Source organism: Hymenobacter sp. BT559 (genome assembly GCF_017571525.1).
Taxonomy (GTDB): Bacteria; Bacteroidota; Bacteroidia; order Cytophagales; family Hymenobacteraceae; genus Hymenobacter; species Hymenobacter ginsengisoli.
This window is the reverse complement of record NZ_JAGETY010000002.1, coordinates 340,709-455,007: the sequence shown is the minus strand read 5'-3', so window position 1 is coordinate 455,007 and position 114,299 is coordinate 340,709. Positions and strand designations below refer to the sequence as shown.

The following is a 114,299-nucleotide window of genomic DNA, read 5'->3' as shown; positions in this document are numbered from 1 at the left end:
ACGTAGAGGGCGATGAAGGTGCCCACCAGCAGCAAGGCCTTGCCGAGCAGGGCGCTATTGCCGGTTTGGGCTCGGCCCGTGGTGGCAAAATAGTCGGCCGTGCGGCGCTTGAGTTCGGCGTGAAACGAGCGCGGGGGCGCGAAGCGGGGAAGCAGCATAAGAACAGGAAAGCCAGCGTGGTGCACGCAACGAAGCGGGCCGCTGAGCGCGGGGCCGCATCGCCGGGTGGCAACTACAGCGGGCTTCTGCACCTTGCACAAGCCAAAACGGATTTGGGACTACCTACGCAGTAGCCCTGCCAGTGGACGTGGGCCGCCACATATTCTGCACAAACCTATGACCTCAACGGTAGGGCCGGTGCAAAAGTGCTTATCTACCCGGCAATGCCCGAATGTTGTGCCCCCGATAGTAAGCTGGCTCAGAGGGATACAGCCACGCTGGCGCCAGCGCCGTAGAAGGCGGATAAGTTCTTTCACTTTCCCCTTCCCTGCCATGTATCGCTTTCTCTTACTAGCCCTGCTTTTTGTCGGGGCGGGGCTCGGCCGGCCCGCACTGGCCCAAACAGATAGCGGCCTGCCCGCCCGCCCGGTTCCCTTCACATTCGTGACCGACCAAGGCAACCTGCTGAGCGCGGCCGATGCCAAAAAGCTCGATAATGGCCTGCGCAGCTACGCCGACAAAACCGGCACGCAGGTAGTAGTAGTAACGGTGCCCAGCCTGGGCGGCCGGAGTGTGGCCGACTACGGCCGGGCCCTCGGCACGGCCTGGGGCGTGGGCCAGCGCGACAAAAACAACGGCTTGGTGGTGCTCATCGGCGCCAAAGAGCATAAGGTGACTATTCAGCCGGGGTCGGGGCTAGCCAGCTCCATCACGCCGGCCGTGGTAAACCGCGTTATCAACCAGGAAATGACGCCCGCCTTCAAGCAGGGCAACTACTTTCAGGGCCTGCGCACGGGCCTCAACACCCTGATGGTGACGGCCAACCCCAGCTCGGACCCGCGCAAGCAGGCCGGCGCCACGGCGGCCACCTCCACGGGCGAGGCCGCCGCAGCTACCAGCGGCGAGCTGACCGACAACCCCGGCCGCACGGCCTCGGCCATGCAGTCGCAGATGAACGACCCTAGCGGCTCGCAGCAAAGCGAGGTATCGGCCCCCGCGCCCTCGGGCCCGGGCATGGGCACGCTGCTCATCGGGGCATTGATAATCGGCGGTGTCCTGTGGTTTATTATCCGCATGTTCCGCGGCCGGAGCGCCGCCAACACGAACAACGGCTCGCCCAACTTCTACCCTAACGGCGGCAACGCCCCCCGGCCTAACCAACCCAACCAGCCCAACTTCTACCCCAACCAAGGCGGTAACCCCGGCCCGGGCTATGGCGGCGGCTACCCCAACCAAGGTGGCAGCAGCGGCAGCGGCATGGGCGGTATTCTGGCTACCGGTGCGGCCGCTGCGGCTGGCGCCTACCTGGGCAACCGCCTCGGCGGCAGCCACGACTCGGGCAGTGCCCCGCAGCACTTCGACACGGGTAGCGTGGGCAATGCGGGTGCCGCCGGGGCTGCTGGTACCGGCGCCGCCGGCGACTACTTCGCCGGGCGCGATGGCGGCACTAGTGGCGGCAACAGTGACAACTTCAGCAGCAACGACGACTACTTCTCGAATAACAATAGCTCGGGCGGCGACTCATCGGGCGACTACTTCTCGTCCGATAACTCGTCGTACGACGATACCTCATCGGGCGACACCGGCGGGGGCGGCTTCGACAGCAACGACGACAACAGCGGCTCGTGGTAGCGCGCTGGCCTCGCTAAGGCTTACAACAGCCGTCCGGTTTCGGGCGGCTGTTTTTTTATGCCTAGGGGCAAGCACTATTGACCATTACCTAGTACCTTGCACTGCCCACTCACTCGGCGGGCATCATCTCTAATTCCTTCTGCTATGGCACATAAGCTACTGCTACTGTTGGCCTTACTACTTGGTGTGCTGGGCACGCCGGCAATGGCGCAGTCTACTCCCGCTGATACTACCCAGGCTAAGCCCGCCTTCAATGTCGAAGCTGCTACCCGGCACTACCTCGACACCCTTACGCCGGCGCAAAAAGCCAAATCCGACGCCTATTTTGAAGGCGGCTACTGGCTGCAGCTCTGGGATGTAGTGTATGCGCTGGGCGTGGCGGGCGTGTTTTTGGGGCTCGGGCTGTCGCGCCGGCTGCGGGCGCTGGTGGCGCGGCTGCCCCGGCGGTGGCAGCGCACCTGGGCCTACGCGGCCCTGTACCTGCTGGCCTCGTTTGTGCTCAGCCTGCCACTCACGGTGTACGAAGGCTACGTGCGCGAGCACCAGTACGGCCTCTCCAACCTCACCTTCGGCGCCTGGGCCAACCAAACGCTCACGAGCCTGGCCCTGTCGGTGGTGTTTGGCAGCCTGCTGATTCTGGCATTGTATGCCGCCATCCGGCGGGCGGGGGCTAGCTGGTGGCTGTGGGGCACAGCCATTGTGAGCGTATTCCTGGTTATCGGGGTGGCAGTGGGGCCGGTGTTCATCAGCCCATTATTTAATAAATACACCACGCTGCCGGCCGGGCCCGTGCGCGACGGCATTCTATCAATGGCCCGCGCCAACGGCGTGCCGGCCGAAAACGTCTACTACTTCGACGCCTCCAAGCAGAGCAAGCGCATCAGTGCCAACGTGAGCGGCCTGGGCAGCACCATTCGGGTATCGCTGAATGACAACCTGCTCAAGCGCTGCACCCCCGCCGAAATACAGGCCGTGATGGGCCACGAGCTGGGCCACTACGTGCTGAACCACATTCCCAAAATGCTGGTATTCTTTATCGTACTGCTAGCCATTGGCTTCTGGCTGGTCAATGGCACCGCCAACCGCCTGCTGGCCCGCTACGGGCCGCAGTGGGGCATAGAAGGGCTGGCCGATGTGGGCAGCCTGCCGCTGCTGGTGGCGCTGTTTTCGGTAGCGAGCCTGCTGGCCACACCCATCACCAATACCATTGTGCGCACCAGCGAGCAGGAGGCCGATATGTTTGGCCTGAACGCCGCCCGCCAGCCCGACGGCTTCGCGGCCATTGCCATGAAGCTTTCGGAGTATCGCAAAATCGAGCCTTCGCCCTTAGAAGAAATTATCTTCTTCGACCACCCTAGCGGGCGCACCCGCGTGCAGTCGGCCATGCGCTGGAAAGCCGAGCACCTGGGCGACCACTAGGCCCACTACCACATAACAAAGCCTCGATGGGCCTTGCCCGCGCATTGCGGGCAAGGCCCATCGAGGCTTTGTTATGTGGCCTGCTGCCCAGGCGGGCGGCTGGCTAGTGCTTGGGCATGGTGGCCCGCGGTGGGCCTACCCGGATAACGCCGCGGCGCGGGTGAGCCTTGCGGTAGCGGCGGTGGTAGCGCCAGCGGCCTAGAATGCCCATGCGGCGCCAGCGCTTGCGGGCATCGCCGCGGTGCTTGTAGGCGGTGTAGCGCGGGTGGTGCCGACCGGGCCGGGGCGCCGCCAGCGCCGGGCTAGCCTCGGCAAATGCCAGCAGAACTAACAGCAGAAAAGTAATAAAACGAGCCATAAAAAGCAGCCAGGAAAAATCGGGCCAATGTGCTCAACTGGTGCGCCGCTAGCCTTGCCTACTGCCTACGTAAGCGGCCTGCTTCTTGGTTTGGTACCAGCCAGCCCTGCCCCTGCGTGGGCACGGATATTTAGTGAAAAGCCTTGAGCGCGGGCGAGGGCTTGCCATCGTCGCCCCAGGCGCTGAGCTGGTAGCCGCTCCAGCTTTTGGCGCCTTCGGGCTCCCAGTAAAACACGCCCAGCCCCTTATTTTGGGGCACGGCGCGCACGGCTTGCAGCGTGGCCGTAAGCATATCGTAGCTGTTTTGCACCTGGGTATAGTCGTTGCCCACTTCGGCCACCACTACCTCCTTGCCGGGGTAGCGGGCCACCATATCGAGCAGGTTGGCGCGCAGGTCGGCAATGGAGGCCGTATAGTCCTGCTTGAGCCAGTAGGGATAATACGACATACCAATGACGTCGAACTTGCCGCCGTTTGCCGTGAGCTTGTCGAAGAAATCGCGGTACAGCGCATTGTCATTGCCGCGGTCGAGGTGCACGATAACCTTGCTGGTGGGGCTGGCGGCCTTTACCGCCTCGTAGCCTTTGGTAATGAGCTGGGCGAGCTGCGGAAAGTTTTTTGTGCTGCCCTCGGGCCAGAGCATGCCGCCGGGTATCTCGTTGCCCACCTGCACCCACTCGGGCGTGACGCCTGCCGCTTTCAGGGCCGTCATCGTGCTGAAGGTGTGGTCGTACACATCGGTGAGCAGCTGCGCAAACGAGTGGCTGGCCCAGGCGGCGGGCTTGGCCTGCTTGCCGGGGTCGGCCCAGGTGTCGCTGTAGTGAAAGTCTATCATCACCCGAAAGCCCAGGCCAGCGGCGCGCTTGGCCATCGCCACCACTTCGGCCGGGCTGCAGTGCCCGCTAGCCTCATTGTCAGAAGGATTGACAAATACCCGCAGCCGTATTGAATTAATGCCCTGGGCTTTCAGGATGGCGAGGCAGTCCTGGGGCTGGCCCTGCTCGTTGCGAAACACGTAGCCGGTAGCCTCCATTTGCTGCAGCCAGCCCACGTCGGCACCCTTGGCAAAGCCTTGGGCGATAGTAGCAGTGGTAGTGGCCGTGGGCACGGCGGCCGGGGTGGCGCACCCGAGCAGGCCCAGCGCTAGGGCCATGCACAGCGGAGCAAGGGAAGAAAATCTCATAATATAGTTAAGTAGAAAAGCCGAGTAAATGCCAAGCGCAAGGCCAAATAGACTGTCATGCTGAGCTTGTCGAAGCATCTCTACCACGCCGTTATGATTACTAACCAGTAGAGATGCTTCGACAAGCTCAGCATGACGGTGTTGTTTCAATATTTGCCAAAATTAAAGCGAGCAGCCAGCTACTGCGCGCTGCCGGCCGCTTGCAGCGGCGGCGCGGCCACTTCCACATTGGGCGTGCGCGGGAAGGCCAGAAAGTGCGTAACTCGGGGCGGCTCGGCACCCTGGTGAAAGCGCCGCACCTCGGCCTCCACCAGCTGGTCGTCGCGCGTGAAGCGGCGGTGCTGGCGCTCGTGCTCGGCCCAGGTAGCGACGTAAAAAAACTCGGTGATGCGCGCCGGCTGGGCCACGTCGGTAAACACGCCAGCCCGCAGGGCACCATCGCGCAGGCGCAGACGCGTGAGCTGCTGCGCCGCCAGCCGGAAGGCGGCGTGGTCGGCGGGTGCCACGTCGTAGTCTATCATGACCACCACGGGGCCGTCGTCGGGGTCGATTTCTTCTTCCAGGGCGGGCAGCTGGTCGGTCCACGGCTCGGCGGGGCTGAAGTCGAGGCCTTCGGGCTGGTGCATGGGAAAAGGCAGGGCTAGCACCAGGCTGGCGAGCATCCAGCCGGCGGCCACGAGTAGCGCTAGGGTCAGGGTGGCGCGGTCGGCCAGCTCGCCCCACACAATGCTGCCCAGGCTCATACCGGCCTGAAATACCAGCATGTACATGCTCACCACCCGCGCCTGCACCCATTTGGGCACGTGCAGCTGCACGCTGGTGCTAAAGCTCGTCATGGTAATGAGCCAGGCTGTGCCCGACAGAAACATCACCGGAAACAGCCAGTACTCGCTCGGCACCAGCGCCAGGCTCAGGTTGGTGCCCACAAACACCAGCGAGCCCAGCAGCACCCGCCGATTGAGGTTGAGCCGGTGGCCAATCTTGCCAATCAAAAAAGCCCCCGACACGGCGCCCGCCCCCAGCCACGACAGCATCACGGCGTAGGAGCCCGACTGCAGGTTCAGCCGCCGCGCCACTACCACGCTCAGCAGTGCCCACATGGCCGTGGCCCCAAAGCTGAACGCAAACGTGCGCACCAACACCGCCACAATCGGCGGCGAGTATTGCACGTAGCGAATGCCTGCCCGCAGCGCACCCGAGAAGTTTTCGGCCGGGCCACCGTCGTTCTGTGCCTCGCGCTTCCAGTAGTAAATGACAACCCAGGTGCCCACGAAGGAGATGCCGTTCAGTATAAACACCCAGCCCGGCGAGTAGTAAGCAATGATGAGCCCGCCCAGCGCCGGCCCGATGGCCCGGGCAATGTTGTTGCTCACGCCATTGAGGGTAATGGCGAAGGGCAGCACCGGCCGGGGCACCAGCTCGGTGGTCACGGTTTGCCAGATGGGGCTGTTCAGGGCCGCGCCCATGCCCAGCAAAAACGTGAAGCCCAACACATCGATAGCCGTAGCGGCTCCCGTGAGCGTGAAAGCCCCTAGCCCCAGCGCCACCACCGCCATAAAGCCTTGCGTGAAAAGCAGCAGCTTGCGCCGGTCGATGAGGTCGCCGATGGCGCCGGCGGGCATGCTTAGCAGAAAGGCAGGCAGGCTGGTGGCGGTTTGCATCAGGGCCACGAGCAGGGCCGAGGTGGTGAGCGTGGTGACGAGCCACACGCCGGCCACATTCTGCATCCAGGTGCCTACGTTGCTCACGAGGGCGGCTATCCACACGGCGCGAAAAACGGCGTAGGCAAAGGGGGTGCGCAGGCCGGGCCGGGGCTCGGTAAGGGGGAGGGGAGGCGTAGGAGTCATGCGCGCAGAGTAGGCTAGGCTAGCCCTACGCAAGTTGGGCGCGCGGGGCTACACCCACTGGCGCAGATACTGGTACACCTCGGCATTATAGAGCAGCCCGCCGTGGTGCTGCTGCGCAAACCGGGCCGTGCGCACGGTCGTGCCCGGCGGCAGCGCGGTTTCATCGTCAAACACCTGGCCCCGGGCGCTGGCCGCCCCCACCATGCCATCGCCGAAGTAGTCGCGCAGGGCCTGGGGCCGGCTGGCGCGCAGCCAGTCGCCCACCAGCACGTGGTAGTGCACGCCCGGCAGCAGCGGCACCGTGGTGCGCGGCCGGGGCAGGGCCGGGTCGTCGGGCTGCTGCCAGTCCTCATCTACCAGCAAGGCTTGGCCCAGGTCTTTGATGCCGTTGGAGCGCCTCGCGATGGCTTCGCTCAGAAAGCGCGTCGGGAAGAGGTTGATGCGCTGGAGCAGGCGCTCTACCAGCAGGCCGTTTTGCTCCAGGTACGAACCCTCGTGCGGCACCCCTAGCAGGAACACCGCGCGCAGGTGGGCTAGCCAGGGCGCTTTGGCAGTGGGCAGTGAAGAGTGAGCAGTGGGAAGTTTTTTCCTTCGACTTAGCTTCGCAATCGGCAACTGCTCCTTGCTCACTACTAACTGCTCACTCCCATAATACCCAGCCGAGCGAATGAGCAGCCCGCCCATGCTGTGGCCCACCAGCACCAGCTCGCCGATGGCCTCGGGGTAGGTTTCGACCAGCTCGGTGAGCAGCAGGCTCAGGGCGCGGCCATTCTCCGAAATGTGCAGGCCCGAATTGTAGCGCAGGTACAGCGGGCGGCAGCCGGCCTCGGCGGCCAGGCGCGGGCCGTAGCGCAGGGGCCCTTCGGGGGCGTCCTGAAAGCCGGTTTGCCAGATGAGCTCGTCGCCCATCAGCCCGTGGATAAAAATGACGGTTTTTTGCTTGAACTCGGTCAGGCCCAACTCAGCCACTGGCACATCCTGGCCGCCGCGCCGAAAGCTCAGGGCAATGGCGCGCGGGTCGTGGCGCACGGCCAGCTGGTCGCCGAGCGCGCCGTTGAGCACGGGCTGAAAAAAGTGCTGGTGCGCCCGCCCTGCCCGGTAGAGCAGGGTGGCGCCGCGCACCGGCAGCAGCGCCGTGTTGGCGAGGGTTGAAAGAGCGCGACGCAGCATGGGGTAGTGAGCAGTTATCAGTGAGCAGTTAATAGTGAACTAATGAGTAACGAGCAGTTAAAGTAAGAGAACGTCATGCTCACTGTTCACTACTAACTGCTCACTAATTCCAACGTGGGCAACCAAAATCTGGTTGGTACGTCCAACACTATTCGCGGCCAAGCTGCATCTTTGCAGTAGTAAAATCCTCCGCATTAAGCATGAACTTCTCTTTTCGCCCAGCCCTGACCTTGTTGCTGGTGGCCAGCTCCGCTACCCTTCTCACTGCCTGCGACTATGCCTCGCTCAGCCCCGGCGAAAACCCGCAGTTTCGCGAAGGCTTTACCAACGCGCCCGGCTACACCAATATGGATGTAAACCGCGACAGCATCAACTACAAGCAAAACGTGCACACGCCCATCGGAAAGGGCTCGGCTATGGCCATCAAAAACGGCTCGGCCCAGGACCAGCTGGATTCGGCTCCGGCCGGCAACAGCACCTCCTCGGCCCAGACCGCCAGCGGCAAAATGGCCCCTGCCGACCAGAACCAGCCCAAGGCAACCGGTAGCACCAATGGCAGCGGCAACAGCAACGACGCCAGCGCCAAAAAAGGCAACATGTAGGCTCCCCAAGCCCGAAAAAAATAAGCGATACCATACGAGCCCGTTGCCGCCCTGGCAGCGGGCTCGTTGCGTAAGGTGGATTAGGGGGCTAGCCTCCATCGAAAGGCTAGCCGGCAGAAACACAGCCGGAAAGCTTGCGTAGGCAAGGCATTCCCGCCTTCGAGCTAATCCGTTTTGCCTATGCTTTCCAACAATGCTTCCCGCGCCAGCACCCCGGCTTTCTACGAAGTGGTGCCCGGCCTGCACGCCCTGCGCGACGTGTTTGTGAACCTCTACTACGTGGCCGTGGCTCCCGGCCAGCCCCGCACCCCCTGGGTGCTCATCGATGCGGGCCTGCCCGGCTCGGCTGATAAGATAAAGCAGCACGCCGAGGCGGTGTTCGGGGTTGATAACCCGCCCACTGTCATCTTGCTCACGCACGGCCACTTCGACCACGTGGGGGCGCTCGATGGCCTGCTCGAAGCCTGGCCCGGCGTGCCGCTGTATGCGCACCCGCTTGAGCTGCCCTACCTCACCGGCCGCAGCAGCTACCCGCCGCCCGACCCCACCGTGGGCGGGGGTCTCATGGCCTGGAGCTCCTTTCTCTACCCCAAGCACCCCTACGATTTTAGCCCCCGCGTGCACGAGCTGCCCGCCGATGGCAGCGTACCCGGCCTGCCGGGCTGGCGCTGGCTCTTCACTCCGGGCCACACAGCGGGTCACGTGTCGTTTTTCCACGAGGCCGACAAGGTGCTGGTGGCCGGCGACGCCTTCACGACGGTGGTGGCCGAATCGGGCCTAGCCACGCTCACCCAAAAGCAGGTGGTGCACGGCCCGCCCGCCTACTTCACCCCCGACTGGGATGCCGCCCGCGACTCGGTGCGCCACCTCGCCGACCTGGCGCCCGAGGTAGCTGCCACCGGCCACGGCATTGCCATGCACGGCGAGGTGCTGCGCCGCGAGCTGCGCACGCTGGGCGAATACTTCGACCAGCTGGCCCGCCCCAAAATCGGCCGCTACGCCCAGGAGCCCGCCCTGGCCGACGCCAGCGGCGTGCGCTCGGTGCCGCCCCCCGTAGTTAGCCCCTGGGTGAAAGGCCTAGCGATGGCGGGTGCCCTGCTCACCGTAGCCGGGCTAGCGCTATTCAGCAAAAAGAAGAAAAAGAAAACCTACCGGGCGCCCTACCGCGACCACCCCGCCCGGCCTCGCCGCCCAATAGGCTTGCAAAGCCCGCGCGGCCCCCGGCGCCCCGCTGGCCCGCACTCGCCCGACGCCTAAAGCGCCCGCGGAAACTGCCCTGGCCGGGCGTAGCCGTAGCGCACCGGGGGCTGCACCGCGTGGTAGCCATCGAGGCCCGAAATGGCGACTTCGCCCAGGGCTACCAGGTCGAGGGTGCCGTCGGGGCGCAGGGCCTCGGGCCGCAAATACACGTGCTCGACGGTGCCCACCAGCAGCAAGGTGCCGTTGAAGATGGAATGCTCTTCCTTTAGCCGCAGCCCGATGCTGAGCGGACTCTGGGCCACGTAAGGCGCCGGAAAACCATCGCGCATATCGGCCGTGAAGCCGCAGGCTTCAAACTCCGACTCGTCCTCAAAATTGGCCGAGGTGTAGTGGGCTTGCGCCGTCAGATTCAGAGGCACGTGGTTGAGGGTGTAGCAGCCCCCGTTATCCTTGATATTCTGGTAGGTGTGGCGCGGCACCGTGGTAGGCCGCGTCACCATACCCAGCACGGCCGGGTCGGAGCCCAGGTGCAGCACCGAGCTGAAAATGGCGAGGTTGGTCTGCCCATCGGGCGCGGCCGTGCCCACCAGGTTGGCCGGCTTGAAGCCCGGCAGGCCATTCACAAAATTGAGGCGGTAAATCTTGTCAAAAGCCGTGATGTCGGCGGCGGTGATGTGCTGCATGGGGTAGGAGATAGGGCTGAGGCGAGGCTAGCCGGCAGGTAGAAGCTGTAGCGCGAACTTCCTGCCGCGGCTTTATTCGTATAAATCGTGTGGGTCGGCGGCAGCTAGCTCGACCAAAAACTGACTGAGCTCTTGGGCCGCGGCCGCCAGAAAGGCGGCACCCTTGGCGGCCGTAGCGGCGGCCGGGTTGCCCACGCCCGTGTCGGCGCTCACCTGGCTCCATTCGCGCTGCGCCCAGGCCCACTCGCGCAGCGCCCGAATACGAAACTGCTTGCTAGCCCCGGTGCCGGCTTCGGCCAGCGGGCGCACCAGGTCGGGGGCAATGTGCAGCATCATGCTCGTTTCCATCTCGTCGGCGTGGTCGCCGGGCGCCTCAAAAAACCGGCTGCGGTCTACAATGCGAAAGAGGGTGGCCGTGCTGAGGAATACCTCCGGAAACGCGGCTTGCAGCTCGCGCAGCATCTGGCGGAAGTCGTTGCCGCCGTGGCCATTCAGCACCACCAGCTTCGGGATGCCCTGGCGCGCCAGCACTTGCACAATATCGCGCAAGATGGCCAGCTGCGTGCTTGGGTTCAGGTTCATATCGAGCGTAATGTCGAGCTGGCCGGTATTTACCCCAAAGGGAATAGTAGGCAGCACAACCACCTTGGCGCCCTGTTCCCAGGCTAGCCGCGCCGCCTCGGCCGCTAGGTAATCGCACTGGTAGTTGTCGGTGCCGTATGGTAGGTGGTAATTGTGCGCTTCGGTGGCACCCCAGGGCAGGATTACCACTTCGAAGGCAGCGTCTTTGACGGCCTGCCAGGTAGTTTCGGCAAGAATGTAGGGGCGGGCAGACATAGCAATAAGGGCTAGCGGCTGGCAAGGAGCGCAGCCTTATTCGGCCAGCGGCTCCAGGGGCAAGGGGACCGCGCCCACATACGTTTTTTGGGGCAGTCGCGCTGCCACCAGGGCAAATAAAAAGAAGTTGACGGCCATTAGCCCCACAAAAAACCAGTAGTAGCTAGCCCCCTGAAACCGGGCAAAAAAGCCACCCCGCGCAATGCTGGCATTCATGAGTGCCAAAAAATAATTGCCGCCCGCAATGGTGAGCAGCCATAGCGAAGTAGTCAGGCTTTTGAGGGCTGGCGGCGCGTGGGTGTAGGCATATTCTAAGCCGGTTACGGCTACCATGAGCGTGCCGCCGGCCACTACAAAATAGGCCAGCACCTGCCACCACACCGAGGGGTGGCCGCCCGCGTCGAGCCCGTGCTGCACCCCCGCGATGAGGCACATGGCCAGCGCCACCAGCACCATGCCCACGCCCATGCGCCGCAGCGGTGTGGCCTGAATGCCGCGCCGGGCCAGCGCCGGATAAATGTGGTAGGTGAGTAGCGGGTTGAGCCCGATGCCGAACACAATGCCGAGTATCTGAAGTTGCTCCGGTAGCGGGGCGTAGCCGCCGGGCCACAGGTGGCGGTCGAGGTGGGCGGCTTGCAGCACCCACTCCGACTCACTCTGGTTGTAGAGCGCCCACAGCACTGGGATAAACAGAAAAATAGCCCCGACCCGCCGCAGCGCGGCGCGGCTCTCGCCGGGGCCTAGCGTGTGGCGCAGGCCGGCCAGCAGGCCCGTGGGCGGCACCCGCACGTAGTGCCGCCGCCCCAGCCAGAAGGTGAAGGCCGCCGCGCCCATCAGCAGGCCCGGCACGCCAAAGGCCCAGGCCGCGCCCGCGTAGGCATAAAGCTCGGGGATGAGCGCCGTAGACACCGCCGCTCCTGCATCGATGGCGAGCTGAAACCAGCCGTAGGCCTTAGGCAGCAGGTGGGCATTGGCTTGGTCGAACTGGTCGCCGAGGTTGGCCGTCACGCTCGACTTGATACCGCCCATGCCGATGGCAATGACCAGCAGCCCCGCCCGAAAGCCCGCCAGGTCGTCGGTGTACAAGGCTAGCAGGGCATGCCCCAGGCAATAAAAAATTGATAGATAAAGAATAACGCGGTATTTGCCCAGCACCCAGTCGGCCAGCAAGGCGCCCACCACGGGCAGCGCGTAGCCCAGCGCGGCAAAGGAGTGCACGAAGTCATTGGCCCGCGCCTCGGCCGCGGCCGTGAGCGCCGCACTGTGGCTAGGGTTGAAAAACTGCGCCACCAGAAACGTGGGCAGAATGGCCCGCATACCATAGTAGCTGAAGCGCTCCGCTACCTCGTTGCCAATGATAAACGGGACGGCGCGCGGAAAGCGGCTAGCCGGGGGAGGAGTGGGCATACGACGAGCGAAGACAGCGCCGCAAGGTGGGCGTGCCGCGCCGCATTTCCTAGCTGGCCGCTGCTGGCTAGCCCGGTCCTGGCGCCGACAGTGGGTCGAGGCACAGGCGGTTGCGCTGCAGGTGCAGCACCAGCGTGATAATGAAGAGCCCGTACAGCATCTGGTCGCCCACGAGGTTCCATTTTTCGAGCAGGCTGCTACCAACTAGCAGGCTCATAATGACTAGCATGGCGGCCACCAGCGCCGGCCGGGTAAATAGGCCCAGCACCAGCAGCAACCCTATGCCGCCTTCTACAAAAGGCAGGGCGGTGGCGTAGGCGCTCACGAGGCCGGGCGGTAGCGGGGCCGCTGCAAACTCCTTGACGATGCCCGCCCGAAATACCGTCAGCTTTGGTATCCGCACCAGGCCGTGCAGCAAAAAATTGAGCCCTAGCAGCAGGCGGCCCAGCAGAAAGGCCAGCTCGAAGTTAGTAAGTTTCATAGGCTGGCTATAACGGCAAAACCGGGTGGCTGGCTACGTAGCGGGCCACCTGCTGGGGCTAGCCAGCCAACGGGGAGGGCCCGAGCTGCGTCTGTGTGGCAGCTGGGGCCCGCATGGCGTCCGCAATCCCTTTACGCTGCTTTATGAAAGTACTTCTTTTCGTCGTCGCCGTGGGCGCGGCCACCACCTTGTTAGCCCCTCATGCTCAGGCCCAAAGCACGCCGCCTGCTTCGGCCGTTGCGCCGCTTTCAGTGGCGGGGCAGGCGCTGTTTGCTGGCTCGCCCACGCCGCAGCTCGTGGCCAGGCAGTTTGCCTTCACCGAGGGGCCGGCCGTGGACCGGCAGGGCAATATCTTTTTTACCGACCAGCCCAACGATAAAATCTGGAAGTATGACGTGGCCGGCAAGCTAAGCGTTTTTCTGAGCCCTAGCGGCCGGGCCAACGGGCTGTATTTCGACAAAAAAGGCAACCTGCTGGCCTGCGCCGATGCGCAGGGCCAGCTGTGGTCTATCAGCCCCGACGGCAAAACCAAGGTGCTGCTCGATAAAGTGAACGGACAGCAGCTAAACGGGCCAAATGACTTGTGGGTGAGCCCGCTAGGGGGAATATTCTTCACCGACCCCTACTACAAGCGCGACTACTGGCCCGCCGCGCGCCCGGCGCCCATTGCCGAGTATGTGTACTACCTGGCGCCCGGCGCCAAGCAGCCGGTGGCCGTCGAAACCAGCCTGAAAAAACCCAACGGCCTCATCGGCTCGCCCGATGGCAAGCTGCTGTACGTGGCCGACATCGGCGCGGGCAAAACCTACCGCTACCGCCTCGGGGCCAAGGGTGAGCTGCTGGATAAGCAGCTTTTTGTGGCGCAGGGCTCCGACGGCATGACCCTCGACGAGCAGGGCAACGTGTACCTCACCGGCCAGGGCGTTACCATCTATAGCCCCGCCGGCGAGCGCCTGGCTCACCTCGACGTGCCCGCCGCCTGGACGGCCAACCTCTGCTTTGGCGGCAAGGAGTTGAGGACCTTGTTTATCACCGCTTCGGAGGCCGTGTATACGGTGCCGATGCGCGTACGCGGTATCCGCTAGGGAGAGGGGCTGAACATTCGGTAAGCGGAACAGATGCAGAGAAAGAGCTACTTAGCTGCTCTACCTGCTCAGCGGGGGCTCATACCTGGTGCAAATACGCGGCGCGCGGTGCAGCCAGGCCCTACGCGTGGTTAGAAACTAGAAAAACGGCAACTGGCCCAGTCAGTAATCGGTCAAACGGCTGAAAGCCGTCCGACCAGTCGGCTTCAGCGCACAAACAAAAGCGTCTGTCCTTGCGCGCTTGCGAAGCAATCGCATCTGCACGAAACCCGCGCCAGTTGTTCAGCTAGGGTCGTTCAGGGGCGCTTGTTTCGCAGGCGCGCAAGGACAGACGTAAAGGGAAGCGATTGTAGTAGCAGCTGGGGTTAGGTATCTTACTTCACGCCAGCCGCCCAGGCGTCCATTTTCTTTTCGAGCACGGCTAGCGGCATTGAGCCATCTTGCAGCAGCGCATCGTGGAAGTCGCTGAGCTTAAACTTGCTGCCGAGCTGCTTCTCGTACTTGGCGCGCAGCTCCCGAATCTTGAGTTGCCCGATTTTGTACCCGAGCGCTTGGCCTGGAATGGCCATGTAGCGCTCGATGGCCGAGGTAGCTTCATCAGGAGTAGTGCTCAGGTTATTAAGTAGATACGCAATGGCTTCTTCGCGGCTGAGCTGGCGCGAGTGCAGGCCGGTATCGACCACCAGGCGCACGGCGCGCAGCATTTCGTCGCCGAGGGCACCCATGCGCTGGTAGGGGTCTTTGAAGAGCCCTAGCTCGGGGCCCAGGCTTTCGCAATACAGCGCCCAGCCCTCCACGTAGGCGTTCTGGCCGCCAAAGCGCCGGAACTTGGGCAGGCTGGTATTCTCCTGCTGCAGCGAAATCTGGTAGTGGTGGCCCGGAATGGCTTCGTGCAAAAACAGCGATTCCATGCCCGATGTGGTGGCAAACTTGGTGGCGTCGGGAATCGGTACGTAGAAAATGCCCGGCCGCGAGCCGTCCGGCGAGCCCTGGTTGTACTCGGCCGAGGCCGAGGCCTCGCGGAATTTCTCGGTTTCGCGAATCTCAAACGGCGTCTTAGGCGTGCGCCCAAACATCGTTTTCAGGTTGGGCAGCATCCGCTGGTGAATGTCCTCGAAGGCCGCCAGCACCTGCTGCGGTGTCTTGAAAGGACGAAACTTGGGGTCGTTGTTCAGGTATTTGAAGAAGGCCGGCAGGTCACCCTTGAAGCCCACTTCGGCCTTGATTTTCTCCATCTGCGCCCGGATGCGGGCCACCTCGGCCATGCCAATCTGGTAGATTTCGGCCGGCGTTTTGTCGGTCGTCGTCTCATACTTCACGTCGTAGGCGTAGATATCCTTGCCGCCGTTCACCGCGTCGATGCCGCTCGTGGCGCGGGCCTTGGGCAGGTATTCGGTCTGCATAAACGTGCCGAGCTTTTTATAGGCGGGCACCAATTCGGTGAGAATAGCCTGCTTGTAGGCGTTAGTCAGGCGCGTCTTATCAGCATCCGAAAAATTCTTCGGGAAATTTGCTATCGGGCCGTAGTACAGGCTCTTAGTAGGGTCGGTTACCACAATGTCCTTGGCCGTGAGCTGCGGCACCATGCGCACCACTAGGGCCCGGGGCAGCACCACGCCGGCCTTCATACCCGCCCGAAAGTTGGCAATGGCCGAGTCGGTCCAGGCCGTGAAGCCGTGCACCCGGCCCAGCCAGTTGTCGTAGTCCTTCACGGTCTTGAAGGGCTGAATGCCCTGCCCCGAGCCGTACTGCCCTAGCGTGATGGGCAGGCCATAAAACTGGTTGGCCGGCATCATCCAGGTGTTCAGCTTGAGCGCGGCCAGCCCGTGGTTCATCTCATACTGAAAGATGTCGTAGCTGATTTTATCATTCGCATCGAGCTTCTCGCGGTCAAACTTCTCCAGCCGCGTGAGGTAGCCCTGGTAAAAATTGCGCAGCGTGTCGCGGAAAGCACGGGTCTGATTGTTGGGCAGCTGGTTGTTGTAGCGGTTGTCGCCATAAGCCGTGGCATCGAGCGGAAACAGCCGCGAGTTCTTCTCCCAGTAGCTGTCAAACATGGCGTTCAGGCCCTTGTCGCCGCTGGCACTGGCCGTGGTACCCTGGCCATTCTGGTCGGAAGAAGTAGACGACTGGCAGCCCGCCAGCCACAAAGCCGCAGCCGCTAGGGCCGCGTGCGCGAGGTATTTCATCAGAAAAAGGGTGGGGTAGTGGGGGAGAGGATTTAGTGAAAACGCACAAAAAACGTTTGTCATGCTGAGTTTACGAAGCATTCTATCACGCCAGAACCAAGTTGTTCTTCGGTAATAAGATGCTTCGTAAACTCAGCATGACAAACGTAAGGGATTATCGAGTAAGAAATTAAACGCCTTTCAGACTAGCCTCAAACTCATCGAGCTTTTTGAGTGTGCCGCTGATATTCTCGGTCAGCAGCACTACTACCGCGCCGTCGGGTGCGGTAGCCAGCACGTGGTCGATGGCATCCATCTCGTTTTCGATGTAGGTGATGGGCAGCTCAGGCTTATCCAGCTGCAGGCCGCGCGTCATAATCTCGCGCAGAAACTCGGCCGACTTGCCACGCAAATCACGGTCCTGACGCAGGATAACCTCGTCGAAAATGCGACCCGCAATGCGCGCAAAGCTCAGCGTGTCTTCGTCGCGGCGGTCGCCCAGGCCCGATACCACCCCGATTTTGCGGGTGGCCGGCGTAGCGTTCATAAAATCAGCAAACTTGCTGATACCCGCCGTGTTATGGGCGTAGTCCACTACCACCTCAAAGCGTGGGAACTTGTAGATGTTCATGCGGCCCGGCGTTTTGGTTGCCGAGGGCACGAAGGTGCGCAACGCCGTTTTGATGGCGTCTTTGTCGAAGCCCGCTAGGTAGCCGGCTAGGGCCGCCGCCAGCGAGTTTTCGATGTTGAAGGTGGCCCGGCCGCCAAACGTGACCGGAAACTCAGCCGCCCGGTCGATGCGCAGCTTGTACGAGTTTTTGTAAATCGTGATGTAGCCCTCCTCATACACGGCCGCCACGCCGCCGGCCTCCACATGCTCCTGAATGCGCGGATTATGCTCATTCATGGAGAAATAGGCGACGCGGCAGTCTACGGTGCGGCCCATCTCGTATACCAGGTCGTCGTCGGCGTTGAGCACGGCCCAGCCGTTTTTACGCACCGTGCGGGGCACTACGCCCTTCACCGCCGCCATTTCTTCCACGGTATAGATGTCGCGCATGCCGAGGTGGTCGGCCGCCACGTTGGTTACCACCGCAATGTCGCAGGTATGGAAGCCTAGCCCCGAGCGCAGCATGCCGCCGCGCGCGGTTTCAAGCACCGCGTAGTTCACGGTAGGGTCACGCAGCACAAACTCGGCGCTCTGGCCGCCGGTGCAGTCGCCCTTTTGCAGCTGAACGCCTTGAATATAAATACCATCGGTAGTCGTGAAGCCTACCTTGTAACCAATGCTAGCCACCAGGTGCGCGATAAGGCGCGTGGTCGTGGTTTTGCCGTTGGTGCCCGTGATGGCGATGATGGGAATGCGCGCCGTGGAGCCGGGCGGAAACAGCATATCGATAACCGGCGCGGCCACGTTGCGCGGCAAGCCGTCGGTAGGCGCAATGTGCATCCGGAAGCCGGGCGCCGCATTTACCTCAATCACCGCGCCGCGCGTTTCATTCAGCGGAATGGCAATGTCGCTGGTTAGTAGGTCGATGCCGCAGATATCGAGACCCACGATGCCCGCCACGCGCTCGGCCAGCAGCAGGTTGTAGGGGTGAATGAGGTCGGTGACATCGGTCGCTGTGCCGCCGGTGCTGATGTTGGCCGTGCTTTTGAGATACAGCGTTTCACCAGCCGGCAGCACTGAGTCCAGGGTCAGGTCGCGGCTCTTCAGGATGTCGAGCGTGTGCTGGTCGGCCTTGATGGACGTAAGCACTTTCTCGTGGCCCACGCCGCGGCGCGGGTCCTTGTTTACTTCGTCAATCAACTGCTGAATGGTGTGCTCACCGTCGCCTTTCACGGCGGCGGGGGTGCGCTTGGCGGCCGCAATGAGCTTGCCATTTACTACCAGCAGGCGGTGGTCGTCGCCCTCCACGTACTGCTCCACAATCACGGCCCGCGAATACTCTTTGGCGGCCTTGAGGCCCTCCACAGCATCTTCCCAGCTCATAATGCGGATGGTGGCGCCCTTGCCGTGGTTGCCGTCGAGCGGCTTGGTAACGATGGGGAAGCCTAGTTCCTCAATGGCATCGCGCAGGCCGTCTTCCGAATACACAGTGGTGCCGCGTGGCACCGGTACGCCACCATCGGCCAGCATGGCCTTGGTGCGGTTCTTATTGCCAGCCACTTCCACGCCCGCGTGCGAGGTGAGGTTGGTAGTAGTAGCCCAGATGCGGCGCTGATTCACGCCGTACCCTAGCTGGATTATCGAGCTGTTTTTCAGCTGAATGTAGGGAATATTGCGCGAGGCCGCCTCGGCCACGATGCTCCAGGTGCTAGGCCCGAAAAACTCCTCTTCCCGAATGTCGTGCAGCTCGTCGATAACGGGCTTGAGGCTGAAGCTCTCGCCTTTGCAAAGCGCTTCCACCAAGTCTACGGCAGCCTCGGCTGCGTAGCGCCCGGCGCGCTCTTCCTGATAAGCAAACACCACGTATTCAACGCCATCTTCGCGGGCCGGGTAGCTCTTGCCCCAGAATACCGGCATACCAGCCTGGCGCTGCAGTTCCAGCGCCACGTGCTGAATAACGTGCCCTAGCGGCTCGCCATCGGCCAGCTGCTCCTGCGTCAGGGGTGGGTGCTTGGCAAGCTGCTTGCTCGAAGGGCGGCCTTGCTCGTGGGGCTGCCCTATGCCGGGCAGCAACTCGGTGAGGCGCTCGGCAAAGCCCTCAATGGTATTGCTCCACTCGCCAGCAAACTCCTGTAAATCAACTTTAGATACAATCAGGCGGTAGTGCTTTACCGACCAGTAGCTCGGCCCGCGCATAGTGCGGAGGTCTATAATCTTCATATGGCCAAAACAAGGATAAGGCGCCGGCCCGGCCAGCGGTGCGGCAATGTAGGCAGTACGCCACTTACGCGGTCTGCGTTAGGCTGCCGGGCCACGAAAAAGCCCCTGGCGCTTCGCAGAGAAGCAGCAGGGGCTTTTTGAGAGGTAACGGGCGGATTCGAACCGCCGTAGGAGGTTTTGCAGACCTCTACCTAGCCACTCGGTCACGTTACCGGCTTGGGCGGGCAAAGGTACGGAGCAGCGGCGATTTGACCAAGGCCAGCGGCAGTTTTCTGCCGCCGGCAGGCTATTCCTTCACGATTTTCAGGTGCTGCCGCTGGCCATTGACCTCAGCCGTAAGCACATATACGCCGGGCGCGCACGTGCGCAGGGCTGCATTGAGGGCAGCAGTAGCGGCGGGTAGCGAACCGACGCTGGTAGCCAGCAGGGGCTGCCCTAATGCGCTGGTGAGGCTCAGGGTAACGGCGGCGCTGGCCGGCAGCCCTAGCAGCGTCACGGTGCCCGTGGTAGGGTTGGGGAAAGCGCTGAGGCCGAGGGCAGTATCGGCCGACTGGCTTACGTAAGCCACGGTGCTGTACTGCGTTTGGCCGTCGGCATCTACCTGGCGCAATCGGTAGTAGTAGGCCCCTGCGGCGGCATCGTCGCGGAAGGTGTAGCTGTGCGCCAGGCCCTGGCTGCCGGCGCAAGCCACCGTGCCTACCCGCTGAAACTGGCGGCCATCAACCGAGCGCTCAATTTCAAACTGCGCACAATTTTCTTCCGATGCTGTGGCCCAGCCCACCGCTACGGCCGAGGCGGCCGTGCGCTGCGCGCCAAAACGCACAAGCTGCACCGGCAGCGGCGCGGTCGAACCCACCGCAAACGTCGAGAAGCTACTCACGCCCGTAGCCGTGACCTGGTACGGGTCGGAACCGGTGGGGCCGGTGCCGGGCAGTGCGGTCCAGGTGCCCGTACTGGTGTTATCGTTGTGGAACACGCTGGCGCTAGCCCGTTGGAAGCTGGCATTTTCGGCCGAAGCCGGCCATTGCAGCGTCACATCGACTACGGCGCCGCTGGCTAGGGGCGATATTTCCCAGGCGCGGCTCACAAAGCGGCTGGCATTGGCGTAGGGCGCGCCGCTGGTGCCGTGCTCGAGCAAGCTGCTGAAGGTGCGTACGTTAACATCAGCAGTTGCGCCGCTATTAGTTAAGGTGGCGGGCGCGTAGCTGCTGGCCGTGCCCACCGGGAAGCTGATGGCTACGCCAGTGGCCGGCACCGAGCGCCGCACGTATCCCAGGCCGGCCGGGTCGTCGCGGGTGATGAGGTAGCTGCTGGCATTAGCCCCGGTTATGGTGGCGTTGGCCCCTAGCGTGAGGGCTTGGTTATCAACCACCAGGTGGCCGGCGCGCAGGGCCAGTGTATCGCTCACCACAATGGGGCTGAGTAGCGTCACGTCGGCCGCGTTGGCAATGCGCAGGCTGTAGAATGCCGTGCTGCCGATAATCGACTGCGCGCTGCTGCCATTAAACAGCACCTGGCCGGTGCCGCTGAGCGTGCCTTGGTTAGCAAAATTGCCGGCCACGCGCAGGCTGGTGCCCGGCGCTAGGGTAATGGTAGCGCCGGCCTCGATGGTGAGGTCGTGGGCGGCCAGGGTGCCGGTGCTCAGGCTGGGCATGAGCGTGGCGCCAGCGGGCACCAGCACGTCGGTGCTGGCGGTGGGCGTCACGCCGTTTTCCCAGTTGCGGCAGTCGCTAGGGTCGGTGCTGTCGTCGTTGCCGGTCCAGATGGCCACCGTGTTGAGCGGCGCGGTGGCATTACGCGTGTCTACAGCGGCGGGCGCGGTATACGTAGCTTTCACGAAGCAGCGCTGGCCGGCGTAGGTGGCGCTGGTGTTCTGTGCTTTCAGGGCCAGCCAGCCGGTGTTGGCGGGCGTGTAGGTGCCAATGGCCGAGGCCGTGCCGCTCGCCGTGCCCAAGCGGTTGCCGCGCAGGTCATACAGGCTCACCGTGAGGCTGTTGGTGTTGCTGCTCGCCTCGGGATAGAGCTCGTAGGTGACGGGCTGGCCCGCCTGCACGTAGATTTTACCCACCAAGCGGCGGTTGGTCGAGTAGTCGGGCAGGCGGCCGCCCTGGCCCAGGCTCTGGCAGTTGCGGTCGCCGAGGTCGTCGGCCATCTCCCATTCCTGGCTCGTGGTGGCGGCGCGGGCCGGGGCGTAGGCGCTGCTGCCCTGGCCTTCGGGGGCCCACACCGAGTAGCCGCGCCGGCCGTAGGCGGCCGTGCCGTTGCAGGGTGGCGTGTTTACGTTCACGTAGGCATTGCCATCGTTGCCCTGAAACACCGTTTTTACATCCGAGCCATTGGCCCCCGAGTAGTCTACCAGCCGCGTGCCCACCGCAAAATCGGTGCGCACGGTGTTGTTCTGCCAGGTATCGTAGCTGTCGTTGATGCCGATGAGCGCCTTGGTGCTGCGCTCAATCACGAGGTGGTCGGGTGAAGTATACGGTACTTTATACGCGCCATCCTTGAAATTGAGGTGCTGGTGGCACCACAGCAGGTTCACGAGGTCGTCGCGGGTGGGCAGGTCGGCGGTCGAGGTGGGCACGTGCGTGTAGCGCTTGCTCGTGCCGCCGATATTAAACAGGTCTTCGAAGTAAATGTGCGGATTGCCATCCACGGCAAACGCAATGGCATAGGCCGCCGAGAGGCGCACGTCAAACGGGTCGATGTGGGCCGCTAATTCGTCGCCGGTGTTCCAGCCCGTGTAGTTGCCATTCGCATCGAGCTGCGGCCGGAAGGTATCGTGGTTGTTCACGAAGGGCGCCGTGCGGTGCACGTAGGTGTTCGAGCCGTTGTAGTAGGCCACGCGCTGCCCCTGCTGCTGCCCCGGAATCTGGCCCAGGTCGTAGCCCCCATTGCCGCTCACCATACCATAAATGGCCCCGCGCAAGCTAAAGTCGAAGGTGCCCATCAGGAAGTCGGAGCCGCCATTCTGGCCCTGCATCGTCGTGATGTAGTTGTCCATATCCGAGGCACCGCCCACAAATTCGCCCACGTTAAACATGCGCTCGCCCGCGCTTGCCCAGCCGGCGTTGTACTTGAGGTTGTAGCTCAGGTCCTGCTGGGTGTTGTAACTGAAGTGCTTCACCGCGTCCCAGCGAAAACCGTCTACGCCGGTTTGCTTTTTCATCCATACCACCCAGTTGCGGGCCTGGGTCTGGCTGTAGCCCTGGCTCTGCGTGGGGTTATAGGCCCCTGGGTAAAGGGCTAAGTAATTGGGGCTAAGTGGCCCATAGCCATCATTGCCGCCGTCGTTGCCGTAGCAGAAGTCGGGGCCGAAATACGGTGCGGCCATGTCTCCCTGGCTGGTATTATGCCCTAGCTGGGGGTGAAAGTTGGCGTAGTTCTTCGGCCAGCGGCCCTGGCGGGCGGCGTAGGCCGCGCCGTTGTCGCCCGCCTCGGGCACCGGCGTGCCAAACGAGCTGTAGCGGAAGGTTTTATAGCCGCTATTCGTCTGCATCGAATAGGTCGGCTCGGGGTCCTGGCCGGCCGAGCCGTCGCTGGTGCCCGCGCCGTCGGTATGGTTCAGCACCACGTCCTGAATCACCTCGATGCCGTTGGCGTGCAGCACGGCCACCATGCGCAAAAACTCATCCTTCGAGCCGAAGCGCGTGCGCGCGGACCCCTTTTGGTACTTGTCGCCGAGGTCGTACTGGTCGAAAGGCGAGTAGCCCACGTCGTTGGTAGCGTTCTTGTTCTTGGGCGTGGGCGGAATCCAGACGGCATCCACGCCCATGGCCTTCAGGCGGGGGGCTAGCTCGGCCAGGTAGTCTGCCCACTTAAACGGATAATTACCATTATAGTAGTCCCACCAGAAGCCTTGGAGCACCACACGCTTCACCGTGGTTTGGGCGCCCGCCGCTAAGCCATTGAGCAGCAGCCATGAAAGGAATAAACCCGTAATGTATAATTTCTTCATCAAATAAACAGGTGAGAGAAAGGCGATTACAAATTTAATTCCGTCTCTCAGTTAGTACAAGGTTCAGCAGGGGGCTAGCCAGCTGTTTGCCGAAAAAATTGCACAAAAAAGCCCCGACCTTGCGGCCGGGGCTTCTTGTTTTAACGCAATTCTAAGAGCTTACGAACCCTGAATCTCGGCGTTGTCGGGCGAGTTGCCAGCTAGCGGCGTGTCCTGACGGGCGCGCAGCTTGTCTTCGCCAGCCTGACGCTCGGCACCAGCAAGCTGGTCGCGCAGCGCGCTCAGGGCGTCGAGGTCACCGAGGGTGTTCTTCTCGGCGGGCTTCTTGAGGTCGCTCAGTTTGCCTTCGCCTTGGGTAGCACCGCCAGCGGGGGCCTTCTTCGCAAACTTCGAGTTGGTGGTGCGGTTGCTTTCGTCCTCTTTGTTGTACACGGCAGTGTGCGAGAGCACGATGCGACGGTCATCTTTCGAGAACTCCGTAACGCGGAAGTCCAGTTGCTCGCCGTTCTCGGCGTTCGAGCCATCCTCTTTCACCAAGCCTTTGGGGTAAGCGAAGCCCTCGATGCCGTACGGCAGTTCGAGTACAGCGCCACGGTCCGACTTCTCGGTGATAGTAGCCTTGTGTACCGAGCCGGGGGTGAACACCGTCTGGAAGGTATCCCAGGGGTTTTCTTCCAGCTGCTTCACACCCAGGGCCAGGCGGCGAGCGGGCATGTCAAGCTCCAGTACTACTACGTCGAGCTTGTCGCCAACTTTAACCACCTCCGAAGGGTGCTTAATTTTCTTGGTCCACGACAGGTCCGAAACGTGCACGAGGCCGTCTACACCTTCTTCCAGTTCTACGAACAGGCCGAAGTTGGTCAGGTTGCGCACAGCGCCGCTGTGCTTGGTGCCTACAGCAAACTTCTCAGCGAAGTCACCACGGGTCCACGGGTCTTCGGTCAACTGCTTGATGCCCAGGCTCATCTTGCGGTCTTCTCGGTCGAGGGTCAGTACTACTGCCTCTACCGTGTCGCCCTGCTTGATGAAGTCCTGCGGGTTGCGCAGGTGCTGGCTCCAGCTCATTTCCGACACGTGGATGAGGCCTTCAACGCCCGGTACCACTTCCATAAACGCGCCGTAGTCGGCTACGTTCACGATGCGGCCCTGAACACGCGAGCCGGGGCCGAGGTCGGCCGGCAGCGAATCCCATGGGTGAGGCGTCAGCTGCTTCAAGCCCAGCGAAATACGCTTTTTGGCTTCGTCGAAGTCGAGCACAACCACGTTGAGTTTCTGGTCGAGCTGCAGTGCTTCGCTCGGGTGAGCGATGCGGCCCCACGAAATGTCCGTGATGTGCAGCAGACCATCGACACCGCCGAGGTCGATGAACACGCCGAAGTTGGTCATGTTCTTGATGTTGCCTTCCAGAATCTGACCTTTTTCGAGGTTGTTCAGGATGGCTTCGCGCTGCTGCTCGAGGTCCTTCTCAATGAGGACTTTGTGCGATACAACTACGTTGTCGAAAGCGGCATTGATTTTCACCACTTTCACTTCCATGCGGCGACCAACATAGATGTCGAAGTCGCGGATGGGCTTCACGTCAATCTGCGAGCCGGGGAGGAAGGCTTCTACGCCATCCATCTCCATGATGAGGCCGCCTTTGGTGCGACGCTTCACCACGCCTTCCAGCACGGTGTCATTCTCCAGAGCCGCGTAGATAGCGTTCCAGGCCTGCTTGATTTTAGCCTTCTTGCGGCTCAGGATGAGCTGGCCGTTGGCATCTTCCTGGTCTTCGATGAACACGTCAACCTCGTCGCCCACTTTGAGCTCGGGCAGGTCGCGGAATTCGCTCAGGGGCACGAGGCCGTCCGATTTGAAGCCGATATTCAGGATAACATCGCGGTCGGTGATGCCCACCACGGTGCCTTTAATTACCTCTTCCTCCTGTACGGTGGTGAGGGTGTCGCCGTAAAGCTTTTCCAGCTCGGCGCGCTGCTCGGCGTTGTAGTTACCGCCAAAGCCGCTTGCTCCAACATTGTCCCAGTCGAAGTCGTCAACCAATTCTGCCATGTAATAGCAGGTTCCTAAGCTACTGAACGCCACACCGGAACCCAGGGCGGAGCGCATTTTAAGTAGATTCCGGAAGCACTAGCCCCCGACCCGCCGCCTTGACAGGGCCGCAAAGGTACGGATTTTCAGTGGGTTTAGCAAGGTGATACAGTGTCTTTTGCTTAGATTGCGAGCGTACTCACAAACACATAAACATGACTTACGAACAGAAACATCGAGAACTCGACCAAAGAATCAGAGGCGCTCAGAAGATAGCGCCGCTTGACTGCTACATTACCGATGGAATAGTGGATGTGGAGCAGTGGAAAAAGCAAAGCATTAGGCCGCTATTTATCGGCAAGGAGGCATATGAACTTGGAGACAGGATGGAATGGTCAGCAAATGGAGAATTGAAAAAAGACCCTTGGGAAGCTTGCCGCGCTTCGCCACGGACCTGGCGAACCACCGCCTACGTTAGCTACTCCTTGCAACATGGGTTGGTGGAGTATGAACAACTGCCGGAAATAGCCGAAAATTAAGAAGTTGTCAATGCTCTTCACAGCATTGCATTCATAAATGTTGGGAAGTGCGGTGCGGAAACCCAGACTCCCTGGGAGAGACTTAATGAATTATATAATCAGAATAAATACCTTCTGCACGAGCAAATTGAGTTGATACAACCGAATGTCGTTATCGGTTGGAGTACGCTCGAATTTTTTCAGAATGACGATTCATTCACTAGCCGCTTCGGCACCAGTGAATCAAAAAGTAATCAAGATGCAGTAGATAGCTGGGTATCTAATGGCATACTTTACATAGATGCCTATCATCCAGTCTACTTCAAGGTTTCGCAGGAAAGGTATATTAATAGTATAGTCAACGCCGTAAAGACGCATTTCGACGCTATCAATAAAGGGTTGCCGTCGATGTAGCATGTATGTGCATAGCACGAATGTAATTACTTTGTTTGTACATTCGTGCTATGCACACTCGTCTTATCCGCGTCGGCAACTCCCAAGGCATCGTGTTGCCGAAGAAGCTGCTGCAACAATATCACTTGGCCGGCGAAGTAGACCTGCGCCCGACGCCTGAGGGTTTGCTCATCACGCCCGTAGCCAAGCCCGCCCGGCAAGATTGGGATGCCCAGATGCAGGCCGCCCTAGCCGCCGGGCAAGAGCCGGAAGGCGAATTACTGGAAGGCTTCGCCGATAGCTCGCAAGACGAATGGCAGTGGTAGCCATGCCCCAGCGCTTCGAGGTGTGGCTAGTGAACCTGGACCCCACGCAGGGCAGCGAAATCAACAAGATGCGGCCGTGCGTGGTCATCTCGCCCGATGAATTGAACCGCTACCTACGTACGGTCATTATTGCGGCGCTCACAAGCAGCCGGCGAGCGTATCCGTCGCGGGTTGATTGCGAATTTCAGGGCAAAGCCGGGCAGGTGGCCCTCGACCACATTCGGTCGGTGGATAAAACGCGGCTGGTGCGCCGGCTAGGGGTGCTGGAAGCCGAAACCGCGCTGGAGGTTTGTACCCGACTGGGGGAAATATTTCAGTATTAAACGCTAGCCTTTACTCCGGCCGCCGAAACAGCCTGCTAGCCAGTAGCGCCCCAACCGCCAGCAACGACCCAGTAGCTACGCGCCGCCACTTCTTGGTAGCCGGCGACTCATACGCCTTGCCGCCGGCTAACTCGGCTGTCACGGCATTGAGCGACTTGACCTTGGCGGCGAAATCGCCGGCCACCTTATTTCGAATGACGGTCATCTGCTGCAGCACTTCATCGAGTTCGTCGGGTAGGGCTTCCTCCAGCATGGCGCGCACGCGCTTGGCCACCGTAGGCGACTTGCCATTGGTGGAAATAGCGACTTTCAGTTGACCCTTCTGTACCACTGAAGAGAGGTAGAAGTCGCAGAGGTCGGGCGTATCGGCCACGTTCACGAGCAGGCGGCGCGCGCGGGCGGCGGCCTTGATGCGGCGGTGCAAAGCCGGGTCGTCGGTGGCAGCAAAGACGATGTCGGCGGCGTCGAGGTCGGTTTCGAGCCAGCCGCGCTCGATGAGTTGGAGGCGCGGGTGGCTAGCCGCTAGGGCCCGCAAATCGGGCAAAAAGCTAATACTGACTACCGTAACAGCGGTGTCCGGGCTGCTGCGTAGGATGGCGGTAAGCTTCTCCAGGCCCACGTTGCCGCCGCCCACGAGTAACACGCGCAGGTTTTCAAGCTTGAGAAAGGCGGGGAAGAGCGGGTTCTGGTCGGGCATCTGGCATCAGCTTAGACAGCAAATTATTTATCCAAAGAACGTCATGCTGAGCTTGCCGAAGCATCTCTACCGCTTGGTTGGATTTACGACCCCTAGCGGCGCGGTAGAGATGCTTCGGCAAGCTCAGCATGACGTTCTAGTTTAATAAGTAAGTAGAGCGTCGGGATTAAGCTAGTTGAATGCTAGGGCTGACTATTGCCTCAAAAGTCTCTTTCGGCGCCTCGCAGGTAGGGCAGGCATACGTGGTTAGGCTAGCGAAGGGTGTGCCCGGCGCAACGCCTTGGGCAGCATCACCATAAGCCGCATCGTAGACGGTGAGGCAGCGGCAACACTGATACAGCGGCGGCTGATTGAGTTCACTAGGAGGCAGGCTAGCCTCCTCAACGAGCGGCGCGGCGGGCAGGCTAGCGGTGGCCTGCTGCTCGTAAAACTGGTCGCAGAGCTGGGTGAGATACCACGATAGATTTTCGCGGCTTACTTTTTTGCGGAAGCTAATGAAGTCCTTGCTGTTGGGGTTGAAGTCGCGGGTGTGCAGCACTTCGTACTGCTCGGCGTGCAGGCCGGTTTGGGTGAGGCTGTCGAAGTGTCGACGTACTACTATAGAGCCAAATAGGCCGGTTTTGGGCTGCGTTTTGATAGCGAAGCAGAGCTGAAAGGTGCGCACGTCTTCTTCGTTGAAGTGGCGCACCAACTCGTGCTTCAGGGCTAGGCCGTGGGCACAGTGGTCTTCGACCTGCCAGTTTAGTTCATTGGCAGCGTGGCGCACGTTGATGCGGTGGCGGCGCAACACGACATCCCAGTGCGGGCGGTCGGCCAGGGCGATGCCTTTGATGATGAGCGATTTCCAGGGCGTGGTGCAGAGCTGGCCGAGGCGCGTGTGCAAGCACACCTGGCACACGTCTTTGAGGAAAGCTACCGAAAATTGTTCGTCGCGCCGATAGATGCCTAGCCACAGCTTACTACCGTAGCGGTTGAAGCCCTCGTAGTAAGGCAGCGTGAAGTCGGGCAGGCTGAGCGGCGTGGTAAGAGGCTGCGTAATAAAGTGCTGACTAGCGCTTACCAGGCGGTGCAGCAGCGCGCCATCGGCCGCGGACTGGTTGTAAAACTGGTCTTTATTGGCAAAAATGGCCCATTCGACGGCGCGGCTCAGGCCAGGAATATCTTCCGAATAAACGAGGCTGGGCCAGCAATACACCGCGTTGGTTTGCGGGAAGCGCAGGTAGAGGTACCAATAATTGGGTGTGTCGGAGGTAATGAAGTTGAGGTTGCCAGTGAAGAAAGGAATGAACGTCTGGTGCCGGTCGATGAGGTTTATTTTTAGCTGCGGCTGGTAATCGAAGAGGTCCAGAATGTCGCGGTACACACCCTCACGCAGCCAGGCCGTGTTGTGAAATACTTCTTCTACCACGTACGAGCTGCTGATATTCGGGTACTTGTCAGCATCAACCTCGCACGGAATACCGGCCTGGCCTAGCGTATGCAGCAGCCCCCGCCGATACGCGGCGCCCACCGCAAAGAATAGCTGCTGCCGATTGCCAAACTGCACCTGCTCGACCTGGGCGTGCTCGGCCGCTTCCAGGATGGTGAGTAAATCGCCGGCCGACACGATGCCGCCGGGCAGATTTATTTTGACGAGATGGCTAGCAGGCATAAAGTGTATAGGTCTTAATTAAGCGAGGTGAGGCACCGGGGCTAGCCAACGGCCACCAGGCTTTCTTCCAGCAAGCGCTGCACCTCGGGACGGCACGAGCCGCAGCCAGTGCCCGCGCCAGTGCTGGCGCACAGCTCTTTGAGCGAGCCGCAGCCGCTGGCGATGGCCTGGCGCAGGTTGTCGGCGCCTACGTTATTGCAGCTGCACACCAGCTTGCCGAGCACGGGCGTGGCGTGGCCGCCGCTGCGTAGTAGCTGGAGGCGCTTGTCGCTCAGCTCGGTGCGATTAGCAATTAGGTCGCGGTATTCCTGAAACTCGTTTTTATCGCCGATTAGGATGGCGCCCACCAGCCGGTCTTGGTGAATGATGCACTTCTTGTAGTAGCGCTTGGCTTTGTCGATAAAGACAATCTCTTCGTAATCAACTGGGTTGGGGCACTCGGGCAGGCCGATGCTGCATAGGTCGAAGCCGTGAATCTTGATGATATTCATGAATGTGCTGCCGCGATACTGGCTAGCCACATCGCCGCTGAGGTAGCGGGCCAGTATGGCGGCCTGTTGCTCGGCCGCCGCCGTAATGCCGTAGAGCGTGCCCTTAAATTCCGCGATTTCGCCCAGCGCAAATACGTGAGGGTCGCTGGTTTGCAGGTGGGCATCGACTACCACGCCGCGCTGGCAGGCTAGCCCGCTCTCGCGCGCCAGCTCGATGTTGGGCACCGTGCCAATGGCTAGAATAAGCGCGTCGCAGTCGAGGCGGCGGCCACTTTTGAGGCCCACGCCGGTGAGGCGGGCGCGGCCGTAGTACAGCTCCACCTCGTCGTTGAAGTAGAGGTCACAGCCTTGGTCCACCATTTCTTCTTGCAAAAGCTGGCTACCCAGCGCATCGAGCTGCCGGTCGAGAAAGCGCGAAATGCGCTGGATAATGGTGACCCGCGTGCCCACTTCGCGCAACGAAGCAGCCATTTCGAGGCCTAGCAGGCCGCCGCCTACTATCACTACATGAGCTTGTTCGGGCAAGTGGCGCTTAAAGTCGTCGGCATCGGTGCGGCTACGCATCGTGAAGATGCCGGGCAGCGTGGGCACGCCGCGCGGTACCGCCGCCCGGCTGCCAGTAGCCATGATGAGGATGTCGTAGCTGGTGCGCTGACCTAGCGAATCGACCACGTAGCGCTCGGCGCGGTTTATCGCCGTCACGTGTACGCCGCGCCGCAGGGCTATGGCGTGGGCCGGCTCCTCGTGGTCCTGCATCTTGACCAGCTGCGCCCAGCTTTGGTGGCCGCTGATGTAATCGGGCAGCATCACGCGGTTGTAAAAGGGCTGGTCTTCCTTACTGAAGATGATGAGTTCATCTTCTTGATTGCCTTCGCGATACGACCGCACGAAGCCGTGCGCGCCCGCGCCGGCCCCGATGATGACGATGCGCTGCCGGGGCTTGGCGTACTTCACCACCTGCACCGCGCAAAACTTCAAATCGGGCTCCTTCGAAATCGGGTCGAGCGCGCCGGAGGTTACATTATTAGCCCGATTTAAATCGGAGCCGAGCTGCTTGCCCCAGTGCATAGGCAAAAACACCACGCCCGGCCGCAGACCCGCCGAGAGCCGCGCCGCCGCGCGCACTTCGCCACGGCGCGAGGTCACCGTTACGAGGTCGCCTTCGGCCACGCCCAGCGCCGCTGCATCGTGCGGGTGCAGCTCCGCAAACGCCTGCGGGCTGTGCTGGTTGAGCTTGCTGACTTTGCCCGTTTTGGTCATCGTGTGCCACTGGTCGCGGATGCGGCCGGTGGTGAGGATGAAAGGAAACTCGGCATCCGTCGCCTCGCTACGGAAAGCGGCTTGCACCGGGTGAATGATGGCCCGGCGCGAGGGCGTGTAAAACTGCTGGTCGGTAAAAAGCCGGGCTGTATCGGGTGCTGCCTGGCTAGCCCGGTACGGCCACTGCACCGAGCCACGTTCTTTCAAAATACTGTATGTCAACCCCGAAATATCGAGCGTGGTGCCGGCCGTGAGGCGCGCGTGTTCCTCATAGATAGCCGCTGGGCTAGGGTAGTCAAATCCCGGAAAGCCCATGGCGCGTGCAAAGCGGCAGATGATTTCGGCATCGGGCAGGGCCTCGCCGGGCGCGGCTACCACCTTCGCTAGGTGGTTGATGCGGCGCTCCGAGTTGGTCATGGTGCCTTCCTTTTCGGCCCAGGCGGCGGCGGGCAGAATGACATCGGCGTAGGCCAGCGTTTCGGGCTTGTTGCTGATTTCCTGCACCACCACAAATTTGGCCTTGGCTAGGGCCGCCTCGGCCTGGCGCGCGTTGGGCAGACTGGTGAGCGGGTTGGTGCACAGTATCCAGATGGCTTTGAGGCGGCCATCTTCTAGGGCCTCAAACATTTCGGTGGCCGTGTAGCCGGGCGTGGCGGCTAGCGGCCCGCTGCCCCAGTACTGCTGCACCTCGGCGCGGTGCGCGGGGCTGGCCAGGTTGCGGTGGGCCGGCAGCAGGTTGCTAAGGCCGCCCACCTCGCGGCCGCCCATGGCATTGGGCTGGCCAGTGAGCGAGAGGGGCCCCGCGCCGGGCTTGCCAATCTGGCCCGTGATGAGGTGCAGGTTGAGCAGCGCCAGGTTTTTATCGACGCCTACGGCGCTCTGGTTCAGGCCCATGGTCCACATTGAGAGGAAGGCCTTGGCGCTGCCGAGGTAGCTGGCGGCTAGCCGAATGTCCGCTTCGGGCACGCCGCACTGCTGCGCCAATTCGGCTAGGGGGCGCGCCAGCACAATATCACGGTAGGCCTCGAAGCCCTCGGCGTGCTGCTCAATAAAGGCCAGGTCGATATCGCCGTTCTCAATTAGCACCCTAGCCAGGGCTTGCAGCAGCACTACATCGGTGCCAGGGATGAGCTGCAAGTGCAAGTCGGCCAGCGCGGTAGAGTCGGTGGCGCGCGGGTCGATGACGATGATTTTGGTGGCGGGGTTGGCGGCTTTGTGGGCTTCCACGCGGCGCCACAAAATGGGGTGGCACCAGGCGGGGTTGGCGCCGGCCACCAGCAGACAGTCGGCTAGCTCAATGTCGTCGTAGCACACGGGTACGCTGTCTTCGCCGAGCGCTAGTTTGTAGCCTACTACCGCGCTGCTCATGCACAGGCGCGAGTTGGTATCGAGGTTGTTGCTGCCAATAAAGCCCTTCATTAGCTTGTTAAGCACATAATATTCCTCGGTAAGGCACTGTCCCGAGGCGTAAAAAGCCACCGAGTCCGGCCCGTATTGGTCGATAAAGGTCTTGAAAACGGCCGCGGTGCGGGCTAGGGCCTCGTCCCAACTCACGCGCTGCAAGGGGTGGTTTTTGCTGTAGCGCATCTGCGGGTACAGCAGCCGGTCCGAGCGGTCGTTGACAGTGTATTGCAGATTCAGCCCTTTGCTGCACAGCGCCCCCCGGTTGACCGGATAATCGGGGTTGCCGACTACGGTCACGTCGCCATTTTTCTCTGGCTGCACCAGCACCCCGCAGCCTACCCCGCAGTAGCAACAGATGGACGGAGAGGCGGACGAGGAGGTAGGCATAACAGGCAAATTGGTGGTTTATAAAAGAGCGTCCTGGCCTTTACAGGTAATAGCGATTTGTATTAAGTGTCTGTTATGCAGAGCGTAGAGAAGCATAACAGTCTTTTCTCTTTGAGCCCTAAGCCCCAGCCAGGGCTAGCGGCGCTTCGGCCGGCGCCTCGCCCGTTTCTTTTACCACCAAGCGCACCAATAGCACCAGGGCGCCGATGGTCGCCACGCCAAAGCCGATGTAGAGAAATGCCGTGCTGTAGCTGATTTCCTTGGACTTGAAAAGGAAGCCGACCAGCATGGCGCCGAGATTGCCACCCGCGCCCACAACGCCGCTCACGCTGCCGATGGCCTGCTTGTTCACAAACGGCACGATGGAGTAGGTGCAGCCATTGGCCATTTTCAAAAACAGGGCAAATACCAGCATCGACACGATGGCCAGCAGGAGGCTGGGGGCGAGCGAAAAGAACGCAATGCCGATGCCTTCGAGTACGAGAAAACTGCTCAGCAGCAACCATTTGCCTTTGATGCCGTAGGCGCGGCCGGTGCGGTCGGCCACGATGCCGCCCAGGCCCCTAGCGAAGATATTCATGAAGCCGAAGATGCCGGCTAGCATCCCCGCCGCCACGAGCGTGGCCCCGAAGTGGTCGACGAAATACACCGCCGCCACGTTATCAATCGTGATTTCGATGCCGAAGCAGGCGCCGTAGGCCAGCGCTAGCAGCCAGGTGCGGTAGTCGCGCAGGGCTAGCAGGAAGGTGCCTTTTTTCTGAGTTGTGGTGTCGCGCTGGATGTTGGCGTAGTTGCCGCGCGGCGTGTCCTCTGTGTACTTGTAGTACAACACGGCCATTACCAGCAGAATAACGCCGGGCACGACCATGGCTAGCCGCCATGAGTTGGCCTTGTCTACGTAGCCCAGGCTCACGAACGTAGCGGCTACCAAGGGCATCACCATATTGGCAATGCCGCCGCCGAGGTTGCCCCAGCCGCCGGCCACCGCGTTGGCCGTGCCCACAATGTTAGGCGCGAACATCATCGAGGTGTGAAACTGCGTGATGACGAACGAGGCGCCAATGATGCCGATGGCTAGCCGGAATAGCAGGAAGCTCTGGTAGCTGTTGCTCAGCCCGATAAGCATGACCGGAATAGCGCCCACTGCCAGCAGCAAGGTATAGGCTAGCCGGGGCCCGATGGTGTCACAAAGCTTGCCCATGAGTAGGCGCGCCAGGATGGTAGCCGACACCGAGGCAATCACGATGTTGCCCACCTGCCCTTTATCGAGGTGCAGCTGCTCGCGCACCAGCGGCATGAGCGGCGCAATACCAAACCACCCAAAAAAGCAGAAGAAAAACGTGAGCCACGTGAGGTGAAACGTGCGCATCTGCACGCCTTTGCCAGCGAAGATATTGAGCCGGGTCAGCGGCTGCTGAGCGGTAGTGGTAGCGTCCATATGGTGGTTCTAGAAGTAGCGCGGACTTTTAGTCCGCAAGCGAAATCGTTAGAGTTGTTCGACGGGCGGACTGAAAGTCCGCGCTACATTAGGCCCATCCGATATATACTGTATCGTTCTCTATTCTAACGGGGTAGGTCTGGATGGCGCACTCATCGGCATTCAGGCACTCGCCGGTGAGCAGCGAGAAGGTGCGCTTGTGGTAGGGGCAAGCCACCTTGGGCTCGCAGGCCTCGCCAGTGCTACCAATCATACCCCTAGCCAGTATCATCTGCTGCTTGTGGGGGCACAGGTTTTGGGTGGCGTACCACTCGCCGCGCCGGGCAAAATTGAAAATGGCCACTTGCTCACCTGCTACCAGGGCACAGGCCCCGCCGTCGGCGGGCACGTCGGAGGTCTGGCACACGGGTAGCCAGGTAACTTCGGTCAGAGTTTCCATAAGAAGCTGATTAATAAAGATTACTAGAGGTGTGACGCGAAGCGGGGGCCGCGCGCTACTGGCTGGCTACCAGGCTTTCGACATCTTCTGCCCGCGCACTTCGGCAAATTCCATGGTGGGGTCTTTCACCTGGGGCGCATTCACGAAGTGCGTGAATTGCTTGCGCAGCTCCGGGTTTTCGACCACCTCTTTCCACTCGCAATGGTAGTTTTTGATGAGCAGCGCGATTTCGGCCTCCAGGTCGGCGCAGATGCCGAGGCTGTCGTTGATAATCACGTTTTTGAGGTAGGCCATGCCGCCGTCGAGCTTGTTGAGCCAAGTAGCGGTGCGCATCAGCGGGTCGGCCGTCTTGATGTAGAACATCAGGAAGCGGTCGAGGTAGGTGATGAGTGTTTCCTTGTCTATGTCGCTAGCTAGCAGCTGGGCGTGCTGGGGCTTGGCGCCGCCATTGCCGCACACGTACAGGTTCCAGCCTTTTTCGGTGGCGATTATGCCGAAGTCTTTGGCTTGGGCTTCAGCGCATTCGCGCACGCATCCGCTCACGCCGCTCTTTAGCTTGTGGGGTGAGCGGATGCCTTTGTAGCGGTTTTCAATTTCAATAGCGAAGCTCACACTGTCGTGCAGACCGAAGCGGCACCAAGTGCTGCCTACGCAGCTTTTCACGGTGCGCAGACTTTTGCCGTAGGCGTGGCCGCTTTCGAAGCCTTCAGCAATCAGCTCTTCCCAGATATCGGGTAGGTCGCTCACGTGCGCCCCAAACATATCGATGCGCTGGCCGCCCGTAATCTTGGTGTATAAGCTGTACTTATCTGCGATGCGGCCAATGGCCATCAGCTGCTGGGGCGACACCTCGCCGCCGGCCATGCGCGGCACCACCGAGTAGCTGCCGCCCTTCTGGATGTTAGCCAGGTAGCGGTCATTGGTATCTTGGATGGGGCTTTGCTTGACAATCAACTCATTCCAGAGGCCCGACAAGATGCTGCCCACGGCCGGCTTGCACACCTCGCAGCCGTCGCCGGTGCCGAAGTGGTCGAGCGCCGCGCCGTAGCTACGAATGTCATTGATTTTCAACAGGTCAAACAGCTCCTGACGCGAGTAGTCAAAGTGCTCGCAGAGTACATTTTTGATATAGGCGCCCTGGGCCGTGAGCGTGCCGTTGATGAGGTCCTTTACCATCGGCACGCAGCCGCCGCAGCCAGTGCCGGCTTTGTTGCACTTCTTCATGGCATCCACGCTGGTGGCGCCTAGCTCGGTCACAGCATCGCAAATCATGCCCTTGGTCACGGCCTCGCACGAGCACACCAGCGCCTCGTCGGGCAGGCTCATCACGCCAGCGCCTTCGCTAGCCTCGCCGCCGCGCGCGCCTAGGATAAGGTCTTCGGGGTGCGGCGGCAGGACGATTTTGTTGTTAACCGTCTGCAGCAGCATGTTGTAGGCCTCGGCATCGCCAATGAGCACGCCGCCAAGTAGATACTTGCCGTCGGGGCTGATGTTGATGCGCTTGTACACACCGCTGTGCGCGTCCTCAAACACGATGCTGCGGCTGTGCGGCTCGGCAATAAACGGGTCGCCGAAGCTAGCCACATCCACCCCGATGAGCTTGAGCTTGCTGCTCATGTCATAGCCGGTGAAGGCGCGGGCGCCCTGCTGCAACTGGCTCACCACTACCTCGGCCATGTCGTAGCCGGGCGCCACGAGGCCGTAAATCATGCCGCTGTGCAGCGCGCATTCGCCGATGGCGAAGATGCTGGGGTCGGAGGTGCGCATCTCATCGTTTACCACGATGCCGCCGCGCATGCCCACTTCCAGGCCGGCTAGCTTGGCTAGCTCGTCGCGCGGCCGGATGCCGGCCGAAATCACCAGCATATCTACTTCCAGGATGGAGCCGTCGCCGAAGTGCAGCGCGTCAATCTTCCCTTCGCCGCCGATGTGTGAGGTGGCTTTGCTGAGGTGAATTTTCAGGCCTAGCGCCTCTAGCTTGGCTTGCAGCATGGCGCTGCCGGCCGCATCTATCTGCCTGGGCATGAGGCGCGGGGCAAACTCCACCACGTGGGCATCGGCCACGCCGAGGTCGAGCAGGGCTTTGGCAGCTTCGAGGCCTAGCAGGCCGCCGCCGAGCACGGCGCCACTGCGGGCGGTGGCCGCGTAGGCCTTTATCTCGTCGAGGTCCTCGATGGTGCGGTATACCATCACGCCTTTTTTCTCCACGCCCGGCACATCGGGCACGAAGGCCGACGAGCCAGTGGCCAGCACCAGGTAGTCATAGGGCTGGACGAGGCCGCTGCGGGCGTGCACCGTGTGGCTGGCCCGGTCGATTTCCTGCACAGCATCGCCCAGATGCAGCACAATACCATTGTCATGGTACCACTGCTTAGGGGCCATTAGCAGGTCGTCGGCGGTTTTGCCGCCGAAGTACTCGCTTAGGTGCACGCGGTCGTAGGCCACGCGGGGCTCTTCGCCGAAAACTACGAGGTTAAAAGCGGTCGACTTGGCGAGAAGCTTCTCGCAAAATTTGTAGCCGACCATGCCATTGCCGATAACAACGACGGTTGGTTTTCCCTGCGGTGCCATACTAACCAGTGAGGTAGATGTAGAAAATGACTTGGCAAAATCGAGGGGGTGGGAAAGAGGGGTAGGTAGACCTTTAGAAGGTGTTTTCGGCTAAAGAGCCCCTTCAGTTGGAAGGCACTACGAAGCTTATACGGCAAACTTATGCAAAAGACACCCTATTTCCAAAGGGGGTATTTCAAAATAAATGATATTATTTTGAAATACCCCCTTTGGAAATAGGGTGTCTTTTGGCGAATCTATTTAATTTGTCGTAAGTAGCCCTCTTAAAATAGGGGCTATAGAATGGTTGCAGCTAATCCTACGTGCGATTCCACTTTGCTTATGGCTCATTTGCCTCTCACTCCCGAACTATATGTAGTAGGCGCCGGCCCCGGTGACCCCGAGCTGTTGACCCTGAAAGCCTATCGCATTCTGCATACGGCCGATGTGATTCTCTACGATAACCTCGCCAACCAGGAGCTGCTGGCGCTAGCCCCCGCCGCCTGCGAATGCATTTACGTAGGCAAAAAGCCCTATGGCGAGTACACGCCCCAGGAAGTTATCCACGAGCTAATTCGCGAGAAGGCCCTAGCCAGGGGCCGCGTAATTCGCCTGAAAGGGGGCGACCCGTTCATCTTCGGTCGGGGCTTCGAGGAGATGCTATTTGCACGCAGCCACGGCATTGCGGCGCACTATGTGCCGGGCATTTCGAGTATGCAGGCGGTGGGATTTGAGGATATTCCGCTCACGCACCGGCAGGTGAGCGAAGGCATCTGGGTGCTCACCGGTACCAAAAAAGACGGCACGCTCTCGGCCGACCTGCGCCTAGCTATGCAAAGCAACTCGACGGTGGTCATTTACATGGGCCTGAAAAAGCTGCCCGAGATTGTAGCCACCTATGAGCAGGAAGGCCGCGGCGACACGCCCGCCGCCGTGGTGATGCACGCTTCGCTGCAGCAGCGCAAAGTGGTAGCAGGCCGCGTGAAGGAATTGCCGGCACTGGTGGCCGCGGCGGGCATCACATACCCAGCCATTATCTTCATCGGCGACGTAGTAGGCGTGGGCTGGGAAATAGGGTTAGGGTAAGTGCTGCTTTGCTCGTTACTTCCCCGCTAGGGCCTTGCTGACCAATGCCAGCGCCGCGGGCGTGAAGGGCAGCTGTAGGGCTAGCGCGTGGCCGCGCTCGGTCATCTTGGGCCAGGTTTTCTGCACGATTTCAATCACCTTTTCCTCGGGGTGCTGGGCCGCAAAGGGCAGGAAATAATACTCCAGAAATACGAGGCAGATAACGTCTTCGAGCAGCTGCACCTCGGGGTCGTCCTTGAGGCGCAGCTTTTGCACCAGCTCCTGCACCCGGGTTATCAGGTCGGGCGCGTAGCCGGCCTGAGCGAGCAGCTGGCCGGCCAGCTCGGCATGATACTTCTTGAGCGTATTGCGCCACTGGTGGTAGCCGGGGCGCGTCATCGGGAAGTCGGTGCGTGGAATGCTCCAGCGCCGGATGTGCTGGCAGCGGGCGGCCAGCTGCACGGCCTCGGGCGCGTTGGGCGCCACGCGGTCCAGGCAGGCCGTCATGCGCTGGGCATAGAGCACTTCCTTGGGCACCAGCTCGCCCGCCTCGTTGGGTTCGAGGTTGGGGTCTTCGCTGTTGGCAGCGTCAAACAAGCGGAAGGCTTCGGCCAGGTGCGGCGTGGGGCTAGGCATACTGATAGGCAAAACGAGCGACGTGGGCACAAAGAAAGCAGCCTACTCCTGGCGAGCTACCACGCTACTGCCCGGCAGCGGCAGTCCGTCGCGCAGCAGCGGCCGAATGGCCGCCAGGGGCAAAAATACCCGTATCTCGCCCTGGGCGTAGGAGGCTATTTCGTAGGGCTGATAAATGAACACCGCGCCGCCAGTAGTCAGGTACACGTTGTGCGTCAGGGGCATTTTCTTCACAAACAGCTGCTTGTCAAGCGGGTCATCGGCGGCCAGGCCCACCAGCGGGCGCACGGCCTGGCCTAGCAGGGCCGGTAGCTGCTGCGCCGCTTCGGGCCGAAAAATGTCATCATAGCGCAGGCGCCGACCGGTGCGCAGGTCGTAGCTAGCCCCGGTGGTGCCGTAGGCGCCGTGTGCCCCGCCGCTGTAGTTGTAGTGGAAAAACCCCAGGCTCAGCAAGTCGGTCTGGCGGTAGAGCACGTAGGTATTTGTCTGGTCCTCGTAGTTGAGGCCGGGCGCGTAGGCCCCGATGCCCGTAGTGTCGGCCGTGGCCGGGCGGGTATCGGCGGCATCTTCGCGGTACTCTTTGAAAAACTGCTGGCGCTGCTGCTTATAAAGCGCCGTAAGGGTCACGGGCGGCAGGCCGTCGAGGGTATCGCCGCGCAGGCCTACTAATATATTGTCGGTCAGGCGCTCGCGCATGGCTGCGTCGCCGCCCGTAGGCACCAGGGCCTGCAAGCTAATGTGCCCACGCGGCGACTTGGGCTCTTGGGGAAACGCGGCTGCCGAGTCGGCAAAGTAGCGCACCGCAAACGTGAGCGCGCCGGCCGTGGGCTGCACCAGCCGCAGGTGCGCGGGCTGCCCGCCCACGGTGCCGGCCAGGTCGCCCCGGCCGGGCTGGCGGCGCAGGCGCCAGTACAGGGTAGGGCCGTTGGGGTCAATGGCCTTCTCAGGGCTCGTTTCAAACAGCACCACGCTATCAGGGGCCAAGCTGGGCTGGCCCTGTAGGGTGTAGGGGTGGCCATCGAGGCCGTAGTAGCTGCCAAAGTGGCCCGTGGTGCCCGTGGCATCGAAGCTGCGCGGAGCCGCTACCAGGTGCAGCGTAATGCTATCGGTCTGGCCGGGCAGCAGCGCGCGGTACACATGGTAAGCCGTGCCCGGCGAACTAACCAGCGTCGCGGGTGGGCTAGCGGCGCCGGGCCCGGTGGCGGTGGTGGTAGAAGTGGGTTGGGTGTTGCAGGCCGCCAGGCCAAGCAGCCCCAGCCAGGCGTACGAAAAGCATTTCATGCTGCAAAAGACGCGCAAAAATGGTGGTAATGGGTTGTGGGCTGCTATTCGGCTACTGGTAAAGTACTTGTGGGGCGCCTTGGATGTCAGCTAGCTACCGGCCTTGGTAGTAAAATTTCAGCCTGCGTAATCCTTACCGACGAGCTATGCGTAACTCCTGTAGAAGTCTCTCATTCCCCATTTTTCCTTTTCCTTTTTATGAACCTCCTCAAAGTGGGCAAAGATGCCCAAGGCCGCGATATTGAAGTGCATTACTGCGACTACGGCCAGGGCGACCCCATTGTGCTCATCCACGGCTGGCCGCTGAGCGCCGCTTCCTGGGAATATCAGCTGGCTGAGCTGCCCCTGCACGGTAAGCGCGTAGTGGCCTACGACCGCCGCGGCTTCGGCCAGTCGTCTAAGCCCTGGGATGGCTACGACTACGATACCCTTGCCGACGACCTCAAAGCAGTGCTTGACACGCTAAACCTGCAAAACGTGACCCTAGTGGGTTTCTCGATGGGTGGCGGCGAAGTAGCGCGCTATATGAGCCGCCACAACGGCGCCCGCGTCAAAAACGCAATTTTTGTGAGCGCCGTAACGCCTTACTTGCTCAAGACCGACAACAACCCCAACGGCGTTGATAAGTCGGTTTTCGACGATATTATCGAGAACCTGGGCAAAGACCGTCCCGATTTCCTAGCTACTTTCTTCAAGAAGTTCTACGGCGTAGGAGTCGTGACCAAGCCTATAAGCCAAGCTTCGCTCGACTGGAACCTGAACCTGGCCATGATGGCGTCGCCCCGTGCCACTACGGCCTGCGTAAAAGCCTGGAGCGAAACCGATTTCCGCCAGGACTTGGCTACCATTAAGGTGCCGACGCTCTTCATCCACGGCTCGTCGGATAAAACCGTGCCGCTGGAAAACAGCGCCCAGCAAGCTGTGAAGCTGGTGCCCAATGCCCTGCTGCGGGTGTACGACGGCGAGCCTCACGGCCTGAACGTGACCGCCAAAGACCGCCTCAACCGCGACATTCTGCGCTTTGTGGGTGGGCAGGATGTCCCCGAAGACTACAACGAAGATGCCTACGCCACCGAGCGCGACGACTCGCGCAATCGCAGCGCCTACTAGGTAGTAGTGCTTTCCTTCAGCAAAAAGCTCCCGGCTGGCCAGCCGGGAGCTTTTTGTTTTATAGCGTAGCGCTAGCCCAGGTAAGCGTGCCAGTTCTGGTCGAGGGTGCCGGCCGAGAGTTTCAGAAAGCCTGCTAGGGTTGGTTTTTTTGGCTGCGTGCGCAAAGGCATGTTGGCCTCGGCGGGCGTGCGCTGGCCCTTCGCGTGGTTGCAGCGCGAGCAGGCGGCCACGAGGTTGGTCCAGCCCGAGTCGCCGCCGCGCGAGCGCGGCATGACGTGGTCGAGCGTCAGGTTCTTGGTCGAGCCGCAGTACTGGCACTCGTACTGGTCGCGCTTGAAGATATTGTGGCGGCTGAGCGCGATGCCTTTGTAGGGCACGCGCACGTAGCGCGCCAGCCGGATGATGCTGGGCTTGGGGAAAGCCTGCGAGATAGTTCGCAGCACGCCCTGGTCCGACTTCGCCACCATTTCCGCTTTATCCAGAAACAACAATACGAAAGCCTTTTGCACGCTGCATAAGGTAATGGCGGTGTAGTCGCCATTGAGTACAAGCACTTTTTGGTCCATATACGGTAGGCGAAACTAGTTGAGCGCAAGCTACTAGATTTCACCCATATGAACAAGGGCCCCCGGCCGAATGATTCCGCCGGGGGCCCTGCTATATGCTCGAGCTAAGATTAGTCGATGGTGTGAAACAGCCGGCCCCAGCGCACCTTGTGCGCCGCATTGCCGAAGGGGTCTAGTGAGAGCCAGATAAGCACGGCCTTGCCCACCACATGGTCTTCGGGCACGAAGCCCCAGAAGCGGGAGTCTTCGGAGTTGTGGCGGTTGTCGCCCATCATAAAGTAGTAGTTCTGCTTGATGGTATAGCTGGTCAGGGGCTTGCCATTCTGCTGAATCATGCCATCGGTACCCCAGGTAATGCCCGGGTTGTGCTCGTACTGGCTCACGATTTTGTAGTAAATGGCCGCGTTGGCCGGCGAGAGTGCAATCGTCTGCCCCTTCTTGGGTACCGGCAGCGGGCCGTAGTTGTCGAGCTGCCACTTGCGTTGCACCGCGCTCATAGCGTCCGATACGTGGAAATCGGCCACGTCGGGGAAGAGCTGCACGCTAGGGGCCGTCACCGTCAAGGACTTCACGTAGGGCTGCTTGCGGAAGTACGCGGCCACAGTGGCCGGGCAGCTGATGAAGTAGCCCACCTTACCTGTTTCGGGGTTGGTGCCGGCCGCCGGAATGCCATCTTCCAATTGCTCGTATTCCACCACGCCTTGGTCGTGCAGCGCCTGACGCACCTCGTCGTTGGGCGTTTCTACCTCCATAAAGTAGGTGGTTTGGGGCGAGCCCGCGATGGCGCCGGGCTTACCATTCAGAAATACCTGGCCATTGCGCAGCTCCAGCGTGTCGCCGGCAATGGCAATGCACCGCTTGATGTAGTTGGTGCGCAGGTCGGCCGGGTACTGCTGCTCGTGCGGCACGTGAAATACCACCACGTCGTTGCGCTTAATCGAGCTGAAGCCCGGCAGCCGGTAGGTGGGCAGCTGAATGGCGTCAGAGTAGCTCTTAACGTTCAGAATGGGCACCGTTTGGTGCGTAAGGGGCACCTGCAGCGGCGTTTGGGGCGTAATAGGGCCGTAGTGCAGCTTGCTCACAAACAGGTAGTCGCCTACCAGCAGCGAGTGTTCCATGCTCGGCGACGGGATAACGTAGGCCTCAAACGTGGCCCAGCGAATGAGCGTGGCCGCGATAACGGCAAACAGCAGCGAGTCGAACCACTCGCGGCCTTTGCCTTTGGGCGGCTTGGGCGGAGCAGTCGGGTCGGTTTTACGAAAAAGCATGAAATGGGAGCGGGAGCCCTAGCTCCCCAAGAGAATATTCGGCAAAGAAACAACGATAACGCGAAGTGCCCCGCGGCTTTACAGGCCCAGCAGCTCCTTCATGCCAAACACGCCGTGGCGGCCGGGCAGCCACTCGGCCGCCAAGAGCGCCCCTAGCGCAAAGCCTTCGCGCGAGTGGGCCTCGTGGCGCAGCTCAATGGTGTCGGCGCTCGATACGTAGCGCACCTCGTGGGTGCCCACCACCTCGCCGCGCCGCTCGCTCAGCACCGCCAGCTCGTGCGGGGCCTGGGCGGGGGCGTTGCGCCAGGTGGTCTTGGCCGGGAAATTGGCCAGGATGCCCTCGGCCGCCGTGAGGGCGGTGCCGCTGGGCTGGTCTACTTTGTGGATGTGGTGAATTTCAGTCATCTGCACATCGTAGCCAGCCGCAAACTGGTTCATCTTGGCCGCGATGTACTCGTTGAAGTGAAAAAATAGGTTTACCCCCACACTATAGTTGGAGGCATAGAACAGTGCGCCGTTCGTTTCCTTGGTCAGCTGGCTAGCCTCCTCAAAGTGGTGCAGCCAGCCCGTAGAGCCGCACACCACCGGCAGGCCCTGGCGCAGGCAGGCCGCCACATTGGCAAAAGCCGCTTCAGGGTGGGTAAACTCGATGGCCACATCAACTTGGCCAGGCGTGAAGTCTTCGATGCGCTGGCTCGACGTCTGATGGTCGACAATGCCCACGATTTCGTGGCCCCGGCCGGCGGCTAGCCCGGCTATCGTCTGGCCCATTTTGCCATAGCCGATAAGCAGAATTTTCATTCGGAAGGAAAGTCAGTTATTTCACCCGCAGCGTGAGGGCCAGACCACCGGCGGGGGCTAGCTGGCCGGGCACGAGCAATAAGGTAGGGCGGCAGTTCATGGAGAGGTTGTCGCTCACGTCGAAGTCGTGCAGATGCGCATCCACTACCGCGTCCAGAATGGTCAAAGAGTACCCTAGCGCGCTGATAAGCACCGCCAAATCGCGGTAGCTGCGGTAGCCAGTGAGGTTATTGTAAACGTTGTTGAGCGAAGTTTCCTTACTGGCAGTGGGGTAGTCGGTCGAATTTAGATAAGCCGCGGGAGCCTTGCCCGAATTTTCGGGTTTCTGGCCCGCCTGGTAGGCACTCTTATATTCGGAATAATAATGCTGCTGAAACCATACCCAGTACCCTAGCCCGCCCACCATACCATACACGATGGGCAGCTTCCAGTACTTCTTATTATAAATCTGCCCGCCGCTCGGAATAAGGGCCAGCATGCCCGCCTTTTCGGGCCGGGTGAGGTGCAGGCCAAAGAGCCGCTCGGTGCGCTTGGCCGAGTCGGCAGCGTGCTGCGCGCGCTTTTCCTTCTTGCTGATTTTGCGCACCGTAGCCGTGTCGGGCCGCACCACCTGGGGGTTGGTCGGGTTCACGTCGTAGGGGTTAGTCGAGGTCGGAATTTGCGCCAGCGCGGGTCGCGCCCCAGCCAGTAGCAACACCAGCGCCAGCACCCACCCCGGGCTAGCCAGCCGCCAAAAATCAAAATGCGCAAAGTCTTTCATAAGCAAGCCGCTAACGCCAACCGGCGCAACCTAAGTGCGGTACTTACGCAGGTTGCAGAATGTGCAGAATGCGTTGCATGTCCTCCACCGAATCGAAGGAAATCTTGATTTCGCCGCGCCCCTGGGCGCTGGGCCGCAGCTGCACCTTCGAGCCAAAGTAGTCGGTGAGCTGGCGCTCGGTGCGGCGCAGCTCGGCCACCGGCACCACGGGCGTGGGCTGGGGCTTGGCGGTAGCGGCGCCGCCAGCGGGCCTGGCCGCGCCGGTGCGCACCAGCTCTTCTACGCGGCGCACCGACATATCCTCGGCCACAATGCGGCGGTAGAGGTCTACCTGCTGCTGGGGGTCTTCGATGTTAATGAGGGCCCTAGCGTGGCCCATGCCGATAACCGAGTCGCGCAGGCCAATCTGGATGCTGGGTGGCAGTTTCAGCAGGCGCAGGTAGTTGGTCACCGTCGAGCGGTTTTTGCCCACGCGCTCGCCAAGGTCTTCCTGGCGCAGCTGGCACTCGCTGAGCAGGCGCTGGTAGCTGAGGGCAATTTCGATAGCATTCAGGTTTTCACGCTGAATGTTCTCAATCAGCGCCATTTCCAGCATCTGCTGGTCGTCGGCCTTGCGGATGTAGGCCGGAATGGCCTCCAGGCCGGCCAACTTGCTCGCTTGCAGGCGGCGCTCGCCCGAGATGAGCTGATAGGAGTTGGTGCCCAGCTGGCGCACCGTCACGGGCTGAATAATGCCCTGAATCTTGATGCTGTCGGCCAGCTCGGCCAGGGCTTCCTGGTCGAAGTGCGTGCGCGGCTGGTAGGGGTTCGCCTCGATTTGCTCGACCGGAATCTGGCCGACCGAGTTGAGCGGATTGGGAACTAAGCGCTGCTCGCGGTTTTCCCCTTTTTTCTCGTAGCTGCCCTCAATTAGCGCGTTGAGGCCCCGGCCCAGGCCGCCCACCTTACGCTTGGCAGCGGCTGCGGCGGCCGGATTGGCATTCAGGGCAGCCTGGATTTTCTCTTCGTTCTTCTCTGCGGACATCTTGACAAGGTTCCGTGGACCGAAAGGTCGGCGCGCACTGAACTTCAAAATTACGGACTAGGGGGCGAAGGGCAAGCCGTCGGGCCTCTCAATATGACCAGTGCCCGCGGTCGGCCGAATAGCGCAGGCAGGCTTGTATCATTTCGGGCGTCAGCGCCGGAAAGTCGCGCAGCAGCTCGGCCTCCGTTATCCCACTATTGAGCCATTCGAGCACATCGGCCACGCTAATGCGGGTACCCGTGAGATACGGGCGCCCCGAGCGCACCGTCGGGTCGCTGCTGATGAGTGGGTTATTGGGCAGAGCAGGCATAGCTTTAGGAATAAACGGAAATGAAAAAGAGCGTCATGCTGAGCTTGTCGAAGCATCTCTACCGAACGACACCCTGGCGGCGCGGTAGAGATGCTTCGACAAGCTCAGCATGACGCTCTTTTGCAATTATTTAGAAAGGTTGGGGTAGGTCTGAGTCAGTGGGAAAGCTGTTCCATTCCTCAGGCATTGGGTAGGTATCTATTTGTTTGTCAGTAGCATTTCGCCTGTTCCAAGCCCGATTTAAGTGTCCGTAGATATGAGCCATGTGAATGCCAAACTCAATCTCGCTAAACTCCTTATCCTCCTTCATATCGCGGAGCAGGCTTTCTATTCCATCTTGAGCATCGATTAACTCATACATGAGCAGATACCAAGCGACAGGCTCTTTTTGCTCCTCAATCATGGCTAGGGTAGTTTAACCTAGCCAGTTACGCCAGCTCGTCCTCCGGCGCTTCCTCGGGCCGGGCCTCCACGCTGTTTTTTTCCACAATTTCGCGGGCCAGGTTGAGGTAGCTTACGGCGCCTTTGCTCTCGGCATCGTGCAAGATGACCGGGATGCCGAAGCTCGGCGACTCGCTCAGCTTCACGTTGCGCGGGATGATGGTGTCGAATACGAGCTGCTGGAAGTGCATCTGTACTTCCTCTACCACTTGGTTGCTGAGGCGCAGGCGCACGTCATACATCGTGAGCAGGATGCCTTCGATTTCGAGGTCGGTGTTGAGACGGCTCTGAATAATTTTAATGGTATTCAGGAGCTTACCCAAGCCTTCGAGGGCGAAGTACTCGCACTGCACCGGAATGATAACCGAGTGCGCCGCCGTGAGGGCATTTACCGTGATGAGGCCTAGCGAGGGCGAGCAGTCGATGATGATAAAGTCGTACTGGTCGGCCAGGGGGCGCAGGGCCTCCTTCATTTTCTCCTCGCGGTTGGGCAGGTTTATCATTTCCACCTCGGCACCCACCAGGTCGATGTGCGAGGGCATGAGGTCGAGGTGAGGCAGGATATTGGTTTGCAGAATGATGTCTTTGGCATCAATGCCATCGACCATGCATTCGTACACGCTGTTCTCGATGTCCTTGGGGTCGAAGCCCACGCCCGAGGTGGCGTTGGCCTGCGGGTCGGCATCTACGAGCAGAGTGCGGTAGTCCAGGGCCGCCAGGGAGGCGGCCAGGTTGATGGCCGAAGTGGTTTTGCCGACGCCGCCCTTCTGGTTGGCTACCGCGATAATTTTGCCCATAACAACAACGATATAACTAAGAAAACGCCTATTCGGAGGAAATAAAGCCCGCCGGGACCGGCGTCGTTCAACTTACAAAATAAGGCTAAAAAAAATGGATTTGCCAAAGGCCATACGTTAGAATGACGAATGAGGAATGAAGAATTGCGGCTAGGGCAACTCCTCATTCCTCATTCTCAATCGTTCAATAGGCTACAGCTCTATTGACTCGCCGATGCGCAGCAGGCGCAGGTTTTTGCCAGCAGCTTTAGCCTCGGCCAGGGCCGCCTCGTGGTTGATGGCGATAACGGGGAAGGTGTCATAGTGCATGCCGATAATTTCGCGGGTGCCGACCCAGTCGGCCGCCACTAGGGCATCGGTGAGGCCCATGGTGTAGTTATCGCCGATGGGCAGCAGGGCCACATCCACTTTGTGGCGCTCGCCGATGAGCTTGAGGTCGTAGGTGAGGGCCGTGTCGCCGGCGAAGTACAGCGTTTTGTGCTGGCCATCATTGGCTTTAATGACGAAGCCCATGGCTACGCCGGCATACGAGCCGTCGGGAAACGACGAGCTGTGGGCCGCCGCCACGCAGTGCACCGTGCCAAAGGGCAGCACCACTTTACCGCCCAGGTTGGTGCCAATCACCTCGATGCCCATGGCGCCGAAATAGCCAGCTATCTCGGCGATAGCCACAATCTTGGCGCCGGTGCGCTTGGCAATGGCCTCGGCGTCGGCAATGTGGTCGCCGTGGCCGTGCGAGATAAGAATGTAGTCGGCCTGAATGGCCCCGACATTAATATCCTTGGCTAGGGGGTTGGGGCTGATGAAGGGGTCAAACAGCACGCGCACACCGCCGATGGTGAGCAGAAAGCTAGCGTGGCCGAAATAGGTAAGCTGCATAAAACAGAGGGGAAAAGGAACAAAAAACGGGGCCGACGCGGCCCCTACCTTTGCAACCGACACCCCAAACCGATGTTTCTACTTCCCCCGCGTTTTCGTTGGCTTGCCGGGCTAGCCACCGTGGCTAGCCTGGCGCTGCTGGCAGCCTGTTCGGGCGCCGGACCCTCAGCGGCCGACGAGCGGCGCGTGTTTCGCTACAACCAGCCCGAGGCGCTCACCTCGCTCGACCCCGCCTTTGCCCGTAACCAAGCCAATAGCTGGGCCGTGGCGCAGCTCTACAACGGCCTGCTGGAGCTGGATTCGACCTTGCAGCCCGCGCCCGCGCTAGCCCGGCGCTACAGCATTTCGCCCGATGGACTCACGTACACGTTTGTGTTGCGGCGTGGGGTAAAATTTCAGAATAGCGAGGCATTTGCCGGGGGGCAAGGCCGCGAGGTAGGGGCTAGTGACTTTGTGTACTCTTTTCGGCGGTTGTTCGACGCCGGTACCGCCTCGCCGGGCGGCTGGATATTTCGGGGTAAAGTGCTGGAAGACAGCAAAGGTAATATCAGTGACACCTGCTTCGTGGCGGCGAATGACTCCACGCTGCGCATTCACCTCAAGGCGCCGTTTATTCCGTTTCTGAGCTTGCTCACGATGCCTTATACCTACGTGGTGCCGCACGAGGCCGTGCAGAAGTACGGCAAGGACTTTCGCGAGCACCCGGTGGGCACGGGGCCGTTTCAGTTCAAGGTATGGGATGAGGGCAACGTGCTGCTCTACCACCGCAACCCCGACTACTGGCGTACCGATGCTAAAGGCCACCCACTGCCATACCTAGATGCTGTGGCTATCAGCTTCATCGCCGACCGCAAAACGGAATTCCTGACCTTTCTGCAAGGCAAGCTGGACTTTTTGAGCGGCATCCGCGAAGGCTCGCGCGACCTCATTCTGAACCCCGACGGCTCAGTGCGGGCCGACTTTCAGGGGCGCTTCAACCTGCAGAAAGCACCTTACCTCAACACCGAGTACCTGGGCTTTCAGCTCGACTCGGCCAAGCTCACGGGCGAGCAGGCTAGCCAAGGCCGCGCCCTGCGCGACGTGCGGGTGCGCCAGGCCCTGAGCTACGCTATCAACCGCCCCGAAATGCTGGCCTACGTGCTCAACCACGTGGGGCGGCCGGGCGAGTCGGGCTTCGTGCCGGCGGCGCTGCCGTCGTTTTCGCCCGCTAGGGTACCCGGCTACACCTACCAGCCCCAAAAGGCGCGGGCGCTGCTGCAAGCTGCTGGCTACGGGGCTAGCCGCCCGCTGCGGCTGCGGTTGAGCACCGTGGCCGAGCGCAAGGCGGTGGCCGAGTACCTCCAGAAAAACTGGGCCGATGTGGGCGTGCAGGTGCAGATTGACGTGAACCAGTCGGCCGCCCAGCAGGAACTCGTGGATAATGGCCGCGCGGCCTTCTTTAGCAAGAGCTGGCTGGGTGATTATCCGGATGCCGAGAACTACCTAGCACTGTTTTATTCGCCCAATTTCAGCCCCGCCGGGCCCGATAAAACGCACTATAAGTCAGCCGAATATGACCGGTTGTATACCCAGGCCATCAGGGAGCAGGATGCCGCCCGGCGCACCGAGCTTTACCAGGCCATGGATAGGCTAGTGGTGCGCGACCAACCCGTTATTTCGCTCTATTACGACGAGATAATTCGCCTCACCCAGCGCAACGTGCGCGGCCTCACGCCCAACCCCATGAACCAACTGCTGCTGGAGCGCGTGCGCAAAGAGTAGCGCGGACTTTCAGTCCGCAAGTAGTAGCAGTCGCTAGCCCTCGCGGACTGAAAGTCCGCGCTACTGGCTACTTCTCCACGCTCATGCCGGTCAGCGGGTCGAGGCGGCTATTAAGGTATTTGATGTAGCCTTGCAGGTTTTCAGGGATACCCTCGGAGGCGTAGACTGCGTGCAGCGGCTGGCCTGCCGGATGCACCGTAATGAGGGTAGCTGGCAGGTCGGTAGTATGGCCCGCGTATTGGTCAGCTAGGGCCGAAAAATTGATGCGCTTGGCTTCAGCCAGCATATCGGCCACCTGGGCCGGCGGTAGGCTCAGGGTATGCTTGCCTAGCAGGGGCACAAAGCGCTGTCCGTCGTATTCGACGCGGCCATCGGCGTAAACAGTGGCCGTGTAGGCCGGGCAGCGGCCGTAGCAGGGGGTGCGCTGGTACACGAGCACCGGCTCCTGCGTTTTCGGCGTAGCAACCGCAGTGGCAGGCTTGGCCTTACGGGGCAGTTTGCGCTGGGCGCAGGCGGGCAGGGCTAGCGAAAAAGCAAGGAGCCAAAGCAAATAGCGCATACAAAAACGGCTAGGGATAAACGAGGCGAAAAGGTGCGGCCCGAGCTATAAAACGAAAACCGGGCCAGCTTCGGCAACAAAAAAGCGTTCGGCAGTGCCAGGCACCACCGAACGCTTCTTCGCAATTACCGAAAATATTACGCCTTGCCAGGCTTTTTGGCCTGGGCCTCGCGCTCCTGGGCGGTTTTCATGGCTTCGGCCAGGCGGGCCTGGAAGCCGCCGGGCTTCTTGTCCTTATTCTTCACCTTGTTGGCTTCGAGCTGGGCGCGAATCTTGGTGTCGTCCACAAACGAGCGGGTGAGCGCCTGCTGGGCTAGGGTTACCACGTTGGAAACCAGGTAGTACCACGTCAGGCCGGCAGCAAAGCTGTTCAGCACGAAGAAGAACACCAGCGGCATGAGGTAGCTGTAGAACTTCATGGGGCCCTGCATGGCAGCCGTATTCATCTGGTTGCTCTGGTAGGTCATGAAGAGCGTCGAGATGGTCATCAGCACCGTAAACAGGCTGATGTGGTTGCCCAGGTACGGCAGCGTGAAGGGCAGCAGAATCGGGTTGTCGTAGGTGCTCAGGTCGTGGGCCCACAGGAAGGGCTGCTGGCGCAGCTCAATCGCGTTGGGGAAGAACTGGAACATGGCGAACAGGATGGGCAGCGTGAGCAGCGTGGGCACGCAGCCGCTGAGCGGCGACACCCCAAACTGCGTGTACAGCTTCATCGTCTCCTGCTGGCTCTTCACCTGGTCGTCGGGGTACTTGGCCTTAATCTCGTCGAGCTCGGGCTTGAGTACTTTCATGCGGGCCTGGCTCTCGTAGGTCTTATAAGTCAAGGGCCACGTTACGAGCTTAATAAGCACCACAAGCAGCAGGATAATCACGCCATACGACGAGATGTATTGCTGCAGGAAGTTGAACACTGGCAGCACCACAAAGCGGTTTACCCACCGGAACAGGCCCCAGCCCAGGTACACGTTGCGGTCGAAATTGGGCGCCACGTCCTTCAGCAGGTTAAACTGGTTGGGGCCGAAGAAAAAGCGGTACTGGCCACCGGCCGGGCTGGTCACGTCGGCCGCGGGCAGGGCTAGCGTGGTGCTCAGCGTCTTGATAAACGTCGAGTCGGCCAGGTTTACCGTCGAGTTGAAGGTGCCATTGGCGAAGGGTTGCGAATCGGCGATGAAGCCGGCCACGAAGAAGTCGTGCTTATCGGCTGCCCACTTGATGGGGCTGGTGATTTTCACTTCCTCGGGCTTCTCGCTAGCCTCGGCTAGGGCGCCGTGGTCGTCGCTGGCCAGGTAGTGGTTGATGGTGGTGTGGTTGCGGTTCTGCTTGATGTCTTGCTCGGTCTGGCGCACGTTGTCCACGAAGCTGAAAGCCAGCGGCTGCGTCGTAGCTACCCCGTTGAGCTTCAGGTTATACTTCACCTCGTAGCCGGTTTTGGGCAGCGTGTAGGTTTGCGTAACCGTGCCGCCGCCTACCGGCGCCGTGAAAGCCAGCTGCTGGCCGCCATCGGCCGTAGCCGTAGGCGCACCGGCCTGGAAATTGAGGCTAGCAAAGTCTACCGTCTGGCCACCAATGGTAGTCAGCTTGGTGTTGTAGCGCGCGCTTTGCGCGTCAAACAAGTCGAGCGGCTTGCCAAAAAACGTCTTATAGTTGTTCAGGCGCACGGCCACCACGCGGCCGCCCTGGGTCGAGAACGTGAGCGTGAGCTCGGGATTTTTGAGTTCGAGGCTGCGGGCCGGGCCGGCGGCCGAGTCGAGCTTCACCTCGGGGGCTAGCGCGGGCGCGGCGGTGGGCTGGGCAGCCGTAGTGGCGGTGGTGGGGGCCTGGGCTTTGTTTTTCTCGGGCTCGGCTTTGGGCGAAAAGAAAAACAGGTACACCAGGAGCAAGGCCGAAATCAGAAAAAGGCCAGTCGCTTGGTTGCGGTCCATTTATACTAAAAAAAATACGAAATGCAAAGGTACGGAGGGGCGGGGCAGGGTTAATGCGCAATAAAACAGAACGTCATGCTGAGCTGGTCGAAGCAGCTCGCCCGCACCGCTAGGGTGTCGCTCGGGCAAGCTGCTTCGACCAGCTCAGCATGACGTTCTATCGAAGCTTTTACTTCCGCATTACATTCCCTTCTTGTGCTGGATAGCCGCCTTCACGAAGCGCACGAACAGCGGGTGCGGGTTTTCCACGGTGCTCTTGAGCTCGGGGTGGAACTGCCCGGCCACAAACCACGGGTGCACCGCGGCGGGCAGCTCGATTACCTCCACTAGCCCCGTTTCGGGGTTGGTGCCGGATAGGTGCAGGCCTGCGTCTTCAAACTGCTGGGCGTAGGCGCCGTTAAACTCATAGCGATGGCGGTGGCGCTCGCTGATGAGGTTGCGGCCGTAGGCCTTGGCAGCCCTGGAGCCGCGCTTTAGCTCGCACGCATAGGCGCCCAGGCGCATGGTGCCGCCCTTCTGGGTGATGTCCTTCTGGTCGGCCATGAGGGCGATAACCGGGTCGGGCGTGAGCGGGTCCATCTCGGTCGAGCTGGCCTGCGGCAGGCCTAGCACGTGGCGCGCATACTCCACCACGGCTACCTGCATGCCCAGGCAAATGCCGAAGAAGGGAATACCATTTTCGCGCACATAGCGCACGGCGGCCACTTTGCCCTCAAAGCCGCGCTCGCCGAAGCCCGGCGCTACCAGCACGGCATCTACGCCTTCGAGCTGCTGCACGGCGTTTTCGGGCGTGAGGTGCTCGCTCTGGATAGTGCGTACCCGCACCTTGCACTCATTGAAGGCACCGGCATGAATAAATGCCTCAATAATAGACTTATAGGCATCGGGCAGCTCCACGTACTTGCCTACCAGCGCAATGGTCACTTCTTCGGTCGGGTTCTTGAGCCTGCCCAAAAACTCCTTCCATTCCTCCAGGTCGGGAGTGTGGCCGCCTTGCAGGCGCAGCTTGGCAATAACGCGGGCGTCAAGCTCTTCCTTGAGCATGAGCAGCGGCACCGAATAGATGCTGTCGGCGTCGAGGCTCTCGATAACGGAGTTGATTTTGACGTTGCAGAACAACGCAATCTTGCGACGCATCTCGGCCGGAATGGGGTGCTCGGAGCGGCACACCAAAATGTCGGGCTGCAAGCCGGCCTCGCGCAGGTCACGCACCGAGTGTTGGGTGGGCTTGGTCTTCAGCTCGCCGGCTGCCGCCAGGTAGGGCAGCAGGGTGAGGTGAATGACGAGCGAGTCGTGGGGCGGCAGCTCCCAGCGCAGCTGGCGCACGGCCTCCACAAAGGGCAGGCTCTCGATGTCGCCGATGCAGCCGCCTATTTCGGTTATCACCACGTCAAACTCGCCGCCCTGGCCTAGCAGCAGCATGCGGCGCTTTATCTCGTCGGTGATGTGGGGCACCACCTGCACGGTCTTGCCCAGGAAAGCACCTTCGCGCTCACGCCGAATCACGGTGTCGTAGATACGGCCGGTAGTTACGTTGTTGGCCTGCGAGGTTGGCGCGTTCAGAAAGCGCTCGTAATGACCTAAGTCCAAGTCGGTTTCGGCCCCGTCGTCGGTCACATAGCACTCGCCGTGCTCGTAGGGATTGAGCGTGCCGGGGTCGATGTTGATGTAGGGGTCAAACTTCTGGATGGTGACCCGGAAACCCCTGGCCTGCAAAAGCTTGGCTAGCGAGGCGGAGATAATTCCTTTACCGAGTGAGGAGGTGACGCCGCCGGTGACGAAGATATACTTCGCGGCCGACGCTGTGGGGGAGGGGATGGAGCGTTCAGGCATGACGGGGGACAAAGGTACGGTGTGCAGCCCCTAGCTGCCCGACATACCCGGCAGCTAGGGGCCTATTTTTGCGCTTAGCCGTACTATTTGCGATGTTGCTAGAGTTAAGGAGCCTACTTATGAAGCAAGCTAATAAAACCTCCTACTGCTGCGTACTGCCGCTTGGGCGCGCGCTATTAAGCTGTGTGTGGATGCTGCTGGCCAGCTATTCGGCCTACAGCCAAGCCACCGCCACCGTCTTGCGCAAAGACCTGAAAAAAGATTTTGGGGCTGTGGGCGATGGCCGTACCAATGATAACGCGGCGTTTAGCAAAGCGGCCGATTTTTTTAATCAGCGGGCGCAAACACCAGCTGGCGCGAGCCGCGCCATACTTACTATTCCGAAGGGCACTTATTTGGTAGGCCAGCAGGATGTACCTGGTACTAGCGGCATCACCTTTCAACTGGTGGGCTGTCGCAACCTCACTATCGAAGGGGCGGATAGTGCTAACACCAAAATACGCTACGCTAGCGACCTGCGCTACGGTTCTTTCGACCCGGCTACGCATAAACCCTATGAGGCGCCAACGGCCTTTTTTACAGACCATAGCTACGCCATGCGTGCGGGTAATTTTCTTGGGCTGCTAAAATGTGATAATGTGGTGCTTAGTGGTTTGGACCTAGATGGAAATAGCGCGAACCTCCTGGTGGGGGGGCATTGGGGCGATACGGGCATTCAACTGCCAGCCGATGGTATTTTCATATCTGACTCGCGGCATATCACATTTCGCAGGCTGGCCGTGCACCACTTTGGGCGCGACGGTATTCAGATACTCAATCACTTGGCTAAGAGCCTGGACAGCCCGGAACAAGAAGGTATTCTACTTGAAAACTCGACCTTTAATTATAATGGCCGGCAGGGCCTGTCGATTACGGGCGTCAATGGCTTGCGAGCTAGTAATTGTCGCTTCAATCATACCGGCCGAGTGCAGGTGCAATCGCTGGGTAAGGCGCTTTTTTCGGCGCCCGGCGCGGGCGTAGACCTTGAGCCACAAGATGGTTTTGTAACCAATGTGCGCTTCGACAACTGCCAGTTTGTGGACAATGCGGGCCAAGGAATTGTAGCGGACCGCGTAGGCAGCCGTACCGAAACTATGAAGAATATATTGGTAGTCAATAGCTTGATTTGGGGGACTACCAACTGGTCGGCTTGGGTAACGCAGCCAGGCTTTCTATTTCAGAATTGCCGGATTTATGGGGCATTTGTGCACGGTTGCCGTGCGGCACGCCCTGCCGATGCTACGCGGTTTGTGGGCTGCACTTTCGAGGACAAGCCTTACCATGGCCAGCCGCCCTACGGCATTTTTACGCTGCACTCGGATGCGGCGGCCCGCTACATGAGTTTTACTGATTGCCGATTCGTCGGTAACTATAGCTACCTCATCTGGGCGATTGTGAGCAAGCCGAGCGATGGAGGTGCCCCCGATACGGCCAGCTTTTTTCATTTGCGGCGCTGCACGTTTCTATATGACTATACGCAGCCTACGCAAGGCTCTTATGATAACCTGCAAGGGGCTGTTTTTACGGGCGTTAATACGTTTCGCGATGGCCCGCATCGCACTAGCCAGCACTATACCCGCATGACGCTAGGCAACGGGGCAGCTTCGGGCTCGACGGTGGTGCGCGCGCCGGGCAGCCTGCAACTGCTAGCCAGCAATTGCGCCTATCATGTAGTAGCCGGCCTCGATATCGGGCGCGGCCCGGCCCGCACCCGCGACTCGGCTAGTGTCATCGTCGGGCCTGGTAATGCGCTACTTATAAAAGACCTGGGCTGGACAGTAACTGAGCTTTACATTGGGCCCACTTCCCGCTTGGTTATTAAAAAGGGTGCTTCGCTGGAAGTAGATGCACATACTAAAGTGACAATTGCTGGCCAGCTAGTAGTGGAAGACGGCGCTTACTTCTATGTCAATCCGGCCACACCCGTAGCTACTGTAGGGCGCGGCCGGTTACAGCTAGCCCCCAAAGCCATTAAGGGCCGACGCCCAAGCTAGCTGAGTTCTTAACGGCGCGGTTTTTCAAGGAATTAGCGCTGGGAAAGAACGAAGAACAGCGGCATAAAAATATTTTCTGCCAAGCACTAAGGGGGAAGGGCAGCTGGAGTGTAGTATTGGGTAGTAGTGCCTGCAAACGTTTGCGGGTAGTACTAGTCCTTTTCCACCTTCTTTTCCCACCCTTATGCCCAATTTTATTGGCCGCGCCGCTGTGCGCGTGCTGGCGCAGCGCCTGCTGGCTGGCCTTACCTTCTTAGTGGCTAGCCTCGGCTGGTACACGACCCTAGCCCAGAGCTTTTTGCAAGCCAGCGGTCCCAAAATTATCAATGCCAGCAACCAGGAAGTTATCTTGAAAGGCGTGAACCTCGGCGGCTGGCAAATCCAGGAGGGCTACATGCTGAAGCCCGGCTACGGCGCCACCCAGGGCGCCACCAAAAACTACCTCTACAGCCAGGGCCAGAGCGACAGCCAGGTGGAGAGCTTTTACCAACAGTGGCGCGACAACTTCATCACGAAGGCCGACATCGACTACCTTAAGGACAAGGGCTTCAACTGCGTGCGCCTGCCGCTGCACTACGAGCTGTTTTTGACGGCTAGCCAGCGGGCCGTGCGTACCGGCGTGAGCAAGGGCAGCACCAGCTACGGCGATTACTTGAACTCGCTGCGTAGCTGGTATGCTAACAATCAGCTCTTTACTGACCCCACCCAGCAGGAAGGCATTCGGCTGATTGACGAAGTACTGAGTTGGTGCGGCGCCAATGGCATGTACGTGGTGCTCGACCTGCACGCCGTGCCGGGCGCCCAAGGCAGCGACATGACCCCGCCCGACGCCTTGGTGCAGGGCGGCAACGACTTCTGGAACAACCAGATAAACCAGGACGTCACGAACCTACTGTGGAGCACCATCTCGAACCGCTACAAGGGCGACCCGCGCGTGGCTATGTATGACGTCATCAACGAGCCCAACAACATCCCGAACACCAGCACGCAAAACGGAAACCAGCGCCTGCACGACGTGATGCAACGCCTCATCAACACCATCCGGGCTAACGGTGATAATCACCTCATCTTGCTGGAAGGCAACGGCTTTGGTAATGACTTTAACTGGATGGAGAAGCGCACCTTCACCAATACGGCCAACCTGGTGTACAACTCGCATCGCTACAGCGGCACAGGCTACGAAATTGACAACAACCCCACCTCAGTAGATAGCAACAACCCCAACAGCCTGCGCCTGATTGGCAACCTGACGCGCTTCCGCTCCGATAACAATGTGCCCATCTGGGTGGGCGAAACGGGCGAAAACTCGGCTCAATGGATGGCCGATGCGGCCAACGGCCTCAATAGCGTTGGCATCGGCTACTGCCACTGGACCTTCAAGCGCTTTGATAGTGGCTCGAACGCGGCCCTGTTTCACATCAACCCGCCTTATCTTCTCGATGGCGCGGGCAATATTCCGGCCGTGCTGCAAAACATCAAGTTTGCCAACTGCGTGTCGAACTCAAGCACGCTTACTGCCGTGGCGCCCAATTCCGGGGGCGCGGTGCGCAATACCCGCGCGCCCATCGGCAGCGTTATCACCCTCAAGGCCGTGAGCAACGGCAAGTACGTATCGGGCGAAAACGGCACCCAGGCCATGACCTGCACTCGCGCCACGGCCGGCACCTGGGAGCAGTTTTCGGTGCTCGACGCTGGCAATGGCAAGGTGTATCTGCGGTCGATGAATATGTACGTGTCGAGCGAAAACGGCACCCAGGCCATCACCGCCAACCGCACTAGTGCCGGCTGGTGGGAGGCGTTCGACTGGATTGTAAATGCCGACGGCACTATCAGCCTGGGGGGCTACAACGGTCGCTACATCTCGAGCGAAAATGGCACGCAGGCTATGACCTGCACCCGCATGTCCATCTCGGGCTGGGAAGCCTTTAGCTACAGCGTGGTAGGCACTGCCCGCGTGGCCAGCACCCTAGCCGCCGGCCCCGCCCCAGCCGCCGACTTCGTGGCTTATCCCAACCCGGTAGTTGGGCTGCTCACTTACTCCTTGCCGACCGGCACCAAGGCCCACACCTTGACCATCGCCGATGCCACCGGCCGCACCGTATTCACCCGCAGCTACGGCAACACGGGCGCCCAGAACGTGTTCGACGCCTCGGGGCTAGCCACCGGCCTCTATGTGGTGCGCCTCACGGGCGCCGACTTCACCCAGTCGTTTAAGGTGACGAAGGAGTAGGGGCTAGCAACTAAAAAAGTCTGTTATGCTGAGTAAGCTCAGCATGACAGACTTTTTTAGTTGCTGAAGAGAGCAAGTGCTCACACCAGCAGGCTCAGAAAATCCTGTTGCCCATTAAGGTATTCAAAGCCAAAGCCCTCGGCCGCCATGCGCGCCATAATGCCCGCCTCGTCGCCGCGCTGCTGCACTTCTACCCCGATAAAAACGGGGCCTTTCTCCTTGTTATTCTTCTTAATGTATTGAAATTGAATGATGTCCTCGCCCTCGGCCAGCACGTTGTTTACGAAGCGGCGCAACGCCCCGGGCGCTTGGTTGAAGCGCACCATAAAGTAGTGCTTGAGGCCCTGGTGGCGCTGGGCGCGCTCCTTAATGTCCTCCATGCGGGTGATGTCGTTGTTGGAGCCGCTGACGATGCACACCACTGTTTTGCCCCGAATTTGGTCGGCGTAGGCGTGCAGGGCCGAGATGGCTAGGGTGCCCGCGGGCTCCAGTACCATACCTTCCTCGTTGTACATCTTCAGCAGGTCTTCGCACACCTGGCCTTCGGGCACGAGGTGCACTTCATCGAGTAGCGCCTGGCAAATCTCGAACGTCAGCTCGCCGGGGCACTTCACGGCCGCGCCATCCACGAAGGTATCGAGGCTGGCCAGCGCCTGCCGCTGCCCGGCTGCCAGGGCGTCGTGCATGCTGGGTGCCCCTAGCGGCTGCACCCCAATGAGCTTGGTATGTGGGCTCAATTGCCGAAATACGCTGGCTAGCCCCGATGCCAGCCCGCCCCCGCCGATGGGCATAAAGCAAAAATCAATTGGCGCATCGTGAGCTGCTTTTAGAATTTCCAGGCCCACCGTGGCCTGCCCTTCCACAATGGCCAGGTCATCAAACGGGTGCACGAAGGTGCTGCCGCGCGCATCGCAGAAGGCCTGCGCCGCGTGGTAGCAATCGTCGAAGGTGCGGCCGGTGAGGTGCACCGTCACCATGTCTTTGCCGAAGAGGCGCACCTTGTCCACCTTCTGGGCCGGCGTTTGGGCGGGCATGAAAATGTCGCCTTGCAGGCCCAGTAGCTGGCAGGCGTAGGCCACCCCCTGGGCGTGGTTGCCCGCGCTGGCGCACACTATCTGGCGGCCCGGCACGGTAGTGGGCAGCGTCGCAATCTTGTTGTAAGCCCCCCTGATTTTATACGAACGCACCACCTGCAAGTCCTCGCGCTTGAGCAGAATAGTCGCATCGTAGTTGCGCGAGAGCCCCAGGTTTTGCATGAGGGGCGTCTTGGTAATGACGCCTTTGAGGCGGCGCGCGGCGGCCTCGACGTTGGCTAGGGTAACGGCGGTGGCCGCCGGGGCTTCTAGGTCGGGCATAGGGGTTGGGGCTAGTGGGACTAGCTTTTAAATAAAAAAGCCCGTCATGCTGAGCTTGCCGAAGCATCTCTACCGCTTCCTTGGGTCAGCGACCCTAGCGGCGTAATAGAGGTGCTTCGACAAGCTCAGCATGACGGGCTTTTAGAGAGAATAACTGGATGATTTATGCCTCCACGCTCTCACTCGTGCGCGAGCGCAGCTCGCGCACGGTGGCGCCGGTCTGCCACAGCTCCGAGTCGCGTACTTCTTTCAGCTCGGCTTCCAGCTCCTGGCGGTAGTTGGGCGTGCTGCCGCGCTCGATGGTGCGGCGGGCTTCGGCGCCGCTAGCTACGCTGTCGTAAAGGTCGTTGAGCACGGGCAGAGTTGCGTCGCGGAACTTGCCTTTCCAGTCGAGGGCGCCGCGCTGGGCGGTCACCGAGCAGTTGCCAAACATCCAATCCATGCCGTTTTCGCCCACCAGCGGTACGAGGCTCTGGGTGAGTTCCTCCACGGTTTCGTTGAAGGCCTCCGAAGGCGAGTGGCCGCGCTGGCGCAGCACCTGGTACTGGGCTTCGATAATGCCGGCTAGGGCCCCCATCAGCACGCCACGCTCGCCGGTGAGGTCGGAGTATACTTCGCGCTTGAAATCGGTTTCAAACAGGTAGCCCGAGCCCACGCCGATGCCCATTGCGATGGCTTTTTCCCAGGCTTTGCCGCTGGCATCCTGGTACACGGCAAACGACGAGTTCAGGCCACCGCCGGCTACAAACAAGCGGCGCAGGCTGGTGCCGCTGCCCTTGGGTGCCACCAAAATCACGTCGATATCCTTGCTGGGCACAATGCCCGTCTGGTCATTAAACGTGATGCCGAAGCCGTGCGAGAAGTACAGCGTCTTGCCCGGCGTGAGGTATTTCTGGAGCGTCGGCCACAGCGCGATTTGGCCGGCATCGCTCAGTAGGTTGCAGATGATGGTGCCCTTGTCGGCCGCCTCCTCGATGCTGAAGAGCGACTCGCCTGGCACCCAGCCATCCTTGAGGGCGCGCTCCCACGAAGGCGTGCCCTCGCGCTGGCCCACAATTACGTGGAAGCCGTTATCGCGCATGTTCAGCGCCTGGCCGGGGCCCTGCACCCCGTAGCCGATTACGGCGATGGTTTCATCTTTCAGAAATTCGAGCGCCTTTTGTAGCGGAAATTCATCGCGGGTGATAACGGTTTCGGGTACGCCGCCGAAGTTGATGGTTGCCATACGGGTTGGGGTGTAGCGCGGACTTTTAGTCCGCAAAGTGGTTGAAAAAGGTGTTGTGAAAAATCGGTTAAACTCGCGGACTGAAAGTCCGCGCTACATGGTAAAGACCTGTTCGCGGTCGTTTAAAAACTCGTTTTCGGCCACTTCCTCGCTCGGTTCGCGGCGCTCAAACTCCTGGAGCTTGCTGTGAAAGCCGTCGCTAGCCTTGATGATGGCAATGCGCGCCGAGCGCACAAACTCAATCAGCCCGTAGGGCTGCAAAGCCTTAATCAGGCTGTCGGTTTCCTCGCGGTGGCCGGTGGTTTCAAACACCGTGTAGTCTTTGCGAATAACCACGGCCCTAGCCCCGTTTTCGCGCAGCAGGCGCTCCACGAGCACTTTTTCGGCAATCACGTCGGTCGGCACTTTGTAGAGTGCCATCTCCTGCCAAATCACGTCCTGGTTGGGGTTGAAGTACACTTTCAGCACCTCCACCTGCTTCTCGATTTGCTTGGCCAGCTTGTGCACTACTTCCTCCGTTTCCACAATCACGATGTTGAAGCGGTGGATGCCTTCAATTTCCGAGGGCGACACGTTGAGGCTCTCAATATTGATTTTGCGGCGTGAAAAGATGATGGCAATGCGATTGAGCAAACCCACCTGGTTTTCGGTGTACGCGGTGATGTTATATTCTTGGCGTTCCATGCTTTAGGGCTTGTTAAATCGTCTGTCATTGCGAGCCTAGCCTGCGAAGCAATCGCATCTGAACGATGACGTTGGGGTGACGTGCTGATGCGATTACTTCGTCGTTCCTCCTCGCAACGGCAAGTGGGGAGGGCTAGCGGAAGCTTATTTACCGCAGCCGGATTTCTGCCACGCTGCACCCCTGCGGCACCATCGGGAAGATGTTATTTTCCTTGGTCACCATCACTTCGAGCAGAAAGGAACCAGGGTACGCCAGCATTTTCTCCAGCGCCGGGCGCAATTCGGCGCGGTCGTCCACCCGCTGGCCGGCAATGCGGTAGCCGGCGGCTACGGCCACGTAGTCAGGGCTTTGGATATCTACAAACGAGTAGCGCCGCTGGTGAAACAGCTCCTGCCACTGCCGCACCATGCCCAGAAACTGATTGTTGAGGATGAGGATTTTAACATCCACACCCGTCTGCATGATGGTACCCAGCTCCTGAATCGTCATCTGGAAGCCGCCATCGCCAATCACGGCTACCACCGGCCGGTGCGGCGCGCCAAACTTGGCCCCAATGGCGGCTGGCAGCGCAAAGCCCATGGTGCCCAGCCCGCCGCTCGTAACGTGGCTGCGCGACTGGTTTTGCAGCGCGTAGCGGCAGGCCACCATCTGATGCTGGCCCACGTCGGACACGATAACGGCCTCACCACCCGTGATTTCGTTGAGCTGTTGCAGCACCTCGCCCATTGTCAGCTCCTCCGAGGTCGGAAACAGCTCCTCCCGAATCACGGCGTCCACTTCCTGCGCGGTGTAGTCATTAAAGCGGGCTAGCCAGGCTTCGTGGGTTTTGCGCTCAACCAAGGCCGTGAGCAGGGGCAGGGTTTCCTTACAGTCGCCCCACACCGGTACGGTGGTTTTCACGTTCTTATCAATCTCGGTGGGGTCGATATCGAGGTGCACTACCTGCGCCTGCTTGGCGTACTTATCGAGGCGGCCAGTCACGCGGTCGTCGAAGCGCATGCCAATGGCAATCAGCACGTCGCACTCGTTGGTGAGCACGTTGGGGCCGTAGTTGCCGTGCATGCCCAGCATACCCACGTTCAGCGGGTGGCCGGTGGCTAGGGCCCCCACGCCCAGGATAGTCCAGGCGGCTGGGATGCCGCTTTTCTCCACAAATTCCTGAAATTCGCGCTCGGCCTGGCCAAGCACCACGCCCTGCCCCCAGAGAATGAACGGCCGCTTGGCGCTGTTAATCAGGGCCGCCGCTTGCTCGATATACTCCTTGCGCACCACCGGCGCGGGCCGGTAGCTACGGATGTGCGTGCACGGCTCGTAGGCGAGCGCCTCGAAGGTCTGCATCTGCGCATTTTTGGTAATATCTACCAACACCGGGCCGGGCCGGCCGCTGCGCGCAATATAGAAGGCCTTGGCTAGCGCCTCAGGTATCTCTTCGGCTCTGGTTACTTGGTAGTTCCACTTCGTGACGGGCGTCGTGATGTTGATAATGTCCGTCTCCTGAAACGCATCGGTGCCCAGCAAGTGCGCAAACACCTGGCCCGTAATGCACACCAGCGGCGTGCTGTCGATGAGCGCGTCGGCTAGCCCCGTCACGAGGTTGGTAGCGCCGGGCCCGCTCGTGGCCAGCGCCACGCCCACCCGGCCCGAGCTGCGCGCGTAGCCCTGCGCCGCGTGAATGCCGCCCTGCTCGTGGCGCACCAGCACGTGGTTGAGTTGGTCCTTGAAGTCGTAGAGCGCGTCGTAAATCGGAATGATGGCCCCGCCGGGGTAGCCAAAAACGGTATCTACGCCCTCGGCCACCAGCGCTTGCAGCGTGGCTACCGCGCCGGTGGTGGGCGCAAGACCCGGGGCGACCGGGCTAGCGGTGGGCTGGGCTGAGAGCGGGTTCGCGGACATAATCTTCTTCGAGTAAATCGGTGATGCAGCCGTGGCTGGCGTCGCTCACGGTGCGGATATACTTGAGCAGCACGCCCTGCCGGGCGGGCAGCGGCGGGCGGCGCCAGGCAGCGCGGCGGGCCGCCAGTTCGTCGTCGGAGAGGCGCACGTCCATGGTATTGGTGCTGGCATCTAGCACTATCCAGTCGCCGTCTTGCACCAGCGCAATGCCGCCGCCGTCGAACGCCTCGGGGCAGACGTGCCCTATCACGAAGCCGTGGGTGCCGCCCGAAAAGCGGCCGTCGGTTATCAGGGCCACTTTGTCGCCGAGGCCCGCGCCCATGATGGCCGAGGTCGGCTTCAGCATTTCGGGCATGCCCGGTCCGCCCTTGGGCCCCACGTAGCGAATCACCACCACCTGCCCGGGCTGAATTTTGTGGTCGGTAATACCTTGGTTTAGTTCTTCTTCCGAGTTGAACACGATGGCCGGCCCTTCGAACCGTAGGCCTTCCTTGCCCGTAATTTTGGCCACACCGCCTTTGGTAGCGAGGTTGCCATACAGCATTTGAATGTGCCCGTCGGCCTTGATGGGGTTGCTGAGCGGGCGCAGCAGGTCCTGCTCGGGGCCTAGCGGCTGCACATCGGCCAGGTTTTCGGCCAGGGTGCGGCCGGTCACGGTCATCAAGTCGCCATTCAGCAGGCCGTAGTCGAGCAGCGTGCGCTGCACGGCGGGCACCCCACCGATTTTCGACAAGTCCTCCATAAGATATTTGCCGCTGGGCTTGAGGTCGGCTAGCACCGGTACGCGGTTGCTCACGGCCTGGAAGTCTTCCATGGTGAGGGGCACACCCGCCGCGTGGGCAATGGCGATGAGGTGCAGCACCGCATTGGTCGAGCCGCCGAGCACCGTGATAATGACCATCGCATTCTCAAACGCCGCACGGGTTAGGATGTCGCGCGGCTTCAAGTCTAGCTCCAGCAGGCGGCGCAGGTAGGCGCCCGTGTCGAGGCACTCCTGCACCTTAGCGCTGCTTTCGGCGGGCAGCGACGACGAGGCGGGTACTGTCATACCCAGCGTTTCGATGGCCGCGGCCATCGTATTGGCCGTGTACATGCCGCCGCAGGCGCCCGGCCCAGGGCAGGCATTGTGGATGATGCCTTGGTAGTCTTCCTCCGAAATCTGCCCGTTTACCTTCTTGCCGTAGGCCTCAAAGCACGAGACAATATTGAGCTGCTGCCCCTTAAACTCGCCGCCCCGGATGGTGCCGCCATACACCATCAGCGACGGTCTATTCAGCCGCGCCATGGCGATGAGTGCGCCGGGCATGTTCTTGTCGCAGCCCACCACCGTGGCTAGGGCATCGTAGTAGTGCGCGCCGGCCATGGCCTCAATCGAATCGGCAATTATCTCCCGCGACACCAGCGAAAAGCGCATACCCGCGTTGCCGTTCGTAATCCCGTCGCTCACGCCGATGGTATTGAAGCGCAACCCCACCAGCCCCTGGGCGGCCACGCCGCGCTTCACCTCGTCGGCTAGCCCGTCGAGGTGCATGTTGCAGGTGTTGCCCTCGAAGCCCGTGGAGCAGATGCCCACAAACGGCTTGCGCAAATCCGCATCCGACAAGCCCGCGCCGATGAGCATGGCCTGCGAAGCCGGCAAGCTGTCGTCTTGGGTGTAGATGCGGCTGAATTTATTGAGCGTCATGGTGTTAATTCGGGAAAAAAGAACGATTTGGCCCTAAAAAAACCTTCCTGCCGGCGGGCTAGGAAGGTTTTCTTTGGCGTAAGAAGTACCTGCTAGCCCGCGAGGGTAGGAATAAAGACCACGGAAATGACTAGCAGGAAGGGGCGCAAGGCTGGCAGTAGCGCAGACTCAGCGAGTCCGCACATGGGTGATGAATTTGGTAATCTTAGATAATCGTACTCACGCCCACCGCAATGTTGTGGGCATTCCACTGCTGCTCATTCGAGTCGGCAATCCAGAAGGCCACGTAGCTACCCACCTGCTCGGTAGTGTAAGGAGCCGTAGCGTTCAGTTCGGGCGTTAGAATCTGGTTGGTCAAGGCTTCGTCCACCGCTTCGCGCACCAGCTCGGCCTCAGCCGCTAGGCCCAGGTGTTCGAGCAACATGGCGGCCGAGAGGATGGCGGCCAGCGGGTTGGCAATGCCTTTGCCCTTGGCCTGGGGGTACGAGCCGTGGATGGGCTCAAACACCGCCACTTCGGCACCCACCGAGGCGGAGGGCAGTAGGCCCATCGAGCCAGCAATGACCGAAGCTTCGTCCGAGATAATATCGCCGAACATGTTCTCGGTCAGCATCACGTCAAACTGCCGGGGGTTGGTGATAATCTGCATCGCGGCGTTGTCCACGAACAGATAATCAACCTCCACTTCGGGGTATTGCGAGGCAATCTCACGCACTACTTCGCGCCACAAGCGTGAGGTTTCCAGTACGTTAGCCTTATCCACGAGCGTGAGGTGCTGGCGGCGGCCGGCAGCCGACTGAAACGCCAAGTGAGCAATGCGCTCAATCTCAACTCGTGAGTACGTGCAGTGGTCGTAAGCAGAGCCATCAGCCATCCGGCCTTTCCCGCCGAAGTAGATGCCGCCCGTCAGCTCCCGGAAAATCACGAGGTCAGTGCCTTCGATGCGGTCCGACTTCAGCGGCGAGTGCTTCAGCAGTGCCTTGTAGGCGGTCACGGGGCGGATGTTGGCAAACAAACCCAGTTCCTTGCGCATGCGCAGCAGGCCTTGTTCGGGGCGCACTTTGGCGGTGGGGTCGTTGTCATATTTCGGGTCGCCGATGGCGCCGAAAAGCACCGCGTCGGAGGCGCGGCAGGCGGCTAGGGTCTCGTCAGGCAGCGGGTTGCCAGTAGCGTCGATGGCGCAGGCGCCCACGAGGTGTGAGGTGAACTCAAACCGGTGGCCGAAGCGCTCGGCTACGGCGTCGAGCACTTTCACGGCCTGCCGACAGACTTCCGGCCCGATGCCATCGCCGGGCAGTAAGGCTATTTTCTTGGTTACCATGTCCATGCGCGTTGTTTTTCGAAGGCCGCAATGGCAGATTTTTGATTTACTAAAAAGTCGATGTCGTCGTAGCCGTTAATCAGGCACTCCTTCTTGTAGGGGTCGATAGCGAAACTGAATGTCTCGCCCCAGGCTGGGACCGCTAGGGTCTGGGCCGGCAGGTCGACTACCAGCTCCAGCGTTGGGTCGGCCTCAATGGCAGCCAGCAGGCGGGCTAGTACCTCGTCGCTCATTTGCAGCGGCAGAAGGCCGGTGTTCAAGGCATTACCCCGAAAAATATCGGCGAAATAGCTCGAAATCACCGCCCGAAAACCGGCATCGTACAGGGCCCAGGCGGCGTGCTCGCGGCTGCTGCCGCAGCCAAAGTTTTTGCCGGCTACCAAAATCTGGCCCTGGTAGCGCGGGTCGTTCAGCACAAATTCCGGCTTAGGCGAGCCGTCGGCGTTGTAGCGCCAGTCGCAGAAGAGGTTGGTGCCGAAGCCTTCGCGGGTGGTCGCTTTCAGAAAGCGCGCCGGAATAATCTGGTCGGTATCAATGTTTTCCAGCGGCAGTGGCACGCCGGAAGTGCGCAGGGTCTGAAATTTTTCCATTAGTTCAAGTACTGCGTAATGTCCACTATGCGGCCCTGCACGGCCGTGATGGCTGCCACCAGGGGGCTAGCCAGCAGCGTGCGCGAGCCGGGCCCTTGCCGCCCCTCGAAGTTGCGGTTGGAGGTAGCCACGCAGTAGGCACCCGCCGGAATCTTGTCCTCGTTCATGGCCAGGCAAGCACTGCAACCGGGCTCACGCAGCTCGAAGCCCGCAGCGGCAAAAATCTTGTCGATGCCCTCGGCAATAGCCTGCTGCTCAACCTGCTTGGAGCCGGGCACAATGAAGGCGGCTACGTGCTCGGCCTTCTGCTTGCCGGCCACGTAGGCGGCTACGGCGCGCAGGTCTTCGATACGCGAGTTGGTGCAGCTGCCAATAAACACGTAATCAATCTGCTTGCCCAATAGCGACTCGCCGCGCTCGAAGCCCATGTACTTGAGCGACTTGTCGAAGCTCTCGGCTTCGGCGGCGGGCACCTCATTCGGCACGTGGCCGGTGATGGCGATGCCCATGCCGGGGTTGGTGCCGTAGGTAATCATGGGCGTGATGGCCGCCGCATCGTACGTAAACTCGGTGTCGAATACCGCGTCCTCGTCCGAGTACAGCGTTTGCCAATAGGCCACCGCGTCGTCCCAAGCCGCACCTTGCGGCGCGAAGGGCCGTCCCGCCACGTAGGCAAACGTGGTGGCATCGGGGGCGATGAGGCCACCGCGGGCGCCCATCTCGATGCTCATGTTGCAGACGGTCATGCGGCCTTCCATGCTGAGGCTGCGCACGGCGCTGCCCGCATACTCCACGAAGTGGCCCGTGGCCCCGCCCGTGCCGAGCTGCGCGATGATATACAAAATCAAATCCTTCGCCGTAACGCCGGGCCGCAGCTCGCCTTCTACCGAAATGCGCATGCGCTTGGGCCGGCTCAGCAGCAGGCACTGCGAGGCCATTACCTGCGCCACTTGGCTAGTGCCAATACCGAACGCCACCGCGCCAAATGCGCCGTGCGTAGAGGTGTGGCTGTCGCCGCACACCATGGTCAGGCCGGGCTGCGTGAGGCCCAGCTCGGGCCCAATCACGTGCACAATGCCCTGGCGCTCATGGCCCAGGCCGTAGAGCTCAATACCGTATTTCTGGCAATTCTCCGTCAGCTTATCCACCTGCGAGCGAGAGAGGGGCTCCGCAATGGGCAGGTGTTGGTTGAGGGTCGGTACGTTGTGGTCGGCCGTGGCCAGAATCTGGCTAGGGCGGAATAACTCCAGGCCGCGCGCGGCTAGCTCGTCAAACGCTTGGGGGCTAGTGACTTCGTGAATGAGGTGGCGGTCGATGTAGACCACGTCGAGCGCGTCGAGCGAGCGAACAACGTGGGCATCCCAGATTTTATCGAATAAGGGCCGGGGCATTGGGTAGAGATAGGATAGCTAGTAATAAATCGGAGTAGCAAATCGGCCAACGGGCTAAGGAAACGAAGCAACAGGGGGAAATTTTGGTCGTGTTAAGGGTGTGAAAGAATGGCGTTTATGGGGTTTTAACCCGACCCCCTGATTTCCCTGCTCCCACCCACTGGCAGCGCCTGCCACCCCGTTTCCTTAGCCTTGGTTAGCCGACGGCTACTAGTTTTTCTTGTTCAATGAGGCTGTGCAAGTCGTTGTCGAATACTTCGCGCTGGCGGTCGGCTAGCTGCAAAAAGCTGGCGTAGGCCGTGTTGAGCGCCGGGCGCTCCAAATCATACCCTAGCTTTTGGAGGCGGTAGGCGAGGGCTGCCCGGCCCGAGCGGGCGGTGAGCACGATGCTCGAATCGGCGACGCCAACTTCTTTAGGGTCAATAATTTCGTACGTCTCGCGGCACTTAATCACGCCATCCTGGTGGATGCCGCTGCTGTGGGCAAAGGCGTTGGCGCCCACAATGGCTTTGTTGGCCTGCACGGGCATGCTCATGAGGTGCGACACCAGCGCCGAGGTTTCGGCCAAGAGCTTGGTTTGCACGTTGGTAGCCAGGTTGAGGTAGGGATGCTGACGCAGTATCATCACCACTTCTTCGAGGGCGGTGTTGCCGGCGCGCTCGCCCACGCCATTGATGGTGCACTCAATCTGGCGCGCGCCGTTGGTAACGCCCGCAATGGAGTTGGCAGTGGCTAGGCCCAGGTCGTTGTGGCAGTGCGTCGAGAGGATAGCCCGGTCGATGCCTTTTACGTTGTCGTACAGATACTTAATCTTGGCGCCGTACTCCTGCGGCAGGCAGTACCCGGTAGTGTCGGGGATGTTGAGCACGGTAGCGCCGGCCGCAATAGCCGCCTCACACACCCTAGCTAGAAACTCATTGTCGGTGCGGCCGGCGTCTTCGGCGTAAAACTCCACGTCCTCTACAAAGCTCTTGGCGAGCTTCACAGCGGCCACGGCGCGGGCAATCACGTCTTCGCGGGTGGTGCGCAGCTTCTGCTGCACGTGCAGGTCGCTGGTGCCGATGCCGGTGTGGATGCGCGGCCGGCGCGCCGAGCGCAGGGCTTCGGCGGCTACCCGAATGTCATTTTCGACGGCGCGGGTGAGGCCGCATACGGTGGCTTCCTTTGTTTGGGCGGCAATGGCGGCCACGGCGGCAAAATCGCCGGGACTTGACACGGGAAAACCGGCCTCAATCACATCGACCCCTAGCGCTTCGAGCTGGCGGGCAATAACGAGTTTCTCCTGCTGGTTTAGCTTGCAGCCCGGCACCTGTTCGCCGTCGCGGAGAGTGGTATCGAAAATCTGAATTTTTTGCGTCGCCATAGAGATGAATACCTGCCGAAGCAGGGCCAGCTTTGTTATTGGGCTGCAAGTACCAGCCCGTCGAGCGGCGCGAAAAACAACTTTTACTGGTTTTTACTATTTCCAAGCGAGGCCATTATTTTGTTAAGTTGCTGTTAATAAATAGCTTGAAGAGAAGTATTTTACAATGCCAAACAGAAGCAGCGACCCGGTTTTTCAGCTGATAAAATCCCTGACGCAGTCGGAAAAGCGCCATTTTCGGCTTTTTACCAATCGCCAGGGCTCCACGGAAGGCTTGAAGTTTCTTCAGCTTTTCGACGCCTTCGATGCCCAGGAAAGCCTCGACGAGGAGCGCGTGCTAGCCCAGGTGCCAGCCCTTAAGCGCGCCCAGCTCGCCAACCTCAAGGCCAACCTCTACCGGCAGCTGCTGGCTAGCCTGCGCCTCTACCACGCCGGCCAGAACCTCGACATTCAGCTGCACGAGCAGCTCGACTACGCCCGTGTGCTCTACAACAAGGGCTTTTACCAGCAGAGCCTGCGCATGCTGGCTAAGGTGAAGCTGGCTGCCCAGCAGGCCGAGCTGCCGCACGTGGCCCTGCTAGCCATTGATTTTGAGAAGCTTATCGAGTCGCAGTACATCACGCGCAGCTTGCAGGGCCGGGCCGAGTCGCTGGCCGCCGAGGCCACGGCCACGGCCGCGCACCTCAGCCAGCAGCACGCGCTGTCTAATGCCTCGCTCCGGCTGTATGGCCTGTATTTGCAAGCCGGCCATGCGCGCAATCAGGCTGACCATGAGCAGTTTACAGCTTATTTTAGGGCGCATGTGCCGGCGCAGCTGGGGCGGGCCAGCGGCTTTTGGGAGAAGCTTTACTTTTATCAGGCCCAGGTGTGGTATCATACTATCAACCAGGATTTCCGGGCCTGCTACCGCTACGCGCAGAAATGGGTCGACCTGTTTGAGCAGCAGCCGGCACTGAAAGAAAGCCAGACGATGCTCTACATCAAGGGCTTACACAATTTGCTGGCTGCGTTGTTTAATATGCAGTATTACAGCAAGTTCAGTCAGGTACTGCAGCTGCTGGAAGACTTCGGAGCCAACCAAACGCGCCGCGCCACACCCAATACCGAGATGCTGCTGTTTCAGTACATCTGGACCAACCGCATCAACGCCTGCTTTCTGGAAGCGCGCTTCACTGAGGGCGTCGAGATTATCCCCGAGTTGCTGGAGCAGCTAGGGCAATATAAGGCGCAGCTCGACCTGCACCGCACGCTGGTGTTCTACTACAAAATCGCCTGCCTGTACTTCGGCAGCGGGCAATACCCACAGGCTATCAAGTATTTGAATCGCATTATCGACCATAAAGACCTGAGTCTGCGCGAAGACTTGCAGTGCTTTGCGCGCATCCTCAACCTGGTGGCGCACTACGAGGCCGGCGACGATGCCGAGCTGGAGCACCAGGTGCGCTCGGTGTATCATTTTTTGGCCAAGATGAACGACCAGCAGCCTATGCAGGTGGAGGTATTCCGGTTTTTGCGCCGGGTGGGCCACCTGGCCCCTAGCCAGCTGCGCGACGAGTTTAAAGCCCTGAAAACTAAGCTGGAAGAAATAGCCGTCAGACCCTTCGACCGCCGCCCTTTCCTGTACTTCGACATCATTTCCTGGCTCGAAAGTAAAATTTCGGGCCGCTCGGTGCAGGAGGTGATGCAGCTGAAGTTCCTGAAGATGAAGTAGGCAATAGCTTCGCGCTACTTGGTGCTTTTCATCCAGGTGAAAAAGTCGTGGGCTACCCGGTCCCAGTTCCATTTCTTCTGGTCTACTACGCCGTTGGTGAAGCCCATAAAATTGTGTTCCAGCTCGGGGTAGGCGCGGAAGGTGAGGTTGGTTTTGCCGGCGCGTATCATTTCCAGGCGCATGTAGTCTTCGAGCAGGGCCGAGCGGTCGCGGGTGCCGTAGCCCACAAAAACAGGGATTTTGCTGTGCAAAAAATCGTCGAGGGGCGTTTGGGTAGAGGAAAGGGATGATACCAGCAAGTGTGTGTCTCCCAAGCAATTGTTTTCTTTAGGGCTAGCTACAACCTGCTTCCAATAGGCAAAATTATTTTCGGCGCCCGCCGAATCAGCTTCTTGCCGATTGCCCGATATAACGGTGAGCATGCGGCCTAGCGGGCTACCGCTGAGATACACCACGCGGCGCAACGGCCCAGGGTGGCGAGCTAGCCGGGCCACCACATTGCTGCCCTCTGAGTGGCCCATGGCGGTGATGTCATCAGCCCTGACCCAAGGCTGGTGGGTGAGGTAGCGAAGCACGGCCGCGTCGCGAGCCACATAGTATTCGAGATAATTACGCTGGCAATAGGCTAGCGGTACTTGGCCCGTTTTGGGGTCTAAGTAGGCGTAGGAGGGCGTTAGGGTCCTGGTATGAGCTACCACGGGAATGCCCGGCTTGCTGATTTCAACCAAGTGGTAGCGCGTCAGCAGCGTATCTGTGTCGAAGGGTAGCAGGGGGAAGGCGCCTTTTTCATCGTACATGATGACTGGCTGCGGCATCGACCCCTGCACAAACAGAAATACCGGCTTGCGCTTCAGTTCCTCGCCTTTTTTGGAAAGCACCAGAATATTCACTGTGTCGCCCTGGTAGCGCATGGTAAGATGCCGGTAGCCAAAATCGGCGGGTGTTTTGGGCTGGGCCCGCGCGGCTAGGGCGCCCGCTAGCAGCAAGAGTAACAAGGAGAATAGGCGCAAGTGCGGCATAAGAAAGGCAATGAAGCTAGCGGAGACTGGCCAACGACTACCGCATTCGTGCTTAAGTTGCGCCCGTGCCTACTCTGCCTGTTGCTCTTCTCAATTGCCTAGTGCGGCGCGGTGCGGCGCTGCTCGCCCTAGCCCTGCTCACGCTCACTACTGCCTGCGGTCAAACGACCACGCCGCCCTTACCGCCGGGTACCGTTACCGACTCGGCCACGGGCCGGGTTGATATGCCTTGGCTGCGCCAGCAGCTCGACAGCTCGCTCACGCTACGGCGCCAGCAGGTGGGCGTGGCCCTGGCCGATGCGGCTACCGGCCAGCCGCTGTTTGGCTACAACGAGGCCAGGTACTTTACCCCGGCCAGCACCATGAAGCTGCTGAGCCTCTACGCCGGCCTCACGCTGCTGCCCGACTCGCTGCCGAGCCTGCGCTACTTCTCGCGGGGCGACACGCTATTTTTTCAGGGCACCGGCGACCCGACGTTTTTGCACGGCGACGTGCCGTCGCGCCGAGCCTACGCCTTCCTGGCTAGTCGGCCCGAGAAGGTGCTGGCCTACTGCGACATCGCTACCGTGCCCGCCTACGGACCGGGCTGGACCTGGGACGACTTTGGCTACTACTTTCAGCCCGAGCGCACGGCGTTTCCGGTGTATGGCAACACGGTGCGCTTTTACGCGGCCGCGCCGCACGCGGTGCGCTCGGGGCCCGGTGCGGCGGTGCACCTACTACCCCAGCGGGTGCGGGTGGCGCCGCGCCAGTTTGCGCCGCTCACCGAGCGGGCTAGCCCCGATTTTCGCCTCTCGCCCGACCAGGACGACGAGATGCACGTGTACCGTGCCGAGCTCGACAACCGCTTCACCTTCCGCCCCAGCCCGAAGAAGTGGATAGACGAGGTGCCCTACCGCACCAGCCGGCCGCTGCTGCTGCGCCTGCTCGGCGACACGCTGCGCCGCGCCATTGTGGGCGCGCAGTGGCGCCCGCACCCCGGCCGCGACAGCCTGCGCACGCTGCGGGGCCTGCGCGCCGACTCGCTCTACCGCCGCATGCTGCGCGTGAGCGACAACTTCCTGGCCGAGCAGCTGCTGCTGATGACCAGCACCCGCGTAGGCTACCGCGACTCGCTGAGCAGCCAGCGCGCCATTCGGCACATGCTGAAGAATGACTTGAAAAATCTGCCCGACCGCCCCGACTGGGTCGATGGCTCGGGGCTATCGCGGCTCAACCTGCTCACGCCGCGTACCCTCACGGCGCTGCTGTGCCGGCTGCACCAGCAGGTGCCCGAGGCGCGCCTGCTAAGCCTGCTGGCCGCCGGTGGCGGCCAAGGCACGCTGCGCAAGCGCTACTTCGAGGCCGGCCCGCCCAAGGTGACGTGGCTATGGGGCAAAACCGGTACGCTCACGCACGTGTGCAACCTGACGGGCTACGTGCGCTGCAAAAGCGGCCGGCTGGTGGCCGTCACGTTCTTCAACAATAACATACCCGGCGACGACCAGGCCACCCGCAACGCCATGCAGCGCCTGCTAGGGGAGGTGCGGGCGCGCCTTTAGGGGGAGACCAACTCGACGGAAATGGCCAGCTATGGCGGTTTAGCCTATTGCTCGGCCCCAGCATCATTGGCAAGGCCGGCTGCGTTCCGACCTGCTCACACTTTTTGACAAGCATTACCCCACCGTCAACGCTGATAAATTGGTAATTGGAGTACGCCCGCGCATCCGGGAGGAGTTTTCTAATGGCAAAGAGTACTATCAATTCGATGGTAAGCCGTTGAAAGTGCTGCCTAAAAGCCTGCACGACCAGCACGCGAAGCTGTATTTGCACTACCACAACGAGCGGTTTCTCGGCTAGCCCCACTGCGTGGCCCAAATAAGCGGCTACTGCCGCGAAACGCGGCCGCCGGGGCTACTTTTGCGGCCCCTCCCGCTAGCTTCTTTTCTATGCCTGCTCCCCGAATCCGCCAGCTGCGCCGCGACAATACGCTTTTCAAGCTAGCCATGAATACCGTGCGGCTGCACCTTGAAGAGCACGACCGGCTCGCCCAGCAGCCGCAGCTGCGCGAGGCGCCCGACGACGACCTGAAAGTTATTCAGCACAGCATCGACCAGTGGGTGGGCGCGGCTACCAATTACATTGCCCATAGATTTCGGTGCCCGGCCCCACAGGCCATGCAGCTACTGGGCGAGCTGCTGGTTGACCTGAAGCGAAGCATACCGGTGGGCGAGCTGCGCCAGGTGCCCTACCAGCGGGCGCTGTTTCTGCCGCCGGCCTGGGTTACCGGCCAGCAGCTCACGTCGGCCAGTTCGGAAGAGTCAGCGAGCTAGCCGGCAGCCCGCGCCAGCTAGCTTGTCATTGCTTTAGTACAGCACCCGAAACTTGATGGTGTGCTCTACCGCGCGCAGGGCCTGAATCACGTCCTGGTCGTACTCACGGTTGATATCCGTAATCACGTAGCCAATCAACTCATTGGTTTTCAAGTATTGACCCAGGATGTTGACGTGGTGCTGCGCCAGCACGTTGTTGATATTGGCCAGCACGCCGGGCACGTTGGCGTGGATGTGGATGAGGCGGTGCGCCTGCTGGGTGGGCAGCTGAATATTGGGGAAGTTGACGCTCTGCTGGGTGTTGCCGGTATTGATATACTCCATGATGCGCTCGGGCACAAACTCGGCAATGTTGCGCTGGGCCTCGGCCGTGCTGCCGCCGATGTGAGGCGTGAGCAGCACGTTGGGCAGGCCGCGCAGCTCGCTCTCGAAGCTCTCGCTATTGGTCTTGGGCTCGTAGGGAAACACGTCGATGGCCGCGCCGCCGAGCTGGCCGCTGCGCAGGGCTGCCGCTAGGGCCGGTACGTCGACCACGTGGCCGCGGGCGTTGTTGATGAACAGCGCGCCCGGCTTCATCAGCGCAAATTCTTTGGCGCCAAAGAAATCCTGGTTTTCGGGGCGGCCATCGATGTGCAGCGTCACAATGTCGGCCTGGGGCAGCATTTCTTCGAGGCTCTTGGCCTTCACGGCGTTGCCGAGCTGCAGCTTCTCGGCCATGTCGTAGTAGATAACCTTCAGGCCCACGGCCTCGGCCACTACCGATAGCTGCGCCCCGATGTTGCCGTAGCCAATGATACCCAGCGTTTTGCCCCGAATCTCGAACGAGCCGCTGGCCGATTTATCCCACTCGCCCTGGTGCATCTTGGGGTTCTTCTCCGGAATGCGGCGAGCCAGCACAATCAGCTCGGCCAGGGTCAATTCGACCACCGAGCGGGTGTTCGAGAACGGCGCATTGAACACGGCCACGCCCCGGCGCATGGCTTCGGGCAAGTCAATCTGGTTGGTGCCGATGCAGAAGGCCCCGATGGCGATGAGGCGGTTGGCGGCGGCCAGCACCTTGGCCGTCACGTTCGTTTTGGACCGGATGCCCAGGATGCTCACGCCCTCGATGCGGGCAATGAGCTCGTCCTCGTCCAGGGCGCCTTTCACCTGCTCTACCTGGTAGCCTTCCTGGCGAAACAGCTCGGCGGCGCGGGCGTCGGGGTTTTCGAGCAGCAGTACTTTGATGCGGTTCTTGGGGTAGCTCAGCGTCATGGGTAACTTGAGTTGGTAGAGAAATTCGTCAAACGTGGGCAGCACCTCATCGGCGTGGGCCACCACGCTGGGGCGACTCACGTTTTCGGTGTAGGCGTAGAAGCGGTGGGCTAGCCCCGCTTCGCGAATCTGGTAGTCGGTATAGCCATCGCCGAGCACGTACACCGGCCCGTCGAGGTCGAGCAGCACGAGCTGCCGGATTTTGCCGCCGTCGCGGCTCAGCACGTTGGCTGGGTCGCAGCCGGTGATATTGCCCTCGGCATCGAACGTAAACGTATTGGCCAGTACGTGGCTAGGGCCAATGCCGAATTCGGCCACTACCGGCTCAATAAACTCACGAAAGCCGCTGCTCACCACGTAGATGCGGTCGGCAAAGCGCCGAAAAAACTCGGCGTTGCGCCGGATGCTGGCGCTCACCTTCGTTTGCAGGTGCGCCACCAGCGGGGCCAGGTGCCGGCGGTTGGCCCCCAGCAGGGCCAGCCGTTGGGCTAATGATTCCTGAAAGCCAATTTCGCCCGCCATGCCGCGGTCGGTGAGGGCCTTGATTTGGCCCACGCGCTCGGCGCGGTCGGGCTGCCCGGCCAGGGCAATATCGGCGAGCTCATCGAGGCCTTCGACCTGCGTGAAGGTGGAATCGAAGTCGAAAACGAGGTAGGGGAGTAGCGGGGCAGCGTCGGGCATGGACGCAAAGATGGGGCGGGGGCTACCTTGCTGCTACTAAATTCTGCCAATGAAAGCTTTAATTCTGCTGTTGCTGCTGTTGCTAGGCATTGCTAGCCTGCCGAAGCTGCCAACTGTGCGAGTTGTGTTCAGCCCGCTGACTAGGGCAGCTTATATGGCTGCTAGCAAGCACATCATTGACATTAAACCGAGCGTTACGTTTCCGCTTAAGAAGCAGCACGGGCGTATCATAATACCGACTGCGAAAGGGCAGCGCGTGTTTCGGGATGGCTGGATTGAGAAGGAGCGTGATGAGGACGCTCGCTATACCTATCGGGGCTACTGGCCCAGCTTGCATTGGCACCTAGTAGAAGGGTACAATTATGGAGAAGTATATTATCAAAATGTAGTGACTCAAGGCGGCCAGTGGATACAGCTGAATGATGAACATTCTCTTTCTCCTGACACAAGTCAATTTGTAGTAACCTCCGGTGCCTTAGATGGGCTAGGCGCGCCGCTTATTCAGCTTTATCAGCTTAAAAATGGTGCTTGGCGGGAGAATTGGAAAATAGAGCCGAATACCTGGCAAGTAGAGCAATTAGAGTGGCTGACTGCGAACACGTTACTTGTTAAAGAAAAACACTGGGATAAAAATTTTTCAAAAAGCTGGTTTACCTACGCTCGGCTTATTATCCAATAAGTTATGCTCACCCCCGAAACCTCCACCTTTTGGCCCAGTAGTCGGCAGCACTGGCGCGAGTGGCTGCTAGCCCACCACGCCCAGGAGCAGGCCGTGTGGCTGGTGTATCATAAAAAGCACACCGGCACCCCTAGCCTGAGCTGGAGTGAGGCCGTATCTGAGGCGCTCTGTTTTGGGTGGATAGACAGCCAGGCCAAGCCCATCGACGGTGATACCTACCGGCAGCTGTTCAGCCGGCGCAAGCCGCGCAGCGGTTGGTCGCGGGTAAATAAGGAGAAGATAAAGCAACTGCTGGCCGACGGCCTGATGATGCCCGCCGGCCTAGCGGCCATCGAAACGGCGCAACAAAACGGCTCGTGGGCGCTGCTCGACGAGGTCGATGCCCTGATGGTGCCGCCCGACCTGGCGCAGGCCCTGCAAGCCAGCCCGGCGGCCGACAGCTACTTTGCCAGCCTCAGCCGCACCGACCGGCGCAATATGCTGCAGTGGCTGGTGCTGGCCCGCCGCCCCGAAACCCGCCAGCGCCGCCTGGCTGAAATCGTGACCCTAGCCACGCAGCAACTAAAGCCAGTGCAGTTTCGGGGCAGGCAGAAGTAGTGCGCTGCGGCGGCTAGCTCACTTCCTGGCTCTGCCGCACCAGCGCTTTATAGTCAATTGGCTAGCAGTAGCTAACAGAATTTTTCTTTAGAAACACAGTCGTTTGGTAAACAATGTTTGTACATTAAATGTATGTACATGTGAAGCGCGACTAATCCCGCGCGCAACATCGTCTTACCCGGCTTATAGGCCACTACTGATTTTTCTCGTGAACATTCTGCACATCATTTCGAGCCCGCGCAAAGGGGCTTCGGCCAGCATTCAGCTCGCCAACGGTATTATCGACAAGCTGCAGGCTGCCTACCCCGGTAGCAGCGTGCAGGTGCACGACCTGGCCACCAACCCCTTTCCGCACCTGGAAGAAGCTAAGCTGCAATCATTTTTCACGCCGGCCGAAAGCCGCACGCCCGAACAGCAAGCAGCCGTGAAGCATTCTGACGATGCCATTCAGGAGGTTAAAGACGCCGATATTATTGTGATTGGCGCGCCGCTCTACAACTTCGGTATCCCCTCCACGCTCAAAGCCTGGGTTGACCACATTGCCCGTGCCGGCATCACCTTCCGCTATACCCCCGAGGGTCCGGAAGGTCTCATTAAGGGCAAGAAAGTGTACGTAGCCATGTCGAGCGGCGGCATCTATTCCGAGGGTCCTGGGGCTAGCAACGATTTCGTGGCACCCTACCTCCAATCAGTGCTAGCCTTCCTGGGTATGACCGACGTAACTGTGGTGCGCGCCGAAGGCCTGGCCTTCCCCGACCTGCAAGCCACTGCTGTGCAGAAAGCCCTGGATAGCGTAGAAATTGAGGCTGCAGAAGTTGCTGCGTAAAGTTATTTTCAGCAAAAAAGAAGCCCGGCGGACAAAGTGTCCGCCGGGCTTCTTTTTTGCCTGTGAGCGCTGCAAGGGCAAGGCCCGAAGGGCTAGCGCGACTTCGCATCGCGCCAGCTGAACTCGGGCTCGTAGCCCAGCACGCGGCGGGCTTTCTCGATAGAAAGCAGCGTTTCGTGCTGGCCCAGCGCCTTCTTTACCGGCACCTGGGGCAGGTAGTTTTTCATCAGCTCGGCCGATGATTTTGACATCACGGTGTCGGCGTTGGCGATGATAAACGGGTGCATGCCGGTGGCCTCCCACTCGATGGCCTTGCGGATGGCCTGCGAGCCGTCGCGGGCGTCGATGTAGGCCCACATGTTCCACTTGCGCTCTTCGGGGTCGTGGTCGTAGGCCGGAAACTTGGCGTAGTCCTGCGGCTCCATCACGTTGGAGAAGCGCAGGCCGACGAGCTTCATGGCGGGCGTTTGCAGCACAAACTGGCGGGCCATATCCTCCATCAGCACCTTGGCCAGGGCGTAGGCGCTTTTGGCACGCAGCGGGTAGTCTTCGTCTACGGGCGCGTAGGGCTCGCCGCCGTCGAAGGGCTCGCCCAGCGTGGTTTCGCTGCTAGCCCAGATAACGTTGTGGATGCCCAGCCGGCGCGCCGCCTCAAACACGTTATAAGTACCCATGATGTTGTTTTGAAACAGATGCGCATCGGGGTACTGGCGCGGCGTCGGGAAAGCCGCCAGGTGCACAATGGCATCGAAGGCATTGGTGCCTACACCGGCGTGGATTTCATGGCCTACCGAGGAAAACGCATCGAGCGTCTGGCCGAAGTCGCTCAAGTCGGCGATGATGCTCGGAATACCTTTTTCAGGCGCCACGGTGTCGATTACAAACACGTCGTAGCCGTGGGCTAGCAGGTCTTTTACGCAGGCTTTGCCGAGCTTGCCGGTGCCGCCGGTCACGGCTACGCGCTTTTTGGCGGGTTTTGAAGATTGAGTCATTCTAAGAAATGGAAAAGGAACAGCAGCCGAGCCACGTTGGGTACGGTGCCAGCTAGTACGGCTAAGTGAGCTTGGCCGCTGAGAAAAAACCACAAAAAAGCGCCGCTGTTCAGACTGGGAAACCTGAACAGCGGCGCTTTAAAGAGGCACCGGGCTAGCAATGGTTTACACCAGTTTATCGGGCGTAATGGGCAGCTCGCGCACGCGCTTACCGGTGGCGTTGAACACAGCATTGGCGATGGCCGGTGCCACGCCGATGGTCGCGATTTCGCCGATGCCCTTGGTGCCCAGCGCGTTCACGTGCAGGTCGGGCTGGTTCACGAAGGCCACTTCAATGGCCGGCGCGTCGGCGTGCACCGGCACGTGGTAGTCGGCAAAATCTTTGGTGATGTAGCGGCCAAAGCGGTCGTCGATGGCGGCGTGTTCCATCAGGGCCATGCCGATGCCGCCTACTGCGCCGCCTTTCATCTGGTTGGCCGCCGTTTTCTGGTTGATGATGGTGCCCGCGTCGGCGCACGATACGAGCTTGCTCACGCGCACCTCGCCGGTCAGCTCGTGCACCCGTACCTCGGCAAAATGCACCGAAAACGAATACATCGAGTACTGCTGGCCATCGTTGCCGGGCTTTGCCTCCACGACCACCGAGGCGGCGCCAGCCTGCTTCAGCAAGTCCTTGTAGGCCACACGGGTAGTCGCATTGCCAGTCAGCGTGAGGTAGCCATCGGCCAGCGTCACGTCTTCTTTCCTGGCCGAGGCAAAAGCCGGCTGGCTAGCCCCTGCCAGCTCGCGCAGCTTGTCTTTGAGCGCCAGGCAGGCTTCCTGCACGGCTGGCCCCACGCTGTTGACAGTAGAGGAGCCGCCCTGCGTGCCCGCCTGCGGGTAGTCGGAGTGGCCAAGCTCAAAGGTGATTTTCTGCGGCGGCAGCCCGAGCGTATCGGCCGCAATCTGGGTCATGGCCGTGCCCGTGCCGGGGCCAATGTCGGTAGTGGCGCACTGCATGAGCACCGTGCCATCGGGCCGCAACTGGGCGCTGGCATGCGCCGCGCCACGGTGGGCGCCAAATGTGCCCACGCCCATGCCGTAGCCTATCAGCCACTCGCCGTCGCGCAGCGAGCCCGGCTTCAGCTGGCGCTTGCTCCAGCCAATGCGGTCGGCGCCCAGCTTGTAGCACTCCTTCAGGAACTTGGTGCTCCAGGGGCGGTTTTTCTCGGGGTCGGTATCGGTGTAGTTGCGCAGGCGAAACTCCAGCGGGTCGAGGTTGAGCAGGTGGGCCATCTCGTCCATCGCCGACTCCAGGGCAAACGCGCCGGTGGCTTCGCCGGGGCCGCGCATCCAGATGGGCGAGTTCACATCGAGCGCCGCCAGGCGGTAGCGCGTGGTGAGGTTGGGCGACGCGTACATCATGCGCGTCTGGGCCAGGGTCGATTCGGTAAATTCTTCGAAGCTAGATGTTTGCCCGATGCTTTCGTGCGTGATGGCCGTGATTTTGCCATCGGCCGTGGCGCTCATGCCCACCTTCTGCCAGGTGTAGGGCCGGTAGCCCACCATCGTAAACATCTGCTCGCGGGTCAGCATCAGCTTCACCGGGCGGTTCACCACTTTGGCCGCGATGATGGCTGCCGACTCGTGCGGCCAGCTATGTAGGGCATTGCCAAAGGCCCCACCCACAAACGTGGCAATGACCTTCACATTCGCCTCCGGCAAGCCCCACTCCTTGGCAAAGTCGCGCCGCGTGGCTAGGGTGCCCTGGGTCTTGTCGTAGAGCGTCAGGCGGTCGGGCGCTTCCCAGTGCGCCGTAATGGCTTGCAGCTCCATGGGGTGGTGCACCTCGGTCGGAATCACGTATTCGCCCTCTATCTTGAGAGCCCCGGTTTTATACGCATCGGCCGTACCACGCTGGTAGTCAGCCATCGGCGACTTCGGGTTCTTCTTGGCTGAGGTAGGCAGGAACGCCTGCCCCGCGCTAGCCTCCAGGTTGGTCTGGTGCTTTTCCTGGGCGTACTGCGCCTTCACGAGCCGCGCCGCGTAGCGGGCGCGCTCAAAGGTATCGGCCACCACCACGGCAATGGGCTGGTCGTTGAACCGCACTTTATCGTCGTGAAAAACCTTCAGCGGCCCGCCCACCGTGGCCGGCTGCGACGGGTCTTTGCCCACCGTGTCGAAGCCCGGCACCTTGGGCGAGTTGAGGTGCGTAATCACGGCCAGCACGCCCGGCGCGCGCTCGGCCGCGCGGGTGTCCATGCTCGTGATGCGGCCCTTGGCAATGGTGCTGCCCACCAGCACGGCGTAGGTAATGCCCGGCAGCTGGTACTCGGCCGAGTAGGTAGCGGCGCCGGTTACTTTCAGGCGGCCATCCACCCGGCTCATCGAGCCCCCGATTTGCTTGTCTTGCGTTTTCATATCGGAAAGTCGGTTAGGCCGCGCTGGCTGTTTTGAGGGCCTGCACGAGCGCATTGGGGGCTAGCCGCAGCTTGTAGGCGTTGTATTTGAAAGCCTTGGCACCTTGCATGGCAACTTCGGCGGCACGCCGGAAGCTGGCCTCGGTGGCCGGCTGGCCCACCAGGGCCTGCTCGGCGGTGGTGAGGCGCCAGGGCTTGTGGGCCACCCCGCCGAGGGCTAGCCGCGCCGCTTTAATAGTATTGTTCTCAATGTCGAGCGCCGCGGCGGCGCTCACCAGCGCGAAGGCGTAGCTGGCCCGCTCGCGCACTTTTTGGTAGTGCACGTGCTTGGTAAAGGGCCCGTCGGGAATGTCCACGGCCGTGATGAGCTCGCCGGCTTCGAGGTTGGAATCGCGTTCCGGCGTGTCGCCCGGCAGGCGGTGAAAATCGCCAAACGGAATGCGGCGGTCGCCCTTCGGCCCGCTCACCAGCGCTGTGGCATCGAGCGCCACCAGGGCCACGCTCATATCGGAGGGATGCACGGCAATGCATTTATCGCTAGCCCCAAAAATGGCGTGCATGCGGTTGATACCCTCCAGCGCGGCGCATCCTGTCCCGGGCTCGCGCTTGTTGCAGGGCATGGTCAGGTCGTAGAAATACGTGCAGCGCGTGCGCTGCAGCATGTTGCCGCCCACGGTGGCCATGTTGCGCAGCTGCGGCGAGGCCCCGGCGCTCAGGGCCAGGGCTAGCAGCGGCTGTTTGGCGCGCACCTGCGCATCGTTGGCCACGGCCGAGTTCAGGGCCAGCGCGCCGATGCGCAGGCCGTTGTTCTGGGTTTCGATTTTATTGAGCGGCAGGCGGTTGATGTCTACCAGCTTTTGGGGCGTCATCACGCCGCGCTTCATCAAATCGACGAGGTTGGTGCCGCCGGCGATAAACTTGGCGGTGGGGTCTTTGGCTACCACATCGATAGCGGCCTGGGGCTTGGTAGCCCGCACATACTGAAACTGGTTCATACCTTCTGCCCTCCACCTTTAACTTCCTGAATGGCGGCCACAATATTGGCGTAGGCGCCGCAGCGGCAGATATTGCCGCTCATGTATTCCCGGATTTCGGTTTCCGAGCCGGCGTGGCCCTCGCGCACGCAGGCCACGGCGCTCATAATCTGGCCCGGCGTGCAGTAGCCGCACTGAAAGCCGTCGTGCTTCACGAAGGCTTCCTGCATGGGGTGCAGCTTGTCGCCGTCGGCTAGGCCCTCGATGGTCGTGATTTCCTGGCCATCGTGCATCACGGCAAAGCTCAGGCAGGAATTCACACGCTGGCCATCGACGTGCACCGTGCAGGCGCCGCACTGGCCATAGTCGCAGCCTTTCTTAGTGCCGGTGAGGTGCAGCTGCTCGCGCAAAAAGTCGAGCAGCGTAGCGCGCGGCTCTACCGATAGCTTGTGCTTCACGCCATTCACTTTCAGGCTGAGCGGGATTTTTTCGAAAGCAGCGGCCACGCGCTCGTCAAAGCCTTCGGCGGCCGCGGTTACGACCGGCGCGGGCACCAGGGCCAGGGCCGTGAGCAGCGACGATTGCTTGAGAAATGTGCGCCGGGCCTCGTCGTGGCCAGTGGGCGTGTCGGGTTCGGGATTCATAGCCATAAAAGACAGCGATAAAAAATGACAACTTGGTTAAAGACCCTGGCGTAGCCTGAAAGTTGCGGCGGGCCTTCGCTTACTACCCAAAGGTGGGCAGCCAATGCGCGCCACGTCCACGAAGTTCCGCTTCAGGTAGCTAAGGGCCAAGCTGAACCAGTGGGCGTAACTTTGTCTGCTATTCTACCGGCTACTTTTTATGAAACCGTTTCTGCTTGCTGCCACTGCGCTGCTTTTCACTGCCGCCGCGCCGGCTACCCGGCCGCTAGCCCCCCGCAGCCGCACGTTTCAGCTGTTGTGCCGTGCCACGGTGCCCGTGCCGGCCGCCGGCACCAAGGCGGTAGAGTTCTGGATGCCCGTGCCGCACAACGATAAGAGCCAGGATATTCAGGACCTGAGGATTGAGGCCGGCGCGCCCTATACCCTGGCCACCGACCAGTACGGCAACCAGATACTGCATATCAAGCCGGCTGCCGTGCCCACCGCGCCGCTGGTGGTGACGCTCACGGCCCGCGTAACGCGGCGCGAACACCTCAACCTGCGCGCCACCGACGACCACGCGCCCGCCGAAACCGAAGCCCGCGACCCCAACCTCAGCCGCTGGCTAGCCCCCGACCGCCTCGTGCCCCTCGATTTTAAAATCAAGGCCCAGGCCCAGGAAGTGGTGGACAAGGCCGGCGCCAAAACCGACTTGCAAAAGGCCCGCGCCATCTACGAGCACGTGGTGAGCACCGTCACCTACGACAAAACCGGCCAGGGCTGGGGCCGCGGCGACATCTACTACGCCTGCGATGCCCGCCGCGGCAACTGCACCGACTTTCACGCCATCGTCATCGGCTACTGCCGGGCGCTGGGTATTCCGGCGCGCTTCAGCATCGGGCTGCCGCTGCCTATTGAGCGCGGCAAAGGCGAAATAAAAGGCTACCACTGCTGGGCCGAGTTCTTTACCAAGCAAACCGGCTGGGTGCCCGTCGATGCCTCCGAGGCCGCCAAAAACCCCGATAAGCGCAACTACTTCTTTGGCGCGCACGACGAAAACCGCGTCGAGTTTAGCCGCGGCCGCGACCTCACCCTGACGCCTAAGCAGGCCGCCGCGCCGCTCAACTACTTCGTGTACCCCTACGCCGAGGCCGACGGCCAACCGGTCGAAGTAGCCCGCACTTACACGTTTGAGGACGTGGCTGGCAGGTAGCACGAAGCAGAAGCTTGGCGCGCGGCCCTAGCGAGCAGCCGGCACCGGACGCGCCTGGCGCTGGCTGCTCGCTACGCTCACGCACGAAGCAAACGCTGCGCGCTACTTGCCTTGCAGCTCCTGCACATCCTGGGGCGTGAGCTGCACTTCCATGGCTTTCAGCAATTCCTGCACCTGCTCGGGGCTGGTGCTGCTGGCAATGGGCGCCGTGATGCCGGGCGCCTGCATCAGCCAGGCCAGGGCCACCTGGGCCTGGTTTACGCCGTGGCGCTGGGCTACGGCGTCGAGCGCTTTCAGGAGCCGGAGGCCTTTGTCGTTCAGGTATTTATTGCCGACGCCGGCGCCGCGCGGGCTTTTTTGCAGGTCGGCCTCCTGGCGATACTTGCCGGTGAGGAAGCCTGCCGCCAGCCCGTAGTACGGAATGACGCCGATGCCGCTGGCCTGCACCAGCGGCAGGTCGTCGTGCTCAAAGGCTTCGCGGTCGTAGAGGTTATAGAGCGGCTGCAGGCTCTCGTAGCGCGGCAGGCCGTGGGTGTGGGCCGCGTCGAGGGCGGCCTGCAGGCGCTGGGGCGAGAAGTTGCTAGCCCCAATGGCGCGCACCTTGCCTTCCTTAATGAGTTGGGCGTAGGCTTCGAGCGGCTCGGTCACGGGCAGGCTCTCGTCGTCTTTGTGACTCTGATAGAGGTCGATGTAGTCGGTTTGCAGGCGCCGCAGCGAGCCTTCCACGGCGCGCATGATGTAGGCTTTTGAAAGGCCCTTGTTCTCGGCATTTACTTCCCAGCCCACCTTGGTGGCAATAACGACGTCGTCGCGCCGGCCGCGCTGCCGCAGCCACTTGCCGATAATGGTTTCCGACTCGCCGCCCACATGGCCGGGCACCCACACCGAGTAGCCGTCGGCCGTGTCGATGGCGTTGCCGCCACCCGCCACAAAGGCGTCGAGCACGGCAAAGGAAGTCTTTTCGTCGGCCGTCCAGCCAAATACATTGCCGCCCAGCACGAGCGGCGCGATATGCAGGCCCGAGTGGCCGAGTTCGCGTTTAGTTGCCATTTCTGTGGAAAATGAAGTGAGTAAGGGTGGCGCAGCTGGCTCGCCGCTGGCCGGGTGTATAACCCCGGAGGCGCGCGGGGGTTGCGGCTAGCCCCGCGCCTTAGGCTGTTTTGAGCACCACCAGCAAGCCCTGCAGCTCCTGATTGAGCAGGCGCACGGCCGATTGCAGCTCATTGAGCATGTTGGCGCGCACCGTGAGCTGGTCGGCCGAGTACTGGCCGCCGGGGCCGAACAGGAGCGACGCCAGCGCCTTGCCCTGCTTCGAGTTGGGCTGGTCGAGCTGGCCGTAGCGCTGCCAGCGCTGGCGGGTGTTGTGGATAATGCTCGTCTGGCCGCTGTTGCTGAACGCCGGGTTCGAGAGCATGTACCACACGCTGGGCGGAAACAGGTCGGTAGCCGGCTTCTCGGCCCACACCTCGCCTAGCAGATTGCGCGGGTGCTCAAACTCGACCGTATGGCCGTTTTGGCGCAGCGTGAGCAGGCTCAGTCCCGCCGCCAGCAGCCCGCCCCCAATACCGAAGGCATACTGCCCGGGCTTGTTCTCAATAACCGTGGTGCCAATGCCGCTAGCCGCCCCCACGCTGATGGAGAGTACGTTGAGGCGTTGGGTGCGCTGGTCGTCCAGCGCCTTGAGGTAATTGGCTACCTGGTCGGCCCGCTCGCCCTCGCAGTCGAGCTCGGCGGCCAGGCTAGCCACGGTGCTGCTCACCAAGGCCACTTGCCCGGCAATGAGCTGCTGCTGGCGCAGCGCGGCCAGGTCGGCCACCGGGCCGGGGTGCTGGCGGGCAGCTTCCTGCAAGGCCAGCAGCGTTTGCAGCGCCGGCAGCAAGCCTACCGCATTGGCGGTGAGCAGGCTGCGCCGCGGGTAGCGGGCTAGCAGTGCGGGCGAGAGCGCCGCCGCAAAATCGGCCTGCGGGGTAAAGGCTGGGTCGTAGCGGTAGGGTAGGGGCGGGTCGCAGTAGCCGGCGGCCACCGCCACGTGGCTAGGCGGGTGCGTAGCGCAGCCTGCCAGGGCTAGCAGCAGGGCCAGCAGGTAGCGTTTGGGCATAGGCTAGGCCTCATAAAACTCCAGCGGCAGGCCATCGGGGTCGAAGAAAAACGTGAAGCGCCGGCCCGTCAGCTCATCCACCCGGATGGGCTCGCAAGCCACGCCGTGGCCAGCCAAGTGCTGGGCGGCGGCCGCTACGTCGGCCACGGCAAAGGCCAGGTGGCGCAGGCCCGCCGCCTCGGGCCGGCTGGCGCGGGGCGGCGGACTCGGAAAGGAAAATAGCTCGACCAGGTACCGGCCATTCAGCGCCAGGTCGAGCTTGTAGGACTCGCGCTCGGCGCGGTAGGTTTCAGCCAGGATTTCCAGGCCGAGCACCTCGGTGTAAAACCGCTTTGAAACCGCGTAATCGGTGCTAATAATAGCGAGGTGATGCACCCCGAGCAGAGAAAGAGCCATGCGGCGAAAGTAGCGCGGACTTTGTAGTCCGCGAGTGAGTGCACGTGCTACTTGCGGACTAAAAGTCCGCGCTACTCCGCTACCCAGCGCACTTTGTCTTGCACCGGGCCGCGCTTGCCGGCCGAGCCGGGGGTGCGCACATAGCCCAGGTGAAAGAAGCCTAGCAGTTTATCACTCGACCCGAGGCCGAAGAAAGCCTTGGCTTCTTCGGTGTACGTGACGCCGCCGCTGCTCCAGAAGCCGCCCAGGCCGTAGGCGTGGGCCGAGAGCGCCAGGTTTTGCACGGCGCAGGCCACGGCTTCCACGTCTTCGATTTCGGGCAGGTCGTCGGAGCGGTGCAGGCCTAGCGCGATGACGTGCGAGCACTGCAAGGGGCTGGCCAGCAGCTTTTCGTGCTTGGCGGGGTTGAACTTGAAGCCGGCCGTTTGCTGGTATAAATCGGCCTGAAGGCGGGCTAGCCGCTGCAAGCCCGCGCCGCTGAACACCACGAAGCGCCACGGCTCGGTGCGCTTGTGGCTAGGGGCCCAGTTGGCGTTTTCGAGCAGTTGCCAGATGATGGCGTCGGGAATGACTTTGCTGGGCTCAAACTGCGGCACAAACACGCTGCGCCGGGTGCGGATAAGCTCGTTGAGCTGCTGGGGGTCGAAGGAAGAAGTCATGACTAACTAAACCGGAAAACTGGCTTAAAGGCTTGGCCGGGGTAGGGGTCGGCACGGCGAGATACTTCTAGTAAGACGAAAACAGCCTGCGTATGATGTAGCCTGCTGCCGCTGCCCGGCTGCAACCAGGCCGTGCAACGCTCGTCCTTCGGCGCAGCCGAAAACCAGCCTGGCGCGGCACCCTAGCGGAAGCGCCGGGCCGCTTGCTACTTTTGGCGACGCTGTTTCCGTTTTAGCTTTTTTCATGAAAAAACATTTCGTTGCCACGCTGCTCAGCGGCGCGGCACTGCTGCTGGCCGGCGCTGCCCAGGCCCAGCCGATGGCGCCGCCCACCGGTGCCCTGCCGCCCTACAACGCTCGGGCGCTGTTTAACCCCGACTACCTCAACCAGGTGGGGCCGGCCACGCGCACGGCCGGCGGCGCGCCGGGGGGCACCTACTGGCAGAATGCGGCCGACTACCAGATTGCGGCCAGCCTCGACGACAAGGCGGCCCGCGTGACTTCGAACGTCACCATCACCTACACCAACAACAGCCCCGACGCGCTGCCCTTTGTGTGGGTGTACCTCGACCAGAACCTGTACCGGGCCGACTCGCGCGGGTCGGCCACGACGCCGGTGGCGGGCAGCCGCTTCGGCAACGGCGCGCGCGGCTTTCAGGGCGGCGACTCGCTCCAGACCGTCAACATTGAGCTGCACGGCAAGAAAATGAAGGCCAACTACCGCGTGCAGGATACGCGGATGCAAATCATCTTGCCCGAGCCCATGAAGCCGCACGGCGACAAGCTCAAAATCAGCATCGCCTACGGCTTCAACATTCCCGAGTACGGCTCCGACCGGCTAGGCCGCCTGAAGACTCAGAACGGCGAAATATTTGAGGTGGCGCAGTGGTACCCGCGCATGGCCGTGTACGACGACGTGGAGGGCTGGAATACGCTGCCCTACATGACGGCCGAGTTTTACCTCGAATATGGCAACTTCGACTACACCGTGAACGTGCCCGCCAACTTTCTGGTGGGTGGCTCGGGCCAGCTCGTGAACCCCGCCGAGGTGCTCACGGCCGCCCAGCAGCAGCGGCTGGCCAAGGCCGCCGGCTCGGACCAGACCGTGATTGTGCGCGGCCCCGACGAGGTGACGCAGGCCAGTTCGCGCCCTGGCGGTAAAAATGGGCGCCTCACCTGGCACTTCAAGTGCCAGCAGGCGCGCGACGTAGCCTGGGCCGCGTCGTCGGCCTTCGTGTGGGATGCCGCCAAGATGAACCTGCCCAGCGGCCGGAAGTCGCTGGCCATGTCGCTCTACCCGGTGGAGGCCGCCCAGGATACCGCCTGGAGCCGCAGCACCGAGTACGTGAAAAAGAGCATCGAATTCAACTCCAAGCAGTGGTACGAGTACACCTATCCGGTGGCCACCAACGTAGCCGGTGTGGTGGGCGGCATGGAGTATCCGGGCATCGTATTCTGCGGCGCCAAGGCCCGCAAAGGTCAGCTCTGGAGCGTGACCGACCACGAATTTGGCCACAATTGGTTTCCGATGATAGTGGGCTCGAACGAGCGCAAGTACCCGTGGATGGACGAGGGCTTCAACACCTTTATCAACATCTTATCCACCAAAAACTTCAACAACGGCGAGTATAAGGCCATCGAGGACGTCGAAACCCGCACCACGCCCGGCATCGTGCGGGCGCTGCAAGACCCCAACATGGACACGCCCTACACCGTGCCCGACGTGACGCAGGCCCGCAACCTGGGCTTTGCGGCGTACTCCAAAACGGGCTTTGGCCTCTACCTGCTGCGCCAGGAGATACTCGGCCCCGAGCGCTTCGACTACGCTTTCCGCAGCTACATCCGGCGCTGGGCCTTTAAGCACCCCACGCCGCGCGACTTCTTCCGCACCATGAACAACGTGGCTGGCGAAGACCTGACGTGGTTCTACCATGAGTGGTTCTTCGAAAACTGGCAGCTCGACCAAGCTGTGAACTCGGTGGCCTATGTGAACCAGGACCCTGGCAAGGGCTCGCTCATCACCATCGAAAACAAGGGCCAGATGGCCATGCCCGTGACGGCCGAAATCACGGAGGCGAGCGGCAAGAAAACCACCGTGCACCTGCCCGTCGAAATCTGGCAGCGCGGCGGCACCTGGACCTTCCGGGCCAACACCACCGGGCCGCTCACGCAGGTAGTGCTGAACCCCACCAACCTGCTGCCCGATGCCAACCGCTTCAACAATACCTGGCGCGCCATGAAGCTACCGGAGTAAGGCTAGCCCATTCGCAGTAGCGCGAAGCTCCGGCTTCGTGCGCGAGCGCCAGCGAGCAGATTCGCTAGGGTCGTAGGGCCCCGTCTGCTCGCTGTGCTCGCGCACGAAGCCGGAGCTTCGCGCTACTGGTTGGGTAGCTGGCGGGCGCCGCCGGCCCTAGTCGCGGGTGCGCAGCACGCGGTAGCCGTGGGCGGGCACGGTGCGTGCCTTAGACTGGGCCAGCGTCAGCTGCTCGCCGCTGAACACGTCGAACAACCCCTTCTGCGGGTTGATGAGCGTCTTTTGGCCTGGCAGCACCAGCGGCTCGGGGGTGGCATTGACGAGGACGAGCACGGCCGAGCCGTTTTTCTCGCGCACGAAACCATACATCCCCTCGGGCGTGGCCAGGCGCTGAAACTGGCTGGCCGGGTCGCCGTTGCGCAGGGCCGGGTGGCGCTTTTTGAGCTGCAAGAGCTTGGTGTAGAAGTCTTGCAGCGGCAAGTCGGCCCAGTCGATGGTGTCGCGCTCAAAGAAGGCTAGCCGGCGGTTTAGCCCCGCCTCCTGGCCGCTATACAGCATGGGCATGCCCGGCAGCAGGGCCGTGAGCACCGCAAAGGGCAGGGCTAGGGGGCCTAGCCGCTCGTACTCGGTGCCGTCCCAGCTGTTCACGTCGTGGTTGCTGGTGAAGTGCATGAGGTACACGCTGGGCGGGTACTTGGCGCGCTCGGCGGCCAGGTACTCGTCGATATCGGCTAGAGTGTTCTTGCCCTCGGCAATGTGGTCGAGCAGGTAGTGCAGGCGCAGGCCAAACGTCATGTCAAACGCCCGCTCCAGCAGCTCGGTGTCGGAGTTGAATTCCTCCCACGTCAGGCCGCCCGAGGGGTACAGCTCATCCCACTCGGCCAGCATAAAGACCGGCTTGATGGCCTCCAGCGCGGGCCGGGCCTCGTCCCAGAAGTCGGTGGGCACCAGGCCGGCCACGTCGCAGCGGTAGCCGTCGATATCGGCCGCGCGCACCCAGTAGGCCAGGGCCTCGGTCATGTACTGGCGCAGCGCGCGGTTGGTGTAGTCAAGGGCTACCACGTCGGTCCAGTCGGCCACGGGCGGCACCAGTTGGCCCTGGGCATCGTGCTGGTACCAGTCGGGGTGCTCGCCGATGAGGGCATTGTCGCGGCTGGTGTGGTTGGCCACCCAGTCGAGTAGTACCTTGAGGCCCAGGCCGTGGGCCGTTTGCACAAGGTGCTGCAAGTCGGCTAGGGTGCCAAACTCCGGGTTCACCCCCATGTAGTCCTGCACCGCGTAGGGCGACCCTAGCGCGCCCTTGCGCCCGGTTTCGCCGATGGGGTGAATGGGCATTAGCCACACGATGACGACGCCCATCTTCGCCAGGCGCGGCAAGTGCGCCTCGAAGGCCCGAAAGGTGCCCTCGGGCGTGTAGTTGCGCACATTTACTTCGTAAATCGTGGCGTTGGCGGCCCACTCGGGGTGGCGCACCGTGAAGCGGGAGGCTAGCGGATGGTCGGACATAGGTAGTAGCGCGAGCTTTGTAGTTCGCGTCTTGAACGGGTTTTACCCGCACCAGGACGTGAACTACAAAGCTCGCGCTGCGGTCTACGGTTTTTTGGTGCTGAGCACGCGCCAGCCGTGGGCGGGCACCGTCACCCGCGGGTCTTCGACCGGCGAGCCCACGTCGGCGAAGGCGTCGGTCACGGTTTCGGCGGGGTGGGCGAGGGTCTGGGGCTGGGCACCGAGGTTCACGGCCACCCAGGTTTTGGCCTGGCCATCGCCGCTAGCCCGCTCAAAGACAAAGCAATCGGCAGGGGCCGGCAGGATGGTGAATCTGGCGCAGGCATCGCCATTGCGCAGCGCCGGGCTGTTCTGCTTGAGGTGCAGCAAGGCGGCGTAAAAGGCATTGAGCGGGTACCCATTCCACCGAATGGTATCCTTGTCGAAGAAGCGTAGTTTTCTGGTTGAAGCCGCTTCCTGCCCGCTGTAAACCAGCGGAATACCCGGCACCAGGGCCGTGAGCACGGCCAGCGCCTGGGCATTGGCCCCTAGCCGCACGCCCTCGGGGTTGTCCCAGCTATTGACATCGTGCGAGCTGGTGAAATTCATCAAGTACACGCCGGCCGGGTACATCCGGCGCTCGGCCGCGAAGTAGCCGGGCAGCGCCGCAACTGGCCGCTTGCCTTGGGCCACGCTGTCAAGCAAGTAATGCAGCCTGAGCGCGTAGGTGGCGTCGAAGGCTTTTTCGAGCAGGTGGGTATTCGGGGTAAACTCGCCTTTTTTGAGGAAGGGCGGGTCGTGCAGCTCGTCCCACTCCGCCAACATAAACACTGGTTTTATTTTCTCCAGCTCAGCGCGGGTGTTGTTCCAAAAATCGGTGGGCACTAGCCCGGCCACGTCGCAGCGGAAGCCATCAAAGCCTACGTCGCGCACCCAGTAGGCCATGCTTTGGGTCATGTACTGGCGCAGGCCGGGCTGGGCGTAGTCAAGGTCGATGACATCCTGCCAGTCGGCCACGGGCGGCTGAAAAGTGCCTTTGGCGCCCTTCGTAAACCAGTCGGGGTGCTGCTTGCTCAGCTCGCTGTCCCAGCTGGTGTGGTTGGCCACCCAATCGAGAATGACGTGCATACCCCGCTTATGCGCCTCATTTATAAGGTGCTGCAAATCAGCCAGGCTGCCAAATTCGGTATTTACGCCCCGGTAGTCGCGCACCGAGTACTGGCTGCCCAGCGTGCCCTTGCGCTTCACCTCGCCGATGGGCTGCACCGGCATCAGCCACAAGATGCTGACGCCCATTTTTTGCAGGCGCGGCAAGTGCTTCTCAAAGGCCTTAAAAGTCCCTTCGGGCGTGTACTGGCGCACATTCACCTGGTAGAGGCTGGCATTGGTGGCCCAGGCCGGGTGCTGAATGGTGAACGGCGCGGGTGGCCGGCACCCCGCCGGAATAGGGGCATTGGCCTGGCTAGCCGGGTCGGTAGGCGAGCAGGCGGCCAGCGCGAGCAGGCCCAGGCCAAAAAGCTTTCGCATCATAGAAGCATTGGAGGAGGGCCGGCAACTTACGTCAGCGCCGGGTTGCGCGCCTCGTACCACCGGCAGGCCGTGCCGTTTTCCACAAATTCATTGCCCGGCGCCAGCCCTATCTTCTCAAGAATATGGCACGAGGCGATATTCTCCACAGCGGCATAGGCGCAGATGCGGGGTAGCTTCAACCCCGCAAAGCCATGCCCTAGCCAGGCCTGCGCGGCCTCGTAGCCGTAGCCTTGGCCCCAATAGCTGGATAGGAAACGGTAGCCCAAGTCATAAAAATCGCGTTGCCCGTTCACCGGGCCAGCCACCAGTTTCAACCCGGCCCAGCCTATAAACTCACCGGTGGCGCGCAGGGTCACGGCCCAACGCCCGATGCCATTGGCCACGTACTGCGCTTGAATAAAGGCGATGGTGGCCAGGCTATCGGTGGGGCTAGCCGCCCGCGGACCGCCGATGCCGCCTAAGTAGCGGTGTACGGCCGGGTCGCTGTCGAGGGCAAACATGCCAGGGGCGTCATCGGCCTCTAGGGGGCGAAGCAGCAGGCGGTCGGTAGCGAAGGGCAGCATAGACGGAAAAATAAGCGGGCCGACAAAGTAAAAGCGGGTAGCCATAGTGCCACTGTGGCCACTGGTTCTGCGTATGCCCGGCGTTCCCTACTCGCTACTGGCCCACTATGGACACTGCTTCCTTTCGCCGCCTGGGGCTACCCGCCGCCCTGGCCTGGGCCACGTTTGGCACGATGGCCGCCCTGATACTAGGGGCTGGCCGGGCGCCGTTCGACAGCCCCGTGCTGCTGGCGCTGCACCGCCACGCTACCCCGGCGCTCGATGGGCTAGCCATCTTTTTCACTATTGTGGGCAATACCGGGCCGATGGTAGCGGCCGGCGTGCTCACGGCCGGCGTGCTGGCCTGGGCCGGCCACCGGCGCGAGGCCTGGCTGTTTGCGGCCGGCCTGGGAGGCTCGATGCTGCTCACGCAGGCCATCAAATATGCCGTGCAGCGGCCCCGGCCGGCGCTGTGGGTCAGCATCCGGCCCGAGCACACCTTCAGCTTCCCCAGCGGCCACGCTATGGACACGGCGGCGCTGGCTACGGCGCTGTTCTTTGTGCTGCCGCGCCACCGTCGCTGGTGGGCGCTAGCCCCGCTTTTTGCACTAAGTGTGGGTATGGCGCGCATGTACCTGGGCGTGCATTACCCCTCCGACGTGCTGGCCGGCTGGAGCAGCGCCGTGGGCTGGGTATTGGTGGTGCAGCTGGTGGCCGCTAGCCGCGCCAACCCGGCCGACGACAAGGAGCTGCGCGCTACAATTTCACGCTAAACTTGGCCCCGGTTTTCTCTAAATCCTGCACCACGGCATCGAGCAGCGGAATGCCTTCGATGAGCCGGTGCGCCGCCATCTGGCGCTCGGGGTCGCCGGGGATGAGCACCTGCTTGCCCTCCACGGCCTTGGCCTCGCGGAAGGTCGTTATCCACTTGTCCATGTGCTGCTTAAACTCGTCGGCGGGCCGGAAGGCATCGACCCGCATGGCCCCAAAGAAGTGCCCTAGCCCCTGGCCCACGGGGTCGGTGGGCGGCTGCAAAAACGCGACGAACGGCGGTACCCACGGCCCATAGTTGGCCCCGCTCAGCACGGCCGAAAAGATATCAACCACTGCCCCCAGGCCATAGCCCTTGTGCGAGCCCGTGGCACCCCCTAGCGGCTGCAGGGCGCCGCCGTTCTTCACGGCGTTGGCGTCGGTGCTGGGGTTGCCTGCGGCATCCTGCGCCCAGCCTTCGGGAATGGGCAGGTTTTTACGCTGCGCGATTTCGAGCTTGCCGTTGGCGGCCGTAGTGGTGGCCATGTCGAGCACAAAGTCGGGCTGCTCGCCGGCCGGCACGGCCACGGCGATAGGGTTGGTACCCAGTAGTCTATCGAGCGAGTAGGTGGGGGCCACCAGCGGCGAGGCATTGGTCATGGCGATGCCTATCATGTCCTGCGCCAGCCCCAGCATGGCGTGGTAGCCGGCAATGCCGAAGTGGTTGGAGTTCTTCACCGATACCCAGCCGGTACCCACCTGCGCGGCCTTTTGCATGGCAATGCGCATGGCCTTGGGGCCCACTACCAGGCCTAGCCCGCCGTCGCCATCTACTACAGCGGTGCTGGGTGTTTCGTGCGTGATGCCCACCCGCGGGCGGGCGTTGATGCGGCCCGCTTCCCAGAGGCGCACGTAGCCCGAGAGCCGCGCCACCCCGTGCGAATCGACGCCCCGCAAATCGGCCGAGAGCAGGGTTTCGGTGGCTAGGGTAGCGTCGGCCTCGGAGCAGCCGAGGGCCAGAAACACCCGCTCGGCGAAGGTGAACAGCTGTTGGTAGGAGAAGGTAGACATGGCAGAAAAGGCTGGCCCGCACGAGCAAAGGGCCCGGCGGCTTAGCCCCTGCAAACCTACTGCCCGGCAAGGGCCGACGCGGAGTAGTAAATGCTGGCGAAATTATACTTGCTGCTAGTCAAGGGTTTATGATTTATAAACTAATTTTATAGTTATAAACTAAATAATTAGTCAAAAAATATCGTACCTAGCGTCAAGTTAGCCGGGTGGCTGATGCTAACCGGCATTTATGAAGCCGCAACTAGCTGGCTGATGGGCTACTGAGTGCCGCACTACCAAGCGCCGCTCAGGTAGCCCCGAAGCCCCTTTTGTGCTGGCCAGCCAAGCCGCTAGGGTAAGGCCAGCCGGCCCGACCAACTACCTACTGCCGCTGCTGCCAAACTGCCAATCAACTAAGCTATCATTCAATACCTTATGCAACCTCCCTTTCCTGAGCTAACCCGCGCCGAGGAGCAGGTAATGCAACTGCTCTGGCAGCTAGGCCCCAGTTACGTCAAAGACCTGCGCGAGGCGCTGCCCGCACCCTTGCCGGCCCTTACTACGGTGAGCACCATCGTGCGCATTCTGGAGCAAAAAGGCTTTGTGGGCTACGAGCCGGTGGGGCGCGGCTACCGCTACCACGCCCTGGTGGCGCAAGACGACTACCGGCGCTTTTCGCTGCGCAAGCTGCTGCGCGGCTACTTCGGCGGCTCATTCAGCCAGCTGGTATCCTTCTTTGCCCAGGATGAAAACCTCGATGCGGCTCAGCTCGATGCCCTTCTGCGCCAGGCCCAGGACGACGGGGCTGCCCCCGACTCGCCCGCCGAAAACCAGCCCCCAGCCTAAGCCCGCCACGCTATGCTACGCCTTCTGCTATTCTGCCTGCTGCTGGCCCTAGCTGCGGCCTGCACCAGCACCCACTTAACTACCGGGCGTACCGACCACCAGGGCGACCGCCAAGGGCGCTACCGTACGTACTATGATGACGCTCACACGCAGCTTTTTATGCGGGGCCGCTACCGGCACGGGCAGCCGGTGGGGCGCTGGCGCTACTACGCGCAGGCCGGCGAACTGCAGCATAAGGAGCGCTACCGCCGCCATGGCCTCAGCGACATCACCTACTACTACCCTAGCGGCCGGGTAGCAAAACAGGGCCACGCGCGCCTGGCCGACGAGCCCGACGGCCTGCACTTCTACTGGTTCGGCGACTGGAACTACTACTCGCCCGCCGGGGCGCTCGACAGCGTGCAAGTCTATACCCTGGGCAAGCGCACCAACACCCGCCACCTAGCTGCTCGCCAAATGCCTCTGGCTAAGTAACTGCTTAGTTAATATATAATTACTTTCTGCGCTATGGATACTTCCTTTCTGATGGGTTGGCTAGTGGGTACCCTGCTGCCGCTGGGGGTTATTTGGCTGCTGTTTCGACTGGTGCTGCGCCGCGAGCGCTGCTTTGACTACAACCGTGGCCTGCTGCTACTGGCGCCGGTAGTGGCGCTGGTGCTGCCGCTGCTGCCGCGGCCCGACGTGGCCAGTTGGCTAGCCCCCCATGCATCACGAATACTAGTGGAGCAACTAGTGGCCCGGCCGACCGTGCCGCTCGCCGCCGTGCCAGCCGCCAGCTGGCAGCCCGGCCCGTGGCTGGTCGGCCTGTATTTGCTAGGCGTGCTGGTGGCGCTGGGCTGCCTGGCCTACCGCTACGGGCAGCTGCGGCGCGCCACCCGGCACCTACCCCGCGAGCGCCGGCCCGGCTATGTGCTGGCCTACACCGGCGGCCGCTTGCCCACCAGCTCCTTTGGCCACACCATTTTTTGGGATGACACGGCCGACCTCACGCCCGCCGAGGCCACGTCGGTGCTGGCCCACGAGCTGGGGCACGTGCGCCAGGGCCACAGCGCGGAGGTGCTGTGGCTCGAAATCTGGCGGGCGCTGCTCTGGTTCAATCCCTTCGCCCACCTGCTGCTGCCCGCGCTGCGCCTCACCCACGAGCTGCTGGCCGACTGGCAGGCCCTGCTGCAAGTGGCTAGCCCCGCCGATGCGCTGGCCCCCGCGCCCTACCCGTCGCTGCTGGCGCGGCTAGCTGCGCGCCGCGTGGTGGGCTATTCTTCTTTGGTACAGTCGTTTGCCTTTTCCTTCACCTTAACCCGTATCACCATGTTACAGAATGAGAAGCCCGTGCGCCGCTGGAAGAAGTGGCTAGCCTTGCCCGTGCTGGGCAGCGTGTTTTTAGCATCGGCCTGCCAGTCGAACAACGACCAGCCCACACCGGGCAACGCCAAAAAAGTGGCCAATCAGGCAGTGGCACCTCCGCCGCCACCGCCACCCACGCTCACTACGGTGCCCGTATCAGCAGTGGACGCCGCTGGCAAAGTCTACACGTATGTGGACCAGATGCCCCAATTGCCTGATAATCCTGGCATAATGCCCATCGTGGAGCAGATTCAAGCCAATTTAACGTATCCGGCCGGCGTGCATCAGCAGGGTCGAGTTTTTGTCAGCTTCACTGTGCAGGCCGATGGCAGCGTGGGCGACACCAAAGTCATCAAAAGCCTCGGCCCGGCCTACGACGAGGCCGTGGTAGCCGCTATCCGCAAGCTGCCGCGCTTTGTGCCCGGTAAGCAGGACGGCCAAGCCGTAGCCGTGAGCTTCACGGTGCCCGTTACGTTTCAAGAGCAGCCCTAGCCGCGGCCCAGCAGCTCGGCCAGCAGCCCCTCCTTGAGAGCGTAGGCCGAGGTGATAATCTGGGTTAAGCCGTAGGTAGTCAGCACATATTTCACAATAACGCTGGCTACTACCAGCATATCGGCGCGCATTGGGAACATGCCCGGCAGCGCCACCCGCCCGTCGTGGTCGAGGGTAAGGAGCTGGGCAAATTGCTGCTCAAAATCGGCCACCGCCAGCGGCGTGCTGGGCGGCAGGTCGGCCTCGCGGCGCACCTGGCCCACGCGCATATCGGCCAGGGTGTCGAAGCTGCCCGAGCTGCCCACCAGGCCGGCCAGCGGGCCGTGCTCGGTCACGGCGGCCGTGAGCGGGGCTAGCTTTTCGGCTAGGTATTCGAGCTCGGCGCGTAGCTGCGCGGGCGGAAACACGCCGCTAGGGTCCGGAAAAAACTTGTCGAGCAAACGCTGGGCGCCGATTTCGAAGCTGTGCTTCCAGAAAATGGTGTCTTCGTTGGCAATGATGAACTCGACCGAGCCGCCGCCTATATCCATCAGCAGGTGCTTTTGCGGCCCTAGCGGCACGGCCTGCCGAATACCCCTGGCGATGAGCTCGGCCTCGCGGTAGCCCGGAATTACTTCTACCTGAATGCCGGTGCTGTCCATGATATCGCGCACCAAATCGGGGCCGTTGCGCGACACGCGCATGGCGCTGGTGGCCGTGGCGCGCACCTCCGTCACGGCGTGCAGCTCTATTTCTTCCTTGAAGCCGCGCACCGTTTGCAGGGCGCGGGCGTAGGGCAGGGGCGCAATCTCGCCCTTGCTGATGCCGCCTTCGCCGAGGCGCACGCCCACCTTGGTGCGCACCAGTACGTGGGGCGGCTGGCCGGGCCGGTCTTCCACTATCAGCAGGTGGAAGGTGTTGGTACCCATATCGATAAGGGCTAGCCGGCGGTGGTGTACGGGGGCGTGCATGAGGATTTAGTGCTAGAAAGCAGTCAGTAAAATCGGCTGTCATTGCGAGCCTGCGAAGCAATCTGTCCTTGCCGCTAGGGCCGCTAATCCAACAATGCGAACGAAAAGGAAAGATTGCTTCGCAGGCTCGCAATGACAGACGGGCCAGGAGGAGGTAAGTAGGTTAAGTGGCAAAGCGGCAGAACGTGCCGAGCGGCAATTTCCGCTGGCTGGCGTCGTGCAGGTATATCTCGCCGAGCTCGCGCACCGCCTTTTTGCCGGGGAAAATAGCCTGGGTCAGGTTGTCGAGAATCAAAGCTGAAAAGCCCAGCGAATACAGATTCACCACGAAGAAGTGGTCCTCCGGGTCGAGCAGCTGCTGGCTGAGCTTAAGCAATTCGTTGAGCTCATCTTCAAGCTGCCACTTTTCGCCGTTGGGGCCGCGGCCGTAGGCGGGCGGGTCCAGGATGAGGCCCTGGTACTTGCTGCCGCGCTTCACCTCGCGGCGCACGTATTTCATGGCGTCTTCCACGAGCCAGCGCACGCCATCGAGGCCGCTAGCCTCCATATTGTCGCGGGCCCAGAAGTTGACCTGCTTCACCGAGTCGAGGTGCGTTACGTCGGCGCCGGCGGCGCGGGCCGCCAGGGTCGCCGCGCCGGTGTAGGCAAACAGGTTGAGCACGCGTGGCAGCTTGGCGCGGCGCGCGTTGGTCTGGTTATAAATGAATTGCCAATTCGGGTCTTGCTCCGGAAACAAGCCTACGTGCTTGAACGACGACAGCCCGAGCCGGAACTTCAGCCGCAGGCCGCCGGGCCGCTCGTAGGCGATAACCCACTGCTCGGGCATGCCTTTTTTGAGGCTCCACTGGCCTTTTTCGGTGCTGCCGGGGGCACGGGCAAACGTGGCGTCGGCCTTGTGCCACTCGCTGGCGGGCAGGGCCATATCCCAGATGGCCTGCGGCTCGGGGCGGGCTAGCATGTACTTGCCAAAGCGCTCCAGCTTCTGAAAATTGCCGGAGTCAAGCAGCTCATAGTCGGGCCAGGGAGAGGTAGTCAGGAAGTCGTACACGAGCAAGAAAGCGGGGTTAGCGGGCGCGCTGCCCGTGCTAAGACCGGCAAAGGTCGGGCTAGCAATGGAAAGATGCAGATTATTTCACTCTTTTTAAACCAGCACGGTTGGATTGCGTACATACAGGTAGACCTGCGGCTTATTTATTAAGCCTTTGATTACTAAATACTTAATCTAAAACTCATCTTATGCCCGCCACCCAAGAAAAGCTCGCCAAGCCCACGCTGCTACACACGCCTTCGGACCTCGACGAGCAAGGCCGCGCCAAACTCAGCGATAGCCTGAACCTGCTAGTATCGGACCTGTTTGCGCTCTACCTCAAGACGAAGAATTACCACTGGCACATGAGCGGCCGTCACTTCCGCGACTACCACCTGCTGCTGGACGAGCAGGCCGACCAGATTTTTGCTATCACCGACGAGGTGGCTGAGCGCGTGCGCAAATTGGGCTACCCCACCATTCACTCGATTGGGGAAATCAGCCGCAAGCAGCGCGTAAAAGACAACGACGACGTATTTGAGAATCCGCTCGATATGCTCATCGACCTGCAAAACGAGAACCGTGAGCTGGTAAAAAATATGCGTGAAACGCACGAAATCGCCGACGACATCAAGGACGTGGCTACCGCCAGCCTGCTCGAAGTGTATATCGACCAGGCCGAGCGTCGCGCCTGGTTCCTCTTCGAGGCTAGCCGCGAGGTAAACTAAGCTGCTAGTTGCCAATAAAAAGAAAGCCCCGGCTCGTACGAGCTGGGGCTTTCTTTTTTATTGTGTGTGGTAAACTACTTGCTGGTAGTCAGTTGGGTAATGCCATCTTTGAGGCCCGGCGCCGTGGCCTTCACCTGCACAGCACCAGCCGCATTGCTAGCCTGCACAATGGCCACCAGCTGCCCCTGGAAGGCGTGCATCTGGGGCTGCTGGAAGGGCTCTAGGTTGGTAGCGTCGCCGTTGCCGATGGCGCGGAACTTACCCGCGCCGCTCACCGTGAAGTGCAGCTGGTTGGTGGCCTCGGGGCAGAGGTTGCCCTGCGCGTCTTCGACGCGGGCCGTAACGTAGGCAAGGTCTTCGCCATTGGCAGCTAGCCGGGAGTGGTCGGCCACAAGCCTGATGTGGTCGGGCTTGCCAGCGGTGCGAACCTCTTCGGTGCCAATGGCTTTGCCTTGCGCATCGTAGGCCACCACCTTAAGGCTGCCGGGCTGGTACACCACGTCTTTCCACTCGAGGCGGTAGCGGGTTTGCGGGTCGGTGGCGCCGGTGCCGGCCTTGGTTTGGCGGCCCTGGCTTTTGCCGTTCACAAAAAGCTCGGCCGAGGTGCCGTTGGTGTAGCAGAACACGGGCGTAACCTGGCCTTCGCGGCCGGGCCAGGTCCAGTGCGGCAGCAGGTGCACGGTGGGCTGGCTAGGGTTCCAGCGGGCGCGGTAGAGGTAGTAGCGGTCCTTGGGCTGGCCGGCGAGGTCGATGATGCCAAAATACGAGCTGTGAGAGGGCCACTTCTCGTCATAAGGCGTGGGCTCGCCGAGGTAGTCGAAGCCCGTCCAGACAAACTCGCCCAATGTGAAAGGCAGGTCATCCTGGGCCGCAAACTCGATGTCGGGAATCTGCGACCAGGGGCAGTATTCGAGGTCGTAGCTCGACGACTGGTTATCCGGGTACTGCTTATTCTTAGCCAGCTCAACCGGAAACTTATACACGCCCCGCGAGCTGACGGTCGAGGCCGTTTCGGACCCTAGCAGAAAGCCCTGCGGCAGCTTGGTGATGGCATCGGCGTAGCGGTGCGGCTTGTAGTTGAAGCCCGGAATGTCGAGCACGGCGGCAATGCCGTACTTGAAATCGTCGTCGTAGCGGTCCATTCCCATCGTCACGGGGCGGGTGGGATCTTCGCGGTGCACAATGTCTTGCAGGCGCTTGGCGATGGCCGGACCTTCGGGCGTGCTCTGGTCGGGCACCTCGTTGCCGATGCTCCACATAATGGCCGAAGGGTGGTTGCGGTCGCGGTGCACCATGTTGGTTAGGTCTTTCTCCACCCACTGGTCGAAGTACTGGCTGTAGCCATTCTTCACCTTGGGCGCCTTCCACTCGTCAAACGACTCCACCATCACCATAAAGCCTAGCTCGTCGCAGAGCGTCATCAGCTCGGGCGCGGGCATGTTGTGCGAAGTGCGGATGGCGTCGCAGCCCATACCCTTGAGCAGCACCAGCTGGTGGCGCAGCGCGGCCACGTTCACGGCCGTGCCCAGCGGGCCGAGGTCGTGGTGGTTGCACACGCCCTTGAACTTGCGCGGCTGCCCATTGAGCGAGAAGCCTTTGCCTTTTTCAAACTTGAAGGTGCGGATGCCGAAGGGCGTCTTGTACGTGTCTTGCACCGCGCTGCCAGCCAGCAGCTTCGACTCAGCCGTGTACATAGTCGGCGTTTCGGGCGACCATAGCCGGGGGCTAGCTACTGTGAAATCTTGCTCGACCTCAGCGCCCGTCACTGGCGTGGTGGCGCTGGCCACTACCCGGCCGCTGGCGTCGCGCAGGTTGGTTTGCAGCGTCAGGCCCTTCGCGCCGGCGGCCACTACCTGGGTTTTGAGCTTCACCTTAGCTGCGCTGGTCGATACCTCGGGCGTGGTGAGGTAGGTGCCCCACACCGGCACGTGCGCGCCCTTAGTGGTGATAAGGTGCACGTTGCGGTAGAGGCCCGCGCCCGGGTACCAGCGCGACGACTCGGGTTGGTTTTCCAGCCGCACCGCTAGGGTATTAGTCCCGCTAGCCCGCAGAAAGGGCGTGATATCAACCGAAAACGAATTGTAGCCATAGGGCCAGAACATGGCTTCCTTGCCATTGACGAACACGCGGGCGTTGCTCATGGCGCCGTCAAACAGCAGGATGGCCTGGCCGTTTTTGCCCAATGTGGGCACGGCTAGGGTGCGCCGGTACCAGCCCACGCCCACGAAGGGCAGCCCGCCAGTGCGGCCCGATTTAAGCGTGGCTTCTTTCTCGCCATTCTGCTCAATTTTTACCACCTGCGCGTCATTCTGGCCGTTGAATGGCCCCGTAATGGCCCAGTCGTGCGGCACCCGCACAGTCTGCCACTTGGCATCGTTGAACTCGGGTTTGGCCCCATTGGGCTGGTCGCCTTTGCTGAATTTCCAGTCGGTGGTAAGCAGCGTTTCCTGGCGGCTTTGGGCGGCGGCGGACAGGCTAGTAGCCAGCAGCAGGGCCGCCGCCAAAGGTTTATGAATAGGCATAAGAAGAATATGCAGCCGCCAAAACCGGCGTCCCGCATCGGCGGGCAAGTTACGGCCAGGGGCTGCAAAGGCGGTTTGGCGGGCTGGCAGCGGAGTTGGGCGAGCGCCCAACTCCGCTGGGCGGGCCTGGTGGCCGAGGCTAAGCCACAAAGCCCTAGCTTTACACAATGCTTGGCATTTTGCGAAGAAAATTAGCGGGCTGGCCGCAGCTATTCGCGGCCCTAAGCGGGCTGAGCGTAGCGGCGTGCACCGGCCCGGCCCCCACTGCCCCAGCCGAGGAATACCTGGAGTGCCGCGAGGTGTACACCCCCGTGCGCGGTCGGCTCTACGACCGCAACGGTACCTTATTAGTAGCTAATGAAGTAACCTATACCCTCAGCATACCCAAAGGCGCGCCGCTCGACACGGCAGCCTTTAACAAGCTGATGGGCTGGCCCGAGGGTGCCTTGCAGGCCCGCGTATTTGCCGCCCGCCTGCCCGCGCCGCCACCGCCGCACCGCCCAGCCCCGGTGCCCGACTCAACGGGCTACATCGCCCCCGATACGGCCAAGCCCAAGCCCGCCCCGCCCCGCGCGCAGCGCTGGCCCATCGAGCTAGCCATTACCAAGCCCGAGGCCGACAGCCTGCGCCGCCACGCCCGCGAGTATCCGCGGCTAGCGGTGCGCCGGCGCCGCACCCGCGCCAATGTAGCTAGCCTGGCCGCGCCCGTGCTGGGCTACCAGCCGGCCGCCGCCCCCGAGTTTTTATATCTGGCCCAGAAGCTGGCGCGCGGCCGCTACTACCGCCTGCGCAACAGCGGCCTCGAAGGCTACTACAATGCCCTGCTGGCCGGCCACCGTGGCGCCTACCATCCCCTCACCGACGGCCACGGCCGGGTGCACGGCGCCTGGGCCACCGACACTACGTTTCAGCAAGGCCAAAATTTGCACCTGAGCCTCGACGCCAAGCTGCAAGCCTATGCCGAGCGACTGCTGGGCGAGCGCCGGGGCTACGTGGTGGCCCTCGACCCGAGCACCGGCGAAATCCTGGCCTGCGTGTCGGCCCCCACCTATGACCCCTCCGTGCTCACGGCCCCCGGCCGCAACGCCGAGCGCCGGGCTTTGCTGCTCGACGACGAAAACCGCCCTCTGCTCAATCGGCCGGCCGTGCAGGCTAGTCCGCCCGGCTCGGTCTTCAAGCTCGTGAATGCCGCCGTGGCCTTGCAGCTAGGGGCCATTACCGACCACACGCCCTTTCCCTGCGACCAGTCGCTCATTAACTGCGTGCACCCGCACCCGCAGGCTCGCAACCTCACGATGGCCCTGAAATACAGCTGCAATCCGTATTTCTACCAGACCCTGCGGGCCGTAGTTGAGCCGCGGCCCGACTCGGCCGCTACCCTGGCCGACACGGTAGCCCAGCGCCACGCCCATCTTATGGCTTGGCGGCGCTACGTGCGCTCGTTTGGCCTCGATACCCTGCTCGGGGTCGACCTGCCCCGCGAGCAGCCCGGCTTTCTGCCCACGGCGGCGTATTATGATAAGGCGCGGCGCACCCGCAATTGGAATTTCAAGTCTATCTATTCGCTCAGCATCGGGCAGGGCGAAATCAACCTGACCGGCCTGCAAATGGCTAATGTGCTGGCCATCATTGCTAACCGTGGCTGGTATATTACGCCGCATTTTGTGAAGGCTGTGGGTAAGGGTGGCCCGCTAGCCCGCTTTACCGAGCGCCACCGCACGCTGGTAGACAGTGTTCAATTTGCTGCCCTCATCCCCGGCATGGAAGCCGCTATGCAGCGCGGCGGCACCGCCGAGCTGGCTAGCCTCGCCGATGTCGGCATCACGGTGGCAGGCAAAACCGGTACCGTGCAAAACGACGAAGGCGACGACCATGCCACCTTCGCCGCCTTCGCCCCGGCCACCAAGCCGAAGATTGTGGTGGCCGTGTACCTCGAAAACGCGGGCTTCGGCGGTCTTTCGGCGGCGCCGCTGGCTAGCCTGCTCATCGAAAAATACCTGCGCGGCCACATTGCCCCCAAGCGCAAAAAGTGGGAAAACTGGCTGCGCTGCGGCGACCTGGCCAGCCAGGGGCACTAATGCGCATGTTTTCTTTGTAGCTGCAAGCGCCGCTAGGGTCGCTTTTGCTTTCTCGCCATGCAATTCCATAAATACCAGGGTACCGGCAACGACTTCGTTATCATCGACGACCGTGCCCAGCAGTTCGACCACACCGACCACGCCCGCATTGCGGCGCTCTGCCACCGTCGTTTCGGCGTCGGGGCCGATGGCCTGATGCTGTTGCGTACCCGCGAAGGCTACGATTTTGAGATGGTGTATTTCAACGCCGACGGCCGCCCCAGCACCATGTGTGGCAACGGCGGCCGCTGCCTGGTGGCATTCGCTAAGTACCTAGGGGTTATTAAAAATGACGCCCACTTTCTGGCCGTAGATGGCCCGCACGAAGCCCGCGTGGAAACCGACGGTACCGTGCGCCTGAAGATGATAGACGTAGCCCCGGCCCAGCTGGCTGGGGTAGGGGAGGACGACGTGTTTCTGCACACCGGCTCGCCGCACCACATCCACTTTCTCGACCCCGAAGAGCACCATTCGCTGGCCGAGTTTGACGTGTATGGCCACGGCCACAGCATTCGCTATGACCAGGCCTACGACCCGGCCGGCGTCAACGTCAACTTTGTGCAGGTGCCCGCCGACCCCGGCCACCCATGGCCGGTACGTACCTACGAGCGCGGCGTTGAAGACGAAACCCTGAGCTGCGGCACGGGCGTCACGGCGGTGGCGCTGGCTGCCTCGGCACGCGGTGCCAGCTCGCCGGTGCAGCTGCAAGCCGCGGGCGGCCTGCTCGAAGTATCCTTCGACCACCGCCCCGACGGCGGCTTCGAAAACGTGTGGCTGAGCGGCCCGGCCGTGCGCGTTTTTGGCGGCGAAATCTAGCCACTATGGTGACCCTGCGTGCCCTCGAACCCGACGATTTAGAATTTTTATTTCAGCTCGAAAATGACCCCGAGCTGTGGGCTGCCTCCGATGTGCTCCCCGCGCCCATTTCGCGCCACGCTTTGCGTGAATATTTGCGCCACGCCGCCGCTAGCCTCGCCGAAGTCGGCCAAATGCGCTTGATTATCAGTGCCAATGATGGGCAGCCGGTTGGCACCCTCGACCTGTACGACTACTCGGCGCTGCACCAGCGAGCGGGCGTCGGTATCTCGGTAGTGAAAAGCGCCCGGCGGCAGGGCTACGCCCAGGCGGCACTGGTTTGGCTGCTGCCCTACGCCCGCCAGCAGTTGGGGCTGCACCAATTATACTGCACCGTAGCGGCGAGTAATCGCGCTAGCCTCAGACTATTCGCTAAAGCCGGATTTCGGCGGGTGGGTGTGCGGCACGACTGGCTACGGGAAAATACCTCTACTGGCTGGGCAAATGCAGTGGAGTTGCAATTTATACTGAGAAACGATGGGTGAGTAGGCGCGAAAAACTGCCATTTTAAGCTCTTCCATATCCTTTTCAGTACTAGCTGCGTAGAATCGGCAGGTGCCACTCGCTGGACGCTCTTACCCGGCTAAAGTGGCTCTTAAAGCTCTTTCCTGTCTTTTTTCATGCCGCTTTCTACTCCGGCGGAGGCACCTACGCGTGCCGCCGCCACCGCTCCGGCTGCGGGCCTAGCCGACGCAAACTCTCTTACGTATTCGCTGCCCGATTTGGTGTGTTTTGCGCACCTACACTGGGATTTTGTTTGGCAGCGGCCCCAACATTTGCTGTCGCGCTTCGCGCAGCACGGCCGCGTTTTCTATGTAGAAGATGCCTTCTACCACGCCGATGACCTCATCGAGCCGCACATGGAGGTGAAGGAACGGCAAAACGGCGTGAAAGTGCTGGTAGTGCACCTACCTCAGCACCTGCGCCACGACGAGGCGGCTAGCGACGAGGCCCAGGTAGCAGTGCTGAAGGAGTTTTTTGCCGATAACAGCCTCGATACCTACATTTTCTGGATTTACACGCCCATGGCCATGAGCCGGGCCCGTGAGTTTCAGCCGGTACTCACCGTGTACGACTGCATGGATGAGCTGGCCCAGTTCAAATTTGCCCCGCCCACCCTGCGTGAGCGTGAGCAGGAGCTATTTCAGCAGGCCGACCTCGTCTTCACTGGCGGCCAGCGCCTCTACGAGGCCAAGCGCGAGCAGCACAACGATGCCCATGCCTTTCCGAGCAGCATCGACAAAGACCACTTTGGCCAGGCCCGCGACCCCAAGCTGGCCGAGCCCGCCGACCAGGCCGGCATCCCGCACCCGCGCGTGGGCTTCTTTGGCGTGGTCGATGAGCGCCTCGACATCGAGCTGCTCGGCCAGCTGGCCACGAACCATCCGCAGTGGCAATTCGTAATAATAGGGCCGGTGGTGAAAATCGACCCCGCCTCGCTACCGCATAATGAGAATATTCACTATCTGGGCGGCAAAAACTACCAGGAACTCCCGGCCTACCTGCGCGGCTGGGACGTAGCGACGCTGCTGTTTGCGCGCAATGAAAGCACCGAATTCATCTCGCCCACCAAAACACCAGAATACCTGGCTGCCGGCCGGCCGGTGGTGAGCACGAGCATCCGAGACGTGGTGCGGCCCTACGGCGACCTCAACTTGGTGCAGATAGCCGACGACCCCAAGGACTTTGGCCAAGCCATTGCCCGCGCCCTCGAGCAGGGCAAAGACGCCGAGTGGCGTACCCGCACCGACGACTACCTGGCTACTATCAGCTGGGACCTGACCTGGCAGCGCATGGTAACCCTCATGCAGGAGCGCTTGGCCGCCAAGCAGCTAGCCCCCTCTAATACCGCCTGATACGCTATTCTCTCACGCCCGACTACGCAACGGTTTCTACTCCACACATCCTCTAAATTTTCCTCCCATGTTCGACTATCTCATCGTCGGAGCCGGCTTCGCTGGCAGCGTGCTGGCCGAGCGGCTAGCCACCCGCAGCAACAAAAAAGTGCTCATCATTGATAAGCGTAGCCACATTGGGGGTAATGCCTACGACCACTATAACGAGGACGGTATTCTAATTCATAAGTACGGCCCGCACATTTTCCACACCAACTCGAAGGACGTATTTGACTACCTCGGCAACTTCACCGAATGGCGCCCCTACGAGCACCGCGTGCTCGCCTCGGTTGATGGCCAGCTGGTGCCGATGCCCATCAACCTCGATACGATTAATAAGCTCTATGGCCTGAATCTCACTAGCTTCCAGGTAGAGGAGTTCTTTGCCTCGGTAGCTGAGGAGGTGCCTGTTATCAAGACTTCGGAAGACGTAGTAGTGAGCAAAGTAGGCCGCGAGCTCTACAACAAGTTTTTCAAGAACTACACCAACAAGCAGTGGGGGCTAGACCCCTCGCAGCTCGACAAATCGGTAACGAGCCGTGTGCCTACCCGCACCAACCGCGACGACCGGTACTTCACCGATACGTTCCAGGCCATGCCGCTGCACGGCTACACCCGCATGTTTGAAAAGATGCTCGACCACCCGAACATCAAAATCATGCTCAATACCGACTACCACGAGGTGATTAAGTTCATTCCCTTCAAGGAGATGATTTTCACGGGGCCGGTAGACGAGTATTTCGACTTCCAGTTTGGCAAGCTGCCCTACCGCTCGCTCGAATTCAAGCACGACACCCTGAACAAGGAGCAGCACCTGGCTGCCCCAGTGGTAAACTTCCCCAACGAGCACGCCTACACCCGCATCACTGAGTTTAAAGCCCTCACGGGCCAGAGCCATCCCAAAACGGCCATCGTGTACGAGTACCCGCAGGCCGAGGGCGACCCCTACTACCCGGTGCCCATGCCCGAAAACGCCGAGCTGTACGCCAAGTACAAGAAGCTCGCTGATGAGACGCCCAATGTGCACTTCGTAGGCCGCCTTGCTACCTACAAGTACTACAACATGGACCAGGTAGTAGCACAGGCCCTCACGCTTTATAAGAAGCTGACGGACAAGGAAGAGGCTGCCAAGCCCGTTCGCCCAGCCATTGCTGGCTCGACCTCGCTGGTCGAGAAGCTCATCAACCGCGAGCCGGCCAAAGAGTAGTTGGTATAAGGCAAGGTTTGGCAGTGCCTTACCTAATCGGCCAAACCTTGCCCTAGCCACACCTGTCAATATTTCCGCCTGCTAAAACCCCGCACTCTTTTTGAGCGTGCGGGGTTTTATAGTTTATGGCCTGTCGCCTCATTAAGCGAGCAGGCCGTAAATTTGTCCAGAACGCGCTGTCCTTTTTAGTCAATTTGTTTACCCAATGTTAGATTTCCTCGGCAAAACCGTCGCCAAGCTGTTTGGCTCCAAAGCAGAAAAGGACCTCAAGGACGTGGTGCCTTATGTGGCTCTCATTAATGCGGAATATGCCAAACTGGCCGGCCTCACCGACGACCAGCTGCGCCAGCGTACCCAGGAAGTCCGCCAGCAGATTGACGGCAGGCTAGCCGGCATCGACGGGCAGATTGGCGGTCTGCAAAACCAGATTGATACCCAGCCCAACCTCGACGTATCGCGCAAGGAGGCCATTTTTGAGCAAATTGACGCCCTCGAAAAGCAGCGCAACAAAGACCTCGAAGCCGCACTGCTCGACGCCCTGCCGCAGGCCTTCGCCATTGTAAAAGAAACCGCCCGCCGCTACGCCCAGAACGGCCAGCTGGTAGTTACGGCCACCGACATCGACCGCGACATTGCCCGCACCAAGAGCAACGTAACTATTCAGGGCGAAAAGGCTACCTGGAGCAACAAGTGGCTGGCCGCCGGCGCTGAGATTACCTGGGACATGGTGCACTACGATGTGCAGCTGATTGGCGGCGTGGTGCTGCACCAGGGCAAAATTGCCGAAATGGCCACGGGTGAAGGTAAAACGCTGGTTTCGACTCTGCCCGCGTTCCTGAACGCGCTAGGGGGCCGCGGCGTGCACCTCGTAACCGTGAACGACTACCTCGCCAAGCGTGACTCGGAGTGGAATGCGCCGCTGTTTGAGTTTCACGGCCTCACGGTGGACTGCATCGACAAGCACCAGCCCAACACCGACGCTCGCCGCAACGCCTACCTAGCCGACATTACCTACGGCACCAACAACGAGTTTGGCTTCGACTACCTGCGCGACAACATGGCCCGCGACCCTAGTGAGCTCGTGCAGCGCAAGCACCACTACGCCATGGTCGACGAAGTGGACTCCGTGCTGATTGACGATGCGCGGACGCCGCTCATCATCTCGGGCCCCGTCCCTAAGGGCGACGTGCACGAGTTCCTGCAGCTCAAGCCGCGCATTCAGCGCCTGGTAGATGAGCAGCGGAAGCTGGTGCAGAGCTACCTGGTGCAGGCCCGCAAGGCTATTGCCGAAGGCAAAACCGGCGCCACTGAAGGCGGCAAGGACGGCGACGGTGGACTAGCCCTGTTCCGCGCCTACCGCGGCCTGCCCAAGAGTAAGCCGCTCATCAAGTTCCTTTCGGAGCCCGGTATGCGCGTGATTTTGCAGCAGACCGAAAACCACTACCTGGCCGACAACTCGCGCCAGATGCCGGAGGCCGACAAGCCGCTGTTTTTCACCATCGACGAGAAAAACAACCAGATTGAGCTGACTGAAAAGGGCATTGACCTGATTACGGCGCAGGGCGAAGACCCGCACCTATTCATCATGCCCGACATCGGCACCGAGATTGCCGCCATTGAGAAAGCTGACGCGCTGACTGCCGAAGAAAAGCTGCAACAAAAGGAGCAGCTAATGAGCGACTACCAGGAGAAAAGCGAGCGCGTGCACACCGTGAACCAGCTCCTGAAAGCCTACACATTGTTTGAGCGCGACGACCAGTACATCCTGAGCCAGGATGGCAAGGTGATGATTGTAGACGAGCAGACCGGCCGCGTAATGGAAGGCCGTCGATACTCCGATGGCCTGCACCAGGCTATCGAGGCCAAGGAAGGCGTGCGCATTGAAGATGCCACCCAGACCTACGCCACGGTGACCCTGCAGAACTTCTTCCGCATGTACCACAAGCTGGGCGGCATGACCGGTACGGCCGAAACCGAAGCCGGCGAACTGTGGGAAATCTACAAGCTCGACGTGGTAGTGATTCCGACTAACCGTCCCATCTCGCGCAAAGACGACCACGATAAAGTGTACCGCACGGTGCGCGAGAAGTACAATGCGGTGGCTGAAGAAATTCAGGCTCTAGTACAAGCCGGCCGCCCGGTGCTAGTAGGTACGACGTCGGTTGAAATCTCCGAGCTGGTAAGCCGCATGCTGAAGCTGCGCGGCATCAAGCACCAAGTACTGAACGCCAAGCAGAACCAGCGCGAGGCCGAGATTGTGGCCGCCGCTGGCTACCCCGGCACCGTGACCATCGCCACCAACATGGCCGGCCGTGGTACTGACATTAAGCTCCGCGAGACTTCGCGTGAGGCGGGGGGCCTAGCCATCATCGGCACCGAGCGCCACGAAAGCCGCCGCGTCGACCGCCAGCTGCGGGGCCGCGCCGGCCGCCAGGGCGACCCGGGCTCGTCGCAGTTCTTCGTATCGCTCGAAGACAACCTGATGCGTCTTTTTGGCTCGGAGCGCATTGCCAAGCTCATGGACCGCATGGGCATGGAAGAAGGCGAAGTGATTCAGCACTCGATGATTACCTCGTCGATTGAGCGCGCCCAGAAGAAGGTAGAGGAAAACAACTTCGGCACCCGCAAGCGCCTGCTGGAGTACGACGACGTGATGAACGCCCAGCGCGAGGTAGTGTACCGCCGCCGCCGCAATGCCCTTTTCGGCGAGCGCCTGGAGCTGGATATTCTCAACCTCATCTACGACGTGAGCGAGGACATCGCGGCCGGCCACAAGGTCAGCAACGACTACGAGGACTTCAAGCTTGCCATCATCAAGGATTTCGGCTACGACACGCACATCACGCAGGCAGAGTTTGCGGCCCTGCCCGCCGAGCGCCTCACCCAGAAGCTCTACGACGAGGCCACCGGCTACTACGAAAGCAAGAACGAGCACATCGGCCAGAACTCCCTGCCGATGATAAATGACCTGCTGAGCCAGAACACGCCCTACGAGAACATCGCCATCCCGTTCACCGACGGGCACAAGCACACCCAGGTAATTGCCAACATGCGTAAAGCCCAGGCTACCAATGGGCTGGACATTATTCGCCAGATGGAGAAGGGCGCCGTGCTCTCGACCATCGACGAGGCCTGGACCCAGCACCTGCGCCAGATGGATGACCTTAAGCAGGTGGTGCAAAACGCGGTGTATGAGCAGAAAGACCCGCTCCTGGTTTACAAGTTTGAAGCCTTTGAGCTGTTCAAGCGCATGCTGAGCAAGGTAAACCACAGCACCGCCGGCTTCCTCTTCAAGGCCGATGTGCCGGTGGCAGCCGAGGCCGGCTTTGCCGAGCCCGATTCTTACTACGAAGACGACATCGTGGAGCCCCTGCCCAAGCTGAAGGCCGAGAAAGCTATCTCGGACGTGAGCCTCGGTGCCGGCCCGGAAGACCTAGACCAAGCTGCTGAGCTCGGTGTGGGCCTGGCCCCGGCCATCAAGCAGGAGCCGGTGCGCAGCCAGAAAGTAGCCAACCGCAACGATAAAGTGACCGTGCAGTACATGGACGGCAGCATCAAGCGCGACGTCAAATACAAGACGGTAGAAGAGGACCTAGCCGCCGAGCGCTGCGTGCTGGTAGAGGAGGCGTAAGCTGCCACCAACCAAGCCGAACAAGCCCCGTCTCGTGCCTAGGCACCGGGCGGGGCTTGTTGATTGTGGGCCTGCGTAGCAAACCCTAGCCCTGGCCGCGTGCGTACCTTTGCCCTATGCCCACGCCCAACCTCGCCGCAACCTTCGACCATACCCTGCTGCGGCCCGACTGCACCGAAACCCAGATAATTCAGCTTTGCCAAGAGGCCCGGCAGCATGGCTTTGCCAGCGCCTGCGTGCCGCCGTGCCACGTGGCACTGGCCGCCCGCGAGCTCGATGGCTCGGGCGTGGCGGTGTGCACGGTTATTGGCTTTCCGCTCGGGTACAGCAGCGGTCGGGTCAAGTTTCGGGAGGCCGAAATAGCCATGGCCGAAGGCGCCACCGAGCTGGATATGGTGCTGAACGTATCGTTGTTGAAATCAGGCCAACTCGATGCGGTGAAGGCCGAAATCGAGGACCTGGCCGACCTGGCCGACGTGCACAATTCGCTACTGAAAGTCATCATCGAAACGGCCCTGCTCAGCGAAGAAGAACTGGAAACTGCCGCTCGGCTCTGCGCCGAGGCCGGCGCGCACTTCGTAAAAACCAGCACCGGCTTTGCCAGTCGGGGCGCCTCGGTGGCCGATGTAGAAGCGCTGCGCCGCGTGCTTCCGGCCGGGGTGCGCATCAAGGCCAGCGGGGGCATTCGCACGCGCGAGCAGGCCCTAGCTCTACTAGCCGCCGGCGCCGACCGCCTGGGCACGTCCAACAGTCTGGCAATTTTGCAAGAAGATGAAAATGCGCCTTCCTAACGCTGTGCTGCTCCTGAGCCTGCCGCTGCTGGCGGCTTGCGCGGCCACGGCCCCGGCTGCCCCCACCACCCGCGCCCAAACGCCGGTTGATACCACGCGCAAGCCCACGGCCGGCGTACCCACCGAAGACCTGACTAAGTACCGGC

At 61.3% G+C, this 114,299-nt stretch carries 94 protein-coding genes and 1 tRNA gene (2 of these 95 running past the window's edge); 35 read left to right on the top strand and 60 right to left on the bottom strand.

The window, feature by feature from the left end; translation table 11 throughout:
- Positions 1-158 carry the 5' end (the start) of a fatty acid desaturase family protein gene (locus J4D99_RS04540; protein WP_208130520.1) on the bottom strand. Its footprint begins 907 nt before the window's first position, so 158 of the gene's 1,065 nt are visible here — the first part of the coding sequence; the start codon lies at positions 156-158; the stop codon falls past the left edge of the window.
- Positions 159-492: 334 nt separating this feature from the next.
- On the opposite strand from J4D99_RS04540, the gene J4D99_RS04535 reads away from it, so the two are divergent.
- Positions 493-1,791 (top strand): TPM domain-containing protein, encoded by a 1,299-nt coding sequence (locus tag J4D99_RS04535; protein ID WP_208130519.1) that lies wholly within the window; start codon positions 493-495, stop codon positions 1,789-1,791.
- A 144-nt stretch (positions 1,792-1,935) separates the two neighbouring features.
- Positions 1,936-3,210, top strand: a complete 1,275-nt coding sequence (locus J4D99_RS04530; RefSeq protein ID WP_208130518.1) for a M48 family metallopeptidase — start codon at positions 1,936-1,938, stop codon at positions 3,208-3,210.
- A 103-nt stretch (positions 3,211-3,313) separates the two neighbouring features.
- Here J4D99_RS04530 and J4D99_RS04525 read toward each other — a convergent pair whose 3' ends face one another.
- From J4D99_RS04525 to J4D99_RS04510, 4 genes are all read right to left on the bottom strand, one after another.
- Complete coding sequence (locus J4D99_RS04525; protein WP_208130517.1) at positions 3,314-3,568, bottom strand: hypothetical protein; 255 nt, start codon at positions 3,566-3,568, stop codon at positions 3,314-3,316.
- A gap of 130 nt (positions 3,569-3,698) precedes the next feature.
- Entirely contained in the window at positions 3,699-4,751 is a 1,053-nt protein-coding gene (locus J4D99_RS04520; RefSeq protein WP_236018519.1) for a glycoside hydrolase family 53 protein, read from the bottom strand.
- Positions 4,752-4,930: 179 nt separating this feature from the next.
- A complete protein-coding gene (locus tag J4D99_RS04515) occupies positions 4,931-6,598 on the bottom strand; it encodes an MFS transporter (protein WP_208130515.1) in 1,668 nt (555 codons plus the stop codon).
- Positions 6,599-6,646: 48 nt separating this feature from the next.
- Positions 6,647-7,768: an esterase/lipase family protein gene (locus J4D99_RS04510; RefSeq protein WP_208130514.1), complete on the bottom strand. Its 1,122-nt coding sequence runs from the start codon at positions 7,766-7,768 to the stop codon at positions 6,647-6,649.
- A 200-nt stretch (positions 7,769-7,968) separates the two neighbouring features.
- Between J4D99_RS04510 and J4D99_RS04505 the strand changes: the two genes are divergently transcribed.
- Both J4D99_RS04505 and J4D99_RS04500 read left to right on the top strand, forming a co-directional pair.
- Positions 7,969-8,370, top strand: a complete 402-nt coding sequence (locus J4D99_RS04505; RefSeq protein ID WP_208130513.1) for a hypothetical protein — start codon at positions 7,969-7,971, stop codon at positions 8,368-8,370.
- Between the two features lie 180 nt (positions 8,371-8,550).
- Positions 8,551-9,627, top strand: a complete 1,077-nt coding sequence (locus tag J4D99_RS04500; protein ID WP_208130512.1) for an MBL fold metallo-hydrolase — start codon at positions 8,551-8,553, stop codon at positions 9,625-9,627.
- Here the strand turns inward: J4D99_RS04500 and J4D99_RS04495 are convergent.
- The 4 genes from J4D99_RS04495 to J4D99_RS04480 all read right to left on the bottom strand — a co-directional run bounded on the left by J4D99_RS04495 (position 9,624) and on the right by J4D99_RS04480 (position 12,978).
- Positions 9,624-10,253: a flavin reductase family protein gene (locus J4D99_RS04495; protein ID WP_208130511.1), complete on the bottom strand. Its 630-nt coding sequence runs from the start codon at positions 10,251-10,253 to the stop codon at positions 9,624-9,626. The two genes, J4D99_RS04500 and J4D99_RS04495, sit on opposite strands and share 4 nt — an antisense overlap.
- 72 nt (positions 10,254-10,325) lie before the next feature.
- Entirely contained in the window at positions 10,326-11,090 is a 765-nt protein-coding gene (locus J4D99_RS04490) for a creatininase family protein (RefSeq protein ID WP_208130510.1), read from the bottom strand.
- A 36-nt stretch (positions 11,091-11,126) separates the two neighbouring features.
- Complete coding sequence (locus J4D99_RS04485) at positions 11,127-12,497, bottom strand: POT family MFS transporter (RefSeq protein WP_208130509.1); 1,371 nt, start codon at positions 12,495-12,497, stop codon at positions 11,127-11,129.
- Between the two features lie 67 nt (positions 12,498-12,564).
- A complete protein-coding gene (locus tag J4D99_RS04480; protein ID WP_208130508.1) occupies positions 12,565-12,978 on the bottom strand; it encodes a DoxX family membrane protein in 414 nt (137 codons plus the stop codon).
- 143 nt (positions 12,979-13,121) lie between these two features.
- On the opposite strand from J4D99_RS04480, the gene J4D99_RS04475 reads away from it, so the two are divergent.
- Positions 13,122-14,063: an SMP-30/gluconolactonase/LRE family protein gene (locus tag J4D99_RS04475; protein ID WP_208130507.1), complete on the top strand. Its 942-nt coding sequence runs from the start codon at positions 13,122-13,124 to the stop codon at positions 14,061-14,063.
- A gap of 374 nt (positions 14,064-14,437) precedes the next feature.
- Here J4D99_RS04475 and J4D99_RS04470 read toward each other — a convergent pair whose 3' ends face one another.
- The 5 genes from J4D99_RS04470 to rpsA all read right to left on the bottom strand — a co-directional run bounded on the left by J4D99_RS04470 (position 14,438) and on the right by rpsA (position 25,065).
- Positions 14,438-16,252: a DUF885 domain-containing protein gene (locus J4D99_RS04470; RefSeq protein WP_208130506.1), complete on the bottom strand. Its 1,815-nt coding sequence runs from the start codon at positions 16,250-16,252 to the stop codon at positions 14,438-14,440.
- A 169-nt stretch (positions 16,253-16,421) separates the two neighbouring features.
- On the bottom strand, positions 16,422-19,061 hold the full coding sequence (cphA, locus tag J4D99_RS04465; protein WP_208130505.1) for a cyanophycin synthetase: 2,640 nt from the start codon (positions 19,059-19,061) through the stop codon (positions 16,422-16,424).
- Positions 19,062-19,203: 142 nt separating this feature from the next.
- Positions 19,204-19,274: transfer RNA gene (locus tag J4D99_RS04460), tRNA-Cys, on the bottom strand.
- A gap of 73 nt (positions 19,275-19,347) precedes the next feature.
- Positions 19,348-23,016: an alpha-amylase family glycosyl hydrolase gene (locus J4D99_RS04455; protein ID WP_208130504.1), complete on the bottom strand. Its 3,669-nt coding sequence runs from the start codon at positions 23,014-23,016 to the stop codon at positions 19,348-19,350.
- Positions 23,017-23,175: 159 nt separating this feature from the next.
- A complete protein-coding gene (rpsA, locus tag J4D99_RS04450) occupies positions 23,176-25,065 on the bottom strand; it encodes a 30S ribosomal protein S1 (protein WP_208130503.1) in 1,890 nt (629 codons plus the stop codon).
- A gap of 194 nt (positions 25,066-25,259) precedes the next feature.
- Here rpsA and J4D99_RS04445 point away from each other — a divergent pair, with 194 nt between their 5' ends.
- The 3 genes from J4D99_RS04445 to J4D99_RS04435 all read left to right on the top strand — a co-directional run bounded on the left by J4D99_RS04445 (position 25,260) and on the right by J4D99_RS04435 (position 26,604).
- Complete coding sequence (locus tag J4D99_RS04445) at positions 25,260-25,583, top strand: hypothetical protein (protein ID WP_208130502.1); 324 nt, start codon at positions 25,260-25,262, stop codon at positions 25,581-25,583.
- A 443-nt stretch (positions 25,584-26,026) separates the two neighbouring features.
- On the top strand, positions 26,027-26,281 hold the full coding sequence (locus tag J4D99_RS04440; RefSeq protein ID WP_208130501.1) for an AbrB/MazE/SpoVT family DNA-binding domain-containing protein: 255 nt from the start codon (positions 26,027-26,029) through the stop codon (positions 26,279-26,281).
- Positions 26,282-26,283: 2 nt separating this feature from the next.
- Positions 26,284-26,604 carry a type II toxin-antitoxin system PemK/MazF family toxin gene (locus tag J4D99_RS04435; RefSeq protein ID WP_208130500.1) on the top strand — a complete coding sequence of 107 codons (321 nt, stop codon included), beginning with the start codon at positions 26,284-26,286 and terminating at the stop codon, positions 26,602-26,604.
- A gap of 10 nt (positions 26,605-26,614) precedes the next feature.
- Here the strand turns inward: J4D99_RS04435 and J4D99_RS04430 are convergent, their stop codons facing one another.
- From J4D99_RS04430 to nirB, 6 genes are all read right to left on the bottom strand, one after another.
- Complete coding sequence (locus J4D99_RS04430; protein ID WP_208130499.1) at positions 26,615-27,301, bottom strand: NAD(P)-dependent oxidoreductase; 687 nt, start codon at positions 27,299-27,301, stop codon at positions 26,615-26,617.
- Positions 27,302-27,467: 166 nt separating this feature from the next.
- The gene (locus J4D99_RS04425; RefSeq protein WP_208130498.1) at positions 27,468-28,952 is read right to left on the bottom strand and encodes a rubredoxin; all 1,485 of its coding nucleotides are present in this window, start codon (positions 28,950-28,952) and stop codon (positions 27,468-27,470) included.
- A gap of 41 nt (positions 28,953-28,993) precedes the next feature.
- The gene (locus tag J4D99_RS04420; protein WP_208130497.1) at positions 28,994-32,494 is read right to left on the bottom strand and encodes a nitrate reductase; all 3,501 of its coding nucleotides are present in this window, start codon (positions 32,492-32,494) and stop codon (positions 28,994-28,996) included.
- A 118-nt stretch (positions 32,495-32,612) separates the two neighbouring features.
- Entirely contained in the window at positions 32,613-33,932 is a 1,320-nt protein-coding gene (locus J4D99_RS04415) for a NarK family nitrate/nitrite MFS transporter (protein ID WP_208130496.1), read from the bottom strand.
- A gap of 88 nt (positions 33,933-34,020) precedes the next feature.
- Positions 34,021-34,371 carry a nitrite reductase small subunit NirD gene (nirD, locus tag J4D99_RS04410; RefSeq protein WP_208130495.1) on the bottom strand — a complete coding sequence of 117 codons (351 nt, stop codon included), beginning with the start codon at positions 34,369-34,371 and terminating at the stop codon, positions 34,021-34,023.
- A gap of 66 nt (positions 34,372-34,437) precedes the next feature.
- Positions 34,438-36,942, bottom strand: coding sequence for a nitrite reductase large subunit NirB (gene nirB, locus J4D99_RS04405; RefSeq protein WP_208130494.1), 2,505 nt, complete (start codon positions 36,940-36,942; stop codon positions 34,438-34,440).
- Positions 36,943-37,263: 321 nt separating this feature from the next.
- Here nirB and cobA point away from each other — a divergent pair, with 321 nt between their 5' ends.
- A complete protein-coding gene (cobA, locus tag J4D99_RS04400; RefSeq protein ID WP_208130493.1) occupies positions 37,264-38,007 on the top strand; it encodes a uroporphyrinogen-III C-methyltransferase in 744 nt (247 codons plus the stop codon).
- A gap of 15 nt (positions 38,008-38,022) precedes the next feature.
- Here cobA and J4D99_RS04395 read toward each other — a convergent pair whose 3' ends face one another.
- Positions 38,023-38,652 (bottom strand): DUF4202 domain-containing protein, encoded by a 630-nt coding sequence (locus tag J4D99_RS04395; RefSeq protein ID WP_370551397.1) that lies wholly within the window; start codon positions 38,650-38,652, stop codon positions 38,023-38,025.
- A 12-nt stretch (positions 38,653-38,664) separates the two neighbouring features.
- On the bottom strand, positions 38,665-39,903 hold the full coding sequence (locus J4D99_RS04390) for a DUF3298 and DUF4163 domain-containing protein (RefSeq protein WP_208130492.1): 1,239 nt from the start codon (positions 39,901-39,903) through the stop codon (positions 38,665-38,667).
- Between the two features lie 198 nt (positions 39,904-40,101).
- Between J4D99_RS04390 and J4D99_RS04385 the strand changes: the two genes are divergently transcribed.
- Positions 40,102-41,013, top strand: a complete 912-nt coding sequence (locus tag J4D99_RS04385; protein WP_208130491.1) for an alpha/beta fold hydrolase — start codon at positions 40,102-40,104, stop codon at positions 41,011-41,013.
- 71 nt (positions 41,014-41,084) lie between these two features.
- On the opposite strand, the gene J4D99_RS04380 is transcribed toward J4D99_RS04385, so the two are convergent.
- From J4D99_RS04380 to J4D99_RS04340, 9 genes are all read right to left on the bottom strand, one after another.
- Positions 41,085-41,579, bottom strand: a complete 495-nt coding sequence (locus J4D99_RS04380; protein WP_208130490.1) for an HNH endonuclease — start codon at positions 41,577-41,579, stop codon at positions 41,085-41,087.
- Between the two features lie 110 nt (positions 41,580-41,689).
- On the bottom strand, positions 41,690-42,847 hold the full coding sequence (gene lepB, locus J4D99_RS04375; protein ID WP_208130489.1) for a signal peptidase I: 1,158 nt from the start codon (positions 42,845-42,847) through the stop codon (positions 41,690-41,692).
- A gap of 78 nt (positions 42,848-42,925) precedes the next feature.
- Positions 42,926-43,648: a 4-hydroxy-tetrahydrodipicolinate reductase gene (gene dapB / locus J4D99_RS04370; RefSeq protein WP_208130488.1), complete on the bottom strand. Its 723-nt coding sequence runs from the start codon at positions 43,646-43,648 to the stop codon at positions 42,926-42,928.
- Positions 43,649-43,664: 16 nt separating this feature from the next.
- The gene (locus J4D99_RS04365) at positions 43,665-44,408 is read right to left on the bottom strand and encodes a DUF5683 domain-containing protein (RefSeq protein ID WP_208130487.1); all 744 of its coding nucleotides are present in this window, start codon (positions 44,406-44,408) and stop codon (positions 43,665-43,667) included.
- Positions 44,409-44,451: 43 nt separating this feature from the next.
- Positions 44,452-45,432, bottom strand: coding sequence for a ParB/RepB/Spo0J family partition protein (locus tag J4D99_RS04360; RefSeq protein WP_208130486.1), 981 nt, complete (start codon positions 45,430-45,432; stop codon positions 44,452-44,454).
- An 88-nt stretch (positions 45,433-45,520) separates the two neighbouring features.
- Positions 45,521-45,742, bottom strand: a complete 222-nt coding sequence (locus J4D99_RS04355) for a DUF433 domain-containing protein (protein ID WP_208130485.1) — start codon at positions 45,740-45,742, stop codon at positions 45,521-45,523.
- A 130-nt stretch (positions 45,743-45,872) separates the two neighbouring features.
- Positions 45,873-46,145 carry a hypothetical protein gene (locus J4D99_RS04350; RefSeq protein WP_208130484.1) on the bottom strand — a complete coding sequence of 91 codons (273 nt, stop codon included), beginning with the start codon at positions 46,143-46,145 and terminating at the stop codon, positions 45,873-45,875.
- 25 nt (positions 46,146-46,170) lie between these two features.
- Positions 46,171-46,980: a ParA family protein gene (locus tag J4D99_RS04345; protein WP_208130483.1), complete on the bottom strand. Its 810-nt coding sequence runs from the start codon at positions 46,978-46,980 to the stop codon at positions 46,171-46,173.
- A 192-nt stretch (positions 46,981-47,172) separates the two neighbouring features.
- Positions 47,173-47,859 carry a metal-dependent hydrolase gene (locus tag J4D99_RS04340; protein WP_208130482.1) on the bottom strand — a complete coding sequence of 229 codons (687 nt, stop codon included), beginning with the start codon at positions 47,857-47,859 and terminating at the stop codon, positions 47,173-47,175.
- 72 nt (positions 47,860-47,931) lie between these two features.
- Here J4D99_RS04340 and J4D99_RS04335 point away from each other — a divergent pair, with 72 nt between their 5' ends.
- Positions 47,932-49,620 (top strand): ABC transporter substrate-binding protein, encoded by a 1,689-nt coding sequence (locus tag J4D99_RS04335; RefSeq protein ID WP_208130481.1) that lies wholly within the window; start codon positions 47,932-47,934, stop codon positions 49,618-49,620.
- A 67-nt stretch (positions 49,621-49,687) separates the two neighbouring features.
- Here J4D99_RS04335 and J4D99_RS04330 read toward each other — a convergent pair whose 3' ends face one another.
- The 3 genes from J4D99_RS04330 to pyrG form a co-directional block, all read right to left on the bottom strand.
- Positions 49,688-50,179, bottom strand: coding sequence for a DUF6438 domain-containing protein (locus J4D99_RS04330; protein ID WP_208130480.1), 492 nt, complete (start codon positions 50,177-50,179; stop codon positions 49,688-49,690).
- Between the two features lie 137 nt (positions 50,180-50,316).
- The gene (yidC, locus tag J4D99_RS04325; protein ID WP_208130479.1) at positions 50,317-52,101 is read right to left on the bottom strand and encodes a membrane protein insertase YidC; all 1,785 of its coding nucleotides are present in this window, start codon (positions 52,099-52,101) and stop codon (positions 50,317-50,319) included.
- 180 nt (positions 52,102-52,281) lie between these two features.
- Entirely contained in the window at positions 52,282-53,934 is a 1,653-nt protein-coding gene (gene pyrG, locus J4D99_RS04320; RefSeq protein ID WP_208130478.1) for a CTP synthase, read from the bottom strand.
- Positions 53,935-54,053: 119 nt separating this feature from the next.
- On the opposite strand from pyrG, the gene J4D99_RS04315 reads away from it, so the two are divergent.
- The gene (locus J4D99_RS04315) at positions 54,054-55,967 is read left to right on the top strand and encodes a right-handed parallel beta-helix repeat-containing protein (RefSeq protein ID WP_208130477.1); all 1,914 of its coding nucleotides are present in this window, start codon (positions 54,054-54,056) and stop codon (positions 55,965-55,967) included.
- A gap of 184 nt (positions 55,968-56,151) precedes the next feature.
- A complete protein-coding gene (locus J4D99_RS04310; RefSeq protein WP_208130476.1) occupies positions 56,152-58,197 on the top strand; it encodes a cellulase family glycosylhydrolase in 2,046 nt (681 codons plus the stop codon).
- A gap of 80 nt (positions 58,198-58,277) precedes the next feature.
- On the opposite strand, the gene ilvA is transcribed toward J4D99_RS04310, so the two are convergent.
- The 9 genes from ilvA to J4D99_RS04265 all read right to left on the bottom strand — a co-directional run bounded on the left by ilvA (position 58,278) and on the right by J4D99_RS04265 (position 69,704).
- Positions 58,278-59,552 (bottom strand): threonine ammonia-lyase IlvA, encoded by a 1,275-nt coding sequence (gene ilvA / locus J4D99_RS04305; protein ID WP_208130475.1) that lies wholly within the window; start codon positions 59,550-59,552, stop codon positions 58,278-58,280.
- Positions 59,553-59,715: 163 nt separating this feature from the next.
- Complete coding sequence (gene ilvC / locus J4D99_RS04300; RefSeq protein ID WP_208130474.1) at positions 59,716-60,777, bottom strand: ketol-acid reductoisomerase; 1,062 nt, start codon at positions 60,775-60,777, stop codon at positions 59,716-59,718.
- Positions 60,778-60,870: 93 nt separating this feature from the next.
- Positions 60,871-61,461 (bottom strand): acetolactate synthase small subunit, encoded by a 591-nt coding sequence (ilvN, locus tag J4D99_RS04295; RefSeq protein WP_208130473.1) that lies wholly within the window; start codon positions 61,459-61,461, stop codon positions 60,871-60,873.
- Between the two features lie 148 nt (positions 61,462-61,609).
- Positions 61,610-63,355 (bottom strand): biosynthetic-type acetolactate synthase large subunit, encoded by a 1,746-nt coding sequence (gene ilvB / locus J4D99_RS04290; protein WP_208130472.1) that lies wholly within the window; start codon positions 63,353-63,355, stop codon positions 61,610-61,612.
- Entirely contained in the window at positions 63,318-65,039 is a 1,722-nt protein-coding gene (gene ilvD / locus J4D99_RS04285) for a dihydroxy-acid dehydratase (protein ID WP_208130471.1), read from the bottom strand. Before ilvD ends, ilvB begins: the two co-directional genes overlap by 38 nt.
- Positions 65,040-65,244: 205 nt before the next feature.
- Positions 65,245-66,360 carry a 3-isopropylmalate dehydrogenase gene (gene leuB / locus J4D99_RS04280; RefSeq protein ID WP_370551396.1) on the bottom strand — a complete coding sequence of 372 codons (1,116 nt, stop codon included), beginning with the start codon at positions 66,358-66,360 and terminating at the stop codon, positions 65,245-65,247.
- Positions 66,354-66,950 carry a 3-isopropylmalate dehydratase small subunit gene (leuD, locus tag J4D99_RS04275; RefSeq protein WP_208130469.1) on the bottom strand — a complete coding sequence of 199 codons (597 nt, stop codon included), beginning with the start codon at positions 66,948-66,950 and terminating at the stop codon, positions 66,354-66,356. Before leuD ends, leuB begins: the two co-directional genes overlap by 7 nt.
- A complete protein-coding gene (gene leuC, locus J4D99_RS04270; protein WP_208130468.1) occupies positions 66,950-68,341 on the bottom strand; it encodes a 3-isopropylmalate dehydratase large subunit in 1,392 nt (463 codons plus the stop codon). The genes leuD and leuC overlap by 1 nt, the downstream gene beginning before the upstream one ends.
- A 196-nt stretch (positions 68,342-68,537) precedes the next feature.
- Positions 68,538-69,704 carry a 2-isopropylmalate synthase gene (locus J4D99_RS04265; RefSeq protein ID WP_208130467.1) on the bottom strand — a complete coding sequence of 389 codons (1,167 nt, stop codon included), beginning with the start codon at positions 69,702-69,704 and terminating at the stop codon, positions 68,538-68,540.
- Positions 69,705-69,978: 274 nt separating this feature from the next.
- Here J4D99_RS04265 and J4D99_RS04260 point away from each other — a divergent pair, with 274 nt between their 5' ends.
- Positions 69,979-71,415 (top strand): hypothetical protein, encoded by a 1,437-nt coding sequence (locus tag J4D99_RS04260; protein WP_208130466.1) that lies wholly within the window; start codon positions 69,979-69,981, stop codon positions 71,413-71,415.
- A 14-nt stretch (positions 71,416-71,429) separates the two neighbouring features.
- On the opposite strand, the gene J4D99_RS04255 is transcribed toward J4D99_RS04260, so the two are convergent.
- Entirely contained in the window at positions 71,430-72,434 is a 1,005-nt protein-coding gene (locus J4D99_RS04255) for an alpha/beta hydrolase family protein (protein ID WP_208130465.1), read from the bottom strand.
- 65 nt (positions 72,435-72,499) lie between these two features.
- Here J4D99_RS04255 and J4D99_RS04250 point away from each other — a divergent pair, with 65 nt between their 5' ends.
- From J4D99_RS04250 to J4D99_RS04240, 3 genes are all read left to right on the top strand, one after another.
- The gene (locus J4D99_RS04250; RefSeq protein ID WP_208130464.1) at positions 72,500-73,975 is read left to right on the top strand and encodes a D-alanyl-D-alanine carboxypeptidase; all 1,476 of its coding nucleotides are present in this window, start codon (positions 72,500-72,502) and stop codon (positions 73,973-73,975) included.
- A 139-nt stretch (positions 73,976-74,114) separates the two neighbouring features.
- The gene (locus tag J4D99_RS04245; protein WP_208130463.1) at positions 74,115-74,273 is read left to right on the top strand and encodes a hypothetical protein; all 159 of its coding nucleotides are present in this window, start codon (positions 74,115-74,117) and stop codon (positions 74,271-74,273) included.
- A gap of 89 nt (positions 74,274-74,362) precedes the next feature.
- Positions 74,363-74,746, top strand: coding sequence for a hypothetical protein (locus J4D99_RS04240; RefSeq protein WP_208130462.1), 384 nt, complete (start codon positions 74,363-74,365; stop codon positions 74,744-74,746).
- A 33-nt stretch (positions 74,747-74,779) separates the two neighbouring features.
- On the opposite strand, the gene serA is transcribed toward J4D99_RS04240, so the two are convergent.
- Positions 74,780-76,681 (bottom strand): phosphoglycerate dehydrogenase, encoded by a 1,902-nt coding sequence (gene serA / locus J4D99_RS04235; RefSeq protein WP_208130461.1) that lies wholly within the window; start codon positions 76,679-76,681, stop codon positions 74,780-74,782.
- A gap of 49 nt (positions 76,682-76,730) precedes the next feature.
- Between serA and J4D99_RS04230 the strand changes: the two genes are divergently transcribed.
- From J4D99_RS04230 to J4D99_RS04220, 3 genes are all read left to right on the top strand, one after another.
- Positions 76,731-77,360, top strand: a complete 630-nt coding sequence (locus J4D99_RS04230) for a hypothetical protein (RefSeq protein ID WP_208130460.1) — start codon at positions 76,731-76,733, stop codon at positions 77,358-77,360.
- A gap of 3 nt (positions 77,361-77,363) precedes the next feature.
- Positions 77,364-77,957, top strand: coding sequence for a YdeI/OmpD-associated family protein (locus J4D99_RS04225; protein WP_208130459.1), 594 nt, complete (start codon positions 77,364-77,366; stop codon positions 77,955-77,957).
- Positions 77,958-78,165: 208 nt separating this feature from the next.
- Positions 78,166-78,783 carry an NAD(P)H-dependent oxidoreductase gene (locus J4D99_RS04220; protein ID WP_208130458.1) on the top strand — a complete coding sequence of 206 codons (618 nt, stop codon included), beginning with the start codon at positions 78,166-78,168 and terminating at the stop codon, positions 78,781-78,783.
- A 92-nt stretch (positions 78,784-78,875) separates the two neighbouring features.
- On the opposite strand, the gene J4D99_RS04215 is transcribed toward J4D99_RS04220, so the two are convergent.
- The 4 genes from J4D99_RS04215 to J4D99_RS04200 all read right to left on the bottom strand — a co-directional run bounded on the left by J4D99_RS04215 (position 78,876) and on the right by J4D99_RS04200 (position 83,792).
- Positions 78,876-79,775 carry an NAD-dependent epimerase/dehydratase family protein gene (locus J4D99_RS04215; protein ID WP_208130457.1) on the bottom strand — a complete coding sequence of 300 codons (900 nt, stop codon included), beginning with the start codon at positions 79,773-79,775 and terminating at the stop codon, positions 78,876-78,878.
- Positions 79,776-79,940: 165 nt separating this feature from the next.
- Complete coding sequence (locus J4D99_RS04210) at positions 79,941-82,175, bottom strand: xanthine dehydrogenase family protein molybdopterin-binding subunit (RefSeq protein ID WP_208130456.1); 2,235 nt, start codon at positions 82,173-82,175, stop codon at positions 79,941-79,943.
- 13 nt (positions 82,176-82,188) lie between these two features.
- On the bottom strand, positions 82,189-83,169 hold the full coding sequence (locus tag J4D99_RS04205) for an FAD binding domain-containing protein (RefSeq protein ID WP_208130455.1): 981 nt from the start codon (positions 83,167-83,169) through the stop codon (positions 82,189-82,191).
- Positions 83,166-83,792: a (2Fe-2S)-binding protein gene (locus J4D99_RS04200; protein WP_208130454.1), complete on the bottom strand. Its 627-nt coding sequence runs from the start codon at positions 83,790-83,792 to the stop codon at positions 83,166-83,168. The genes J4D99_RS04205 and J4D99_RS04200 overlap by 4 nt, the downstream gene beginning before the upstream one ends.
- 199 nt (positions 83,793-83,991) lie before the next feature.
- Between J4D99_RS04200 and J4D99_RS04195 the strand changes: the two genes are divergently transcribed.
- On the top strand, positions 83,992-84,984 hold the full coding sequence (locus J4D99_RS04195) for a transglutaminase-like domain-containing protein (RefSeq protein ID WP_208130453.1): 993 nt from the start codon (positions 83,992-83,994) through the stop codon (positions 84,982-84,984).
- Between the two features lie 102 nt (positions 84,985-85,086).
- Here J4D99_RS04195 and J4D99_RS04190 read toward each other — a convergent pair whose 3' ends face one another.
- The 4 genes from J4D99_RS04190 to J4D99_RS04175 all read right to left on the bottom strand — a co-directional run bounded on the left by J4D99_RS04190 (position 85,087) and on the right by J4D99_RS04175 (position 88,137).
- A complete protein-coding gene (locus J4D99_RS04190; protein ID WP_208130452.1) occupies positions 85,087-86,034 on the bottom strand; it encodes an aldo/keto reductase in 948 nt (315 codons plus the stop codon).
- Positions 86,035-86,134: 100 nt separating this feature from the next.
- On the bottom strand, positions 86,135-87,082 hold the full coding sequence (locus J4D99_RS04185) for a hypothetical protein (protein ID WP_208130451.1): 948 nt from the start codon (positions 87,080-87,082) through the stop codon (positions 86,135-86,137).
- Positions 87,083-87,085: 3 nt separating this feature from the next.
- Positions 87,086-87,478, bottom strand: a complete 393-nt coding sequence (locus J4D99_RS04180) for a VOC family protein (RefSeq protein WP_208130450.1) — start codon at positions 87,476-87,478, stop codon at positions 87,086-87,088.
- Positions 87,479-87,549: 71 nt separating this feature from the next.
- A complete protein-coding gene (locus tag J4D99_RS04175) occupies positions 87,550-88,137 on the bottom strand; it encodes a nitroreductase family protein (protein WP_208130449.1) in 588 nt (195 codons plus the stop codon).
- Positions 88,138-88,381: 244 nt separating this feature from the next.
- Between J4D99_RS04175 and J4D99_RS04170 the strand changes: the two genes are divergently transcribed.
- Positions 88,382-90,391 carry a M1 family metallopeptidase gene (locus tag J4D99_RS04170; protein WP_236018518.1) on the top strand — a complete coding sequence of 670 codons (2,010 nt, stop codon included), beginning with the start codon at positions 88,382-88,384 and terminating at the stop codon, positions 90,389-90,391.
- Positions 90,392-90,547: 156 nt separating this feature from the next.
- Here J4D99_RS04170 and J4D99_RS04165 read toward each other — a convergent pair whose 3' ends face one another.
- The 3 genes from J4D99_RS04165 to J4D99_RS04155 all read right to left on the bottom strand — a co-directional run bounded on the left by J4D99_RS04165 (position 90,548) and on the right by J4D99_RS04155 (position 93,969).
- The gene (locus J4D99_RS04165; protein WP_208130448.1) at positions 90,548-91,897 is read right to left on the bottom strand and encodes an alpha-amylase family glycosyl hydrolase; all 1,350 of its coding nucleotides are present in this window, start codon (positions 91,895-91,897) and stop codon (positions 90,548-90,550) included.
- 84 nt (positions 91,898-91,981) lie between these two features.
- Complete coding sequence (locus tag J4D99_RS04160) at positions 91,982-93,406, bottom strand: alpha-amylase family glycosyl hydrolase (protein WP_208130447.1); 1,425 nt, start codon at positions 93,404-93,406, stop codon at positions 91,982-91,984.
- 26 nt (positions 93,407-93,432) lie between these two features.
- Positions 93,433-93,969, bottom strand: a complete 537-nt coding sequence (locus J4D99_RS04155; RefSeq protein ID WP_208130446.1) for a GNAT family N-acetyltransferase — start codon at positions 93,967-93,969, stop codon at positions 93,433-93,435.
- A 107-nt stretch (positions 93,970-94,076) separates the two neighbouring features.
- Here J4D99_RS04155 and J4D99_RS04150 point away from each other — a divergent pair, with 107 nt between their 5' ends.
- Complete coding sequence (locus tag J4D99_RS04150) at positions 94,077-94,721, top strand: phosphatase PAP2 family protein (RefSeq protein WP_208130445.1); 645 nt, start codon at positions 94,077-94,079, stop codon at positions 94,719-94,721.
- Here J4D99_RS04150 and J4D99_RS04145 read toward each other — a convergent pair.
- On the bottom strand, positions 94,705-95,769 hold the full coding sequence (locus J4D99_RS04145) for an Ldh family oxidoreductase (protein ID WP_208130444.1): 1,065 nt from the start codon (positions 95,767-95,769) through the stop codon (positions 94,705-94,707). The genes J4D99_RS04150 and J4D99_RS04145 overlap by 17 nt on opposite strands.
- Before the next feature lie 414 nt (positions 95,770-96,183).
- Here J4D99_RS04145 and J4D99_RS04140 point away from each other — a divergent pair, with 414 nt between their 5' ends.
- Genes J4D99_RS04140 through J4D99_RS04130 form a run of 3 tightly spaced genes read left to right on the top strand, consistent with a single transcriptional unit; the run spans position 96,184 to position 98,430 of the window.
- Complete coding sequence (locus J4D99_RS04140) at positions 96,184-96,594, top strand: BlaI/MecI/CopY family transcriptional regulator (RefSeq protein ID WP_208130443.1); 411 nt, start codon at positions 96,184-96,186, stop codon at positions 96,592-96,594.
- A gap of 12 nt (positions 96,595-96,606) precedes the next feature.
- On the top strand, positions 96,607-97,068 hold the full coding sequence (locus tag J4D99_RS04135; protein ID WP_208130442.1) for a toxin-antitoxin system YwqK family antitoxin: 462 nt from the start codon (positions 96,607-96,609) through the stop codon (positions 97,066-97,068).
- Between the two features lie 33 nt (positions 97,069-97,101).
- Positions 97,102-98,430: a M56 family metallopeptidase gene (locus tag J4D99_RS04130; protein ID WP_208130441.1), complete on the top strand. Its 1,329-nt coding sequence runs from the start codon at positions 97,102-97,104 to the stop codon at positions 98,428-98,430.
- On the opposite strand, the gene J4D99_RS04125 is transcribed toward J4D99_RS04130, so the two are convergent.
- Both J4D99_RS04125 and J4D99_RS04120 read right to left on the bottom strand, forming a co-directional pair.
- Positions 98,427-99,380, bottom strand: a complete 954-nt coding sequence (locus J4D99_RS04125) for a Ppx/GppA phosphatase family protein (RefSeq protein WP_208130440.1) — start codon at positions 99,378-99,380, stop codon at positions 98,427-98,429. The genes J4D99_RS04130 and J4D99_RS04125 overlap by 4 nt on opposite strands.
- A gap of 163 nt (positions 99,381-99,543) precedes the next feature.
- The gene (locus J4D99_RS04120) at positions 99,544-100,428 is read right to left on the bottom strand and encodes a class I SAM-dependent methyltransferase (RefSeq protein ID WP_208130439.1); all 885 of its coding nucleotides are present in this window, start codon (positions 100,426-100,428) and stop codon (positions 99,544-99,546) included.
- Between the two features lie 188 nt (positions 100,429-100,616).
- On the opposite strand from J4D99_RS04120, the gene J4D99_RS04115 reads away from it, so the two are divergent.
- Entirely contained in the window at positions 100,617-101,135 is a 519-nt protein-coding gene (locus tag J4D99_RS04115) for a Dps family protein (protein ID WP_208130438.1), read from the top strand.
- A 74-nt stretch (positions 101,136-101,209) separates the two neighbouring features.
- Here J4D99_RS04115 and galB read toward each other — a convergent pair whose 3' ends face one another.
- Positions 101,210-103,657, bottom strand: coding sequence for a beta-galactosidase GalB (gene galB / locus J4D99_RS04110; protein WP_208130437.1), 2,448 nt, complete (start codon positions 103,655-103,657; stop codon positions 101,210-101,212).
- Between the two features lie 179 nt (positions 103,658-103,836).
- Here galB and J4D99_RS04105 point away from each other — a divergent pair, with 179 nt between their 5' ends.
- The 8 genes from J4D99_RS04105 to J4D99_RS04070 all read left to right on the top strand — a co-directional run.
- Entirely contained in the window at positions 103,837-105,735 is a 1,899-nt protein-coding gene (locus tag J4D99_RS04105; protein WP_208130436.1) for a peptidoglycan D,D-transpeptidase FtsI family protein, read from the top strand.
- Positions 105,736-105,792: 57 nt separating this feature from the next.
- The gene (dapF, locus tag J4D99_RS04100; RefSeq protein WP_208130435.1) at positions 105,793-106,590 is read left to right on the top strand and encodes a diaminopimelate epimerase; all 798 of its coding nucleotides are present in this window, start codon (positions 105,793-105,795) and stop codon (positions 106,588-106,590) included.
- 5 nt (positions 106,591-106,595) lie between these two features.
- A complete protein-coding gene (locus J4D99_RS04095; RefSeq protein WP_208130434.1) occupies positions 106,596-107,114 on the top strand; it encodes a GNAT family N-acetyltransferase in 519 nt (172 codons plus the stop codon).
- A 135-nt stretch (positions 107,115-107,249) separates the two neighbouring features.
- The gene (locus J4D99_RS04090; RefSeq protein WP_208130433.1) at positions 107,250-108,485 is read left to right on the top strand and encodes a glycosyltransferase family 1 protein; all 1,236 of its coding nucleotides are present in this window, start codon (positions 107,250-107,252) and stop codon (positions 108,483-108,485) included.
- Positions 108,486-108,552: 67 nt separating this feature from the next.
- Entirely contained in the window at positions 108,553-109,731 is a 1,179-nt protein-coding gene (gene glf, locus J4D99_RS04085) for a UDP-galactopyranose mutase (protein WP_208130432.1), read from the top strand.
- Between the two features lie 205 nt (positions 109,732-109,936).
- Positions 109,937-113,362 (top strand): preprotein translocase subunit SecA, encoded by a 3,426-nt coding sequence (gene secA, locus J4D99_RS04080; protein ID WP_208130431.1) that lies wholly within the window; start codon positions 109,937-109,939, stop codon positions 113,360-113,362.
- Between the two features lie 116 nt (positions 113,363-113,478).
- Positions 113,479-114,153, top strand: a complete 675-nt coding sequence (deoC, locus tag J4D99_RS04075) for a deoxyribose-phosphate aldolase (protein ID WP_208130430.1) — start codon at positions 113,479-113,481, stop codon at positions 114,151-114,153.
- Positions 114,140-114,299, top strand: partial view of a hypothetical protein gene (locus J4D99_RS04070; RefSeq protein WP_208130429.1) — the 5' end (the start) only. It continues 416 nt past the right edge of the window; 160 of the gene's 576 nt are visible here — the first part of the coding sequence; it begins with the start codon at positions 114,140-114,142; the stop codon falls past the right edge of the window. The genes deoC and J4D99_RS04070 overlap by 14 nt, the downstream gene beginning before the upstream one ends.

What these genes read in the sequence shown, in the direction of transcription:
- ilvA (WP_208130475.1), bottom strand. Translation starts at nt 59,552, where the DNA reads ATGCCCGACCTAGAAGCCCCGGCGGCCACCGCCGTTACCCTAGCCAAC.
- nirB (WP_208130494.1), bottom strand. Translation starts at nt 36,942, where the DNA reads ATGGCACCGCAGGGAAAACCAACCGTCGTTGTTATCGGCAATGGCATG.
- dapF (WP_208130435.1), top strand. Translation starts at nt 105,793, where the DNA reads ATGCAATTCCATAAATACCAGGGTACCGGCAACGACTTCGTTATCATC.
- J4D99_RS04230 (WP_208130460.1), top strand. Translation starts at nt 76,731, where the DNA reads ATGAAAGCTTTAATTCTGCTGTTGCTGCTGTTGCTAGGCATTGCTAGC.
- J4D99_RS04335 (WP_208130481.1), top strand. Translation starts at nt 47,932, where the DNA reads ATGTTTCTACTTCCCCCGCGTTTTCGTTGGCTTGCCGGGCTAGCCACC.
- leuD (WP_208130469.1), bottom strand. Translation starts at nt 66,950, where the DNA reads ATGGAAAAATTTCAGACCCTGCGCACTTCCGGCGTGCCACTGCCGCTG.
- J4D99_RS04210 (WP_208130456.1), bottom strand. Translation starts at nt 82,175, where the DNA reads ATGAAAACGCAAGACAAGCAAATCGGGGGCTCGATGAGCCGGGTGGAT.
- J4D99_RS04420 (WP_208130497.1), bottom strand. Translation starts at nt 32,494, where the DNA reads ATGCCTACCTCCTCGTCCGCCTCTCCGTCCATCTGTTGCTACTGCGGG.
- J4D99_RS04345 (WP_208130483.1), bottom strand. Translation starts at nt 46,980, where the DNA reads ATGGGCAAAATTATCGCGGTAGCCAACCAGAAGGGCGGCGTCGGCAAA.
- glf (WP_208130432.1), top strand. Translation starts at nt 108,553, where the DNA reads ATGTTCGACTATCTCATCGTCGGAGCCGGCTTCGCTGGCAGCGTGCTG.
- J4D99_RS04525 (WP_208130517.1), bottom strand. Translation starts at nt 3,568, where the DNA reads ATGGCTCGTTTTATTACTTTTCTGCTGTTAGTTCTGCTGGCATTTGCC.
- J4D99_RS04145 (WP_208130444.1), bottom strand. Translation starts at nt 95,769, where the DNA reads ATGTCTACCTTCTCCTACCAACAGCTGTTCACCTTCGCCGAGCGGGTG.
- J4D99_RS04535 (WP_208130519.1), top strand. Translation starts at nt 493, where the DNA reads ATGTATCGCTTTCTCTTACTAGCCCTGCTTTTTGTCGGGGCGGGGCTC.
- J4D99_RS04430 (WP_208130499.1), bottom strand. Translation starts at nt 27,301, where the DNA reads ATGCCCGACCAGAACCCGCTCTTCCCCGCCTTTCTCAAGCTTGAAAAC.
- J4D99_RS04190 (WP_208130452.1), bottom strand. Translation starts at nt 86,034, where the DNA reads ATGGCAACTAAACGCGAACTCGGCCACTCGGGCCTGCATATCGCGCCG.
- J4D99_RS04455 (WP_208130504.1), bottom strand. Translation starts at nt 23,016, where the DNA reads ATGAAGAAATTATACATTACGGGTTTATTCCTTTCATGGCTGCTGCTC.
- J4D99_RS04365 (WP_208130487.1), bottom strand. Translation starts at nt 44,408, where the DNA reads ATGAAAGACTTTGCGCATTTTGATTTTTGGCGGCTGGCTAGCCCGGGG.
- J4D99_RS04240 (WP_208130462.1), top strand. Translation starts at nt 74,363, where the DNA reads ATGCCTGCTCCCCGAATCCGCCAGCTGCGCCGCGACAATACGCTTTTC.
- J4D99_RS04350 (WP_208130484.1), bottom strand. Translation starts at nt 46,145, where the DNA reads ATGATTGAGGAGCAAAAAGAGCCTGTCGCTTGGTATCTGCTCATGTAT.
- J4D99_RS04140 (WP_208130443.1), top strand. Translation starts at nt 96,184, where the DNA reads ATGCAACCTCCCTTTCCTGAGCTAACCCGCGCCGAGGAGCAGGTAATG.
- J4D99_RS04495 (WP_208130511.1), bottom strand. Translation starts at nt 10,253, where the DNA reads ATGCAGCACATCACCGCCGCCGACATCACGGCTTTTGACAAGATTTAC.
- J4D99_RS04265 (WP_208130467.1), bottom strand. Translation starts at nt 69,704, where the DNA reads ATGGCGACGCAAAAAATTCAGATTTTCGATACCACTCTCCGCGACGGC.
- yidC (WP_208130479.1), bottom strand. Translation starts at nt 52,101, where the DNA reads ATGGACCGCAACCAAGCGACTGGCCTTTTTCTGATTTCGGCCTTGCTC.
- J4D99_RS04340 (WP_208130482.1), bottom strand. Translation starts at nt 47,859, where the DNA reads ATGCAGCTTACCTATTTCGGCCACGCTAGCTTTCTGCTCACCATCGGC.
- J4D99_RS04255 (WP_208130465.1), bottom strand. Translation starts at nt 72,434, where the DNA reads ATGCCGCACTTGCGCCTATTCTCCTTGTTACTCTTGCTGCTAGCGGGC.
- J4D99_RS04475 (WP_208130507.1), top strand. Translation starts at nt 13,122, where the DNA reads ATGAAAGTACTTCTTTTCGTCGTCGCCGTGGGCGCGGCCACCACCTTG.
- lepB (WP_208130489.1), bottom strand. Translation starts at nt 42,847, where the DNA reads ATGCTTTTTCGTAAAACCGACCCGACTGCTCCGCCCAAGCCGCCCAAA.
- J4D99_RS04155 (WP_208130446.1), bottom strand. Translation starts at nt 93,969, where the DNA reads ATGCTGCCCTTCGCTACCGACCGCCTGCTGCTTCGCCCCCTAGAGGCC.
- J4D99_RS04150 (WP_208130445.1), top strand. Translation starts at nt 94,077, where the DNA reads ATGGACACTGCTTCCTTTCGCCGCCTGGGGCTACCCGCCGCCCTGGCC.
- J4D99_RS04385 (WP_208130491.1), top strand. Translation starts at nt 40,102, where the DNA reads ATGAACCTCCTCAAAGTGGGCAAAGATGCCCAAGGCCGCGATATTGAA.
- J4D99_RS04090 (WP_208130433.1), top strand. Translation starts at nt 107,250, where the DNA reads ATGCCGCTTTCTACTCCGGCGGAGGCACCTACGCGTGCCGCCGCCACC.
- J4D99_RS04315 (WP_208130477.1), top strand. Translation starts at nt 54,054, where the DNA reads ATGAAGCAAGCTAATAAAACCTCCTACTGCTGCGTACTGCCGCTTGGG.
- J4D99_RS04380 (WP_208130490.1), bottom strand. Translation starts at nt 41,579, where the DNA reads ATGGACCAAAAAGTGCTTGTACTCAATGGCGACTACACCGCCATTACC.
- J4D99_RS04390 (WP_208130492.1), bottom strand. Translation starts at nt 39,903, where the DNA reads ATGAAATGCTTTTCGTACGCCTGGCTGGGGCTGCTTGGCCTGGCGGCC.
- J4D99_RS04160 (WP_208130447.1), bottom strand. Translation starts at nt 93,406, where the DNA reads ATGATGCGAAAGCTTTTTGGCCTGGGCCTGCTCGCGCTGGCCGCCTGC.
- serA (WP_208130461.1), bottom strand. Translation starts at nt 76,681, where the DNA reads ATGCCCGACGCTGCCCCGCTACTCCCCTACCTCGTTTTCGACTTCGAT.
- J4D99_RS04115 (WP_208130438.1), top strand. Translation starts at nt 100,617, where the DNA reads ATGCCCGCCACCCAAGAAAAGCTCGCCAAGCCCACGCTGCTACACACG.
- J4D99_RS04440 (WP_208130501.1), top strand. Translation starts at nt 26,027, where the DNA reads ATGCACACTCGTCTTATCCGCGTCGGCAACTCCCAAGGCATCGTGTTG.
- J4D99_RS04500 (WP_208130512.1), top strand. Translation starts at nt 8,551, where the DNA reads ATGCTTTCCAACAATGCTTCCCGCGCCAGCACCCCGGCTTTCTACGAA.
- J4D99_RS04135 (WP_208130442.1), top strand. Translation starts at nt 96,607, where the DNA reads ATGCTACGCCTTCTGCTATTCTGCCTGCTGCTGGCCCTAGCTGCGGCC.
- J4D99_RS04470 (WP_208130506.1), bottom strand. Translation starts at nt 16,252, where the DNA reads ATGAAATACCTCGCGCACGCGGCCCTAGCGGCTGCGGCTTTGTGGCTG.
- ilvN (WP_208130473.1), bottom strand. Translation starts at nt 61,461, where the DNA reads ATGGAACGCCAAGAATATAACATCACCGCGTACACCGAAAACCAGGTG.
- J4D99_RS04310 (WP_208130476.1), top strand. Translation starts at nt 56,152, where the DNA reads ATGCCCAATTTTATTGGCCGCGCCGCTGTGCGCGTGCTGGCGCAGCGC.
- J4D99_RS04360 (WP_208130486.1), bottom strand. Translation starts at nt 45,432, where the DNA reads ATGTCCGCAGAGAAGAACGAAGAGAAAATCCAGGCTGCCCTGAATGCC.
- J4D99_RS04180 (WP_208130450.1), bottom strand. Translation starts at nt 87,478, where the DNA reads ATGGCTCTTTCTCTGCTCGGGGTGCATCACCTCGCTATTATTAGCACC.
- J4D99_RS04175 (WP_208130449.1), bottom strand. Translation starts at nt 88,137, where the DNA reads ATGACTTCTTCCTTCGACCCCCAGCAGCTCAACGAGCTTATCCGCACC.
- rpsA (WP_208130503.1), bottom strand. Translation starts at nt 25,065, where the DNA reads ATGGCAGAATTGGTTGACGACTTCGACTGGGACAATGTTGGAGCAAGC.
- J4D99_RS04415 (WP_208130496.1), bottom strand. Translation starts at nt 33,932, where the DNA reads ATGGACGCTACCACTACCGCTCAGCAGCCGCTGACCCGGCTCAATATC.
- J4D99_RS04095 (WP_208130434.1), top strand. Translation starts at nt 106,596, where the DNA reads ATGGTGACCCTGCGTGCCCTCGAACCCGACGATTTAGAATTTTTATTT.
- deoC (WP_208130430.1), top strand. Translation starts at nt 113,479, where the DNA reads ATGCCCACGCCCAACCTCGCCGCAACCTTCGACCATACCCTGCTGCGG.
- J4D99_RS04445 (WP_208130502.1), top strand. Translation starts at nt 25,260, where the DNA reads ATGACTTACGAACAGAAACATCGAGAACTCGACCAAAGAATCAGAGGC.
- J4D99_RS04195 (WP_208130453.1), top strand. Translation starts at nt 83,992, where the DNA reads ATGAAACCGTTTCTGCTTGCTGCCACTGCGCTGCTTTTCACTGCCGCC.
- cobA (WP_208130493.1), top strand. Translation starts at nt 37,264, where the DNA reads ATGGCTCATTTGCCTCTCACTCCCGAACTATATGTAGTAGGCGCCGGC.
- J4D99_RS04530 (WP_208130518.1), top strand. Translation starts at nt 1,936, where the DNA reads ATGGCACATAAGCTACTGCTACTGTTGGCCTTACTACTTGGTGTGCTG.
- J4D99_RS04485 (WP_208130509.1), bottom strand. Translation starts at nt 12,497, where the DNA reads ATGCCCACTCCTCCCCCGGCTAGCCGCTTTCCGCGCGCCGTCCCGTTT.
- J4D99_RS04215 (WP_208130457.1), bottom strand. Translation starts at nt 79,775, where the DNA reads ATGACTCAATCTTCAAAACCCGCCAAAAAGCGCGTAGCCGTGACCGGC.
- J4D99_RS04330 (WP_208130480.1), bottom strand. Translation starts at nt 50,179, where the DNA reads ATGCGCTATTTGCTTTGGCTCCTTGCTTTTTCGCTAGCCCTGCCCGCC.
- ilvB (WP_208130472.1), bottom strand. Translation starts at nt 63,355, where the DNA reads ATGTCCGCGAACCCGCTCTCAGCCCAGCCCACCGCTAGCCCGGTCGCC.
- J4D99_RS04225 (WP_208130459.1), top strand. Translation starts at nt 77,364, where the DNA reads ATGCTCACCCCCGAAACCTCCACCTTTTGGCCCAGTAGTCGGCAGCAC.
- ilvD (WP_208130471.1), bottom strand. Translation starts at nt 65,039, where the DNA reads ATGACGCTCAATAAATTCAGCCGCATCTACACCCAAGACGACAGCTTG.
- nirD (WP_208130495.1), bottom strand. Translation starts at nt 34,371, where the DNA reads ATGGAAACTCTGACCGAAGTTACCTGGCTACCCGTGTGCCAGACCTCC.
- leuB (WP_370551396.1), bottom strand. Translation starts at nt 66,360, where the DNA reads ATGGTAACCAAGAAAATAGCCTTACTGCCCGGCGATGGCATCGGGCCG.
- J4D99_RS04185 (WP_208130451.1), bottom strand. Translation starts at nt 87,082, where the DNA reads ATGCCCAAACGCTACCTGCTGGCCCTGCTGCTAGCCCTGGCAGGCTGC.
- J4D99_RS04520 (WP_236018519.1), bottom strand. Translation starts at nt 4,751, where the DNA reads ATGAGATTTTCTTCCCTTGCTCCGCTGTGCATGGCCCTAGCGCTGGGC.
- J4D99_RS04170 (WP_236018518.1), top strand. Translation starts at nt 88,382, where the DNA reads ATGAAAAAACATTTCGTTGCCACGCTGCTCAGCGGCGCGGCACTGCTG.
- cphA (WP_208130505.1), bottom strand. Translation starts at nt 19,061, where the DNA reads ATGAAGATTATAGACCTCCGCACTATGCGCGGGCCGAGCTACTGGTCG.
- J4D99_RS04205 (WP_208130455.1), bottom strand. Translation starts at nt 83,169, where the DNA reads ATGAACCAGTTTCAGTATGTGCGGGCTACCAAGCCCCAGGCCGCTATC.
- leuC (WP_208130468.1), bottom strand. Translation starts at nt 68,341, where the DNA reads ATGCCCCGGCCCTTATTCGATAAAATCTGGGATGCCCACGTTGTTCGC.
- J4D99_RS04510 (WP_208130514.1), bottom strand. Translation starts at nt 7,768, where the DNA reads ATGCTGCGTCGCGCTCTTTCAACCCTCGCCAACACGGCGCTGCTGCCG.
- J4D99_RS04480 (WP_208130508.1), bottom strand. Translation starts at nt 12,978, where the DNA reads ATGAAACTTACTAACTTCGAGCTGGCCTTTCTGCTGGGCCGCCTGCTG.
- secA (WP_208130431.1), top strand. Translation starts at nt 109,937, where the DNA reads ATGTTAGATTTCCTCGGCAAAACCGTCGCCAAGCTGTTTGGCTCCAAA.
- J4D99_RS04490 (WP_208130510.1), bottom strand. Translation starts at nt 11,090, where the DNA reads ATGTCTGCCCGCCCCTACATTCTTGCCGAAACTACCTGGCAGGCCGTC.
- J4D99_RS04125 (WP_208130440.1), bottom strand. Translation starts at nt 99,380, where the DNA reads ATGCACGCCCCCGTACACCACCGCCGGCTAGCCCTTATCGATATGGGT.
- J4D99_RS04355 (WP_208130485.1), bottom strand. Translation starts at nt 45,742, where the DNA reads ATGCCTGCTCTGCCCAATAACCCACTCATCAGCAGCGACCCGACGGTG.
- dapB (WP_208130488.1), bottom strand. Translation starts at nt 43,648, where the DNA reads ATGAAAATTCTGCTTATCGGCTATGGCAAAATGGGCCAGACGATAGCC.
- J4D99_RS04435 (WP_208130500.1), top strand. Translation starts at nt 26,284, where the DNA reads ATGCCCCAGCGCTTCGAGGTGTGGCTAGTGAACCTGGACCCCACGCAG.
- J4D99_RS04425 (WP_208130498.1), bottom strand. Translation starts at nt 28,952, where the DNA reads ATGCCTGCTAGCCATCTCGTCAAAATAAATCTGCCCGGCGGCATCGTG.
- pyrG (WP_208130478.1), bottom strand. Translation starts at nt 53,934, where the DNA reads ATGCCTGAACGCTCCATCCCCTCCCCCACAGCGTCGGCCGCGAAGTAT.
- galB (WP_208130437.1), bottom strand. Translation starts at nt 103,657, where the DNA reads ATGCCTATTCATAAACCTTTGGCGGCGGCCCTGCTGCTGGCTACTAGC.
- J4D99_RS04200 (WP_208130454.1), bottom strand. Translation starts at nt 83,792, where the DNA reads ATGAATCCCGAACCCGACACGCCCACTGGCCACGACGAGGCCCGGCGC.
- J4D99_RS04130 (WP_208130441.1), top strand. Translation starts at nt 97,102, where the DNA reads ATGGATACTTCCTTTCTGATGGGTTGGCTAGTGGGTACCCTGCTGCCG.
- J4D99_RS04165 (WP_208130448.1), bottom strand. Translation starts at nt 91,897, where the DNA reads ATGTCCGACCATCCGCTAGCCTCCCGCTTCACGGTGCGCCACCCCGAG.
- J4D99_RS04505 (WP_208130513.1), top strand. Translation starts at nt 7,969, where the DNA reads ATGAACTTCTCTTTTCGCCCAGCCCTGACCTTGTTGCTGGTGGCCAGC.
- ilvC (WP_208130474.1), bottom strand. Translation starts at nt 60,777, where the DNA reads ATGGCAACCATCAACTTCGGCGGCGTACCCGAAACCGTTATCACCCGC.
- J4D99_RS04515 (WP_208130515.1), bottom strand. Translation starts at nt 6,598, where the DNA reads ATGACTCCTACGCCTCCCCTCCCCCTTACCGAGCCCCGGCCCGGCCTG.